Consider the following 110465-nt stretch of genomic DNA (forward strand, 5'->3'; position numbering starts at 1 on the left):
CGGTGCCGTTCATGATCGCCCCGTTCGCCTCGCCGCAATGGCATTCCCGCTGCCGGTTCCCTGCTGCCCGCGACTTCCGCCGGTGAATGCCGTAACCTGGCTGCGACTGACACGAAGGAGTATCGAGTGCCCGAAACCGACGTTGTGATCATCGGGGCCGGTCTGGCCGGGCTGGGTGCGGCGGCTGCGGTGCGCGATGCCGGTGCGAGTGCCGTCGTGCTGGAGGCGTCGGGCCGAACGGGCGGACGCGCCTGGACCGATCATCCGGCGGCGTTGGACGGCGCCTGGTTCGACATGGGTGCGGTGTGGCTGCACAACGCCGAGCATAATCCGCTGGTGCCGATCGCGCAGGCTGCCGGTGACCGGCTGTTGCGCTCGGACACGATCCGCCAGGAGCGCACGTTTATCGGCGACCGCCTGGCCACCGAAGCCGAACTGGCGGCGTATTCCGACGCCGAACCGCGCTATTTCGCGGCGGCTGACGCCATCCTGGCGGAGCGGGACGATGTGTCGCTAGCCGAGGTCGCCCGGCGTCTGCCTGACGATCCATGGGCGGCGACGATCGAGGCCTGGGAAGGTTCGGTGATCTGCGCCGTCGATGCCGATCGGTTCAGTGCCCGGGACTGGCGACGCAATGCCCTGGCCGGCAGCAACCTGGTGCCGGACGGTGGGATCGGCGCGTTCGTGCGGCGGCGGCTGACGCAAGGACTCGACATCAGGTTGAACACCCCGGCGACGCGGGTTCGCTGGGGCAATCCGGGCGGCCAGGTGACGGTCGAAACCGCGCGCGGGTCGATCACCGGCGGGGCTTGTATCGTCACCGTCTCAACCGGGGTGCTGGCGTCGGAAACGCTGCGGTTCGACCCGATCCTGCCGGCCCAGGTGAGCGAGGCGGTGCATCAATTGCCGATGGGATTGGTGGTGAAGGTGGTTCTGCGTGCCGCCGGGGGCGACCGGCTGGATCTGCCGGGGCATTGTTTTGTGGATCGGATCCTGACGCGCGTCGGCGACCCGCTGATGCCGTTCCAGTGCTGGCCGTTCGGGCGCGACTACGTGCAGGGCTGGATCGGCGGGTCGACCGCCTGGGACCTGGCGAGGCAAGGCGAGCCGGCGGCGGTCGATTTCGCGCTCGGCTATCTGCGGCAGGCATTCGGTGGCCGGGTGGACCGGCTGTTCGCCGGAGGGGCGACGCTGGTGACGCATTGGGATGCCGATCCTTGGGTGCGCGGGGCTTATTGCTATGCGGTTCCGGGGGCGGCATTGGCGCGTGACGCTTTGGGCGAAGCGGTTTCGGATGGCCACCTGATGTTTGCCGGTGAGGCTTGCCATGTCGGGCTTGCCGGGACGTTGGGGGGCGCTTGGATCAGCGGACAGGCCGCGGCACGGACCGCTCTGGCGGCCACGCGGTTCGTTGGGCGGTGAGCTTTCGGGCAGGTGGCGAAGCCGCGGGGTCGCGATTACGGCTTTGACCCGGAAGGTCAACCTGGCTTAGCGAACAACCATCAGGCCTAGCTGGCTTTCCATCGGCTCGTAGTCCCGATCATCATGCAGCAGCCTGTGGCCGTGCTCGATGCAGAAGGTGCCGATCAACAGATCGATGGCTTTGCGCACCGTAAAGCCTCTCGCGCGCATCATGCGGAAGTTGCGCGCCGCATTAACGGCAATATCGGGCGAGACGATCGACCGCACGACATGCTGCCGCAGGTTGCGTTCGATGCGGGCGGCATGCGGTTCGTCACGGGCTCCCTCGGGCACCTTGGCCATGACCAGGTCGCCGACCAGCAGAGGTTCGTGCAACGACAAGTCGAGCAGTCGCATCGCGGCGGGCGTTGGTTGATTGCGCAAGGCGGCGATCCACACCGAACTGTCGACCACGATCACTGGTCGCGACTTGCCCGGTTGGCGTCCAGATCGACGTCCCAGCCCAACCCCAATATATCCTCGACAGCCCGTCTTTGGGCGGCGAGGCGCACCAATACTTGCAGACCTTGCTCCACCACCGCCCTTTTTGTCGTGGCGCCAGTGGCACGGATCGTATCGGCCATCAGCCTGTCGTCGATTTCGATGTTGGTTCGCATTTCTCTCGTTACACACAGGATGTGGTGAAAATATACACCTATAGTGTATCAGCGTCGTGTGGTTTCGGTAAGCGGGCTTTCCGCTCCTTGCGCCCATCAAACAGTGCGGCGCAACGAGGGACGCCGACTTGCGCGATTGCGACCTGTTCCAGACCGGACTGGACGGCGCCAGGCTGGACCGCGCGGATCTGACAGGTGCCGAACTCCGCGGGGTCAATCTGCTGCGGCTGGGCGGCTTTCCCGGGACGAGGATCACCGCGACCCAGCAGTTCGCGGTGCTCTCGGCGATGGGGACCGAGGACGACCCGTGAAATCGGCCGGCGACTGTTTACACGCCCCGCCGCTGCTGCGTCATTCCGACCAATTCGCGTCGCACATCGGCAGCGTCCTTGACCGGCTGGGTCCAGGCGATCCGGATCACACGCTCGGCCAGCGCCAAATCGAACCCGTCCACGTCGGCGGTGACCATCCGCCAGTCGCCCGCCTCGCCGGCGATGGCGGCCAGCGCGGCGGGGTGGTCGCGGTTGCAGTGCGACAGAATGCCGGATTCGGAGGCGAGAATGGCGGCGACCGCTTCGGCGTCCGGGGCGAGATCCGCCGCTTTCAGCCGGAACGCCCTGGCGAACCCGCCGACCAGGCTAGCCGCCGCCGGCTTGATCCGCCAAGTGGCGAAATCGGTGAAATCGGCATACAGCGACGCGTACGGATGCACCGCCAGATAGCGTGCCTTCAGTGGCGGATCGTCCACCATTTCGGCCACGCCGGTGATGCTGACGCGCGGCGTGGTCTGCGGGTTGGCGGTCGGTGCCGGCCCGCTAACCATGACAGAGCATCGCGAGTCGGCGATCAGGTGGCGGGTGTGCTCCGACAACCGCGATAGCAGCAGCAGTAGCGACCCATCCGGCATGCAGGCCGGCGTTGCCAGCGAGGCGAACGGCTGGCCCTTGGCGGTCGTCGCCAATGTCCCGCACCGCGCCGCGCGTAGCAGACAGCGTGCCTGCCAGGCGGGCGACTGTCCCGCCTGATCCGGCGCCGGCGGTGCAGCCGGCCTGCTTGCGGGCGGGCTGCTTGCGGGCGGGCTGCTTGCGGGCGGGCTGCTTGCGGGCGGGCTGGGCGGGGTCTCATCAACCGGTTCAGATGCCATGCTTTGTCCAACCCCCGTCCGTAATCCGCCACAATCGCCTGCCATAACGTGCTATCACGGCGGACATCCCCAACCCCCAGCCTGGTAAACACGATCGGCGATTGGGGACGTCCCCGAGGTACACGGTCGGGCCAACACACGATCGAGGAACACACGATGAAGCAGACCATCGCCCTGGTCGATGACGACCGCAACATCCTGACCAGCGTGTCGATGACGCTGGAGCAGGAAGGTTTCACCGTCCGCACCTTCACCGACGGCGAAAGCGCGCTGCAGGGCCTCAGCGCACGCCCGGTGGACCTCGCGGTGCTCGATATCAAGATGCCGCGCATGGATGGGATGGAGTTGCTGCAGCGGCTGCGTCAGCGCAGTTCGATGCCGGTCATTTTCCTCACCTCGAAGGACGAGGAGGTCGATGAACTGATGGGTCTGCGGCTCGGCGCTGACGACTACATCACCAAGCCGTTCAGCCAGCGCCTGCTGCTGGAGCGGATCCGCGCGCTGCTGCGCCGCAACGAGGCGGGCAAGGCCGAGGGATCGGGCGCCGCGCCCAGCGGGGTGATGACGCGGGGCGACCTGGTGCTGGATGAGACCAAGCATCAATGCACCTGGCGTGGCCACGATATCCAGTTGACAGTGACCGAATTCCTGCTGGTGAAGGCGCTCGCCGCCCGTCCCGGCATGGTCAAGAGCCGCGACCAACTGATCGACGCGGCCTATGGCGAGAACATCTACGTCGACGACCGCACCATCGACAGCCATGTCAAGCGCATCCGCAAGAAGTTCCGCACCGGGACCGAGGAGTTCAACCACATCGAAACGCTGTACGGCATCGGTTATCGCTACAAGGAGCAGTGATTGCCCGACGGCAGCCTTCTTTCCGGGCTGACCCGGGCGGCCGCTCCGGCAAGGCGGTTCCGCCAGCGCTGGGTGTCGCCGCTGCTGCGCCGCATCCTGCTGGTCAATGCGCTGCCGCTGGCGCTGCTTGTGGTGGCGCTGCTGTACCTGGACCAATACCAGAACGGGCTGCTGGAGGCGCAGGTCACCGCGTTGCGGGAGCAGGCTCGGGTGTTCGCCGGCGCGCTGGGCGAAAGCGCGGTGCGCACCACCGACCCGGACAATCCCAAACTGGTGCCGGAAGTCGCCGGTTCGCTGCTGCGTCGGCTGACCGAGCCGACGCCGGACGCCCAGGCGCGGCTGTATGCGCCGGATGGCGCGGTGCTGGCAGACTCGCGACAGCGGGAAGGCCCGGATGGCACCATGAGCACCGAACCGCTGCCGCCACCGCTGGATCACGGGGCGGTACTGCGGATCATCGGCTGGGTCTATGACCGGGTGCTGGGGCTTTTGCCGCATACCGCGCCGACGACGCTGGTGGATACCACGCCCTCGGCCGGTGGACCCGACTGGCAGCCGAACGTGAAGGAGGAATTGCGGCTCAACAGCGCCGGCAACAGCAACGAGACCGCGCCCTACATCCGCCGCACCAAGGACAATCGCCTGCTGGTCACCGTCGCGGTGCCGGTCGAGCGGGACAAGCATACGGTCGGCATCATCTCGCTGACGCGGGAGGCGCGCGAGGTGGACGAAAGCCTGTTCACCGTCCGGATGTCGATCCTGGCGCTGTTCGGCCTGGCGCTGGGGCTGACGGTACTGCTGTCATGGTACCTGTCGCTGACCATCGCGCGCCCGATCCTGCGCCTGGCGGAGGCGGCGTCCGACATGCGCGAGGGGCTTGGGCGGTCGGGCAGCGTGCCGCCGTCGCTGCTGCGCCGGCGTGACGAGGTCGGCGCGCTGGCCTCGGCGCTGTCGGCGTCGTCCGCCGCGCTGTGGGAGCGGATGGATGCCACCGAACGCTTCGCCGCCGATGTCGCGCACGAGATCAAGAATCCGCTGTCGTCGATCCGCAGCGCGATCGAGACCCTGCGCCGGATCGAGGACCCAAGCCGGCAGCGGCAACTGCTGACCATCATCGCGCAGGACGTGGTGCGGCTCGACCGGCTGATCAGCGAGGTGTCGGACGCCTCGCGGCTGGATGCGGAACTGTCGCGGGTGACCGTCGCGCCGGTCGATGTGGTGCCGATCCTGCATACCTTGCTGGAACTGGATGAGGCGACCCGCGATCAGGACAACGACCCGAAGCTGGAGATCGTGGCACCGCCCAACGGGGCCAAGGTCTGGGCGGTGGAGGATCGGTTGGTGCAGGTGTTGCGCAATCTGATCGGCAACGCCCAATCGTTCAGTCCGCCGCGTGGGCGCATCGTGGTGCGGGTTCGCGAGGTCGGCGACATGACGGAACTGTGCGTCGACGACGACGGTCCCGGGATTCCCGACGCCAACCTGGAGCACATTTTCGATCGTTTCTACTCGGAGCGGCCGAAGGGCGAGTGCTTCGGCCAGCACTCCGGCCTAGGGCTGTCGATCAGCCGGCAGATCGTCGAGGCACTGCACGGCCAGATTTCGGTGGAAAACCGGCGCGACGAAGTCGGCCGGGTGCTGGGGGCCCGGTTCATCGTAAGGTTACCAAAGGTTTAGCTTTCGGATGACAAGGCGCCGGCGGCCCGGGGGCTCAACGGGTTGCCGGAGCGCGACAAACGACCGTCATTGCCGGGGCCAGGCAGAACTTGACGAGGGCGACACTAGGCAGACGGGGTAGAATCGCGAATCTTCATTCCAAACAACGGGTTAGACGATCCGAACTGGACTGTATCGCGGCGTTTGCCACAGCCGCGGCGGTTGCTGAACCGGAGTGCCGGCGGGTGCCGACGGTTCGACATCGGCACAGGGCCGGCACCGTCATGGTTTTCAGCCAAATTATCGTGCGGTGTGAACATACCGCCATGAGTCGTGCTTAATATGATGCACCCGGCAACGAGGGGAGGCATCCATGCCGTTTGATGGACTTGGTTATGTTTCGACGACGACTACCACGACCACTACAAAATCCCCGCTTTGGACGCGCCTGATTCAATTTGCCCTAGGCGCACCTCCGGTCACGAAGTCAATCCCCCTGCACGCGTTCCAGCCGATCCCCCCCGGTCAGCCGGATGCCGTGACACTTCAGGTCTTGACAATTGGCCGGGCACTGATCGAGGACCGCAAGGATTGGGTTCAGCGGCGCTATGAAACCCGCGACGGCCGCCGCTGCGCGGTTGGAGCATTGCGCGGCGCCGCCAGACTCATGAACCTGCACGGACCGCAGCCCGGAGCCAATACCATCCTGCTGTCGGTTGCCATGAGCCGAGGCTTCAACGACATCGAGAGCATGAACGATAACTCCAGTCATCGTCAGGTTATCTCGGCGTTCGATGAAGCGATTGTGCGGGCGCGCCAGTCCTAGGGTTCGAGTCCTCGGCTAGCGTATCCGCTTCGACTTTCTAGCCTGGCTATCCGAGCACGAAAGGATCGTGCGCGGATTGCCGGGATACGTCCGAGCTCAGGCAGAGATGCCTTTGTCCTCGACGGGTCGCCACACTCTGCCAGTGCGCTGTAACAAGGCGTCGGCTGGACCGTCGCTGCCGGACGCGTAGTTCGGAAAGTTTGCCGGCGGTTGGCTTGACCAGTTGTCCAGCACGTCACCGACCACCCGCCAGGTCTCCTCAACCATGTCGGCGCGGTTGAACAGGGTCTGGTCTCCTGTCATGACATCATAGATAAGAGTCTCGTAGCCAATGTTCGGCTCCCTTGGGAACCAGTCGGCATAGCTGAACGCCATCCTCACCGCGGCAAGGTCAACCACCGGACCGGGCCGCTTCACCTCGAACTGCAACGCGATGCCCTCGTCCGGCTGGATTTTCAGCAACAGCCAATTGCATGGTATCGAGGCGACGTCGGTTGCCTCGAACGGTGCGTACGGCGCCGGCTTAAAGCGGATGGCGATTTCCGACATGCGCCGGGACATGTGCTTGCCGGTGCGCAGATAGAACGGCACCCCGGCCCAGCGCCAGTTGTCGATCGCCAGTTGCACCGCGACATAGGTTTCGGTAGCGGAATCCGGCGCCACATCGTGTTCCTGTCGGTAGCCGGCAACGCCGCCGGGGCCGGGACCATACTGGCCGCGCACCGCATCTTCCGGCGCCACCGTGCGCAACGCCGCGAACACGTCTTCCTTGCGGCTGCGCACCGCATTGGCGTCGAACCCGCCGGGCGGTTCCATTGCCACCATCGCCAGCAACTGGAAGACATGGTTGGGGATCATGTCGCGCAGCGCGCCGGTCTTCTCGTAGAATCCGCCGCGGGTTTCCACCCCGACGGTTTCGGCCACCGTGATCTGCACGTGGTCGATCCGGTCGCGGTTCCACAGCGGTTCGAACATGCCATTGGCGAAGCGCAGCGCCATGATGTTCTGCACCGTCTCCTTGCCCAGGAAATGATCGATCCGGTAGATCTGGTGCTCCTCGGCGCAGCGCAGGACGCTGGTGTTCAGCGACCGGGCGGAGGCCTGGTCGTGGCCGAACGGCTTCTCGATCACCACTCGGCGCCAGCGTTCCGAGGTCTTGCCGTCCTGGTCCCAGTTCTCCTCGAATAATCCGGCGTTGCCGAGGTGGGTGACGACCGGACCGAAGAAGCGGTCGGCGATCGCCAGGTAGAACAGGCAGTTTCCGCCGGTGTCGGACGAGCGGTCAAGCTGCTGCTTCAGTTTCCGGTAGGTGGCCTCGTCGGTCAGGTCGCCGCGAATATAGGCAATGCGCCCGGTCAGGCGCTGCCAGGTGGCCTCGTCCACCTTGTCGATGCGGCTTTCACTGGCGGCCTTGCCGACGAAGCTCTGCATCATGTTGTGCAGGCTGTCGCGCCATTTGCCGGCATCGAGGTCGGCGAGATCGACGCCGATCAACTCGAACCGTTCGGGCAGCAGGCCGGTGGTGGCCAGGTTGTAGAGTGCCGGGACCAGCAACCGCTTGGTGAGGTCGCCGCCGGCGCCGAAGATGACCATGGCGCAGGGGCCGGGCGGCTTGGGCGCGCGACGCGGCGGGGCGTGGATGACTTCGGCCGCCGGTGGGGCCGCCGGTGGGGCCGCCGCTGGGGCCGCCGCTGGGGTTCCGGCCGGGGCCGTCGGTTGGGTATCTGGCATGGGTTGCAGATAGACCGGCCCGACCTGGAAGGACTACACTTTGGAGTGAGTGGCTGGGGGGTGAGCAGTCGGATACCAGGACGGTTTCCGCTTTTCGCGGAATGCGCTGGTGCCTTCGCGGCCTTCCGGCGAATGGCGCTGGGTCCAGCCTTCGTGCGCGAGCATGGCGATCTGGCGCTCATCCAGCAACAGGTCGTTGGCGCCAAGGAAGCTGCGCTTGGTCATGGCGATCGCATTCGGTCCACCGAGCAGGATTGCGTCGAGCAGGTGGGCGAGCTTGGCCTCGGTCTCGGCCTCGGGGACGACTTCGTGGATCAGGCCGATGCGTTCGGCCTCGCGCGCGTCGAAGCGTTCCCCGGTCAGCGCGTAGCGGCGGGTGTGGCGCAGTCCGATGGCGTTGATCATGTGGGTGGAGATCGGGGTCGGGGCGACGCCGACGCGGATTTCGGTGATGCCGAACTGCGCATCGGGGGTGGCGAAGGCCACATCGACGCAGCAGACGATGCCGACGCCGCCGCCGAAGCAGGCGCCGTGCACCAGCGCGATGGTGGGTTTGGGGAACTCGTTCAGCAGTTGCATGGCGCGGGTGGTGGCGATCGAGGCGGCGTAGTTCTCGGCCGGCGGATAGGCGGCGACCTCGCCCAGCCAGTTGATGTCGGCGCCGGCCTGGAAGTGCTTGCCGGCGCCGCGGATCACCAGGCAGCGCACCGCCGGGTCGGCGGCGAGGTCGGTCAGGCCGCCGATCAGCGCGTCGAGCAAGCCGGCGTTGTAGGCGTTGCCGACCGCGGGACGGTTCAGCCTGGCGGTGGCGACGCCGCGCGCGTCGGTCGATAGCAGTACGGGCGGTTCGGTCATGGTGGCTCCCCTGGTGGGCTGCAATCCTGGCGGGCGGTCTTGACGGCGGCGCCGAGAGTGCCCGACCTGATATCGAACACAAGGGCGCCGCGGCGCCTGACCGCAACGCACCGAGAGGCGAGGCCGATGCCCGAGCTCAACATCCTGACCCTGATGCGGGTCAGCACCCAACAGCGCAGCCGGATCGAGGCGGTCGATGCGTCGGTGCGGCTGACCGATGCCGGCGGCTGGTTCGACGGCGAATATCGCGCCACCTGGCCGGACTTCACCGCGCAACGCTATCTGGCGCCGGACGCGACCGGTAAGGGTAGCCGCGAGGATCGCGACCGCCTGCTGGCCGAAGCCGACATCATCCTCGGCGGCTGGCCGTTCCCGCTCGATCTGCGGGCCCGGGCACCGCGGTTGAAATGGTTCCATCAACGCCCGGCCGGGGCAAGCAATCTGCTGCGCGGCGATTTGTGGGGCAGCGACGTGATCGTCACCACATCCCGCGGGTCGGCCAGCTCGCTGGCGATCGCGCAATACGCGCTGGCGGCGACGCTGCATCTGGCCAACGGCCTGAACCGCGCCGCCGTTGATAGAGAGGCGGGCCGGTTCGATTCGAGGTCGTATCGGCCGATCCTGCTGGATGGCAAGACCGTCTGCGTCGTCGGCGCCGGCGGCATCGGCCAGCAGGTCGGCCGGCTATGCGCCGCGCTGGGCATGCGCGTGGTCGGCACCCGCCGCCATGCCGCCCCGGAACAGGCGGCCCCGCCCGGGTTCAGCGAAATCGCTGCCGCCGGCGAGCTCGATCGGTTGCTGCCGGAAAGCGATGTCGTCGCGATCTGCTGCCAGTGGACACCGGAGACCGACCGGCTGTTCGACCAGGATCGTTTCGCCGTGATGAAGCCCGGCGCTATTCTGGTCAATGTCGCGCGGGGCGAGATCATCGACGAGGCGGCGCTCGCCGACGCGCTGGGTTGCAATCACCTGCGCGGCGCGGCGCTCGATGTCTATGTCGGTGAATTCGAGCGGCCGCCGATGGCGCGGCTTTGGGCCGATCCGCGGGTGCTGATCACGCCGCACGTTTCCGGCGCCAGCGACCAGGACCGGCATGGCGGCATCGAGCTGTTCTGTGACAACCTGCAGGCTTGGCTCAGCGGCCGGCCGATGCGCAACGTGATCGACTGGTCGCGCGGCTACTGAGCCGTTCGCGGTAGCGGCGAAGAGCAGCTACTGAGCCGTTGGCGGTGGCGGCAACGATGAGAGGGCCATGCCGGGTCAGGACGGGCCCGGGTCAGGACGGGGCCGGGGCCGGGCCGCGACACATTGGAGGCTTGAACCGCTATCGACGAGCTTCGCCGGATCGGTGTTGGCGCCGCAGATCACGACCCCGACCCTAGCGGCGGGTGGCGGTTGGAACCGCCCGGACAACAGTGCCGCGGCGGCGGTCGCGCCGCCGGGTTCGACGATCAGACGGAACTGGTCCCACAGCAGGCGCTGCGCCGCCAGGATCGCCGAGTCGGAAACCAGCACGGTCTGGCTGACGAAGCGCTGGGCGATCGGGAACATCAGCGCGCCGACCTGCCTGGCGCCAAGACTGTCCGCCGCCAGGCCGCCGGCTGGGGCGTTCACCGGCTGACCCGCGCGCAACGCCTGGTGCAGGGCGGGGCAGCCCTCCGGCTCGACACTGATGACCAAGACGCTGCCGCGGTACCAGGCGGCGATGCCACCGATCAGGCCACCGCCGCCGGCCGCGACCAGGATATGGGTCAGGTCCGGAACGGCTTGCTCGAACTCCCGCCCCAGCGTCCCCTGCCCTGCCAAAACGTCGGTATGATCATAGGCGTGCACCTCCAACGCGCCGGTCTCGGCCTGGCGGCGATGCGAAGCCTGCAGCGCGTCGGCATAGCTGTCGCCACCCTGCACGACGGTGGCGCCGTAGCTGCCGATGCGCGCAACCTTGGCTGCGGGGGTGGTTGCCGGGACGAAGATCTCCGCCCTTACCCCGAGGCTGCGCGCTGCGTAGGCGACCGCTGCCCCATGATTGCCGCCGGACGCCGCGATCACGCCGGCGCCCCCAGGCGACGTCGAAAGCAGCCGGTTGAACGCGCCGCGCGGCTTGAAGCTGCCGGTGTGCTGCAGCAGTTCCAGCTTCAGATCGACCGGCGCATCGCCGCCGAGATCGGCCCGCAGCACCGGTGTGTGCCGGATGTAGGGGGCGATTCGCGCCGCCGCGGCGATGATCGATCCTCGATCGGGCATGGTGTCGAAGCTGGCACACGGGCACATTCGCGGCAAGCCACTTCCATTTGCCGCATGATGCGTTCAGAGTGCTGGCTTATGCGTAATCAGCGGCGTCTGCACGGAAGCTGTATCTCACGCGACGGCCAGGCGATTTTGCTACTGGGTCCGCCGGGATGCGGCAAATCCGACCTTGTGCTGCGGCTTATATCGCGCGGTTTCGAATTGGTGGCTGACGACCAGGTGGACCTCGCCGACGGCGTTGCGTCCTGCCCCGGCGCGTTGGCCGGTTTGCTGGAGGTGCGCGGGCTAGGGATCGTGCGCCTGCCGTACCGTGCGCACGCCCGGCTGGCGCTGGTGGTCGAACTCGATGGCCACGGCGATCGGCTACCGATGCCCAACTCGCACCCGGCGTTCGGCGTGCCCGTCTTGCATCTCGACGCCGCGTCCGCCTCGGCCGCGGACAAGTTGACCCTGGCGCTGGACTGCGCGCTTGGCCGGGTCAGCCAGGTGGCCGGAGCGTTTGCCGCGTGATCGCCGGTCTTCCGAGTCACGCGGCATGAGCGCGATGGCGGTGGTTATCGTCACCGGCCTGTCCGGCGGCGGCAAGGCCTCGATCCTGCGCGCGCTGGAGGATGTCGGCTACGAGGCGGTGGACAACCCGCCACTGACCATGCTGGAGGAAATGGTCGCCAGAAGCGAGCACCAGTTGGCGGTCGGCATCGACGCGCGCACCCGCGGCTTCGACGCCGGGGATGTGCTGGACAGCATTGCCCGCCTCGGCAGCAATTCCGAGCGGCGCATCCAGTTGGTGTATGCCTGGGCCGACGACAAGACGCTGCTGCGGCGCTTTACCGAGACCCGACGCCGTCATCCGCTGGCGCCCCGCGGCGTCGTGGCCGACGGCATCGCGGCGGAGCTTGCGCTGACCGAACCGCTGCGGGCGCGGGCCGATCTGGTGGTGGACACCTCGGGTCTGCCGATCGCCAGCCTACGCCGCTTGATCGAGCGGCATTTTGGCGCCGGAGTCGATCCAGCCCAGTTGGCGGTGTCGCTGATTTCCTTTGCCTATCCCAAGGGGCTGCCGCGCGAAGCAGATCTGGTATTCGACGCACGCTTCCTGCGCAATCCGCACTACGATCCCATATTACGATCCAAGACGGGTTTGGATGCGGACGTCGGCGCCTACATCGAGGCCGATGGTGACTTCGCGAAGTTTTTTGCCTGCATTACCGAACTTGTGGACCTCGTCTTGCCGAGATTCGTGCAAGAAGGAAAAAAATACGCTACTATCACGATTGGGTGTACAGGCGGCCGTCATCGATCGGTTCATCTGATTGAAAAACTAGCGAATCATCTCACCTCGCGTGCCGAAAGCTGTTCCGCCGACCCGGCAAGACTACTCGCCTGGGGGGTGTTCATCACCCACCGGGAACTGACACGGGACGGGCAGGCGGGTGCCGTACTGATGGACCGCCCTGTTGCGCGCCGGGACGAATCCGACTTAGACAAGTCAGCGCAAGGTTTGGCGGTTCAGGCGTAGGAGGCCTGATACAACACGATGGGCACATCGAACGCTAACGGATTTGCTCGCCCGTCTGCGGTCCGGAACATCGCGGTCTGGGACTTCACGGTCCGATCATGATCGGGATGGTTCTGGTAACGCATGGGCGACTGGCCGACGAATTACGCTCCGCGATGGAGCATGTGGTCGGCTCCCAGCACAACGTCGATACGGTCTGCATCGGACCGGAGGACGACATGGACAACCGGCGCGCCGAAATCGACGCCTGTATAAAGCGGTGCGACACTGGAGAAGGTGTCGTATTGCTTACAGATATGTTCGGCGGCACGCCCTGCAACCTTGCGATCTCGATGATGGAGCGAAAAGGAGTTGAGGTGATCGCCGGGGTCAATCTGCCGATGCTGGTCAAGCTGGCCAAGGTCCGCTCGAAACAGCCGTTGGCCGATGCCGTCAACTGCGCCGAGGACGCCGGACGCAAATACATCGCCGCCGCGTCTCATGTGCTGCACGGCTGCAAGGTGAATGGAACCGGCGGTCGCTGCGAATGACCGCCGCGCCGGTTTCCGGTTCCCCAGTGCTGTCGCGGGTCGTCACGATCTGCAACAAGCGCGGGCTGCACGCCCGTGCCGCAGCGCGGTTCGTGACCGTGGCTGAGCAGTTCAGTGCGTCGATCGATGTGGTGAAGGACGGTCAGGAAATTTCGGCCCAATCGATCATGGGCCTGATGATGCTGGGCGCCTCACGCGGGTGCGAGATCGAGTTGCGAGCCCGAGGCTGGGATGCCAAGGAAGCGCTAGACGCTTTGGCCGCCCTGGTCGAGGCCGGCTTCGATGAACAGGATTGACCCACCACCGCCACAGCACCAGCGACTGGCCCGCTCCGCCCTCGCTGCCCCCGAAATCCGTTCCGAGAGGATGTTCCACGGCATAGCGGTGTCGGCCGGGGTGGCGATCGGGCCGGTGTTCGGCACCACCGAACCGGAAGCGGTCATCACCCGCCAGAAAATCCATGCCTCCGATACCGGCGCCGAAAGCGCCAGACTGGATGCCGCGATTGCGCAATCGCAAAAGCAATTAGCGAAACTCCGCGCTCGGCTGGCGGTTTTGCCCGAGGAAAGCCAGGCCGAGATCGCCCCGCTGATCGACGCCTACATCCGGATGCTGGGACCCTCGCGGCTGGTGCGTGGCGTGCGCCAGCGGATTCAAGAGACCTTGCTGTCGGCCGAATCGGCGGTGATGAAGGAAGCCGCGGCGATCGGTGATGCGATCATGGCGCAAGCCGAACCCAGCCTGTCGGCCGAGGATCTGGCGGGGTTGCGGCGGCGCTCCGACGAGATCCGGGAGATCGCCCGGCGCCTGGTGCGCAACCTGACGCGGTCCCCGTTCCGCAGTTTTGCCGGTTTGCCGGAAGGCTCCATTCTTGTGGCCGAGGCGTTGCGGCCGGCGGATGCCGCGCTGCTGGATCCGTCTCGGCTGGCGGCCGTGGTCACCGAAGAGGGCGGCGCGGACGGGCACACCGCGGTGATGCTGCGCGCACTTGGCGTGCCGGCGGTGCTGGGCGTGGCCGGACTGGCGCATGCCGCGGAGCCGGGCGATATCGCAGTGGTGGATGGGATCGTCGGCACGGTGGTGCTCAATCCCGCGCCGCTGACGCTGACGGCGGCCCGCAAGGCGGTGACGGCGTTCGCGCGGGAACGCCAGCGCTATTCCCGGCTGCGGCGGCTGCCGGCGGTCACGCTAGATGGCACCGCGATCGAGCTGCAGGCCAATCTTGAGCTGCCGGTCGAACTGCCGCTGATCGTGCAGGCCGGGGCGGTCGGCATTGGTCTGCTGCGAACCGAATTCCTGTTCATGAACCGCGAGACCATTCCCGACGAGGCCACTCAGACCGAAAGCTACCGCACCATCGTCGAGGCGATGCATGGCGATCCGGTCACCATTCGGGTGCTGGATTGGGGGGGCGAGAAGGAGATCGAGGCGCTCAACATGGCCGGCGTGGTACCCGAGATCGCCGATACAAACCCGGCCCTGGGGTTGCGCGGCATCCGGCTGCTGTTGCGCCAGCCACAATTGCTGGAAACCCAATTCGCGGCGATCCTGCGGGCGTCCATGGCAGGACCGGTGCGGGTGCTGTTGCCGATGGTGACCACTGTCGGCGAGGTTCGGGCGACGCGGGAAATCTATGAGCGGGTGGCGCGGCGGTTGCGCCGGCGGGGCGAGCGGATCCCGGAAAAGCTGCCGCCCCTTGGCATCATGATCGAGACACCGGGGGCGGCACTGTCGGCCGACGCGCTGGCGCTGGAGGCTGACTTCTTCTCGATCGGGACCAATGATCTGACCGCCTACACGCTGGCGGTGGATCGCGCCGAGAGTGTCGTCGCCATGCTGTACGATCCGACGCATCCCGCAGTGCTGCGGCTGGTGCAATTCGCCACGGAGGCGGCGCTGCGCATGCGTATGCCGGTGGCGATCTGCGGTGAACTGGCGGCGTCGCCGAAATTGACTCCGTTGCTGCTGGGGCTCGGGGTGCGGTCGCTGAGCATGAACGCCTCGGCGGTGCCGAAGGTGAAGCAGATGATCCGGTCGGTGCAGATCGACGCCTGCGTGCGGTTTGCCCGGCGGGTGATGGAGCAGGGCGACACGGAGCGCATCCGGGCGATGGTGGACGGTTTCGGCCGCGGCGACTAAAGCGTTATCGGTTCAACCTGAACCGCTAACGCTTTAGTCGCTCATTGTTCGACAGGGCGATGACGTTTTTGGTGATGCCACCAAAAGCGATCGCACTGCAGGTCGCGATCGGCCGGCGTTTCGCCGCCGCCGGGGCCGCCGCGGCGAGGTCGGGTTGTACTGTGCCGGCTTGCCCTTGGCGGAGCAAACCCTTACTCAGCCGCGCGGAACCCCTCGAAGCTGAACTGTCCCAACCTGGAACCTAGGAGGCCGCGATGGCGACCGAGCGCACTTTCTCCATCATCAAGCCGGACGCCACCCGTCGGAACCTGACCGGCAAGATCAATGCGGTGCTGGAGGCGGCTGGGCTGCGTATCGTGGCGCAGAAGCGCATCCGGATGACCCATGGGCAGGCGGAAAGCTTCTACGGCGTGCACGCCGCTCGGCCGTTCTTTCGTGATCTGGTCAGCTTCATGATTTCCGGTCCCGTCGTCGTGCAGGTGCTGGAAGGCGACAACGCGGTGGTTCGCAACCGCGACGTGATGGGCGCCACCAACCCGGCCGACGCCGCCGACGGTACCATCCGCAAGCTGTTCGCGGAAAACATCGAGGCGAACTCGGTGCATGGGTCCGATAGCGCCGAGAATGCCGCGATCGAGATCGGGTTCTTCTTCGCCGCCACGGAGATCGTCGGATGAAGGGCGGATCAATGGATTGGGTCGGCTTGCTGGGACGCGTGCTGATGAGCTGGATTTTCATCCAGGCCGGGTTCCTGAAGGCGATGGCGCCAGCGGCGACGATGGCCTATTTCGCCAAGGACGGATTGCCGGTGCCGGGCGCGGCATATGCGGTGGCCCTCATCGTCGAGATCGGTGGCGGCATCCTGTTCCTGGTCGGTTGGCGGGTACGGATGACGGCGTTGGTCTTGGCTGTCTGGTGCATTGCCACGGCGTTGGTCGCGCATCTTCATCCCGAAAACCGCGAGCAGATGATCAACTTCATGAAGAATGTCTGCATGGCGGGTGGTTTTCTGCAGGTGGTGGCGTTCGGCGCCGGGCGGTTCAGCCTGGACCGAAGGTAGCACGAGATTGTTGCGGGCAGCGCCGGCCTGTTCTGGGGGCCGATCGCGCCATCACTGACCGCTGACGTCAGACCGGCCGCCGCGCCCGGTCAGGACGCGATGCCAAGCAGTCTTGCGGCGGTTCCGCCAAGAATCGCGATGCGCTCGTTGTCGGTCAGATCCGGTATGCCGAGCACGAGATCAACCTCGGTGCTGGTCCAGGGAAACGGATAGTCGGTCCCGATCATGACCTGGCCGGCACCGGTTTCCGCGATCAGGTGGCGCAGCGCTTCGGGTGTAAAGACGATTGTATCGAAGAATAGCTGACCGTCCTTCAGATAGGCGGTCGGATTCTTCTTCGGCAGCGGGCCGACCCGATCGGGGAAGCAGCGGGTCACCGCGTCCGACCGGTTGGCGTATGACGGCAGGAACCCGCCGCCGTGCGCGGCACAGATTTTCAGGCCCGGGAAGCGGTCGAGCGTGCCCTCGAAGATCAGGTGTGACAAAGCGATCGTGGTTTCCAGCGGATTGCCGATCGTGTTGGTCAGCAAACCGCTGCCGCCCAGCCGCCCGCTGGGTTCCAGTTCGCGCGTGCCCAACGGGTGCATGAACACCAGCACCCCGAGTTCCTCGCACTTCGCCCAGAACGGATGGAACCTTGGGTTGGCCAGTTCCTCGCCGGCGACGCTGCCGGCGACACCGACGCCGCGGAAACCGAGTGTCTTGACCGCATGCTCGACCTGTTGCGCGGCGAGATCGGGATATTGCAGAGCCGCGGTGGCGAAGGCGACGAAGCGGTCGGGGCTGGCGGCACAGAACTCGACCAGGGTTTCATTCTGGATCTTGATCAGTTCGGCCGCGGCGTCGCGTTCGGCGCGATACCAGTACGGGTTGATGCTGAGTGCCTCGACGTCGATGCCTTGCGCGTCCATCGCCGCGATGCGAGTGCTGGTGTCGTGCATCAGCAGGCCCGGCGCCTCGAGCGGGTGGTTGATCAGCGCCGCGGCGGCCGGCACGATGCAATGCGCGTGAACGTCGATGGTCTTGACCCGCTTGCCGTTGACTACGGTTTCTCGCCGCCGCAGGTGCGTTGCGGGCGCGGCCGATGCGCTGGCCATGCCGCAGCCGACGAACGCGATACCGGCGAGAGCAGTGCTGAGCAGATCCGCTGGAATAGGCATTTCCATCCCTCCTGTTTTTATGCCCGTCCGCCGGTCGGTCGAGGCGGGACTTCGGGTGGCGTGGTTATCGCATTCCAGCCGGGATGGCCAAAGCGCTCAGCCCGCGTGGTCCCGGCCGACCGAGGTCGATCTGCCATCAGAAGTTGGCTGACACTGGTGGTCCCTCGCAGCGTGATGCCCATGGCCTCATGTCCCGGGCGGAGGCGGGAACCAGCGGCCGACCACCTGATCCTCGGTGAATATCAACTCGGTGAAGTCGATGCCTGGTTGCTCGCGATAATCGGCAAGTGCGTCTCGCGCCCGTTCCCTCGCACCGGCCAGTTCGTCCTGGATCACGGTCGGGATCGTCCGTCGCAGGCTTGGAGCATCGGCCAATACACGCTGGATGCCATCCCGCTGTTCCCGGATCGTCTCCCGCCACGCGGCGCGAGGTTCGGCGGACGGAGAGACTTTAAGCTTCAAAAGGTGAATTAGGACAGTCGATATCCTGCTGGCAAACTCCCGTGACTGGCTCTTTCCCAAGGTTTCGATCTCCTCGGCCACATTCTCCCAGTCGATCGGCAGATTGGATGCCGAGCCCGCGGCGTTACGCAAGGCTCGAGCCTGGTGCTGCGACCAGAGCACCAGATCGGTGTCATATTCATGGTCAGCCATGTCGTTGCCTCGTCGTTGTTGCCGGAGACGTTTGATGCGAGAAAGCTTCTTTCGTCCGAGCCGGGCGGACCATTCATAGCACAAAGTGGCCACGGCGCGCCCCGGCTGCTGGGGTGCGGCAAACGGCGACCCGGCTGACAAACCCGGCGCGGCAGTGTAAACCCTGCGCAACGTCTGCAACCTGAGGCAGCCAGCATGCCCGACAGCATCTCTCCGACCGGCGATAGCCTGATCATCGACATGATCCGCCGCTTTTCCCAGGACCGACTGGCACCGCTGGCGGCCGAGCGCGAGAAACAGCGCCGGATCGAGCCCGAGATCATCGCCGAACTGGGCGAGCTCGGCGTGTTCGGCGCCACCACCCCCGCCGAATGGGACGGCAGCGAGATCGACCCGGTCACCTACGCGCTGCTGGTGGAGGAGATCGCCGCCGGCGACGGTTCGGTCTCGACCATGGTGTCGGTGCATAATTCGCCGACCTGTGTCGTCGTCAACAATAACGGCACCGACGCCCAGAAGGACCGCTGGCTGCGCCCATTGGCAAGAGGGGAACATATCGGGTCGTTCGGCCTGACCGAACCGCAGGCTGGGTCGGACGCGTCCAACCTGAAGACCCGCGCGGTCAAGTTCGGTGACCGCTACGTCATCAACGGCGCCAAGCAGTTCATCAGCAACGCGGCCCACCCGGGCGCCCTGGTTTTGTTCGCGGTTACCGACCCTGACGCCGGCAAGAAGGGGCTGTCCTGCTTCGTGATCGACAAGACCCATCCCGGGTTCTCGATCGCCCGCACCGAGGAGAAGCTGGGCCAGAAGGCCTCCGACACCTGTGCGCTGGCGTTTCAGGATATGGAGGTGGCGGAAGACCAGCGTATCGGTGCCGAAGGTGAAGGCTACAAAATCGCGCTCTCTACCCTGGAAAGCGGACGCATCGGCATTGCCGCGCAGAGCGTCGGCATGGCGCGGGCGGCGCTGGAATACGCCATCGGATACGCCCGCGAACGGCGTGCGTTTGGCGGCGCGATCATCGACTTCCAGGCGGTCGGCTTCCGCCTGGCGGACGCCAAGACGCAACTGGAGGCGGCCCGGCAACTGACACTGCATGCGGCGAGACTGAAGGCCGAGGGCCGGCCGGCACTGGAAGCCGCCTGCATGGCGAAACTGTTTGCCTCGGAAGCCGCCGAGGCGATCTGCACCGCCTCGATCCAGACCTTGGGCGGTTACGGCTTCCTGGCCGACTATCCGGTGGAGCGGATCTATCGCGATGTGCGGGTGTGCCAGATCTACGAAGGCACCTCGGACGTGCAGAAGCTCATCCTGCAGCGCATGCTGTAGTATAGCGCGTCTGAGACGCGCGCTACGAACCTTCACTCGGCGTCGCCCAATGGGGCTGCCTTGTGAGCTCTGCCAGCTTCGGTCATAAGCACCGCTTTCCTAACGCAGGGGTTTGCATGCCGCTTTTTCCGGACTGCTCATGGGGGCCGCCGGCCCGCCTGCTCGCTGCCGCCGCTCTGTTCGGCATGATCGCCGCCGCGCCGGTCAGGGCGCAGACCGATCCCGATCCGGTGCTGGCCAAGGTCAACGGGCAGCCGATTCACGCCAGCGACCTGAAGGCCGCGGCCGATACCCTGCCGGCGCAAGCGCGCGCACTGCCGCCGAAGCAACTTTATCCGATGCTGCTGGATCAGTTGATCGACGCGCAGGCGCTGATCATCGAAGCGAAGAAGACCGGGCTTGAAAACGACCCCGACGTCAAGCGCAGCATGCAGATGGCGGAGGACCGCACCCTGGCGTCCGCCATGCTGAGCAAACAGGTACGCCCGCAACTCAGCGATGAAGCGGTCAAGGCTCGGTATGACCAGGAGTTTGCCAACAAACCGGGCGAGCCCGAAGTGCATGCGCGGCACATCCTGGTGTCGGATGAAGCCACCGCGGACAAGATCATCGCCGACCTGAAGAAGGGCGGCGACTTCGCCGCGCTGTCCAAGCAGTATAGCAAGGATCCGGGGGCCTCCAAGCAGGGCGGCGATCTGGGATTTTTCAAGAAGACCGACATGGTACCGGCATTCGCAGACGCGGCGTTCGCGTTGAAGGACAACGAGGTGACGCCGACCCCGGTGAAGACCGAGTTCGGCTGGCATGTCATCCAGACGCTGGAACATCGGACCGCGCCGCCGCCGACGTTTGAACAGGAACGCGATCAGTTGCGCCAACAGATGCTTCAGGCCGCGGTGCAGCAAGCGGTGATCAAGGCGCGTTCCGACACCAAGGTGGAACGGTTCAACCTGGACGGGACACCGGTGAAGACGACCGATACGGCGGAGCCGCCACCGGCCGCCAAATAAGCCTCTGGATCAACCACCAAGCCATGGCTGCTGAAGTGTCCCCGCTCGCCGTCCCGCTGCCGGAGCTGCCGCCGCTCGCCGGCGTTCGCCTGTCGGCCGCTGCGGCCGGCATCCGCTACCAGGGGCGAACCGACGTGGTGATGATGGAGGTTGCCGCCGGCAGCACCGTGGCCGGGGTTTTCACCTCCAACAAGTGCCCGGGCGCGCCGGTCGATTGGTGCCGAACGGCGTTGAAGGCGGGGCGGGCGCGGATGGTGGTGGTGAACGCGGGCAATGCCAACGTGTTCACCGGCAAGGCCGGACGCGAGGCCTGTGTGGCGACGGCGGCGGCGGCGGCGAAGCTGGCGGCCTGCCAGCCGCGGCAGGTGTTCATCGCCTCGACCGGGGTGATCGGCGAGCTGCTGCCGCACCAGAAGCTCGTGGCCGCGCTGCCGGCGCTGCATCAGGCCCTGACGGACGATAACTGGGAAGCGGCCGCCCGCGGCATGATGACGACCGATACATTCCCCAAGGCGTCAACCCGGCTGGCCCGCATCGGCGATGCCCAGGTGCGTATCACCGGCATCGCCAAGGGCAGCGGGATGATCGCACCCAACATGGCGACGATGCTGTGTTTCGTGTTCACCGACGCCAAGCTGCCGGCCGACGCGCTGCAGACCATGCTGCGCAAGGGTGTCGATGCCAGCTTCAACCGCACCACGGTGGATTCCGACACCTCGACTTCCGACACCGTGCTGCTGATCGCCACCGGGCAGGCGAAGCATGGGCGCATTCCCGGCCCCGATGGGACCGCCGCCCGCAACCGGACCCTGGCCGATTTCGCGCAGCGGTTGAACGAGGTACTGCTGGACCTGGCGCTGCAGGTCACCGGCGATGGCGAGGGCGCCAGCAAGCGGGTGCGCATCGACGTCACCGGGGCGGCGAGCGCCCGATCGGCGAAGAAGATCGCCATGGCGGTGGCGAACTCGCCGCTGGTCAAGACGGCGATTGCCGGTGAGGACGCCAACTGGGGCCGCATCGTCATGGCGGTCGGCAAATCCGGCGAGCCGGCCGATCGCGACAAATTGTCGATCGGCGTCGGCGGCGTATGGATGGCCAGGGACGGCGCGGTGATCACGGATTACGACGAAGCCCCGGTGGTCGCGCACATGCGAGGCAAGGAGGTCGAGATCGCCATCGACATCGGCCTAGGCGGCGGCAAGGCCACCGCCTGGACCTGCGATCTGACGCACGGCTACATCGAAATCAACGGCTCCTATAGAAGCTAAACGGGATCAAAGGGCCGCCGGCCCTTTGCGGGTCCGGGCAGCGCCCGCGCTTACTTCTCCACCACTGCCCCACCCGCCTGTTTCCAGGCGGCAAACCCACCGCCGAGATGCGCCACATCGGTCAGCCCCATCTCTTGCGCCGTCTTCGCCGCCAGCGCGGAGCGCCAGCCGCCGGCACAGAAGAACACGAACTGCTTCGGTTCGCTGAAGACCGGCTTGGCATAGGGGCTCTCGGGGTCGATCCAGAACTCCAGCATGCCCCTGGTGCAGGCAAACGCCCCCGGCATCTTGCCTTCGCGTTCGATCTCGCGCGGGTCGCGCAGATCGACGAACACCACGTCGGGCTTGCCGGCGAGTTTGATTGCCGCCTCGACCGTGAGGGTTTTCACTTCTGCGTTGGCTTCGGCGAGAAGCTGTTTGTAGCCCTTCTTCATGTCCATCGCGTGACCCTGCCGCTTGCTGTGTTCGACTTACCGCACCCGCCGATGATTGTTTTGTCGGGTCGCGGCGGGCATGATATTGGCTAGTTTGCATAGCTAATGGCTTCGTCATGCAGGTCGTCACCATCCATGTCGCCAAAACCACGCTGTCACAGCTGCTGGCTCGGGTCGAAGCGGGCGAGGAGATCGTGCTCGCTCGCGGCAGGAACCCTATCGCCAAACTGGTGCCGTTAAAGCCGGCAGCGGGCAAACGCCGATTTGGCGCGTTGCGTGGACAGATCAGTGTAGGCCCTGGGTTTTTCGAACCGCTGACGGAACAGGAAATCGCGGCCTGGGAATAGGCCAATGGACCTGCTGCTCGACACGCATGCCCTGCTCTGGTGGCTGGCGGGCGATAGCTCGCTTTCCGCGACGGCCAAGGCTGCGATAGCAGACGAAACCAACCTGGTCTTCATCAGCGCCGCGTCCACCTGGGAGATCGCGACGAAGCATCGTCTGGGCAAACTGCCCGAAATCGCCGCCATCGTGGCCGATCTTGGTGGGGCGATACTTGAGCAGGGTTTCGTCGGCCTGCCGATCACCATCCGGCACGGTCAGGCGGCCGGTGCGTTGCCGGGCCCGCACCGCGATCCGTTCGACCAGATGCTGATTGCCCACGCGATGCTGAACGACCTTGTTTTGGTTTCGAACGAAAAGCAATTCGATGCCTATGGCGTGAAACGGATGTGGTGACGGCGCAGGACCCGACATTTGCCCCAGCACGGCGGGTTCGCTATCTGACCCTGCAAGTCGGAGGCACATACGATGGACGCCGAAACCACGATCCAAGCCAACGCCGATCATCAGGCCCGCGTTGACCTCGCGGCGGTCTACCGGCTGCTGGCGCAGCATGGCTGGGGCGACGTGATCTTCAACCACGCGGCGATGCGCGTTCCGTCCAGCCCGCGCCACTTCCTGATCAAGCGGCACGAGCTGCTCTACAATGAGGTAACCGCGTCCAACTTCGTTGAAGTCAGCATGGACGACGATCTGGACGAGCGGTCCGGCGTCAACCGGCCCGGCTTCACCCTGCACAGCGGCATCCTGCGCGGCCGGCCCGACGTGCAATGTTCGGTGCATGTCCATCCCGAGGAAGCCATCGCCATTTCGGGCCTGAGTCATGGACTGCGGCCGTTGTCACAGAACGCGATGCGGTTTCATAATCGCATCGGCTACCACGAGTATGAGGGCCTGACCGACAGTTTCGACGAGCGCGAGCGCATCATCGCTGCGTTGGGTCAAAACCGCGCGCTGATCATGCGCCACCATGGCATCACCACAGTCGGCGAGACAGCGCGCGAGGCGTTCTGCTTGATGAAGGAGTTCGTGTGTGCCGCTCGGATCCAGTTGCGGATGGAGGCGACCGGTGCGGTGTTGCGCGAAATCCCTCCGAATGTGTGTGAGCGGGTGGCGGCGCAATACGAAAAACATGACCGCGGCCGGGCGTCGGCCGAGTGGCCGGCCTATCTTCGACAACTCGACGCCCTCGATCCGCGATACCGATGCTGATCTTGCCGGGTTCGGCGGCCGGCCGGGTCCGCCATGAGCCCGATCTGGGTGCTGCGAACCGGCCGCCTTGTGCTAAGCCCGGTCGGGGGTAGCGATCTGGCTGATTTGCGGGCGTTCAAGACCGATCCCTCGGTGTTTGCGGTGATGCTGGGCGGCGTGCGCAATCATGCCCAGACCGCCGACGACCTGGCGGACGATGTCATGCACTGGGGCCGCCATGGATTCGGCATTTGGGCGGTTCGCGAGGTGGACCGTTTCATCGGCATCACCGGATTGCAGCACCGTCCGGATGGGCGCGGCGTCGCGCTTCGCTTCGCCATTTCACCGGAAGCCCAGGGCCGCGGCCTGGCACGCGAAGCGGCGTTCGCGGCGTTGCGCTTCGGCCACGACCGCGCCGGCCTTGGACGGATCATCGCGGTAGCCCGAGAAAGCAATTTCGGATCACGCACGGTGCTGGGCGGCATCGGCATGGGGCCGGCCGAAAGCTTCCGCCAACGCGGCCATACGATGATCGTCTACGAAAGCCTCAGTGAGCCGAGCGGCTCGCGCCTGGTCTGACTCGCAGGGATGAACCGCTATCCGTTGCGGGAGACCTGGTTCTTCATGGCCGCGATCAGCGCATCGACGTTGTTGTTGTTGTGCGTCAGATAAGAGGCATAGTCCTGCCGCTGGGTGAGCCGCAGGGAGGTGCCCTCGGCCACCACATCGATGATCTTCGGCTTGGTCTCCGGGCTGGCGATGATCCAGTCCACCGCGGTTGGTGGATTGTTCGGGCGCACCACCGTGGTTGAAACCACTGCCTCCTGGTCCTGCGACCGGCTGCGGCCCATGCTGAAGGTGACGCCTTTGTACTCGCCAAGCTTGGCGGTGATATTGGTGACCAAAACCTCGTGGAACAGCGCCAGGTACTGCTTCTGCTGTTCGGGCGTCGCCTGGCGCCAGAACCGGCCCAGGCAGAACCGGCCGATCCCATCAACATCGACATCGCTGGTCAGCACCTCGGTCATCGCCGAGCGCTTGGACTCGGCCGACCCTGGGCCGTTGACGATCGCCACCAGCCGGTCACCGGTGGACTTCACGAACGCGGCGGCCTTTTCCGTGCTCTGGGCGCGGGCCGATAGGGGAAGCAGCACGGCCGATGCGGCGGCCAGGATCAGGAAATGCCGGCGATGGATCATCTTGTTGTCCGAACTATGGTGACGGGTCATTTTACTTCGCGGGCGTGTCCGCCGGCTGCGGGAACCAGACGGGTATGGTCGCGCGATTGTCGTTGCGCAATTCCTCGATCTGGGCGTGGCGATGCTGACGGTACAGGCTGCGGAAAGTGGCGTAGGGATCGAGCGCTGTCTTCTTGATCTGATCCAGCGAGTCAAGCACACGCTCGCGCGCGTCGAGCGCATTCAATGCCTGGCGCGAGTATTTGAAAGCTGACCAGCCGGCAAGGGCGGGGCCGGTGCCGACCCAGGTGAACGGGTCCAGGGCGATGCCGGCACCGAACCCCGCGGCGTCGCGCGGGTCGCTAGGACCCAGCACTGGCAGGAACAGGAACGGTCCCTCGGGCACCCCCCAAAGCGCCATCGTCATGCCGAAGTCGGCGTCATGATCGGGATAACCCCATTTTGTAGCGACATCGAAAATACCGAGACCGCCGGCGGTGGTGTTGATTAGGAAGCGCATCGTGGTGTCGCCGGCCCGGCGCGGCTTGCCTTCCAGGGCGTCGTTGGCGAACTGCACCGGCAGGCCGATATTGGCCAAAACGTTGTGGAGGCCGGTGCGCACCGCGCCGGGCACGACATAGCGATAGGCCAACGCCGCTGGCCGCAGGATCACGGTGTCGAGGCCGTTGTTGATCGCATAGAACACTCGGTTGGTGGGTTCCAGCGGGTCGTTGGTCTGCCGGTAATCGGCCAACGCATCGGGGTCGCTCGCCGGGGGCGCTGTCGCGCAACCCGCCAGGCCGATGCCGGCCACGATCAACAGAGCGAGAAAACTTGCTGGCCCGAAGAACGAGCGGCAGTGGAACAGAACAGGGCGCATTAGCTTCCTCAAGCCAGACTCCGGACGCGGTCGACCACCGCCCGGATCCGGAGCAAACTCTTTAAACACGACTCTCATCTAACCGGAGCACCCGGCACTGAGTTGTCCGCAAACCGCTCGGTGGTTTCGGTGGACCGCGCAGCGGTCGGCCATACCACGCGACCAACAAACATGGAAATCCCGTTCTACGAATTCCTGGTCGGCCGGGTCGGCCAGGAGGCGGCGTTGGACGGTCCGCGCAACCCCTTGCGTTTTGAGCGGAAACCGGGGATTCAGCGGGGATGGATCTTGGCTCCGCCACGTTACAACGCTGGATGACAGGCCCGCGCTTCAGCGCGCTGCCGATGCGCTCGCCCGGTCAACCGGCGCCGCATCTGTCGTTTGAGTTCTTTCCGCCGCGCACCGAGGCGCTGGAGCAGCAGTTGTGGACCTGCATCAACCGCCTGGCGCCGCTAGCTCCGCGCTTCGTGTCGGTGACCTACGGTGCCGGCGGCACGACGCAGGCGCGCACTCACGCCACCGTGGCGCGCATCGTGCGCGAGACCAGCCTGGTTCCCGCCGCCCACCTGACCTGCATCGGATCGATCCGGGCCGAGGTGGACGCGGTCGCCAGAAGCTACTGGCAGGCCGGCGTGCGCCATATCGTCGCGTTGCGCGGCGATCCGCCGCCCGGCGAACCATATCGGCCACATCCCGGCGGTTACCAGTTCGCCGCCGATCTCGTATCCGGCTTGCGCAACGTTGCTGATTTCGAGATTTCCGTCGCGGCTTATCCGGAAGTCCATCCGGGTGCGTCCAACCCGGTGGCCGACCTGGAGAACTTGAAGCGCAAGCTGGATGCTGGGGCGACCCGCGCTATCACTCAATACTTCTTCGATACCACCACCTATCTGCGCTTCCTCGACCTCTGTCTGGCTGCTGGGATCAAGGCACCAATCGTGCCGGGCATCATGCCGGTGTCGAATTACGCCCAGGCGGTGAAGTTCTCGGCAATGTGCGGTGCCAGCGTGCCGGCCTGGATGGGGCGGCTGTTCGACGGCACGGAGAACGACCCCGAGACCCGCCGGATGGTGGGCATGGTGGTCGCCACCGAGCAGGTTCGGCTGTTGCAGGCAAATGGGGTGGACGAATTCCACTTCTACACGCTGAACCGGCCGGACCTGACCTTTGCGATTGCCCATGTGTTGGGGGTCAGGCCGCCGTCCTAGTGCTCGGCCGGCGCGCGCAAGGCTTGGGCACGGCGCGAGCGAACAAGCGGCATCGACCGACGAGACCACCGCGCGCCGCTCCGAAAGCTTCGAACAGCCCATCACGGAAGGCTGTACCGGCCATCGAAGGTCGTCCTTACCAACTGTGAGGGAGACCGGCACGACGTCAGATGCCGAGCTTGGGATTCTCGCACTTGCCGCCCTGGCGCAATCCGACCCGGTCTCGGATTTCATGCGTCGGAACTGAGGGCGCCTCGGCCGAGACCACAAGCTTGACTATTGATCTGAAGAATATCATTCGGTCGCAAAAGCCCGACAAGCGCCAGACGGAAAACGCCCCCGCCCTGACACCGATCTGATCCGCGCCAGCGATATCGCTGGAAAAAGGTCGGCAGGTGTTCGTGCCCGACACGAACATTTACATCATGGAACCCGCCGGTATTTTACCACGGGCGGCTGAGACCATCGTCTCTGAAGGAGATGTTCCATTGTTGTGTCTGCCTCGCCGAGTTCAGGTGAGCGTCGGCAAGTAGGCGCCAATCGGCTGCTTATCCCCGACGCTGAAACGGGGGCGGACGCCGGTGTTGCAGCCGTTACCCTGGCTCGGACTCAGGGCTTGGCGAAGCAACGATCCAAGGAACTCCTGAATGATGCGGTGCTTTACCTCTACGCAACGAGAAACGGGTTGCCGGTGCTAACCGACAACAAAGCTGATTTTGACCTGCTTCAGCACCCCGCGCCGAATGGCAATTTCATCTTTGTTTGACAATAAGCCTCCTGGCGGCGAACCGTTCTGAAACCGGCCTGCCGAGGCGGCGAAGTTAGCGGGTTAGCAGTTAGAGGATGGTCTGGAGCAGCGCCGTCCTGGCCTCATGAACACGGCCGTTTGGCCAAGCTCGGCGGGACGTCCTATATCCAATTCCGTGTCCACCCAAGTCCCGACCCTGCCCGACTACCTGACCCGGCTGAACCCTGAACAGCGCGCCGCGGTGGAAACCGTGGACGGCCCGCTGCTGGTGCTGGCCGGCGCCGGCACCGGCAAGACCCGGGTGCTGACCACCCGGTTCGCCCACATCCTGCTTACACGGCGGGCCTTCCCCAACCAGGTCCTGGCCGTCACCTTCACCAACAAGGCGGCGCGCGAGATGCGCGAACGGGTCGCCGCCATCCTCGGCGAACCGGCCGAAGGCCTCTGGCTCGGCACCTTTCATGCGCTGTGCGCCCGCATGCTGCGCCGCCACGCCGGCCATGTCGGGCTGGAGTCGAACTTCACCATCCTCGACACCGACGACCAGATGCGGCTGTTGAAGCAACTGATGGAGGCCGATCGCATCGACACCAAGCGCTGGGTGCCGGCGGGGTTGATGGGGGTGATCCAGCGCTGGAAGGATCGCGGCCTGACCCCGGCGCGGATTACGCCGAACGAGGACTCCGACTACGCCAACGGCCGCGCCCAGGCGGTGTATGCCGCCTACCAGGAACGGCTGAAGACCCTGAACGCGGCCGATTTCGGCGACCTGATCCTGCACATGACGGAAATCCTGCGCACCCAGCCCGACGTGCTGGCGGATTACCATCGCCGCTTCCGCTACATCCTGGTGGACGAATATCAGGATACCAACCTGGTGCAGTACCTGTGGCTCCGCCTGCTCGCGCAGGGCCACCGCAACATCTGCTGCGTCGGCGACGACGACCAGTCGATCTACTCCTGGCGCGGCGCCGAAGTGGAAAACATCCTGCGCTTCGAGAAGGATTTCGAGGCTGCCCGTATCGTCCGGCTGGAAGCGAACTATCGCTCCACCGCGCGCATCCTCGCCGCCGCGTCGGGGCTGATCGCGCACAATGAAGGCCGCCTGGGCAAGACGCTGCGCCCCGGCCGGCCGGATGGCGAGGCCGGCGACAAGGTCAGCGTCATCGAGCTGTGGGACTCCGATCAGGAAGCGCGCATGGTGGCCGGCCGGATCGAGGAATTGCGCCGCGAGGGCGATCCGCTCGCCGAGATGGCGGTGCTGGTCCGCGCCGGGTTCCAGACCCGGGCGTTCGAGGAACGCCTGATCACCGTCGGCGTGCCGTATCGCGTGATCGGCGGCCTGCGGTTCTACGAACGGGCCGAGATCCGCGACGCCATCGCCTATATGCGCGCCACCGTGCAGCCGGCCGACGATTTGGCGTTCGAGCGCATTGTCAACGTCCCGCGCCGCGGGGTCGGTGATTCGGCGCTGCGCACCATGCACGAAGCCGCCCGCACCTGGGGCGTTCCGCTGGCTGCCGCGGCCGCTCGGCTGGTCGAAACCGGCGGCCTTAAGGGCCGGGTGAAAGACGCCGTTGGCGGCCTGCTGCGCCACTTCGGCCACTGGCGCGACATGCTGGCGGTCGATGGCCATGTCGTCACCGTCGCCACCATGCTGGACGAAAGCGGCTATACCGAGATGTGGCAGCAGGACAAATCAGCCGAAGCTCCGGGGCGGCTGGAGAACCTGAAGGAACTGGTCCGCGCCCTGGCGGATTTCGAAACCCTGGCCGGCTTCCTCGACCACGTCGCGCTGGTGATGGAGAACGAGGACCGCTCCGACCCCGACAAGGTCAGCCTGATGACCTTGCACGGCGCCAAGGGACTGGAATTCGACACCGTGTTCCTGCCGGGCTGGGAAGAAGGCGTGTTCCCCAATCAGCGTGCGATGGACGAGAGCGGCAACAAGGGGCTGGAGGAGGAGCGCCGCCTGGCCTATGTCGGCCTGACCCGAGCCCGTCGGCGCGCCATCGTCAGCCACGCCGCAAACCGGCGGATCTATGCCAACTGGCAGACCAGTATCCCCAGTCGGTTCCTCGATGAACTGCCCGAGGCCGATGTCGAGCAGACCGGGGCGACGCGGGCGGATCGGATCGCCGCGGCGACGTCGTTCTCCGGCCAGTTCCCGCTGATGGCGCGCGCGCCACGGGTGATCGACGCGTGGGAGCAGCCGGCGCGCCCGGCGCGGACCGAGAAGATCCCGGTCGGCGCCCGGGTGTTCCATCAGAAGTTCGGCTACGGCACCGTCAAGGCGGCCGACGAGGACAAGCTCGACGTGCAGTTCGAGACCTCGGGCGATAAGCGGGTGCTCGATCGCTTCGTCGAACGCGCCTGATGGCGAACCATCCGATGGCGTTGGAAACCGTGGCGGTCTCCGTCGCCGAGGATGCGTTGGACGCGTACGAAGCCGCGCTGGCCAATGCCTGCGAAACGGTTGGGTTCTTCCGCGACCACGATAGCGGCATCTGGCGGGTCGAAGGGGTGAAGCGGGTTGGCGTCAACGAGGCGGAGCTGGCGTCGTCACTGGCGGTCGCTGCCATGCTGACAGGGGTGTCGCCGGTGCTGCAGCGCTCCGCCACCGCGGCGGACGGCTGGCTGGCGCGCACCTATGCCGCGTTCCCCGAGCAGTTGATCGGCCGCCGCTTCGCGGTGCGCGGAACCCATCTGACCGGGCCGCGGACGCCGCACCGGATCAGCCTGACGCTGGACGCTGGCCTGGCGTTCGGCACCGGCGAGCACGGGTCCACGCGTGGCTGCCTGGTGGCGCTGGAGACCGTGGTGCGTCGCCGGCCTAGGCGGATACTGGACCTCGGCACCGGGTCTGGAATCCTGGCCATGGCGGCCGCCCGGTTGCTGCATCGCGCGGTGCTGGCAACCGATATCGAGCCCTGGGCAGTGCGGGTCGCCGGACAGAACGCCGCGCTGAACCGCGTCGCTCATCTGGTGACCGCTCGGCTGGCCGACGGGTGGCGCGATCCGATGGTGCGCCGCCTCGGCCCGTACGACTTGGTGTTCGCCAATATCCTGGCCCGCCCATTGTGCTTGATGGCGCGCGATCTGGCGCGGTATCTGGCGCCGGGGGGGACGGCGATCCTGGCCGGATTGCTGGGGAACCAGGCGCGCTGGGTGCTGGCGGCGCACCGCGCCCAGGGTCTGCGACTGGAGCGCATGCTGCCACAGGGTCCGTGGACCACGATTGTGGTGCGGAAATAGCGCCTGCCGTCAGGGAAGCGCCGGTCGTGGCCGGCGGATGCCTGCTCAAGCCAGGGCACCCCGATTGTGCTATGCTTGGGATCACATGAATGGTTCCTTCAGCCCTCGGCTCGAAGTCTTACCGCCGGCGCAGCGGCGCTTTTGGCCCGAACTGGCCGCCGTGCCGATTGAATTCGTGCTGTACGGCGGCACGGCAATCGCTTTGCAGCTTGGTCATCGACAATCCGTGGACTTCGATTTCTTCGGGAGTCAGTCATTCGATCCGGCTCGGCTCGAGACGTCGATCCCCTTCATCGCGGGCGCGGCGATCACGCAGCGTGGCCCAAACACGCTGACCGCCATCGTTGAGCGCGACGGTCCGGTCAGGCTTTCGTTCTTCGGGCTGCCTAGGCTCTCGCGCGTATCGGCACCGCGCGTCGCGCCCGACAACGGTTTGCAGGTGGCGGCCTTACTCGATCTGGCCGGAACCAAAGCATCGGTCGTGCAACAGCGCGCGGAGGCGAAGGATTACATCGATCTCGATGCGATCTTGCGTGAAGGGCACATCGCCCTGCCCAACGCGTTGGCCGCAGCGCAGGCGATTTACGGGACGCAATTCAATCCGCAGATCACCCTGAAGGCCTTGTCGTTCTTTGAAGATGGCAACCTCGGTCGCCTGCCGAGAGCGGTCAAGGATCACCTCGCCAAGGCTGCCCGCGACGTCGACCTTGACAGTTTGCCGCCGATGACCGTCGTCGGGCCTGGCAACCTCGGGTCGATATGAAGCCGATCCCGCTCACCCCCGAAACCGCGGCCGTGGCCCGCCGGCTGGTCTGGTTCGAGGATCCCGCGGAGGCGCTTTCCGATCCGATCCGCTTCATGGCGTACGCGATGGCTTCCGCCACGCATCAGGACATGAACGTGCTGCGCCGCCATGTGTCGGATGAGGACTTTCTCGAAGCGCTCGACAACGCGCCCCCCGGCATCATCGATCCACGGTCCTGGGCCTACTGGAACTCCAGGGTGGGCCGCTATCCCGCGCCTCCGCTGCCGGCGCGCGATCTGCCATAAAGCGCCGGCCGCCGACCGCCCACTCCCGCTGCCGAGGTTCCCCTTGTATGCTCCGCCTCTCGCATCGCAGGGAGCAAAGATCGTGGCCAGCATTACCATCCAGGCAACCGATGGCAGCGGCGGCTTCACCGCCTATGTGGTGGAACCGAAGGCGAAACCCGCCGGCGCGGTCGTCGTGATCCAGGAGATTTTCGGCGTCAACCAGGCGATGCGCGATACTTGCGCCTGGGTCGCCGACCTCGGCTTCATCGCGGTCTGCCCCGACCTGTTCTGGCGCATCCAGCCCGCCATCGACATCACCGACAAATCGGATGCGGAATGGAATCAGGCCTTCGAGCTGTTCCAGAAATTCGACCAGGCCAAGGGGATCGACGACCTCAAGGCCAGCGTCGCCGCCAGCCGCGGCTTGCCGGGGGCGAACGGCAAGGTAGCGACGATCGGCTATTGCCTGGGCGGCCGACTGGCTTTCATGATGGCGCAACAGTCCGATGCCGATGCGAATATTTCGTACTACGGCGTCGGCCTGGACGAACTGGTACCCGATCTGCCCAAGGTGACCAAACCGTTGCTGGTGCACGTCGCCGACAAGGACGAGTTCTTCCCTGCCGAGGGGCGCGCAGCGGTAATCAAGGCCATCGAGGGGCACAAACACGCGGTCGGCCATGTCTACCCCGGTGCCAATCACGCCTTCGCGCGGGTCAACGGCGTGCACTGGGACGGGCGGTCGGCGACGATCGCCAATGGCCGCAGCGCGGAGGCCCTGGTGGCGGCACTCGGGTAGAGAGCAAGCAGCGATCCGCACGGCAGACACCGGCAACGAGTGCCGATCGAACAGCCCGGCGCCCTGCCCTGTTGCGCCGCGCCTGCGCTCGATTATGAAATCCGGGTGCCTGGGCGCGCATCCGTGGTTGCCAAGGCGCCTCTTACGGAGACCAAGATCCGATGGACGATTCCACCACCCCCAACCAGGCCGGCCGCGGACTGGCAAAGACCGCCGGCGCCCTGGCCGGGATCAAGGTGCTCGATCTGACTCGCGTGCTGGGTGGCCCATACTGCACGATGATCCTGTCCGACCACGGCGCCGATGTGATCAAGGTCGAGCCGCCGCAAGGCGACGAGGTGCGCGACTGGGGCCCGCCGTTCCACGACAACGACGCCAGCTACTTCATCGGCGTCAACCGCAACAAGCGCTCGATCGCGCTCGACCTTGGCCAGCCGCAGGGCAAGGCGGTGCTGTTGCGCCTGCTGCGGGACGCCGACGTGCTGATCGAGAATTTCAAGCCCGGCTCGATGGAAAAATGGGGTCTGGGCTACGAGGAGGTGTTGTCCGAGCAATTCCCCGGCCTGATCCATTGCCGGGTCTCCGGCTTCGGCGGCGAGGGTCCGCTGGGCGGGTTGCCCGGCTACGACGCCATCCTGCAGGCGATGACCGGGCTGATGAGCGTCAACGGCGACGCCCATACCGGCCCGATGCGGCTGGGCACCGCGATGGTCGATATGGGCACCGGGCTCTATGCGGCGATCGGCATCCTGATGGCGCTGCATGAACGCGGCCGATCCGGCCAGGGCCAGTATCTGGACATGGCGCTTTACGATTGCGGCATGGCGCTGCTGCACCCCCAGGCGGCGAACTACTTCCTGAATGGCAAGCGCCCGACCGGCACCGGCAATCCGCATCCCAACCTGGTGCCGTACGACAAGTATCCGACCCGGAGCTGCGAGATCTTCATCGCCAGCGGCAACAACGGCCAGTTCCGCAAACTGTGCGAACTGATCGGGCGCGCCGACATGGCCGACGATCCGCGCTTCGCCAACAACGGCGAACGCAATATCAACCGTGTCGCCTTGACCCTGGCGCTGGCGGCGGCGTTCGCCGAACAGGACGGCTACGAATTGGCGCTGCGGCTAATCCGCGCCGGGGTCCCGGCCGGCCCGGTGCTGCCGGTGGACGAGGCCACCGCCGCGCCGCACACCGCGCACCGCGAAATGGTCACCGAGCTGGACTGGTACAAAGGCATCGCGACGCCGATCAAGTTCAGCCGCACCACGGGCGGCACGCGCCGTCCGCCGCCTCGGTTCAACCAGCACGGCGGCGAAGTCCTGGCGCAGCACGGCTATAGCGACAGCGAGGTCGATGCGCTGCGCCAGGCCGGCGTGCTGCCCGACCAGCGACGCACGTGATGTAACGGAGAGCCGCGATGTGGCCGCTCGACCTGCCGGCAAGCGCGGTACTGAAGTTGCCTGGCGAAACCGACATCGCTTGGGCGATGTTCGACTGGCAGTGGTATCTGCGGTCCAATCCGCGGGCCGCCGCCGACGCCGGCGGTGCCGATCCGGCGACGGTGCTGGGATACTACCTCGAGCAAGGACAGGTGCTGGGGCACTCGCCCAGCGCGATGTTCGACGAGGCTTGGCACCGGCTGCGCTATCCGCCGATCGGCGCCAGGATCGTGGCCGGCGAATGGAGGTCGGCGTTCGACGCCTACTGCCGGCGTGGCGCGCTGGACCGTTCGCCGCATTGGCTGTTCGACGAACCCGGCTACCGCGAGCGCTATCCCGATCTGACCGACGACATTCTGACCAGCCTCGGAATCTGCAACGGCTACGATCACTATCTGCGCCATGGCGCGCAGGAGGATCGTATCGGCCATGTACTGTTTGATCCGGCCATCTACCTGGCGCACTTCGATCCGGCCGACGTCGCGGCGATCCGCGCCGACGGGGTGTTTCAGCATTACTTGAACCGTATCGAATCGCCGGAACCGGAGCTGCGCACGTCGATCTATTTCGATCCGGCATGGTATTTGCGGCGCTACCCTGAAGTGGCCCGCGAAATCCAGGCGAAGCGCTGGAAATGCGCGCTGCATCATTACCTATGCAACGACACACCAAGCGCGTTCGATCCGCTGGCGGGATTTTCCGAGTCCTGGTACCTGCAGCGCGACCCTGGACTGCTGGGAGTCGTCGCGGCGGGCAACTTTCGCAACGGCTATGCCCATTTCCTGCGCTTCGGCGTGGGCGAACTGCGGCCGCCATCGGCCACCATCGACCTTGCCTGGTATGCCGCCCAGCCCAGCGTCCGCGCCGATCTGGAACAGGGTCGCGCGACCGATGCGTTCGCCCATTGGCTGACCATCGGCGCGAACGGCGGGCTGGCGTCATCCAAGCCCGAGAGCGAGAGGCTGACCGAGACCCAGGCAAGCCATCTGTTCCGCCAAACCGCCGCCGCCATGCTGCCGATTGCCGGACGCTTCGGCTATGGCTTCGCGTGCTCGCAAAGCCCGGCTATCAGCGTGGTGATGGTGGTGCGCGACGGCTTCGCGACCACGCTGGCCACCATTGCCTCGCTGCACTGCAACGCCCCGTCCGACACCGAATTGATCATCGTCGATCATGGTTCCGCCGACGAAACGCGCTCGATCGAGCAGTATGTTTCCGGTGCGCAAGTAATTCGCTTCGACGACGATTTAAGCTGGTCAGGCGCGGCCGATGCCGGATGGCAAGTTGCCCGCGCATCGGCGGTATTGTTCCTATCCGCGGCCGCAACGGTAGCGCCAGGATCGATCCAGCGCGCACTTTCCCGGCTGGCGGCGGATGGGTCGATCGGAGTGGTCGGCGGCATGATCCTGCAACCGCACGGGGTCATCGCCGAAGCCGGTGGTATCGTGTGGAACAATGGCGCCACGCACGGTTACCAGCGCGGCGCCTCACCCCGCGATCCCGAGGTGAACTTCGTCCGAGAGGTGGATTTCTGCGGCGCGGACTTTCTGCTGGCGCGAACCGCACTGCTGGCGCAGCTCGACGGCTTCGATCACCTCTGCCCCACCTCGCACGCGGCGGCGGACCTTTGCCTGCGCATCGCCCAGGCCGGATCACGCGTGGTCTATGACCCTTCGGTGATGGTGATGCTAGGCGATGCCGCCAATAGCGGGGCTCCGAACGATCATTTCCAGCGCAAACACGCGACACTGCTGGCCGAACGCCATCCGCCAGGCGGCCCGGTGCAGGTGTTCGCGCGCCACGCCGGCGCAAAGCCGCACCGCGTGCTGTTCATCGAGGACACCGTGCCGCTGCGCCGCATCGGGTCCGGCTTCGTGCGCGCCAACGATCTGGTGCGGGTCCTGGCCTCGCTGGGTTGCGCCGTCACGGTATTCCCGGTCAACGGCTGCGGCCACGACCTCGCCCACGTGTTCGGCGACATGCCGGATAGCGTCGAGGTGCTGCACAACAGCGGGCTGGACCGCCTGGCCGGGTTGCTGCGGGCCCGAGCGGGGTATCACGACACGATCTGGCTGGCGCGGACGCATAACCTGGCGTGCACGCGACCGATCCTGGCACGGTTGCAGGCGCAGGGAACGCTGACCGCCCGGATCGTGCTGGATACCGAGGCGATCACGCCACAGCGCGAGGCGATGGCGGCCGACCGTGCCGGTTTGCCATACGATCTGCCGGCGGCGATGCGGTCGATCCTGACCGACGCCGAGATCTGCCGCCAGACCGTGGCGGTGACCGCCGCCGAGGCCGACACCCTGCGGGGGTTCGGCTTTCCGTCGGTTCACGTGGTCGGCCACACGGTGGAACCCAATCCGACCCCGCTTCCGTTCGAGCAGCGATCGGGCATGCTGTTCGTGGGCGCGATCCACAACCAGGACAGTCCCAATTTCGACAGCCTGGTCTGGCTAGTCGAAGCCGTGCTGCCCTTGGTCGAGGCGGAGCTGAAATGGGAAACCCGCCTGACCATCGCCGGCTACACCGCGCCCGGCATCGACCTGACCCACTTCGGACAGCATCGACGAATTAGCTTGCGCGGACCACTCGCTGATCTGTCGTCGCTTTACGACTCTCATCGGATCTTCGTCGCGCCCACTCGATACGCCGCCGGCGCGCCGTTCAAGGTGCTGGAGGCGGCGTCGCGCGGACTGCCCGTCGTCGCCACCGAGCTGCTGCGCGGGCAACTCGACTGGCGCTCCGGACAGGAGATTCTGGCAGCCGATGCCGACGATGCCCGATCGTTCGCGGCCTGTATTGTCACCCTGCACCGCGATCCGGGCCTGTGGCGGACAATCCGCGACGGCGCCCTGCAGCGGCTGCGGCGGGAATACAGTGAGGAGCAGTTTTCCCGCTCTGTCGCCGCGGTGCTGCGGCGCGATCCTCAGGCGCAGAACCTGTCCGGTGCGCGAACCGTGCCATCGGACCGACCGTAAGGCTGGCGGAATTAGGCGGCGGAACATAGTTTTTAGGCCAGGTTTATCCGCACTTTCCGGCGGAAACGGCTGAGGTCCGAAACCGGACGCTGGACAGCGTCGGGAACAATCCCACGAACCGGTGACAATGTGCCGATCGGAAAACTTTATGGATCAATATTACGGAAAAAATACTTGATCCAGCCGATGCTGGATCGTAAATAAGCTCGCACAGGGTTTACCCCCCAAACTCTGTTGCTTCGCCGGCCGGCTCCGCGTATCTCCCCCCATGCGGGGCCGGTCTACGATGCCGGTTGGTTCGGCGCCGGGATAACCTGGCAACGGTCACGCGGGGCGGCCGACCATTAGCCGGCTTCAGTTTGGGTACGGCGGATCAAGCAGCGCGAAGACCGATCCAGACGGTCATCAAAATCATCACGATCAGCAGTGTTTCAAGATAAGGCCTTGCGGCTCCGAGCAACGTGGCATCGGCGGCAACCATCCGGCCTGACGTTTCTTCGCCGGCATGAAATCCCAGATCCGACATCGCAACACCATCCCCTGGAGTTGATCCTCGGCCTGATCGCTTGGAGAAAGAGTGCCGCGGGGGCCGAACCCCCGCGGCAAAGTTCAGGGGAGGAAACACCGCTTTCCTAGCTCACGTTTTCGTCAGAATGCAACTGTATTTTCACGAAATCGCGATTTCGGTGTCTGTCCAGACCACCGGCGCTCTCATGGCGCCAACAGTTCGATCGCGTCCCCTACCGCGAACCGGCCGCCCTCCACGACCTCGGCGTGAACGCCCAGCTCAACATGGCCGTAGAGTGACCGCAGCTCAGCGACCGGGTCGGCGTCACGTTCTCCGGTCACCGGGTTCACCTCGGTCGCCGGGCAACGCGTGGTGCCCTTGACCACCCGCAGTACAGCGCCGCCCACCTGCAGTTCCCTTCCGATCCAGTCGCGTTCGGCCCAGGCCGGGGCGCCGGTAAACCACAGATTGGCGCGGAACCGGCGGCGGTGGCGGTGGGCGCCGACTTTCGTTTCGTAGTCGCGTAGACTGGCCAGGTTGTTGAGGCTGACGACCTTGGTTTTCTGGTCGCCGAACACGTGGCCAGGTACGTAGTGGAAGCTGGGCTGGCCGCGGGCTTCCTCGGCCATATAGTCGCCCAGGAACGCGGCGATCCGGTCGCGCCCCGCCGCGGTCATCGCGTTGCTCTCGATGCCGCTGCCGTCGGGGGCGCGAATGCGCAGGGTCTTCGATCCGGGGTCGAACACGCTGAACAACAGCGCCGCCTTGGCGTGCTTCATCTGGCAGAGGAAGTGCCACTTTGGCAGCCACGTCGGGTTGGTCGGATCGAAGCCCGAATCGCCCTGCGCCAGGGCGAACGCCCGATCCCATGGGATCGCCTCGCCGGCCTCGACCTCGGCCTGATCCATCGCCTCGGCGGTGAGTCCCTTGACCGGATAGCGGTACAGATATTCGATTCGCATGGATCACTCCCCCTTGAGCGCCAGTTTGCGCCGCCCCATTTTCTAGACAATGCCTAACCATGTTGCCTGCTATGAAGGGGCATGGACGGGCTGTCGCCTGATGATAGGGACATGTCATGGATATTCAGAAATTCACCGAACGCTGCCAAGGCTTTCTGCAGGCAGCCAGCACGATCGCGATCCGCGAGTTCCACCAGCGGATCACCGCCGAACATCTGCTGAAGGCAATGCTCGATGATGAGGAAGGGGCCGCTTCCGGCTTGATCCGAGCCGCGGGTGGCGACCCGAAAGCCGCCGCCACGGCCAACGACGCCGAGGTCGCGCGTCAGCCCAAGGTCAGCGGCGGTGGCGCCGGCCAGCCGCAATTGACTCCGGAACTGGTGCGCGTGCTGGATGCCGCGCAACAGGCCTCGACCCGCGCCGGAGACGAATATGCCGCCCAGGATCGTCTGTTGGTGGCATTGGCCGAGTCGCACACCGCCGCCGGACGCGCGCTGAAGGCGGGGGGGATCACCCCGCAGGCGCTGGAGAAGGCGGTCAATGACGTCCGCAAGGGGCGCAAGGTCACCAGCCCGAACGCTGAGTCCAACTTCGACGCGCTGAAGAAATACGCCCGCGACGTCACCGCCGTGGCCCGCGAGGGCAAGCTCGACCCGGTAATCGGGCGCGACGAAGAGATCCGGCGCACCATCCAGGTGCTGGCCCGCCGCACCAAGAACAACCCGGTGCTGATCGGCGAACCCGGCGTCGGCAAGACCGCCATCGTCGAGGGGCTGGCGCTGCGAATCGTCAACGGCGACGTGCCGGAGGCGCTGAAGGGCAAGCAACTGCTGTCACTCGATCTGGGCGCGATGGTCGCCGGATCGAAGTATCGCGGCGAGTTCGAAGAGCGCTTGAAGGCGGTGCTGAAAGAGATCGAGGACGCCCAGGGCCAGGTGATTCTGTTCATCGACGAGATGCACACCCTGATCGGCGCCGGTCGGGCGGATGGCGCGATGGATGCGTCCAACCTGATCAAGCCGGAACTGGCGCGCGGCACGCTGCACTGCATCGGCGCCACCACGCTGTCGGAATACCGCAAGCACGTGGAGAAGGACGCCGCGCTGGCGCGACGGTTCCAGCCGGTGTTTGTCGGCGAGCCCAGCGTCGAGGACACCATCAGCATCCTGCGCGGGATCAAGGAGAAGTACGAACTGCATCACGGCGTGCGCATCGCCGATGCGGCGCTGGTGGCGGCGGCGACTCTGTCGAAGCGGTATATCACCGACCGGTTTTTGCCGGACAAGGCGATCGACCTGATCGACGAGGCTTCCAGCCGGCTGCGCATGCAGGTGGACAGCAAGCCCGAGGCGCTGGACGAACTCGATCGCAGGGTGATCCAACTGAAGATCGAGCGCGAGGCGCTGAAGAAGGAAAGCGATGCCGCGTCGAAGGACCGGCTGAGCCGGCTGGAGAAGGAACTGGCCGACCTGGAGGACCGCTCCAACGCGATGACTGCGGCGTGGAAGAACGAGAAGGACCAGGTGCAGGAGACGCAGAAACTGAAAGAGCGTCTGGACCAGGCGCGGTCCGAGGTCGAGGTGGCACAGCGCCGCGGCGACCTGGGCCGGGCGTCGGAACTGAAATACGGCGTGATCCCGGACATCGAGCGGCAATTGGAGAAATCCTCCGACGGCAAGTTGGTGAACGAGGCGGTGACCGAGGAAAGCATCGCCCACGTGGTGTCGCGCTGGACCGGGGTGCCGGTGGACAAGATGCTGGAAGGCGAGCGCGCCAAGCTGCTGCGCATGGAGGATGATCTGCGCAAGCGGGTGATCGGCCAGGAAGAGGCGCTGAAGGCGGTCGCCAACGCGGTGCGCCGCGCGCGTGCCGGCCTGCAGGACCCGAACCGCCCGATCGGCAGCTTCCTGTTCCTGGGCCCGACCGGCGTCGGCAAGACCGAGCTGACCAAGGCGTTGGCGTCGTTTCTGTTCGACGACGACAAAGCAATGGTGCGGATCGACATGAGCGAGTTCATGGAGAAGCATGCAGTGTCGCGGCTGGTTGGCGCGCCGCCGGGCTATGTCGGCTACGACGAGGGCGGTGTATTGACCGAGGCGGTGCGGCGGCGGCCATACCAGGTGATTTTGTTCGACGAGGTCGAGAAGGCGCACGAGGATGTCTTCAACATCCTGCTGCAGGTGCTGGATGATGGCCGGCTGACCGATGGCCAGGGCCGGACGGTGGACTTCAAGAACACTATCATCGTGCTGACCTCGAACCTCGGCAGTGACATCCTGGCGCATCAGAAGGAGGGTGAACCGACCGAGATGGTGCAGGGCGAGGTGATGAGCATTGTCCGCCAGCACTTCCGGCCGGAGTTCCTCAACCGGCTGGACGAGATCGTGCTGTTCCGGCGGCTGCAGCGCGCCGATATGGCTTCGATCGTCGAGATCCAGCTGGCGGGTCTGCGCAAGCTGCTGGGTGACCGCAAGATCGGCATCGACCTCGACCGCGGCGCGCTGGATTGGCTGGCCGCCGAGGGGTACGACAGCACGTACGGCGCGCGGCCGTTGCGGCGGGTGATCCAGCGGTCGCTGCAGAACCCGCTGGCGGGGCTGATCCTGGAGGGTGCGATCAAGGAAGGAGAGACCGTGCGGGTTTCGGCGGCAGCGGATGGTCTGGTGATCAACGGGCAGTTGGCCGAGGCGGCTTGATCGATCCCGTGCCTTGGTCCGTCAAGCTAGAACCGTGTGACCGCCGAATGCCTCTTGAGGCTCCTCGGCGCTCACGGAGCTCACTCGGCTTCATCCTCCTGGAAGTAAGCCAAATCAACCCGTTTGATCTCTATCGTCCGAGCGACGCGGACACCCACTTTGAAGCGGATCATTAGGTTCGTCAGTAGGTCCCCGTCGATGAGAACCAGGCGGAGCGATCCCAATTGCCTCGCGGCGGTGAGCGCGGCCTTTGAGAAGGACGATGTTGTGATCAGAACCCCTTTGCTGGCGCCCCTACCGACGAGTGCCCCAATAAACGCCTGCACAGTTTCAGCGCCGACGGTATTGCCGGGCTTATAGCGCTTCGCTTGGAGGTACACTTGGTCGAGGCCCAATTGATCTTCGCGGATGACGCCATCGATCCCGCCGTCGCCAGTGCCGCCCAGTTGTTCACCAGCATCCGCGCGAGATCCTCCATATCCCATCGCGAGAAGCAAATCGACGATTGTTCTCTCAAAAAAACTGGGCGACGCCTCGACAATCCGGGTGAGTAATGCGTCCCGCAAAGATGCATCTAGTGTTCCCGATGCCGTCTCGAGCTGCTCTTCGGGCGTCGCTGAAAATTGTGAAACCGGAGCAGAAGCCCCATCAGGGATAACGATTACCCCATCGTCGGCCTTGGTCTTGCCTAGGAACGAGCGAAAACTGTCGTAGCGCAACAAGACCGAGTTATCCAGCTTGGCCGGATTGGTGTTTAAGACGTCTCGCCCAACTTCGGTGATTTGAACGGCCCCACGCCTTGGCTGCTCGATCAGGCCCGCCTGCTTCAAGTAAGTCTTTGCCCAATGAACCCGGCTCGCAATAATCGTTGTTCCACCACTTGGTATCGGGCGAACGCGCTCATCCTTGTCAAGCTTGAGGTCATCGGCGATCCTATTAATTAGGTCGCGCATCGTCCATGTCTTCTCGGCGCTGTGGCGCAACACCGGCAGCATGAGAGCGTCATACGCTGGTATCGACACTTTACCTCCCTCGAAAATATCGTTTTGTGTAAGAGCCGCAGCCACAATTTCCCACGATTCGGCCTATGCGAGCCAATCTTCCGCTCGCAGGCCGGCCACGCGGCGGAACTCCCTCAGGTTGCCCGTGATCACCACCAGCCCCTGACTGCGAGCGTGGCCCGCGATGAGGATGTCGTACGGGCCGATCAGTTCCCCTTTCAGCCCGAGCTCCGCGTAGATCTCGGCGGCGTGCCCCGCGGCGGCGGTGTCGAAATCCAGCACCGCCAACCGCGCTGCCATGCGTTCAACCTCACGACGGTTTTCCGATGGTCTCGCCGAGCGTGCGGCGCCATGCAACAACTCGGTCAGCGTGATGGTCGAGATGCACAGGGTTTCCGCCTCGGAATTGAAGCGGGGACGCAGGCTGGAAGGCCGATCCCGCAGCACGCGGATGCACAGATTGGTGTCGAGCATGTTGCGCAGCAGCAGCATCAGAGCGCTTCGCGTTGCTGGTGTGGCAGCTGCGTTCTATCTCCGATATCGATGCCGGGCCGGTCAAAGAAATCATCCCAGACGGCATTCGCCGGTGTCACTACACGACGCACGCCGTCGCGAACGATGCTGACCTCCTGAACACTCTGCGGAAAGGCAACGTCCTTGGGCAGACGCATGGCCTGCGACCGATTGCTCTTAAACAGGCGGGTTCTGGTCATCGTGTTTCCATATGGTGATGGGATATCCGTTATATATATCCCATCATTCGGTCGTCAACGTTGACTTCCACGAGAACCACCGTCATAAGCCGCGCATCCGGGCCGCCATCGCTCCCGGTCCCCGCCCGACGCGGGGGCTACGCCGCTCCGCGAGGGTTCGCGCAGCGGCGCGTAACTGGTTGGACCTTCGCTTAGCAGCGCACTGGGAGTCTACACTCGTGTTCGAGGCACTTTCGGAGAAGCTGTCAGGGGTTTTCGACCGGCTCCGCTCGCGCGGATCGCTGAACGAGGCCGATGTAACCGAAGCCTTGCGTGAGGTTCGCCTGGCGCTGCTGGATGCCGACGTCGCCCTTCCGGTGGTGCGCGACTTCATCGCCAAGGTGCGCGAGCGCGCGGTGGGCGCCGAGGTGCTGTCCTCGGTCACGCCCGGCCAGCAAGTGGTCAAGATCGTCAACGACGTGATGATCGAGGCGCTGGGCGGCGAGGGCGCGGTGCCGATCAACCTCAATGCCGCCGCGCCGGTGCCGATCCTGATGGTCGGGCTGCAAGGGTCGGGCAAGACCACGACCTCGGGCAAGATCGCGCTGCGGATCAAGGACCGGCTGCGCCGCCGGGTGCTGCTGGCCAGTCTCGACACCCAGCGCCCGGCGGCGCAGTTGCAGCTTGCCCAGTTGGCCGATCAGGCCGGCGTCCCCAGCCTGCCGATCGTGGCCGGCCAGACCCCGGTTCAGATTGCCAATCGCGCGATGGATGTGGGTCGGCGGGAGGGTTTTGACGTGGTCATCCTCGACACCGCCGGCCGGCTGTCGATCGATCAGGAACTGATGGACGAGGTGCGCACCGTGCGCGCCGCCGCCAACCCGGCCGAGACGCTGCTGGTGGTCGATGCGATGACCGGCCAGGACGCGGTCAACACCGCCAAGGCATTCAACGACGCGCTGTCGATCACCGGCATCGTGCTGACCCGGATGGACGGCGACGCCCGCGGCGGCGCGGCGCTGTCGATGCGCGCCATCACCGGGGCCCCGATCAAGCTGATCGGCGTCGGTGAAAAGCAGGATGCGCTGGAGGACTTCCATCCCGAACGCGTCGCCGGCCGCATCCTGGGCATGGGCGACATCGTCGGGCTGGTCGAACGCGCCACGGAAACCATCGACCAGGCGGAGGCGGAAAAACTCGCATCCAAGATGATGCGGGGAAAATTCGATCTCGAGGACTACGCCAGCCAGCTCAAGCAGATCGGCAAGATGGGCAGTCTTTCCGGCATCCTTGGGATGCTGCCCGGCGTCGGCAAGATCAAGCAGCAGATCGAGGGCGCCGACCTCGATACCAAGGTGTTCAAGCGCCAGGCGGCGATCATTTCGTCGATGACGGTGAAGGAACGCCGCGCCCCCGACATCATCAAGGCCAACCGCAAGAAGCGCATCGCCGCCGGGTCCGGCACCTCGGTTCAGGAGGTCAATCGGCTGCTGAAGCAGTTCGACGAGATGTCGGCGATGATGAAGAAGATGGGCAAGCTGGGGCAGAAGGGGCTGATGCGCCACGGCCTCGGCGCGCTGATGCCGAAGGGCGTGGCGCCGCAGCATCGCCGACCGTTTTAATCCAGGCCGACCGTTTTAATCCAGAAGGAGACACCGCACCATGGGTCTGAAGATTCGCCTCGCCCGCGCCGGCGCCAAGAAGCGCCCGTATTACCACATCGTCATCGCCGACAGCCGCAGCCCACGCGACGGCCGCTTCATTGAGCGGGTTGGCAGCTACAACCCGATGCTGCCGGCAGAGCACGAGGATCGCGTGCGCATCCAGTCCGAGCGGGTGACGCACTGGCTGGAGAGCGGCGCGGTGGCGACCGAACGGGTGGCAAAATTCCTCGGCAAGGCCGGGCTGGTGCCGATGCCGCAATGGAATGACCAGCCGCGGCAATCGGCGCCGAAGAAAAAGGCGCAGGAGCGTGCCAAGGCCGCCGCGGCGGCTGCCGCCGCATAAAGGTGGACGGTGTGCCTGACAGCCAGATCCGGACGCGGCGCGTCCAAGTGGGTGTGATCGGACGGCCGCACGGCGTGCGCGGGCTGGTGAAGGTGACCAGCCACACCGCCGACGCGGCCGATCTGACGGCCTATGGACCGTTATATGATGCCGAGGGCCGCTGCTACACGCTGCGCTGGAAGAGCGCCGGCGTCGCCGAGGTTTGCCGCATTGTCGACGCTGTCGCGATCACGCTGACAGACCGCGACGCGGCTCTGAAGCTGACCAACACAAAGCTGTTCATAGACCGCTCCGCCTTGCCGCCGGCGGGTTCCGAGGAATGGTATCTGGCCGATCTGATCGGGCTGGCCGCGGTGGATCCGGCGGGCGCCCCCATCGGCACGATATCCGTCGTGCATGACTATGGCGCGGGCGCCAGCCTGGAAATCGAGCGGGACGCCGGGGGCCCTCTGCTGATCCCGTTCACCGCCGCATGCGTTCCGAGTGTGGACACCGCCGGCGGCTGGGTCGTGGTGGTAGCGCCTGATGAGCGTGTTGTTCCGCAGGACGCGGAACTAGTCGTTCCGGAGGTTGCGAACGTGGGCGTTCCGGAGGATGCGAAAGGGGTCGTATGCGCGGACTCGGACTGGCGACCCGCGCCCCGGGCAACGGAATCAGCGTCATGACCTGGCGCGCCTCTGTCCTGACCCTGTTTCCGGCCATGTTCCCAGGCCCGCTCGGCCAGTCGCTGGCGGGTCGAGCGCTGCAAACCGGGGTCTGGTCGCTCGACGTGACCAATATCCGCGATTTCGCCGCCGATCGTCATCGCTCGGTGGACGACACCCCGTTCGGCGGCGGACCCGGTATGGTGCTGCGTCCCGACATCGTCGATGCGGCGGTCCACGCAGTGGCCGATGGGCGACCCGTGGTGTGTCTGACCCCGCGCGGCCGGCGCCTGACCCAGTCCGATGCCCGACGGTTCGCCGCCGCGCCCGGCGTGATCCTGCTGTGCGGCCGCTACGAAGGCGTTGACCAGCGGGTCATCGAGGCCCGCGCGATGGATGAAATCAGTATCGGCGACTACGTGCTGTCCGGCGGTGAACTCGCGGCACTGGTGCTGTTAGACAGCGTTGTGCGGCTGCTGCCAGGCGTGATCGGCGCTGCCGAAAGCGCGCTGGATGAAAGCTTTTCGGCGGGCTTGCTGGAATACCCCCAATATACCCGACCGGCCGACTGGCAGGGGCGCCGCGTGCCCGACGTGCTGCTGTCCGGCCATCATGCCGCGGTCGCCGCCTGGCGGCAGGCGGAGGCGGAACGCATCACCCGAGACCGCCGGCCCGATCTTTCGGCCCCCGATCTTTCGGCTCCGGCCGCGGCTCCATAGCAAGACAAGAGGACAAGGTCATGAACATCATCCAGCAGTTTGAGGCGGAGCAAATCAAGCGCCTGAGCACTGCCCGCGCCGTGCCCGCTTTCATCCCGGGCGACACGCTGAGGGTGTCGGTTAAAGTGGTCGAAGGCGAACGCACTCGCACCCAGGCATTCGAGGGCGTGTGCATCGCCCGCTCCAACAAGGGCCTGAACAGCAACTTCACCGTGCGCAAGATCAGCTATGGCGAGGGCGTGGAGCGCGTGTTCCCGCTCTACGCCCCGACCATCGCCGAGATCATGGTGGTGCGCCGGGGCGATGTACGTCGCGCCAAGCTGTATTACCTGCGCGGCCGCCGCGGCAAGTCGGCGCGGATCGCCGAGCGCGCCCGCTCGACCGCGCCGGCCGATACCGCCGCCGCCGAGTAATCGACCCGGCCGGGCTGGCGTTCGCGGCGAACCACTTGCGATCCCTCGGGCCGCTCGCTTGGGGGTGCCGTGCCCGAGGGTCGCGGCAAAAGAAAATGGTCAAACTCCGCCAGACATTTTCCTCCTGATCGATCTCCTTGCGGTAAGAGTCGGCGAAGGTCTTCTCCAGGTGATCGAGCAGCGGGTCAGGTAGCATCGGCTCAGCTCAGCGGTGCACCGACGCAGGCTACCACGCCTGCGGCGTTACACGACATAACGGCCGTCTTAAGCTGCCTGCTGCACCGCCACCAGGAACCGCGCGACCTCCTGCTTCAACACCGACGCCTGCTCGGTCATCGCGGTCGCCGCCTCCAGCACGCCGCCGGCCCGGCCGCCGGTTTCCGTCACCACATCGGACACGGCGGTGATGTTGCTGTTGACCTCGGCGGTGCCGGCGGCGGCATGTTGCACCGCCTGGGCGATCGATTGCGTCGCCTCGCCCTGCATCTCCACCGAACCCGCGATCACCGTGGCGATCTCGTTCATCCGCTGGATCGTGCCGCTGATCGATCGCAGTGCCGTCACCGCCTGTCCGGTGGCCTGTTGCATGGCGGCGATCTGGCCGCCGATCTCCTGCGTTGCCTTCGCGGTCTGCATCGCCAGGTTCTTCACCTCGCCCGCCACCACCGCGAAACCCTTGCCGGCCTCGCCGGCACGCGCCGCCTCGATGGTCGCGTTCAACGCCAGCAGATTGGTGCGCGAGGCAATATCGCCGATCAGCCGGACCACGGTGCTGATCCGGTCGGCCGCTTCGCTCAGACTGCCCACGCTGGCATCGGTCGCCTGGGTGTCGGCGACCGCCTGGCTGGCGATCTGGGCTGATTCGGCGACCTGGCGCCCGATCTCGGCGACCGAGGCTGCGACTTCCTCGGCGCCCGCCGCGGCGGTGCTGACGCTGCGCGATGCCTGATCCGAGGCAGCGGAGACCGCCAGGGTGCGCTCGCCGGCGGCCACTGCGCTTTCCCGCATTATCGAAGCGGCCTGGCGCATGCCATCGGCGGACTCTCCCACCGACCGAGCGATGCCGCCGACGCTTTGCTCGAACTGCGCCACTAGACGGGCCTGGGCGGTCGCCCGGCGCCAGGTCATCAACGGCCCGGCATACGCACCGTCGCGATCAGCAATCGCGCTGACCCGCAAATCGAGCGTTTCCGCCCCCAGTGTGATCCGCGTCGCAAACGGCAGATTGGCTGGATCGCCGATCAAGCCGGCGCGCAGCCGCGAGTCCGCATGGAACACGTCGATCGGCTGACCGAGCAGTTCGCCCACCGCGACGCTGATCGTGTCCGGCACGGTCTCCAGGATGGTCCGCGCTTCGGCGTTCAGATAGGTGACACGGAAATCGCCCGCCGGTTCGGCGGTCATCACGCCGACCGGCAACTGCTCGATCATCTGGTTCTGGATGAACGATTGCCGCATCACTGTCCGCAAGGTCTCCACCGATCCGGCCATGCGGCCGATTTCGTCACGCCAGGCGGTATAGGGCACGACCTGATCGGTGCGGCCGCCGGCGATCGCCTGTACGATGCGGGTCAGGTGGCGGATCGGGCCGGCCAGCGAGCGGGTGACGACCACTCCCAGGGTAGCCATTAGCAACGCAATGACCCCGACCATCATCAGCAGGTTGCTCGACGCCTGACGACCGGCCGCCAGCGCCTGATTGGAGGCGGCGTGCTGCCGATCGGCGGCGGTTACGGCAAGCTTGTCGAACGCCGAACCCATTGCCTGACTGGCCTGCTCGACCTCGACACCAGCGAGCTGGTCCAACTGGCGCGAAATCTCGATCAGTTCGACCGAAGCGGCGCCGATGCCCTTGCCGATGCTATCGACCATGCGGGCGTCGGCCTTGATCGCGTCTGGCGCCGGACCGGCCAGGATCGCGGCCATCGCGGCGGTCGCATCCGCTGTTGCCTCACGGATATCGTTGGCCGCCGATCCGGATCCCGTGGCCATGAACATCATCGCCGCGGTCTGCACCCGGTTCATGGCGAGGCGGTAACGGTTGACCGCCTCGATCGTCGGATCGCGCTGATCCGCCTTGGTTTGTTCGCCGGAGTCACGCACCGATCCGACACCGCTATCCAGCGCGGCGCCGCGCGCCAACTCGTTGACCAGCGTGGTCAACGAGGTGTCGAACATCGGCCGCGCCTGGAACAGCCGCTTCTGGCGCACGGTCAGCAGTTCGGTGCGCAGATCGGCAGTCTTCTTGACCGCGCCCATCAGTCCATTCAGCCGAACCAGTGCCTCATTCAGTAGCGGTTGATCCGGTCCCACCTTGACGTCATGCATCAGCCCAGCCGCCAGCTCGGTCTGCTTGGTGGCACGCTGTAGCGCGTTGCGGATGCCGCCGACGGTCTGCCGGATCTGCAGTTCGCGGCTGACCACGCGAAGCTCCTGCGCAGCCAGCAGGCTGCGCTGCACCTGGTGATCCACCGCGGACTGTGCCGCGACATTTTCCTGCATGCTGGTCACGAAACCCAGCCGGTCGAAGGCGAACAGCGACACGCCGGTCAACAGCGAGAGCGCACCGACCACGGTTGCCGCGAGTTTGACGCCGATCGGCAAGTCGCGAATCAGGCGCAGCGGCAGGTGAAGCCATCCCATGATTTTCTCCCGGGGGAACGGAGGAAAACCTTACGGACAGCGGGTTAAATAATGGTGAACACCGCCGCGTCGCCGCCATGCGCGCCGGACATGCCAGCCGCCCCGTTTGGCCGCGCGATGCGGCGAACGGGGCGGCCACAGCATGATTGCGCTCGGCAGACTGCTCAGGGCGCGAAAACCATGCGACGAGACAGTTCGCCAGGAGCGCGTTCGTCCTCGACTGTCAGGTCACGGTGATCGCGGACGTGACGAGTGCGCCGATCGTGGCGCCGCCGGCGCCCTGCGCCAGCATCCATACATAATACGTGCCGGCGGTGGCCGGCGCATTGAGATACTGCCCCCAGCCGTTGGTTACATTGTCGACCGAAGCCGCGGTCAGGCCCGAGGTTGGCACCGTGGACGAACTCGTCGAGAACGCGAAGGCAGCCCCGGTCACCGCGGTCGGCGAGGCGGTTGCGACCAGTTGCAGCCCGCCATTCGGCGCCACGCTGGTGCCGTGAACCTGCGAGGCCGCGGCGGTCCAGTTGCCCGGCACGACGATGGCGCCCCAGGTGGTGGCGGTGACGGCGGCCGACCAGGCACCGGGGCTCACCGCCGCGTTGGTGGCCTGCACCTCGACGTCGATCGCGCTGCCTCCAGTCAGTCCGGTCAGTGTATAGGGGCTGGTGACGTTCGACACCGTGGTCCAGGTGCCGGCCCCGCTGGGGCTGTAGCGCAGGTTGAATCCGGTGGCGGCACCGTGCGTGGCGTCGGTTGCTGGCGCCGTCCAGGCGACGCTGAGATTCGAGGTGGTGCCGTCCGGCGCTGGCGTGACGCTGGCGATCGCCGGAGCGTTCGGAGCGTATGGGCCGGCTGCCGTCATGGTCAGCGTGCTGCTGGCCGACCAGGCGCCGACGCCGGCGGCGTTCAGGCCCTGAATCTGAATGTCGAACGCCGAGCCGGCGGCAAGGCCATTCAGCGTGTACGGGCTGGTGACACCCGTTACGGTCGTCCAGTTGGCGGCTCCGGATGGGGAATACCGCAGGTTGAACCCGGTGGCGCCGTTATGTGTGCTGTCGCTTGCCGGCGATGCCCAGATCACCGTCACGGCGCCCCCGGCGCCTTGCGTCAATGACGGGGCACTGGTCGCGTTCGGCACAGCCGTTGCCGTGGTCAGCGTGCTGGTTGCCGACCACGCGCTGACCCCGGCGGCGTTCGAGCCCTGGATCTGCACGTCGAAGGTCTCCCCAGGGGCGACGCTGGTCAGCGCGTATGGGCTGGCGACACCCGACACGATCGTCCAGGTTGCGGCGCCCGATGGGGAGAATTGAAGATTGAACCCGGTGGCCGCGCCGTGCGTGCTGTCGGTGGCTGGGCTTGTCCAGGTCGCGATCAGGCCGCCCGACGTACCTCGCGCCAGCACAGCGGCGCCCGGCGGGTTCGGCAGTTGGGCGCTCGGGGTCGGCTGCGGCTGCGGCATCGACGGGCCCGAGCGTCCGGCGGGCAGCATGGTGGCGGTGACCCGGTTGGCCGGGAGGGGTGTGGGACGATAGATCGGCATTGCTGGTGAGCATCCTGTTGGCGACGAAATGGAAGTTTGGTGGGCAGATTGCCGTCTCCCATATGTTAGTTTTACTAACCATCTTCAAGGCCCTTGGATAAACCTCGGTGCACTGAAAATGCCGCGCTGTCAGTCCCGGACAGAGTTGGGCAGCCCGGGCGATGGCACGGATGATCGCGGCAGCCGGAACATTGCTACCGTTGGAGTCTTCCGCCCCATGTCCCGCCCGTGCGACGGCCGCCCAAATCGCCGCCAGCCGGCATCGAAGCAATCTGGCGAACCACCGCTTGACCACCGCCCCGGCCGCTCTGTCGGACCGTCGAAGCCTTGGCAACGGCGCGGGAGAGTGCCAGGAATAAGTCGATCCGCCATACCGGGACGGATACAGCGCCAACCTGCTTGGTTGAACGCCCCGGGCGCTGTTGCCATGTGCGCAGTGGCGACCCGTGCTGGCGCCACATCTCAGCCGTGTCGGCAGCCACGAATGGAAGGACAACAAACATGTATTCTGACGTCTCGCTCTTCATCGACGGCCAATGGGGTCCGGCGGCCAATGGCCGCACCATCGACGTGGTCAGCCCCGCCACCGGTGATCGGATCGGCAGCGTCCCGCATGCCGCCACCTCCGACCTCGATCGCGCGCTGGAGGCGGCCGACAAGGGCTTCCGGACCTGGCGCAAGGTGTCCGCCTTCGACCGCTCCAAGGTGATGCGCAAGGCGGCCGACATCCTGCGCCAGCGAGTCGACGCCATCGCCCAGTTGATGACCATGGAACAGGGCAAGCCGCTGGCCGAGGCGAAGGGCGAAATCCTTGCAGCCGCCGACGTCATCGACTGGTTCGCCGAGGAAGCCCGCCGCGCCTACGGCCGCGTCATTCCGGCCCGCGCCGAGGGCGTCTACCAACTGGTGATCAAGGAACCGGTCGGCCCGGTCGCCGCGTTCACGCCGTGGAACTTCCCGATCAACCAGGTGGTGCGCAAACTGTCCTGCGCGCTGGCCGCCGGCTGCTCGATCATCGTCAAGGCGCCGGAGGAGACTCCCGCCTCACCCGCCGAACTGATCCGCGCGTTTGCCGATGCCGGCGTCCCGCCCGGCGTGATCAACCTGGTCTACGGCGTTCCGTCGGAGATTTCCGAATATCTCATTCCGCATCCGGTGATCCGCAAGATGTCGTTCACCGGGTCGACCGCGGTCGGCAAGCAGTTGGCGGCGATCGCGGGGGCGCACATGAAGCGCGTCACCATGGAACTCGGCGGCCACGCCCCGGCCATCGTGTTCGACGACGCCGACATCGACACCGCCAGCAAGCTGCTGGCCGGCGCCAAATACCGCAACGCCGGGCAGGTCTGCGTGTCGCCGACCCGGATGCTGGTGCAGGAAAAGGTCTACGACCAGTTCGTCGACGGCTTCCTCGCCCACACCAAGCGGCTGAAGGTCGGCGACGGCCTGGAATCGGGCACCACGATGGGGCCGCTGGCCAACGCCCGGCGCATTGCGGCGATGGATGCCTTCATCGGCGATGCCAGGCAGAAAGGCGCCACCGTCCGCACCGGCGGCAGCCGCATCGGCAACAAAGGCAACTTCTTCGAGCCCACCGTGCTGACCGACGTGCCGATGGAGGCCCGCGTGATGAGCGAGGAGCCGTTCGGCCCGCTGGCGATGATCTCGCCGTTCCGCGGCTTCGACGACGTGGTGACCGAGGCCAACCGGCTGCCGTACGGCCTCGCCGCCTACGCCTACACCCGCTCGGCCAAGACCGCCAACGCCATCGCCGCGGCGGTCGAATCCGGCATGATGGCGATCAACCACCACGGCCTGGCGCTGCCCGAGGTGCCGTTCGGCGGCGTCAAGGACTCAGGTTACGGGTCCGAGGGCGGATCGGAGGCGATCGAGGCCTACCTGAACACCAAGTTCGTCACCCAGGCGGGTCTTTAACCGAACCGCCCGGCCGGCGGACATCCACCGCCGGCCGGCCACGGTTGGTCAGACGCCGACCATCACGTCAGACGCCTTCACCACGGCGAACGCCTTCATACCCGGTTTCAGCGCCAGTTCCTCGGCCGCCTCGTTGGTGATCGAAGCGGTGATCGTTACACCGCCTGCGATCTCCACCGTGACATGGGTAGTCGTCGCGCCGGGCTTCACGGTGTGGATCGTGCCAGCGATCTGGTTGCGAGCGGATAGCTTCATCTCTGGTCTCCTGAACAACACGGCAGGATATCGCCGATTTACTGCTCGACGTGAAGCAGCCAGTATGTAGTCCGGTCGGGCGCGTTCTGTTCACTCCCCGCGCTGCGCCCGAACCGCGCGCTGTAACACAGTCAGATGTCGGCGCGCCGCCTCGACACAATCCCGCTCGATGGCGCGATAGCGGCTGACCACCGCTTGGCCCAGTTCGGTCAGGCTGGCGCCGCCCCCGCGCCTGCCCCCGGCTGCGGCTTGCACCACCGGCGCCCCCAGCGAGGCATTCAGATCCTCGACCAGTTCCCAGGTCCGCCGGTAGGAAATATGCAACGCCCGTCCCGCCGCCGAGATCGACCCCGACCGAGCGATTTCCTCCAGCACGGCGACCTTGCCGGGACCGATGCGGGCGCCCGACGCCAGGTCCACCCGGATGCTCAGCCGGTTTGTCGGTCTGATCGCCGCCGCAGCTTTTTTTCCTGCCGAGCGTTTTGGATCCGCCGACGATGTCTTCAGCGCTGCCATGGCGCACCGAAACACGCCTCCCACAGGAGATCAACCGCCGGAACCCAGCGCGCTTCGATGCACCTGGCGGCCCGCCCATTGTCGTTGTGTCGGGTTGGCTATATCGTCGCTCACATGAGGCCGAACCGATGAAACGCGCGGTGCTAGCCCTGCTCCTGCTGTACGCGGCCGCAGTTCCGTCACAAGCCGCCGAGGTCACCGACGCCACCGGACGCAGCGTCGTGATCCCGGACAATCCACACCGCGTGCTTCCCGCCGGCCCACCGGCCGAGGTTCTGCTCGCCGCCATCGCCCCGGCGCAGATGCTCGGCCTTCCAGAGCTGCCCGGCGAAGCGGCGCGCGCCGCGCTGGCGCCGGCGACAAATTCGCTGCCCGCGGTGCCGCGCCTGACCGGGAAGCAGGATAGGACGGCTGACATACAGGCGCTGCACCCCGACCTGATCATCGACTACGGCACGGTATCGCCGCGCTACCAGCAACTGGCACGGGAAACCCAAAGCAAGACCGGCATCCCGACGCTGCTGTTCGACGGTGCCCTAGACCAGATCCCAAGGGTCGCCCGCGACATCGGCCGGATCCTGCACCAACCGGGTCAGGCCGAGGCCGTCGCCCGCTGCGCCGAGGCGATCCTGGCACTGCCAGCCCCTGCCAACAGTCACCCGCGCGTGCTGTATGCGCGTGGCGCCGAGGGACTTATGGTCGCCGCACCCGACACCGACGTAACGGGGATCTTCCGTCGCCTGGGCTGGCAAGTGGTCGCCCCGGACGGCACCGGCACGTTCCGCCCGGCCAGCGTCGAGGCCATCCGCCAACTCGATCCCGACATCATCATCCTGGCCGACCCGACGGCGAAGCCGATCCTGGCCACCGCGCCCTGGGCCAGCCTGCGCGCGGTGCGCGACGGTCACGCCTATATCGCGCCGTCGATGCCGTTCGGCTGGGTCGAGGAACCGCCCTCGATCAACCGGTTGCTTGGCCTGGCCTGGCTGCGCGGCGGCGATCCGCTGACGCTGGCGGCGTTGTTCAATGCCGTTGTCTATGGCCGCACCCTGACCCGGGACCAGCTTCTGGCGATCGCCGGCACCACTCGAACGATTACCCACTGAATTTGCGAGGCGCCATGCGTATTCTGCTGTTCCTGATGCTGATCCTGGCACCGTTGCAGGCCCGGGCAAAGACTTTGACGGTGTTCGCCGCCGCCAGTTTGACCAACGCGATGCAGGACATCTCGGCGCTGTGGGTGAAGGCCGGGCACCCGGCTCCTCGGATGTCGTTCGATTCCAGTTCCACCCTGGCGCGCCAGATCCAGGAGGGTGCGCCGGTCAACGTGTTCGCCTCAGCCGACGAGAAGTGGATGAACTACTTGGCGAAAGACAAGATGATCGTGCCGGATACGCGCCACGATCTGCTCGGCAACGATCTCGTGCTGATCGTGCCGGCCAATCATCCGGTCCACGTCAACATCGGTCCCGACTTCGACCTGCTGGCGCTGCTGGGCCCGAACGGCCGGCTGTCCACCGGCGACCCGGCGCATGTTCCCGCCGGCATCTACGCCGAACAGGCGCTGCGCAAGCTGGGCTTGTGGGACAAGGTCTCTCCGCGGATCGCCGCCGCCCCCGATGTGCGCTCCGCTTTATTGCTGGTGGAGCGCGGCGAGGCACCCGCCGGCATCGTCTACAGCACCGATGCCGCGATTTCCAAGGCGGTCGCCATCGCCGGCGTGTTTCCCGACAGCAGCCACGATCCGATCACCTACCCGTTTGCCGTGGTGAAAGCCGGCGACACGCCGCAGGCGCACGCCTTCCTGACCTTCCTGTCGAGCCCGGCGGCCCGCGCGATCTGGGTGAAGCGCGGCTTCAAGGTGGAGTAGTCGCGGGCGGCGCCCCCGGCGCCTCGCTCACCGGCAGATGTCCTCCCGCCAGTTGCAGGGCAAAGTGCGCCAGTTTCTTGCCCACCTCCTCGATCGGCAGGCGTCCGTCGGGCTGGTACCAGGTGTAGGCCCAGCTCACCATGCCGCCGATCGCCAGGGCGGCAACGCGGACATCGACGATTTGGAACTCGCCGGCGGCGGAGCCTTCTTCCAACAGGTCGCTCAGCACCCGGTCGAACCGCTTGCGCAGCGCGTTGATTTCCGCCAGGCCGGGCTCCGACAGATGCTTTTCCTCACGGAAGTACACTGCGATATTGGCCTGCCGCTGCAGCACAACCTGGCTGAAGTTAACGATCCCATCGAACAGCCGCCGCGAGGCCAGGCCGGACTGCCTGGCCGCGTCGGTGATCGCGTCAAGTGACATCTCGATAGTCGGACGGCAGATCGCCTCCAGCAATTCGACCTTGCTGCGAAAATGCGTGTAGATGAACGGCTTGGTGACCCCGAGTGCCCCGGCGATGTCATCCAGCGTGGTGCCGCTGAAGCCACGCTGATAGAACAGTTTGACCGCTTCTTCCAGGACGCGCTCTCGTTTGTAGGCCGTTATTTCTTCGCGCATGACGTTTGACCGAAAACCTTCAAGGACTCGCAATCGGTGTGAATTGCAACCGATGGCGGTGACCCAGTGACCAGCTTGCCAGGATTTCGCTGTTTCGGCCATACGCGGCGCCACCCCACGTCCGACGGGACCGCGCCGGACGTCCCCGCGGCATCGCCACCCGACCACGGCGCGGCAAACGTTACGAAATCGCCTCGCGTCCCATGCCGAGGAATTTCTCCCGGCGTCGGCTTCGCAGCGAGGACGCATCAAACCCGTTCAGGCTGCTCAAGGCGTCGTCGATCGCCGCGCCCACCGACTGAACCGTGCCGGCTCGATCGCGTTGCGCACCGCCCAGTGGTTCGGCGACGATCTGGTCGATCAGCTTCAGCCGCAGCAGGTCGTCTGCGGTCAACCGCAGCGCCTCGGCCGCCTGCGCCGCCTGCGCCGCGTCGCGCCACAGGATGCTGGCGCAGCCCTCGGGGGAAATCACCGAGTACACTGCGTGCTCCAACATCAGGACGCGGTCGCCTGAAGCCAGTGCAATCGCGCCGCCGGACCCGCCCTCGCCGATGATGGTGGCGATGATCGGCACCGGCGCCTCAAGGCACGCCTCGATCGAACGAGCGATCGCCTCGGCCTGACCCCGGGCCTCCGCCTCGATGCCGGGAAACGCCCCGGAGGTGTCGACGAAACTCAGCACCGGCAGGCCGAACCGCCCGGCGAGTTCGACCAGGCGGCGCGCCTTGCGGTAGCCTTCCGGACGCGCCATGCCGAAGTTGTGCTTCACCCGGGATTCGGTATCGGTGCCCTTTTCGGTGCCCAGCACCATCACCGGACGGCCGTGCAAACGACCCATGCCGCCCAGCACGGCGGCGTCGTCGGCGAACGCCCGGTCACCGGCCAGCGGGGTGAACTCGGTGATCAGGCCGTCGATGTAGTCCTGCGCCTTCGGCCGATCGGGGTGACGCGCCACCTGGGTTTTCTGCCACGGCGTCAGCCGGGAATAGGTGGTGCGCAACTGTTTGTCGGCTACCGACGTCAGCCGGGAAACCTCGTCGGCGATGTTGATGCCGTCCGGCTCCGACATCCGCCGCAGTTCCTCGATCTTGCCTTCGAGTTCGGCGATGGGTTTTTCAAAGTCGAGGAAATGACGCATGGGGCGGGGGCTTTAGCACACTTCACGGCCGGAGAAAGCCGGCAGCGATCAGCCGCCCGTTACCCGCGCCAAGCGTCGCGCCAGAACGGTGGTGGAGGGGTTGACAGCGGCTGGGCATCACCAAAGTTCTCGACTCAAATTGTAGCCTAGACTACATTCTGTGTCGAAAGGCGTATTATATGGCGCAAGCTTCATGCTGGGCAGGATTGACCCGCTGATGAGCCACGCGGCGACGCGTTCGAACCTGTCCGACCGGACCGCAAGCGCCGGCCAAATCGCGCTCGGCGGCGGGCGACGGGGTCTGCGCGGGCTGCTGCCGTTCATCGGCCCGGCGGTTGTTGCCTCGATCGCCTACATGGACCCCGGCAATTTCGCCACCAACATCCAGGCCGGCGCACGGCACGGCTACATGTTGCTGTGGGTCGTGCTGCTGGCCAACGTCATAGCCATGCTATTCCAGGCGCTGTCCGCCCGTCTCGGCATCGTCTCCGGGCACAGTCTTGCCGCGCTGTGCCGGATACATTTCCCGCGTCCCCTGGTGATCGCAATGTGGCTGGCCAGCGAGGTCGCGGCGATGGCCACCGACCTGGCTGAATCGATCGGCGCGGCGATCGGAATCAGCGTGCTGTTTCACCTGCCGCTGCTGGTCGGGCTGCTGATCACCTTCGCCATCACCTGGGCATTGCTGAGTTTCCAGAATCGTGGCTTCCGGCCGATCGAGCTGATCATCGCCGGTTTCGTCGGCGTCATCAGCCTGGCCTACCTGGTTGAACTGTTCATCGCGCCACCGCAATGGGGCCAGTTCTTCTACCATTCCGTCGTGCCGCAACTCGCCGGACCGGACAGCGTCACGCTGGCGGTCGGCATCGTCGGCGCCACCGTCATGCCGCACGCGATCTACCTGCACTCGGCGATGGTGACCGGTCGGGTCAGCCCGCGTTCGGATAGCGAGCGGCGGCGGTTGATCCGCTACTCCAACGCCGAGGTGCTGCTGGCGCTCACACTGGCCGGGCTGGTGAACATGGCGATGGTAGCGATGGCGGCGACCATGTTCCACAACGGCCATGCCGATGTCGGCGAGATCGAGGCGGCCTACCATACCTTGCTGCCGCTGATGGGCGTGGTCGCGGCCGGCGCCTTCATGACCTCGCTGCTGGCTTCGGGATTGTCGAGTTCGGTCGTCGGCACCATGGCCGGCCAGGTCATCATGCAGGATTTCGTCGCGGTCCGTATTCCGATATGGCTACGTCGAGCGGTAACCATGGTGCCGGCGGTGATCGTGGTGGCGATCGGGGTCAATGCGACCGATGCGCTGGTGATCAGTCAGGTGGTGCTCAGCCTGGTGCTGCCGGTGCCGATGATCGCGCTCCTAGTGCTGATCCGCCGGCCCCAGGTGATGGCGGGCTTCGTCATCAGCCGGGGCATGCAGGTCGTGGCCGCGGCGGCGACGACGCTGGTTCTGCTGCTGAATGGTATCCTGCTGTTGCAAAGTTTGCCGAATTAGGCAGACCTTCATCGGACAATCCAGCGATGTCAGCCTCCATGAGCGATCTCCCGAACCGTTCCGCCGCGGCGCTGCCCGAGGAACCCACCCAGGCCAGCCGATTCGGCAAGGCACGCACCGCCCAGTCCGGCGCGCTGCTGGAGGATTACGTCGAGCTGATCTCCGACCTTCTGAGCAACGGCGGCGAGGCCCGCCCGACCGATATCGCCCGTCGGCTGGGCGTGGCGCACGCCACCGCGATCAAGACCATCGGCCGCCTGAAGCGCGAGGGGCTGGCGGTGGCCAAGCCATACCGCGGCGTGTTCCTGACCCAAGCCGGCGAGGATCTCGCCGCCAGGGTGCGCGCCCGGCACCGCGTGGTGGTCGACCTGCTGCTGGCCGTCGGCGTCCCGTTCGAATCCGCCGAGTCGGACGCCGAAGGCATCGAGCACCATGTCTCGGAGGCGACGCTTGCGGCGTTCGAGCGTTATCTGGCGCAGGGGTGAGGCCTGCATGTGTCCGGCCATCGGCAGGGCGAACGACGACATGAGCGGCCAACCCAAAACCCCCACCGACCGAGGCCTGCGTCCGCTGCCGCTGACCGGCGGATGTCCGTGCGGGGCGATCCGTTACGAGATCGGCGCGGCTCCGCTGCTGCTCTACGCCTGTCACTGCACCAACTGCCAGCGTCAGTCCGGCGGCGCGTTCGCAATGAACATGCCGGTTCGAAGCGAAACATTTCGTATCCTTCGGGGCCAGCCGAAAGCCTGGCGGCGGCTGTCCCCCACGGGCGTCGAAACGGTGTCCTGGTTCTGCGCCGATTGCGGCGGCCGTATCCACGGCAGCAGGGCAGGTCGGCCAGAGTCAATCACTGTGCGGGCAGGCGGATTGGACGACACCTCCTGGTTGGTTCCAGCCTTTCACATGTTCGTTCGCAGCGCCCAGCCCTGGATCCAACTGCCGGCACCGGACTGTTACGATACCGTTCCACACGGCTTCCGCGCGCGGGCAAAGGCGTGGCAGGTAGCTTGGGGCAGGTGCTGACGCTACAGCGGAATCGCCAGCAGCGTATCGAATCGCTGGCTGTCACACACCACCACCCGGTCGGCATACCGCAACGCCCCGGAACCGTCCGGCCGCAATCGGTCGCGGTAGACCCCAGCGGCGAAAATCATCATCTGACGATCGCGCATGGTGCGAACCACCAGAAACGAGGTCTCCGCCGAGACCTCCCCATCCGCTTCGCCGGTCCGAGCGGAACGCCGCCGGCGGCTGACCCGGATCGACGATGGCGGCATCCCGGCAAGGCCTGCGTTCTCGATCAAATCGACCCGGCTCGCCCCAGCAAGTTCCGCGCCGCCGTCAGCGCGGCGGTAATCGCGGGGCGGCGGTAATCCCACATCGGATCGCCCTCGGGTGGAAGCATCGCCATCGTCGCGTTGGCCTCGAACAGCAGCAGCGACCCATCCGCCGCCAAGGCGAAATCGATACCGCCATAGTCGAGCCCCAGCGCCGCCTGGATCTTGCTCAATGCGGCCATCGCGCGACCGCCCAGCACCGCCGCCATGTTGTCCAGGAAGCTGCATTCCTCATTGCGGAATGCTGGATTTTCGGCCATCGCGGCAGTGAAGTAGTGCACCTTCCAGTCGGCCGAGATCGCCTGATGCAGCGGATAAAGCGCGCCTCCGATGAACATCACCCGATATTTGCGCGCCATGCCGTCGGCCCCGCGCGCATTCAGGTATTCGATCGCCAGAGGTTCGCCGTCGGGCAGCGACGCGGCTGCCTCAGCCAGTCCGGCCGACGTTTCGACCCGAACGAAGTGCTGCCCGGTATGATAGCCTGGGCTGCGCAACAGAAGCGGAAATCCGATCCGCTCGACGTCGGACAAACCGCCGATACCTGGTGTCCTGACATCGGTAATGGCGCCCAGCCGCTGGGCGTTGTGCCACCGGCCGGTCACACAGACCCTGGCTGGCGAGTTGATCACTGGGGCGGTGCTGACGGCGACGATGCGTTCGGCGTTCGCCAGAGCCCGGGCGCAAAGGTCGGCGTCGCCGATCGCGTTGACGATCAACGCATGCGCCGGCAGCGGATCGCGCGGGTCGAAGAAGTCCGCATACACCGCGGTCACCGCGAACACCCGGTCGTCGATCCAGTGCTGCGTCGGGATATTGCCGCCGACCGCCGCCACCAGCAGCAGCAGGGCAATGCCGGCTCCGGTGCCGCGATAGCGCCGCCGCACCACCGCCCGCCCGGCGAAGCCTTTGCGCCAGTGTTCGGTGGCATCTTCCCCGATCTCGGTCAGGACCCGTGCCAGTCCCTGATGCGCCTCCGCCAGATCGGGATCGACCGCCAACGCCGCCTGGTAGTGGCACCGAGCCGCCTGCAGGTCGCCGGCTTCGCTCAACAGATAGGCGTAGCCGGCCTGGGCCGCCTTGCTGGCGGGATGAAACCGCACCGCCTGGCGATAGGCATCCCGCGCGGCGGACACGAAACCGCCGGCATGAGCCAGCGCCCCAAGCTCGGTCAGCGCGGCGCAATGCGTTGGATCGGCCCGCAGCACATCGAGATAGGCCAGCTTTGCTGCCTCGTCGTCACCGCGCGCCAGCAGGTCGCGGGCTCTGCGCAATGCAATATGGGTCATGCGGGGATGCTGGGACAGCCACCGAGGGCGCTGTCGGCACGGCTGCGACGCCAGCTCCTACAGCGCTTTTGCGTTTTCGCCGAGGCGGGTGCAGTGCCCATGACGCCGATGGGACCTCTCCGGTTGGAGCCAAACAGCACAAATCTACCGGCCAAATCCTTAACCAACCCTTAACTACCGGACGGGCGCGAGTCGCAGACTCGACGCTGCTGGACAGCGGACCCAAGCGCGACGATGCTTGCCCCGTCTCGACATCGGATAACGAAACCAGAGCCATGCAACGACACGCGTTCGTGCTGGGTGGAACCGGACAGATCGGCCGGGCGGTCGCAGGCGATTTTCTCGCCGCCGACTGGAGCGTCACGATCTCCCATCGCGGCCACCGCCCGGCGCCGCGCGACCTTATCGAGCGGGGCGCCAGGGTGGTAGCCTTGGAACGGGATCGAGACGAACTGGCAGGGGCGCTCGGCTCCGGTGCCGACGCCCTGATCGACACCACCGCCTACGATCGAGATCATGCCAGCCAGTTGATCGCCGTGCAGGCCAGCATCGGCTGTTTCGTCGTGGTGTCCTCCGCCAGCGTCTATCGGGATGATCTCGGCCGGACGCTGGACGAGGCGGCCGAGACCGGCTTCCCGGAACTGCCCGACCCGATCCCTGAGACCCATCCGACGGTCGATCCAGGGCCAACGACCTACTCGACGCGGAAGGTGGCCCTGGAGCGCCATCTGCTGGACCACGCTTCCACCCCCGTCACGATCTTGCGGCCGTGGGCGATATACGGTCGGAACTCCCGCCATCCGAGGGAGTGGTGGCTGGTCAAGCGCATGCTGGACCGCCGCCCGGCGATACCGCTGGCACCAGGGCACCAGCCGCTTCCACACCTCGGCGGTTGCCAACATCGCTGCTCTGGTCCGCACCGCCGCCGAAACGCCGAGCAGCCGGGTGCTGAACATTGCCGACCCTGATGCGCCCACGGTGGCCGAGATCGCCGCATGCATCGCGCGGCATCTCGACTACCGGGGTCGCGTCATACCGATCGATGCGCCGGGCGACTCTCCGCTCATCGGCCGGACGCCGTGGTCGGTGCCGCGGCCGTTTGTCCTCGATTGCCGGGCTGCACGAGGATTGGGATATTCGCCGGCGACGACTTATGCCGAGGCCGTCGGGGCATTCTGCGACTGGCTGGTGAAGGACGCAGCGAATGGTGATTGGCAGCAACGCTACCCGGTGCTTGCCGCGTACCCCTGGAACCATTTCGACTACGAGGCCGAAGCCGCATTTTTTCGCAACCACGGTGCACGCGGAGTGCGTCGCTCGTGATCGCTCGGGCGTCTGGCCGGCTTTGATGCGCGCCGCTTCGCGTCACCCAGGGAGGATCCTGGCAATAGCCGCCACCCTCCTGGTTGCCGCGATCATCCCGGCGGGGGCCAACCAGGTGCCGGCGCCGGATCCGCGGCAAGGCGATGGCGGCGTCTCGGCGTTTTACACGTGGGCCGGCGAGATTCCCGCCGCACCTGGGCAGATGCTGCGCACCGAACCGCTCGACCCGGCATTTGGGCTGGCGATGGCGGGCCAGCAATTCCGCATCCTCTACAGTTCGACCGACGGCATCGACGCCAAGACGCCGGTCGTCGTTTCGGGCGCCTATTTCGCACCCAAGGGAACCCCGCCGGAGGGCGGCTGGCCGCTGGTCGCCTGGGCGCATGGCACCACCGGCGTCGCCGATGTCTGCGCCCCGTCATGGACGCCCCGGACGCCGCGTGATGCCGAGTATCTCAATGCATGGCTCGCGCAGGGCTATGCCATCGTTGCGACCGACTACCAGGGGCTCGGCACACCGGGACCGCATCCGTATCTGGCGGTGCGGCCCGCGGCGTTCAGTGTGCTGGACAGCATCCGCGCCGTCTTGAAGGCCTTCCCCGAGGTCGCCAATCGGGTCGTCGTCATTGGCCAGTCGCAAGGCGGCGGCGCGGCGTTCGCCACCGCCGGCATCGCGCCTTCCTATGCGCCCGACATCGACATCCGCGGCAGCGTGGCGACCGGCGTACCGTTCCTCGGACCGGCAATGTTGCATCCGCGGCCGACCCCGCCGGACGTGGCTGATCCGACGGTCACCTACAGCCTTTACCTTGGGATCATGATCCAGCAGTACGATCCTTCGATTGCAGACGACCAACTGGTCACCGCGCGGGCGTTGCCGCTGTTGCAAAAGGCCCGCACTCTCTGCGTCGGACCGCTGTTCTACGCCGTAGGGCGGGCCGGGCTGAACCGCGGCAACGCGCTGACACCGGCGTTTCCAAAGGCGCTCGCCGCGGTGCTGCCGGAGCTGGAATTCCCGACCGTCAAGCTGACCCAGCCGCTGTTCGTCGGCACCGGCACGCAAGATCATGACGTCTCCCCGGCGGGCCAGTTGGCGCTGGTGCGCAATGCCTGCGCCCAAGGGTCGACGGTGGAGGCGCATCTCTACACCGGGCTCGATCACGGCCAGACGATGAACGCGTCGCAGAAGGACTCGCTGCCGTTCGTCCGCAAGCTTCTGGCCGGGCAACCGATCCAATCGATCTGCGAGCCGGCGGCGCAATAGCTACAGCGCCACCGTCAACGCATCGTATTCGTATAGCCAGTCATAGCGCTGCTTGATCTTCTCCGGCAGGAATTCCCGTTCGACATAGGCGGCGGCGCCCTCCGGACTGCCCAGCGCCGGGTTATGAAAGCGCCGGGTGTTGTCGGACGACCCGCGCACGATCGCCGCGGTGCGTTGCAGCCGTGCATCCTGGTAGCGGCGCAGCGCTGTTTCGGGGTTTTCCTCAAGATTCAGGCAGCGGGCGATCACCACTGCGTCCTCCAGCGCCATGTTGGCGCCTTGGGCCAGGAACGGCAGCGTCGGATGCGCCGCGTCGCCCATCACGCAGACCCGGCCCTGGGCGTAGTGCGCCAGCGGCTCGCGCCCCAGCAGAGCCCATTTGTAGGGCGTATCGATATTGCGGATGATGGTCTTGACGTCTTCGTGCCAGTTGGCGAGGTCGCGCAGGCATTCCTCGCGGCTGCCGGGCTGGTTCCAGGATTCCTCGCGCCAGTCGTCGCGCTCCACCACGCCGACGAAGTTCAGCAGTTCGCCGCGGCGCAGCGGATAGGTCACCACATGGCCGCCGACGCCCATCCAGTTGGCGCCGATCAGGCGGCGCTGATGCGGCGGCAGGCGCTGCATCGGCACCAGCCCGCGCCATGCCATGATGCCGGTGAAGTGCGCCGCGCCTCCTTGTCCTGGGACTGGGCCAAACATCTGCTGACGGATGCGGGAATGCACGCCGTCGGCGCCGATCAGCAGATCGCCGCTGGCCTGGGCGCCGCTGGCCAGGTGCAGGGTGACCGTCGCGTCCGTCTGGTCGAACCCGACGCAGCCGTCGCCGGCGCGGATCGCATCGGGACTGGCGGCGCGGACCGCGTCCAGCAGCACCCGATGGAAGTCGCCGCGATGCACCATCCAGTACGGCGCGCCGAACCGCTCGACCGAGCTCTCGCCGAGATCGAAGGTCGGCCAACTTTGCCCGGTGGTGCCGAGGCGGACCTCCTTGCCGGTGGCGGCGCAGACCACCTTTTGCATCGCGTCCCGCAGGCCAAGCGCGATCAGCAGGCGGGTGCCGTTGGCCCCGAGCTGCACGCCGGCACCGACCTCGCGCAGTTCGCTGGCTTGCTCGAACAGGCGCACCTGGTGGCCGCGCTGCAGCAGCGCCAGCGCTGCGGTCAGGCCGCCGAGGCCGGCGCCGGCGATCAGGATGTCAGACATCGGTTCCCCCCGTTCCTGGTCCAACAGCATGTCGGGCACGAGCGGCGCGGGTCACGCCGCCGTCCCCAGCCGATCGAGCACCGCCGCGACCAGGTCCCCCACCGGCTCCTTGGTGTCAAGATGCAGTACTGGGGCCGGCTGATCCGCCAGCCAGGCCTCATGCGTAAGCAGGCCACGGCTCATTGATCCGGTGGTGTCGTAGGCCTCGGCCCAGGCGATGAAGCCGGCGCTGGTCGCGGCCATGTCGCCGCCCGGCAGGATGCGGGCGCCGAACCGAGCCGCCTCGCGCCGCCGCAGCCGCGCCATGCGCAGCGCGTGATCCAGCCGCAGGAAGACGATCAGGTCGCAATGTGGCTCCAGCGCCGCCGCCCACTCGGTCGCCGCGCCGCAAAACACCCAATGACCGGTCGCTGGAAGTGTTTCCAGCAGCAGCGCCAGCCGCTGATCGGGCGGCCGCATCGTCGAATAGGGCGGATCTGTCGGCAGCCAATAAAGACTATCGGAGTCGACATGCGGCACCGCCAGACGCTGGGCCAGCGCTGAGCCGAGCGTGGAGGTGCCGGAGCCGGCTGCTCCCAGGATGCGAATCCGAGCCATGTGGCGCGGATTAGCGCAGCACCCGGCTGTCGTCCAATGCCGGAGCGGTGCGGATCAACGGCGAGCTTGCCCGGGTGGTCGCCAAAGGCGGTCCGGTCTTGCCGTCCTCGCTGTCCGGGGTTCAGGTTTGGTCCTGACACGACGGGCAGGCATAACGGGAGAAGAAGTATGGAATTCGAGCACATCGGCTTTGAGGTCAAAGCCAGCACCGCCATCGTCACGTTGAACCGGCCGGAGCGGCGCAATGCGCTCAGCGCCAGGCTGCTGCGGGAGTTGAATGCGGCGCTGCGTGAGGCGGATGAATACAACCCGGTGCACTGCGTCGTGCTGCGTGGCGCCGGTCCGCATTTTTGCGCCGGAGCCGACCTGAACGAATTCTCCTCGGGCCGCGGCCCGGACTATCGCGGCCGCACCGAGATCGACGACGACGTCTGGCGCCTGGAGCAGGGCCAGCGGCTGCGGGTCGAGCTGTTCGACATGCACAAGCCGGTGATCGCGCAGGTACATGGCACCTGCATCGGCATCGGCACCGAGTTGGCGTGGTTCTGCGACATGATCATCGTCGCCGACGACGCCCGCATCGGCTTCCCGCCGGTGCGTGACCTGGGCACGCCGCCGGGCAGCATGTGGCTGTATCACTGCGGCCCGCAATGGGCGAAGCGGCTGCTGCTGACCGGCGATTCGCTCAGCGGCAAGGACGCGGCCGAGATCGGGCTGGCGCTGAAATCCTACCCGGCGGATCAACTGGAGGCCGAGGTCATGCGGCTGGCGGACCGCATGGGCCTGGTGGACCCGCATCTGCTTTCGGCCAACAAGCGGTTGGTCAACCTAGGCCTGGAGCTGATGGGTGCGCGCACCATCCAGCGCATCGGCGCCGAGATCGACGCGCGCGGTCACCTTGCGCCAAAGGCGATGGCGTTCAAGGCGACGATGCGCGAGCACGGCGTGAAGCACGCCTTCCGGCAGCGCGACGCGGCGTTCGGCAGCGGCTATGCCGTGGTCAGTGGGCGTGATCCGGACTGAGGTGGCGTTGGGTGGCCATGGGGCGCTCACAACTTGACAAAACCCCGTTTTCCTCCAAAATGGAGGACTATTGGAGGACCTACGATGGCGACCCTGAACGTCAAGAGCCTGCCCGATGACCTGCACGACAAGCTGAAAGCCCGCGCCAAACGCGAGCACCGGTCGGTGGCGCAGGAGGTCGTCAGCCTGCTGGTCGCTGCGCTCGACCGTCCCGAGGCGCTGTCCATCATGGACCTGCAAGGCCTTGGCGCGGCGCTCTGGCAGGATGTTGACACCGCGGCGCATGTCGAGGCCGAACGCGCCTCATGGGATTGATGGACGATCTCGGATCGGACCGCATCGGGGTCGATACCGCGATCTTCATCTATTTCATCGAGGAAGCACCGGTCTGGCTGCCGCTGATCACGCCGTTATTTCGCGCCGCGGACAGTGGACAGCTCGAAATGTTTACCTCAGCAGTAACGTTGCTGGAAGTGCTGGTGGTCCCGTTTCGCGCGGACAACGAGGTGCTCGCCGGCCGCTATGAGGCCTTGTTGACCAGCAGCCGTGGGGTCCGCCTGATCGATGTGACGCGCAATCAATTGCGGCGGGCGTCGCGGCTGCGCGCGCTGACCGGCATGCGAACACCGGACGCTCTGCAACTCAGCGCCGCGCAGGAGGCGGGATGCGCGGCGTTCCTCACCAACGACCGTCGGCTCCCGGCGGTGCTCGGTTTACGGATCTTGCAGCTTGCGTCCTATTGTCGGGCATCGGCGGATGGCGGGTGAGCGTGCGGGCGACCGGCGCGACTGCCGCCAGCCGGGCTTTACCTCTTATCCCTCGCCCAACCGGATCACAGCCCTTGCGGCGTTAGCGAGTTTCGTTCGTCCACGCTCCGCCGACGCTGCCAGCCTCCGGGTCCGCGCGATCACCGCGACTGTCGCTACCGCTTTCCAACCACTCAAACAACGCCGCTCGGAACGGCAGCAAACTTTTGTACTGCTGAACCTCCGCCGGGAGCGCCCGCACGGCCGCGGCCAGGGCGACCGCGCGCTCCGGGCTGTCGATCACCCGTTGCAGCGGGTAAACATGCACCCGGATCGCGAACAGCACCGCCCCACTCTCCGGCAACCGCCGCAGCGTCTGCCGCTCCACCCGCAGGAACACGCAGCGCCCCGCGTTCTCGACCGTCACGCCCGACCCGCCATCCACCCGCCACTTTCCACCGGGCTGGAACAGCGCCGGATCGTCCAGCAACGACCAGTTTAACCGCGCCGCGATATGCCCCGGCCGCAAGTGCCGCATGAACCGGTCCACCGGACGCGCCAACCGCTCGGCATAAAACGGCACCGGCCCATGCACCGCCGAAAGCGGTTTGCCGATCTTGTCGATCAGCCGCCAGCGGCTCGGAAAACACAGCGAGGCGGCGGTGAACATCGGCCCGTCCTCGCCGTTCTGGATAAGACAGAGATCCTCCTGCACCAGCCGCCCCGCCAGCTCCAGCGGATCGATCGACCCAACCCGCCAGCCCTCTTCCGTCAAGCCATTCCGTACCACTATCCCACCACGGCTGAACCAGGTCGGATGGTGCAACACCAACGCCGCCACGACCATTTCCAGCGCCTCCGTCCGCGCTGCATCCGATCCCGCCATCGCGGCGAACACCGCATCACGCGAGCCAGCCAGCAACAGCCGCTTCTCGGCCATCTCCGCCCGATACAGCCGGTCGATCTCGAACCAGTCCGCCTCCGCCACGGACACCAGGTCCATCGCCATCCGGTAGGGACCCGCCTCGAACGGCCGATGCAGCCGTTGTTCCGGCAGAGGTCGCACCGGATCAGCCAGCGAGGAACGACCGGATCGCCCCGGTCTGCGGCGGATCGAGCAGCGCTGGGGCGTGTCCGGTCCGTGGCACCTCGTAGCCCTGCGCCCCGGACGCCTGCATCCTGGCGAACGTCTCGGGCAGCAGGATGTCGCTGGTCTCGCCGCGGATCACCAGACGCGGCACCCGAATACGATCCCACAGCGCCCACATGTCCACATCGATCGGATGGTGGGCCCGCAACGGGTCGCCGATGCGCGGGTCGTAATGCATGGTGAACCGCCCATCCGGCAGCGCTCGGGCCGAGTTGCGGGCGAGCTGCGCCCATTGCTGGTCCGACAGCGGCCCGAACGGCGCATGCACCATGCGCAGATGCCGCTCGACCGCCTCGATGTCGGGAAAGCGTGCCATCAGCGGCGAGTCGCCCGACGCCACCATGTAGTCGCGAATGCGGCCAAGCGCGTCGGCCGGCATGAACGGGCCGACATCGTTCAACACCAGCCGGTTGATCGGCGCGCCGTCGGACGCGGCGATCACCATGCCGCAGATGCCGCCCAGCGAGGTGCCGACCCAGGCCACATCGCGGCCGATCCAGGCCAGCAGGTGCGCCAGCGCGGTCACGTAGTGCTGCGCCTGATACAGCATCGAGTCGTCGAGCCAGTCGGAGTGGCCACGCCCCGGCAGATCGGGACAGATCACCCGCCACGACCCGGCCAGGGCCTCGGCCAGAGCATCGAAATCCCGCCCGTTCCGGGTCAGGCCGTGCACGCACACCACCGGCGGCGCGCCGGGACCGCCGGATTCCTCGAACGCCAGGCGATGGAATTTGCCGCCCAGCAGATAGCGAACCGACCCCGGGCGGCGCTGCATCAGATCACGTTCTTCGCGCGCAAGGCGGCTAGCGCGGCGGCGTCCAGGCCTAAGCGTTCGGACAGCACGGCGTCGGTATGTTCACCCAGCAGCGGCGGGGCGATGCGGTAGTCGGCGGGGGTTTCCGACAGTTTTATCGGATTGGCGATGACCTTGACGGTCTGGCCCGAACTGTGCGCCATCGGCCGCACCATCTCGCGGGCGACGACCTGGGGGTCGTCGAACACCTCGGACAGCTTGTTGATCGGGCCGCAGCCGATCTTCAGCGCCTCCAGCCGCTCGATCCACCACTGCGTGGGGTGTTGCTGCATCACCGGGGTCAGCGTGTCAGTGACCAATTGGCGGTTGCCGACGCGGGCGGCGTTGGTGACGAAGCGCGGATCCTCCAGCATGTGGGTCAGGTTGAACGCCTCGCAGAAGCGCTTGAACGTCGGGTCGTTGGCGACCGACAGCACGATATGGCCGTCCTCGGTGGGGAACACCTGATAGGGGGCGATATTGGGATGCTGGTTGCCCAGCCGAGCCGGGTTCTCCCCGGTCGCCAGGTAGTTCATGCCCTGGTTGGCGAGCCAGGCGACATGGGTGTCCAGCATGCTGATATCGATCTGCTGACCCCCGGCATTGCTCCCGGTCTCGCCGCCTTGGCCGGTCAGGTCGCGATGGCGCAGCGCCGCCAGGATGCCGATGCAGCCGTACAGGCCGGCGAACAGATCGGCCACCGGCACACCGACCTTCTGCGGCAGCCCGTCTGGCTCCCCGGTCAGGCTCATGACGCCGCCCATGGCCTGGATCAGGCTGTCATAGCCGGGCCTCGGCGCATACGGACCGGTTTGCCCGAAACCGGTGATCGAGCAGTAGATCAGCCGCGGAAAGCGGGCGTGCAGTTGCTGGTAGCCGAGGCCGTACTTGGCCAGCGCGCCGACCTTGAAGTTCTCCACCAGGATGTCACAGCCGGCGATCAGCCGCAGCGCGATGTGCTGGCCTTCCGGCTGCGAGATATCCAGAGTGACCGATTGCTTGTTGCGATTGACACCAACGAAATAGGCGCTCTCCTCGGTACCCGGCACGGTGGGCGGGGCGAAGCCTCTGGTGTCGTCGCCGGCGCCTGGGCGCTCGATCTTGATCACATCGGCGCCGAGGTCGGCCAGCATCTGCACGCAGGTCGGGCCGGCCAGCACACGGGTCAGGTCGAACACGCGCAGGCCGTTAAGAGGACCTGTGGGTTGCGGTCCGCTGGGCTGGGGCCGGCCGGTTGCGGTCATAGCGGTCTCCAAGATAGCGGGTTGATTGGACCGGGTTTTGGTCGATAAAGGGTTATAGATCGGCGACCGGCGCAGGCAAATGACCGGACCGCCAAACGAGGAAACCTCCGTGCAGCGAGATATCGCCGCCAGCATCGAATCACGCCAGTCGTGGCACGCCGCGCTGCTGACCTTGGCGATCCTTTCGCTGTCGTTCGGCTCGCCGCTGCTGGCCGTGGTCGGTCTGCGCGATATCCAGGCGTCGTTGCACACCGACCGGTCGGTGGTGTCGCTGGCCACCGCGCTGGTGTGGATCGGCAATGGCCTCGGCGGCATTCCGATGGGTTGGCTGGCCGACCGGATCGGCATCCGCAAAACCGTTGCCATAGGCACGCTGTGCATGGCGGCCGGGCTGGCGCTGTCCAGCCTGGGCACGGTCTGGGCCCTCTATATCGGCCACGGCCTGCTGATCGGGCTGCTTGGCAACGGCGCCATCTATGCGCCACTGCTGATCTATGTCAGCCGCTGGTTCGACCGCCGCCGCGGCACCGCGTTGGCGTTGATCTCGTCCGGACAGTATATCGCCGGGATGCTGTGGCCCACGCTGCTGGAGGTCGGCATGAAGCGGGTCGGCTGGCAGCCGCTGATGCTCGGCTACGGCGTCATGGTGCTGGCGATCCTGCCGCTGCTGACCTTGCTGCGGCCGGCGCCGGAAGCGCCGCCAGCGGCTGGCGCAGGCACCGGCGCCCGCGGCGCCGACCGGGTGCTCGGGCTGCGACCGAACCTGGCGATGGTGCTGATCTGCATGGCGAGTTTCTGCTGCTGCGTGCCGATGGCGATACCGTCCTCGCACCTGGTGGCGTTCTGCGGCGACCTCGGCATCAGGGCTAGCCATGGCGCGGCGATGCTGTCGGTGATGCTGACCTGCGCCTTCATCGCCAGGCAGTTCTGGGGCGCCTTCGCCGACCGCTTCGGCGGCCTGCGCACGGTGATGGCTGGATCGGCGCTGCAGGCAATGGCGATCTGCGGGTTCCTGCTGACCCGCGACGAGGTCGGGCTATTCGCCGTCGCCAGCGCGTTCGGCTTCGGCTTCAGCGGCATTATTCCGGCCTACTCGGTGGCGATCCGCGACCTCTACCCGTCGCGCGAGGCGTCATGGCGCATCCCGACGGTGCTGATGACGGCGATGTCGGGGATGGCGTTCGGCAGTTGGTTCGCCGGAAAGCTGGTGGATGTGTTTCTGTCGTACCGCCCGGCGTTCGCGTCGGGGGTACTGTTCAATCTGGCCAATCTGGCGCTGCTGGCATTCCTGGTCAGCCGGATGACACGCCGCCGGGGCCTTCGGGTGGCGACTGCGTAAGCGGCGGGACCGCCGCGATGTGTTCGGTATGATCGCCTCAGAAACCGGCCTCGCATTCGGACATGCGGTCGAGTTTGCTGCCGATCGCCGAAAGCTTGCGGCCACACCGCCGCCATGCCACGACTTGACGCAACGCTGGGAAGCCCCGGCAAGCGGAGGAGCCGATGAACCAGACCCTCGATGCCCGGACCGCGGATACCCAGACCCTGGATGCAATGCTGGATTTCGCCCCCGACTACGACTCGCCAATCCCCTACATGCGCCGAACCCGCGAGTATTATGCCGCGATCGGCTACACCACGCCGTATCGCTGGGCGCACTATCAGGCGGCGCCGTTTACCCCATTGGCCAGGAAGCTGACCCAATCGAGGGTCGCCATCGTCACCACCGCCGCGCCGTATCAGCCCGGCAAGGGCGACCAGGGTCCTGGCGCGGCCTATAACGGCAGCGCCAAGTTTTACACGGTCTATTCCGGCGACACGGCGCGCGACCACGACCTACGCATCTCCCATATCGGTTACGATCGCAGCCACACCAGTGCCACCGACAGCGGCACCTGGTTTCCGCTGCCGGCGCTGCGCCGCGCGGCGGCGGACGGCCGGATCGAGGCGGTGGCGGAACGGTTCCACGGGGCGCCGACCAACCGCAGCCAACGGGTCACGCTGGAAACCGATGCGCCGAAGATCCTTGCCCGCATCCGCGAAGACGGTGCCGATGTCGCGGTGATCGTGCCGAACTGCCCGGTATGCCATCAAACCAGCACGCTGGTAGCTCGTCATCTCGAAGCGCACGGCATTCCGACCGTCGTGATGGGCTGCGCCAAGGATATCGTCGAGCACGCCGCCGCCCCCCGCTTCCTATTCAGCGATTTCCCGCTCGGCAACAGCGCCGGCAAGCCGCACGACGTGGCCTCGCAAGACCGGACGCTGGATCTGGCGCTGCGGCTGTTGGAAACCGCCGCCGGTCCGAAAACCACCATGCAGTCACCGCTGCGCTGGAGCGCCGACGGCAAATGGAAGCTGGACTACCTGAACCTGGAACAGATCGGCGAGGCGGAACTGAAGCGCCGGCGCGAGGAATTTGACCGGCAGAAGGAACTCGCCCGCTCGAACCGGGCCGTCAACGCGGCATGATCACCGAGACCAAGGCTGGCCAAACCAAGACTGGCGAGACCAAGACTGGCGAGACCAAGACTGGCGAAACGATGTCTGGCGAAACCAAGGCGTGGAACGGGATCAAGGCGGGGCGTCCGTTTGCCGGAGTCCGCATCCTGGATTTCACCCAGGTGCTGGCCGGCCCGTATGCCAGCTATCAACTCGCACTTCTGGGCGCCGAGGTGATCAAGATCGAGCGCCGCGGCGGCGAGGACATGCGCCGCACGCCGCTGTCGCGCGAATGGGCCGACCGCAACATGGCCTCGGCGTTCATCGCGGTGAACGGCAACAAGCGCAGCCTGACGCTGGACCTGCAGAAGCCCGCGGCGCGCGAGGTGGTGCGTAAGCTGGCGGCCAAGGCCGACGTGGTGATGGAGAACTTCCGCGCCGGGGTGATGGACCGTCTGGGCCTCGGCTATGGCGCGCTGTCGGCGATCAACCCCCGGCTGATCTATTGCGCGATCTCGGGCTTCGGCCAGACCGGTCCGGCCAGCAGCGAGGCCGGCTATGACGGCAAGATCCAGGCAATGTCCGGCATCATGGCGATCACCGGCCATCCCGAGATGGGCCCCACCCGCGCCGGCTTCGCGGTGTGCGACGTGCTGTCGGGGGCAACCGGGGCGTTCGCGATCTCGTCCGCGTTGTTCCAGCGCACCCACACCGGCAAGGGTCAATTGATCGACGTTTCCATGCTGGAGGCCAGCCTGGCGTTCCTCGCCACCCAGGTCGCCGACTACACGGTCGCCGGCCATCACCAGCCCCAGGCCGGCAACCAGGCGATCAGTCGCAAGGCAACCGCCAACCTGTTCAGAGCCAAGGACAGCTTCCTGCTGCTGGCGGTGAACGACGAAAAGCAGTACCGCGCGCTGATGACCGGCATCGGCCGCGCCGACGTGCTGGACGATCCGCGGTTCGGCGATTGGTTCCTGCGCAAGGAGAACGAGGCGGCGCTACGCACGATCATCGAGCAGGCCCTCGCAGCCGCGGACTCGAAGATCTGGGAACGTCGGCTGAACGACACCGGCGCACCGTGCGCCAGCATCTGGAAGGTGGAAGAGATCATCGACCATCCCCAGATCGCCGACCGGAACGCCATGCAGACCGTGGACAGTCCCTGGGGTCGGCTGCGGCTGGTGGGGTCGGGGTTTCAGATGGCGCATGGCGGCGGCCGGCTGGATACGCTGGCGCCCGGTGTGGGTGCTGACACCGACGCGGTGCTGGCCGAGATCGGCTATGACGCCGCCGCTATCGCCGCGCTGAGGGCGGAGGCGGTGATCTAGATTCTGATGGCGGCGGCATCCGGACCTGTTTGGTCTGGCGAGTCGTCGGTGACCGGAGCCCGATGATGGGACCGGTAACGACGTGACGCCAGTGTGTCGAAGGAACCGCGCATCAATGAACATTGTCGATGATGACGCCATGGGGTCGGGTGGCCCCGATCGGGACATGGTCGATGGCTCGTCCAAGCGCGGCGGCAACCCGGCGGCGATCCGCCACCATTACGATCTCAGTAACGCGTTCTATGCGCTTTGGCTGGATCAGACACTGACCTATTCGTGCGCTCTGTGGAACGAGAGCGACGACCCGGACGACCTGACCGCGGCCCAGCTTCGCAAGCTCGATTTCCATCTCGCGGCGGCCGGTGCGGCTCGGGGTCGACGCATCCTCGACATAGGCTGCGGCTGGGGCAGTTTGCTGCGGCGCGCGGTCAGCCAAACCGCGATCGAACAGGCGACGGGGCTGACGTTGAGCGAAGCGCAGTTCCGCCATATCGACGCCTGGCACGATGGGCGCGTGCAGGTGCTGAAGGAAAGCTGGATCGATCACGCACCGGCGGCAAAGTATGACTCGATCGTTTCGATTGGCGCGCTGGAGCATTTCGCCAGTCCGGGCGACAGTCCGAAACAAAAGATCGGGCTGTATCGCGAGTTCCTGCGCAAGTGCCGGGGCTGGCTGGCACCCTTGGGTGCGATGTCGCTGCAGACGATCGCCTACGGCACGATGCAGCCGAACGAGAACAACGCGTTCATCAGCACGGAGATCTTTCCGGACTCAGAACTGCCGCAGGCGCACGAGATCATCGAGGCGGCGAGCGGAGTGTTCGAAGTAACGCTGCTGCGCAACGACCGCGCGCAATATGGGCGAACCTGCGATTTGTGGTACCGGACGCTGCATCGGCGACGCGACGAGGCGGTAGCGATCGTCGGGGAGGAAAAGGTGCGGCAATACGAGGCGTATCTACGGATGTCCGCGTTCGGCTTCCACAGCGGCCGCGTCGGACTGTTGCGGCTTGCAATGGTGCCGGTCCTGGGATCCTGATCAAGGCAGCCCTCGGCGGCCGGTCGTGACCAGAGTAAATACGGACGTGGCTACGGCGGTGTGTCCGACTTGGCGAAGCGCGCAGGTGCGATTGCTTGTGCCAGCGCCGCTATCTCAGGCGGATCCCGCCGCAGCACCAGGTCGGCGACCAGGCGTCCGGCGGCGGGGGCGGTCTGGATGCCGTAGCCGCCTTGGCCGACGCACCAGAAGAACCCCTCGAGTTGACGGTCCCAGCCGAACGCAAGGCTGCCGTCCGGGGTGAAGGTGCGCAACCCGGCCCAACTGTGTTCCACCCGACGCACCGGAATATCGAGCGCCTGCTGCATCCGATCGATGCCGGTGGCGACGTCGAGTTCCTCGGGCTGGACGTCGTGCGGATGGGTCGGCGTTTCGTCGGCGGGGGACACCATCAGGCGGGTGCGCGCCTCGGGGCGGGCATACCAGCCCTCGGCAGCGTCGTAGATCATCGGCCAGTCCGAGACGTCGAACGGCGAGGGATCGACGATCGCGGCGGTGCGTCGTTTCGGCTGCAGACCCAGCGGCGCGGCGCCGGCGATGCGGGCGACCTCATCGCCCCAGGCGCCGGCGGCATTGACCACGATGCGCGCCTGGAAGACATCGCCCGAGTTGGTGTGGACCCGCCAGAGGTTGCCATCCCGCTCGATCTGGCCGGCGCGGCTGCGCAGCGCCATGACGCCGCCCTGGGCGCGCAGAGTACGGAGGAAACCCTGATGGATGGCGGCGACATCCATGTCGAAGGCATCGTCTTCTAACGCGGCGCCCGCGCAATATCCGGGCCGCAGCGCCGGCACCATCGACCGCGCATCCTGGGGACTGACGCGGCGCATGCCCTGGCCGATGGCAAGCGCGGCGTCGAGCTCGGGCAATTGCGCCTGGGTGGCCAGCAGCAGCACCGGGCGGCGGCGGATCAGTTTCGTGTCGGTGAAACCGGCCGGCGGGTCCTGGTAGAACGCGCGTGACAGCCGGGTGAGTTCGCGGACATCGGGCGGCCCATAGTTCTGCACCCAGATCGCGGCGGAGCGGCCGGTGGTGTGGTAGCCGGCGACATCCTCTGCCTCGATCAAGGCAGTGCGGCGGTCAGCGGACAAGTGGGCCGCGGCGGTAGCGCCGGCGATGCCGGCGCCGATGACCACGATGTCGAAATGCTGGGTCGCCATTTGGCCTCCTGACTAAATTTGCACGGGCTGGCGTCATCCCCTTGGGCGTGTCACCCCTGGACGCACGTTATCAGTTTCCCGGCAAACCTAGCAGGCGGCGGCGCAGTTGCTGAGACGGGGGGTGCGGGCCGATGAAGCCGGCCAGCAGGTGGTAGGCCAGGTCCTTGTTGGCGAAGTCGCCGATCAGCCGCTGGTTGGCAAACACCCGAACGCCGGACGTGGTGAACACGTAGGTCGAGGTGTCGCCGCGCTCCACGGCGGGAGCGACGGCGATAAGACGTTCGAAATCGGCCTTATCGGAGGCGGCACAGCCGCCTTGGCCACAATTCTCCCGCTCGCCGGCGCGGTATTCGGCCTCGATCCTGGCCTTCGAGGCGGAACGCAGGAAGCGCAGAATCAGCACGCGGGGCTCGCCCGAGGCCAGGATCTGGGTCGCGTCGTGGCTAGGCTGCGGCAAATAGAGTCCGGCGATATAGGCCCGGATGCTGAGGATTGTCAGCGTGCGCAGGCCGAGTCCGTTCAATACAAGCGATTGGCCGTTGACGCTGTAGGTGTCGGGCAGTGACATGCCAGCCAGGTTGGCGGCGTGGGCACCGTGTGACAGCCAGCAGATGATCAGCGCGACAGCCAGGATCTGACGGATGTAGAAGCGGGTTGCCACGTTGCGATCCAAAAAGAGTTCTCAAGGGCGCCAGCGAAGCGGATGCTGAGCGGTTTGCCAAGCCAATTCTTCCGGCAGCGTCATTTTCAGGGTTTCCGCTGCGCCAGGTTGCCAATGCACCGGTTGCCAGTCTGCCGGGTGCCAGTCTCACGCGCCAGACGACTGCTTTTCGTGCTTCAATTTGGTAGTTGTGAGTCCCACGGCGAAGCGCAGACTGCCATAGCGGCGGACCAAGCGTATCGCAACATTCCAAGCCAAGTGTTGAAGATCGTCGAACTCACAGACCGCGAATTAACTGTCGGCCTGGCCTGAATTCAACGGCCAGGCGGCATGCGATTCCTGCCGCCTGGTCGCGAAGGGTCCGCCTATGGCGTCACATCGATTGTAAAATGCTGATGCCCGTTGGCAATTCTCACCTCCATCACCCGGTTGGCCGGCCGCTCGGTGAATTCCAGGTCGAAGACCCGCAAGAAGTCGGGATGCGGGTTTTCCACCCGTCCCAGCTTCGCCTTGACGTTCAGTTCAAGTAACTCGGGGCGCGGCTGATGCGACGCTCTCTGCAGACTGACATTCTCCACCCGATAGTCGCCGATGGCTTTGCCGGTAATCAGAATGTCGTGGCTTTGGCGTTTTGCCGAGAAATCTGCGGGCCTGGTCGCCGGATGGTCCTGGACGTCTGACATCGGGTTTTCCTTTGCTCTCTGTTGCGCGTTCCGGCCGGAAGCGGCCACCCGATTGATACCCACCGGCGGGTCCCGCCGGTGTGATGCGGATCACACGCCGGCGATGCAAACATCGATGCGGCGGGCGCTTGCCGACCGGGCGCCCCCGGGCGACGATGCGCTCCGCGTGGCGAAGGGGGGACGAAATGATCGATCTGGTGATTCGCGGCGACACCGTGGTGACGCCTCAAGGTGTCGGCGCGCATGACATCCTTATTGCCGGCGGGGTGATCGCCGCGATGGCCGCGCCGGGCGGCATCGCCCTGCCCGAGGGCACGCGGGTGATCGACGCCACCGGCAAGATCGTCATGCCCGGCGGCATCGACCCGCACGTGCATTGCAAGTGGCACCTGCCCGGGCCGGACGGCAGCGCCACTGAGACCGCTCCGCCCGACGTGGTCAGCAAGGCGGCGCTGTGGGGCGGTACCACGACCATGCTGGATTTCACCCGCGCCTCCCAGGGCAAGGACCTGCGCGAGGCGATCGAACGCCGCGAGGCGGAATGGAAAGGCCACTGCGCCTGCGACTACGCGCAGCACATCATGGTCGAGGGCGCGCTGCCGGTGGACCTGCCCGACCAGGTGGCTGAGGCGATCCAGGCCGGGTTCGCGACGGTGAAGATCTTCACCACCGACATCACCCCGAGCCGCAAGGGTCGAATGGTGGATTTCGGCGATATCTGGGAGATTTTTCAGGTCTTGGCGGCGAACCGGGGCCTGGGCGTGATCCACTCGGAGGACAACGACATTGTCATGCACATGTACGGCAAGCTGATCCGCGAGGGACGCACCGGGTTCGAGAACATGGCCGAGGTGCATAACACCTTGTCCGAAGACGTGTCGTTCCGCCGGGTGATCCGGCTGGCGGAGAAGGTGGCGGGAACCGCGCTGTACATGATGCACGTCTCCGCCGCGACCGGCGTCTCGGCGATCCATGAGGCCAGGGCCCGGGGGGTGCCGATCTACGGCGAGTCGCTGCACCAGTACATGCTCTACGGCAGCGAGGACTATAAGCGGCCGAATGGGCAGATCTATCATACCTATCCGTCGTTGAAGGGGGCCGAGGACCACACCGCACTGTGGCAGGGCACCCTGGACGGGTCGATCAACTGCGTGGCGACCGACGAAATCTGCTGCACCCTGAAGCAGAAATTGCAGGGCGCACGGATCGACGACACCACCGGCGGCAACGCCGGCGTGGAGCCCAGGGTGGCGCTGATGTACACCGAAATGGTCGGCAGGCGCGGCTATTCGTTGCGGCGCTACGTCGATCTGGTTTCCACCAACGCCGCCAGGATCATGGGCTTGTATCCGCGCAAGGGCGCACTGGCGGCCGGATCGGATGCCGATATCTGCGTGCTGGACCCGGCGGACCGGCGGGTGATCCGGGCCGAGGACCTGCACGAGGCGGACTACACGCCGTGGGAAGGGCGCCAGATGGATGCGTGGCCATGCCTGACGGTGTTGCGCGGCAAGGTAGTTGTGGAGAATGGATCGTTCAAAGGCAGTCTTCATGACGGCCAGTGGCAGCACCGCAAGGTGGCCGAGGAAATGTTCACCGCGCCTCGGCTGTAATGGGCGGGTTGCCGGTCTGGGGGGAATCTGACCAGGAATCCAGGCGTGGCGGCATGACGGACGCCCAGCTTCGCGGACTGCTGCTGGATTGTCTGAAGCTGTGGCAAGTGAGCGGGACGATCAGCGCCGGCGCCGACGGTCTGGTAATCGAGACACCGGGCGGACGGTTCACCGTGGGTCGGGCGGACCCCGCTTCACTGCCCGCGCGGTGGTTTTACCAGACGCCGCGGCGTGCGGCGGCAAAGCGTCCGGATCGGGCTGCGCCGTCAATCGTTGCGCTGCTGTCGGCGCTGCGCAACGCGATGGAAGGCGAAGGGGGTGATCGGCTGTTCGTGGGCCGCTCGTAGAAACGGCAGCGGCTTCGCAAATGTCTGGACGCGGCGCCAGCGAAGATGCCGTTGACTGGGCCAAAACTCGGCCCATCGGGTCAGTTGAACCGTTCGATGCTGTAGTGTGGATCAATCGGTTCCTGGCGCAAAATTGCCTCCGCGGTGAGTTGCCCGGCGATCGGTCCCAGGGTGTAGCCGTTGGCGGTGACCGCGTTGTAAAAGCCCGGCAGCCCAGGCGCCCCACCAAGCAGTGGGGCTCGGTCGATGGCGGTGTTGATGCCGGTCCAGGCGCGCAGGATGGATAGGCCGTTCAACGCCGGCACGGCGCGGGCCGAAACCCATAGATTGCCCTCGATATTCTCGCGCAGGTTTGCGGTTCGCCCGGTCGTCGGATCGAAACGGCCAAACCAGCCGCCGCCGATCAGCAGTCCGCCGCTGGCCTGCTGTTTCAGCGACAGATGGCGATCGGCAACAGCGATCAGATGACGGGTGAGCACGGGCGCCGGTTCGCTGACGATAACCTGCTGAACCGTGCCGGTAACCGGCAGGTCCAGGCCGACCATGCGGCCGATGCGCGCCGCCCACGGACCGGTGGCATTGACCACGCGGCCGGCGCTGACGCAGCCCTTGCTGGTGGTCAGGCTCCAGCCGGAGGCGGACCTTTCGATCGCATGGACCTCGGCGCCGCGCAGCAGGCGGGTGCCGGCGCCTTGGGCCAGGCGCAGCAGCGCCATCATGCCGCGCAGCGGATCGCCATAGCCCTCTTCGGGGACGAAGTCGGCGCCCACCATGCGGTCGGATACGGCGGGCGCGAGAGCACGCAGTTCGTTACTTCCGAGTATATGGCTTTCGATACCCCAGCGCCGCTCCATGGCGGATTTGCGGCGCAGCCAGTCGAGGCCGGCGGCATCTTCGGCCAGCATCAGGCCGCCTTCGGTGCGCAGCCCAAGGTCCTCGCCGGCGGCGGCGGCGATGGCTTTCCACAGCGCGATGGAACGCGGACCAAGCGGCAGGGTGTGGGCGGCGGGGCCGCCATCGGCGGGGGTTGCGTCGTCGAAGTCGTAGGACAGCAACTGGACGTGCAGGCTGCCGGCGTTGGCGGTGCTGGCGGCCATTGCCGCCTCGTCGCGGTCAATCAGCAGAACATCCGCGCCGGCCTGGGCAAGGTAATAGGCCGTGGAAAGGCCGACCGCGCCACCGCCGATGACGGCGATATCGGCGTGGCGGGTTTCAACCGGCAGCGGTGCCAGCGCATGCAGACGAGCCGGGGCGGCGGGATGGCGCAGCAGCGGCGCGGTGAATTCGCCGGCCTCTCGCATCAGCGGCGCGGCCGGCACCGGGCGCAGCGGGGCGCGCGGGGCGGCGTAACCGTCAGGATCAGGCGGCGTGGGGCAGAGCCGCGCTATCGATGCTGTGCAGAAACGACCCTGGCAGCGACCCATGCCGGCTCGGGTGGCCTTCTTCAACGCCGGCAAGGAGGTCAGGCCGGCGGCAATTTCGGATCGCAGGCGCGCCGCGGTTATCTCCTCGCAGCGGCAGATGATGGTTGCATCGGTGATCGGCAGCGGCGGGGCGGCAAACACCCGCCACAGCGCGTCCTGGAACCGCTCGGCGCGGGCCACCGCTCGTCGTGCCGAGCGGTCGGGCGGCGTCTGGAAGTCCAGTTCGCGGGCGGCGGCGAGGCCGGCGAGACGGCCGGCGGCAGCGGCGACCCGGGCGCCGCCGAGATAGGCACCGTCGCCGACGGCAAAGACGCCCGGGATGGCGGTGCGGCCTTCGGCGTCCGTTTCGGTGGATAGGTAGCCGGGGCCGCGTTCGACGCGCCGGTGCGGCACGCCGAGGGCGCGGGCGAGACCGACCTCGGGCTGAAAGCCCATGTTCATGGCAACGACATCGACCGCGTAGCTGCGGCCGCCGGCATCCGCCTGCGTCACGCGATCGTCGCCCAGCAGGCTGTCGAGCGTGGTGCCCCAGACCACATCCACGCCGGCCTGGCGCAGGGTGCGCAGCATGGCGGCGCCGTTGCGCAGCAGGTCGGGGGCGGCGCGGGCCATGCCGGCAAAGTCGCGCCAGGCGCCGATGGTCGGCCGCGGGGCGGCTTCCAGGACAGCGACGGGCTTGACGCCGCCGGCCAGCAATTCACAGGCGAGTTGCAGGTTCAGCGGTCCGTTGCCGGCGATCAGCACACGACTGCCGGGGCAGACCCGCTGGCTGCGGACCAGGGATTGCAGACCGCCGGTGGTCATCACCCCAGGCAGCGTCCAACCCGGGATCGGAACCGGCGCCTCGTGCGCGCCGGTGGCAAGGATCAGTCGGCGCGGGTGATAGGTAATGGACTGGCCGCGGACCAGGGCGGCGATCTCGGTGGCGGCGAAGGCGCCCCAGACCATGGCGTCGGCCTCCAGGCGGGCGCCGGCGCGTTCAGCACGGGCGCGCAGTTCGGCGCCGAACCTGAACTGGCTGTCAGGGGTTGGGTCGGTGTGGCTTGGCGACAGCGGTTTGGCGAACTGACCGCCGGGCGCATGGCGTTCGTCTAGCAGGACGACGCGGGCGCTGGCCTCGGCGGCGGCGATGGCGGCGGACAGGCCGGCGACACCGCCGCCAATCACCAGGACGTCGCAGCCTTCTTGCCGCTGCGGCGGTGCGGGGTCGGCGGTCAATGTGGCCGGATCATCTCCGGTGACCTGCATTGCCTCGGATGCTGGTATCAGGCAGGCGCGCTGGCCGATGCGGCCGTCAATGGTGACCACGCAGTCGAAACAGGCGCCCATGCCGCAGAAAAGGCCCCTCGGCGCGCCGGAAAGTGTATGACGGAATGTGGTGACACCAGCGGCGGACAGCGCGGCGGCGACGGTCTCGCCCTGCAATGCCTGGATCGGCTGACCGTTGAAGCGGAACGATATCGCCTGGCCGGTGGGCCGGATGGAGGGATGGGTCAGCCGCATCGCCGCAGCATGACAAATCTGCCGCCCGTGGGGCAAGGACAATGCGGTGTTGCAAAAGCTGCCGATAACACGCGACACCATGACACCGCGGCGTGTGCCGTGCCGCCGCAAGCTTGACAGAGGCGAGGGTGGTGCCACGCTCCGCACTCCAATCCAACGGAGGGGACGCATGCGCTTTGGCTTGATCATCCGCGGGCAATATCCGCAGGGCGACGATATGCGGGTTCGCCTGCGAGAGGATCTGGAAGCGGCGAAACGCGCCGAGCAACTGGGCTATGACGTGGTTGCCAAGGGCTCGCACTACAGTTCGTACCCATTTCAATACATCCAGCAAATCCCCTATCTATGCCAGGTCGCGATGGTGGCGCCGAAGCTGCGGCTTTGCACTGGCGTGGTGCTGTTGCCGCTGCACAGCCCGCTGCACGTGGCGGAAGAACTCGGGTCATTGGACGTGATGTGCGACGGCAAGCTGATCTTCGGTGCCGGCATCGGTTACCGCGAGGTGGAGTTTGCCGCTTTTGGGTCGACACAGAAACAGTCTGGCCCACGCTTCGAGGAATGCCTGACCGCGGTGAAGCGGCTGTGGTCGGAAGAGTTCGTTTCGATGCAGGCAAGCTACTTCAAGCTGGACAACGCCAATTGCACAACTTTGCCGGTGCAAAAACCGATGCCGCCGGTGTGGATCGGGGCCAATGCCAATGTCGGCATCCGGCGGGCGGCAAGAATGGCGGATGCCTGGTTCATCAACCCGCATAACAAGATCGACACCCTTGCGCAACAAATGGAGGTCTACAAGCGGGCGCTCGACGCATGCGGCAAGCCGTTCCCGGATGAATTGCCGATGGCGCGCGAGGTCTTCGTCGCGTCCAGCCGAGCCGAGGCAATCCGGCTGGCGAAGCCGTCGCTGGAGGCAAAATACAAGGCCTACAAGGATTGGGGACAGGACAAGGTGATGCCGTCAGGCGATGCGTTCAGCGGCGACTTCGAAGACCTGATGAACGACCGCTTCCTGTTCGGATCGCCCGCCGAGGTGACCGAACAGATGCTGCTGCTGCAGCGTCGATTTGGTGTCAACACGATGATCCTCGGCATCCACTGGGTCGGCATGCCGGCCAGTTTGGCAATGGAACAAATGCAACTGCTGGCGGAGGAAGTTTTCCCCGCGGTCAGGTCTGCCTAAGCGGAGATTTTGCATGATGAAAATCGGCGCGGTGATGTTCTTCACCTCGGAATCGATGCAGCCTGCGGCGTTAGGCCGAGCGTTGGAGGAGCGCGGCTTTGAATCGCTGTGGGTGCCCGAGCACACCCATGTGCCATCGACCCGGATGACGGACTATCCAGGCGGAGGACCTCTGCCCCGGCCTTACTACGAGATTTACGACCCGTTCCTGGCGTTGAACGCCGCCGCCGCCGCGACCACCAGGCTGAAGATCGGCACCGGCATCGCGCTGCTGGTGCAGCGCGACCCGATCGTCACGGCGAAAGTCGTATCCTCGATCGACCAGTTGTCGCAGGGTCGGTTCCTGTTTGGCGTCGGCAACGGCTGGAACCGCGACGAGATCGAGAACCACGGCACCGCCTTCGCCACCCGTCACAAATTGGCTCGTGAGCGTATCGAAGCCATGCAGATGATCTGGACCCACGACGAGGCGTCCTATGAGGGCGAGTTCGTCAAATTTGGGCCGATGAGCCAATGGCCGAAGCCGCTGCAGAAACCGTATCCGCCGGTTATTGTGGGCGGGGCTTTTCCCTATGCCGCGAAGCGGGCAATCCGCTACGGAAACGGCTGGATTCCGCGCGCCGACCGGCTCGAGCATGACGGCGTCGGCGTGGTGATCAAGCAGTTCCGCGACATGGCGGCCGAAGCCGGTCGCGATGCAGCATCGTTGCCGATAAGTATCTTCCGTGTCCCGGACGACTTGGCGAAGCTGCGGTTCTGCCAAGAGATCGAAGTCGATCGGGTGGTGTTCAGCCTGCCGGCGGAGAAGCAGGAGCGGATCTTGCCGATCCTCGATCGGTGGCTACAGGTGAAGCGGGAACTGGAGGTGTAGGTCCAGATGCGATCGCCCCACGAATGATCCTCGCAGTATCTTCGTGTCATTGTGTCTTCGTGTTGAATCGGCAGGGTGACGCGGGGGGATGGTGAACGGGTGGCGATCGGCTTGATCGGGCCCCATCGCGGCGGTTCCGGGTCATCGTTCGTTCGGGTTGTTGGTTCTATGTCAATACGAAGACACAATGACGCGAAGTTCCCGGCGATCCGACCAGTGTCTCGATCATCATCCACACTGTCTTCGCGTCGTTCACCTCACCGTCGAAGGAGAGACGAAGATCTGCGTGCATCAGCGGTTGAAAGACCTAATACACCCAGCATTTCTCGCGCCCAGGACTGTCAGACGATACGGCTTGTCCTGTTGGCCCAGTAGCGGTCACGCAGGACGCGTTTATACAGTTTGCCGGTCGGAAGACGCGGCAATTCGGCCTCGAAATCGATCGATCGCGGCACTTTCTGTCGGGCCAAGTGCTGGCCACAGAACGCCATCAGTTCTTCGGCCATGCTGGACCCGGGGGCGAGACCCGGCATCAGTTGCACGACCGCCTTCACTTCCTCGCCGAGATCTTCATTCGGCACGCCGAATACGGCGGCGTCGGCAACCTTCGGATGGGTGATCAGCACGTCCTCGCATTCCTGTGGATAGACGTTCACGCCGCCGAGGTTGATCATGAAGGTAGCGCGATCGGTGAGGTGGAGGTATCTGTCGGCGTCAACGTATCCGACGTCGCCCGCGCTTCCCATCGTGCCGTCGGCGGACAACACTTCCGCGGTCTTGGTCTTGTCGTTAAAGTACTCGAACGACGATCCCAGGGTAAACCAGACCGTGCCGTTCGTTCCGACAGGGCAAGACTGCATTCGGTCGTCGAGGATGTGCAATTCACCGAACACCGGGCGGCCGACAGTGCCGCGATGGGCCAGCCATTCGCGACTGTCGCAGGCGGTAAGCCCCATTGCCTCGGTCATTCCGTAGTACTCGAAGATGATCGGACCCCACCAGTCGATCATCTGCTGCTTGACCTGGGCAGGGCAAGGTGCGGCGGCGTGAATGGCGATTTCCAGTGACGAAAGGTCGAAGCGCCGGCGCGCGTCATCCTCCAGTTTCAACATGCGTGAAAACATGGTGGGAACAAGCTGGGTGTGGGTCACCCGGTGGGTCTCGACGAGCCGCAGAAAGTCCATCGCGTCGAAGCGTTCCATGATGATGGCGGTGCCACCCAGGCGGATTGTGAGATTGACACCCAGGTGGGGTGCCGCGTGATACAGCGGGGCGGGTGACAGGTAGATCTGGTGTTCGCGGAACCGCCACAGTTGTTGCAGAAAGGCATAAACCGGCAAAGGCTGCGACGGCGGCTGTTGCGGCAACGGCCGCAGGATGCCCTTCGGCTGCCCGGTCGTGCCCGAGGAATACAGCATCGCGTTGCCCAAAGCCTCATCCGGGATCGGTGTCGCGGGAAACCCGGCGGTGGCATCCGCAAGATTGAGGATCGCGGTGCCCTGGCCCGGGCCATCAACGACCAGGCAAAGCCTGATGCTCGGGCACTGGCGCAACGCGGCAAGGGCAACGTCGCGTTTGGCCTGCGATGTGATCAGAAGTTTCGCTTCACTGTTATTCAGAATGTAGGCGACTTCGTCCTGGGTAAGGAAGGAGTTCACGCAGGTATAGTAAAGGCCGCAGCGTTCGCCGGCGGCACAGGCCTCGATATAGCGAGGGTGGTTTTCCATGAGTATAGCGTAATGATCATGCTGGCGCAGTCCGCTGGCGCGCAGCAGATGGGCCAGGCGGTTGGTGCGCGCTTCCAGTTCGGCATATGTCAAAGTTTCACCCGAGGCAGCCATGATCACTGCCGGCTGTTCCAGTCGAGCGGTGGCATATTTACCGGGATACATTGGACCCTCCCTGTTATTTTCTTAGCGACGTTCCATGCGCTGATAACTGGCAGTCTGCAGCCATCCGAAGAAACTGATCAACACGACGATGCTGATGGTGTTGAGTTCGACCAGCCGCTCGGCGGCCAATGCGCCGTAGTGGTGCACCGGCGTGGGCGGGAAGTACAGTAGCACATACCAGGCGATCAGCGGCAGCGTGGTCAGCGCGAGCATCAGCCAGCGCTCCCGGCGGCGAAACAGCAGCGCGGCCAGCGCCGTGCAGGGGGCGAAGAACAGGGCGGTGCCGGATGACGGGCCGAGCACCCAGATGGTGAACACGGTGTTGGCGACACCGACCACCGGCGTGGCGACGCGGGCTGCCAATCCGCTGTAACGCGACAGCCAGGGGATGAGCAGGAATACCGGCGCCAGGGTGGTGGTGAGCAGCGCTGATGGCCATGCCTCGCGACCCGCCGACCACCACACGTAGAGCGGCCAGAATGGCAGGTGGCTGCCGATGGTCAGCGCCACCCAGTTGCCGGCCTCGACCAGCGGGTCCGCGCTGGCAGCCAAGCGACGGACGCCGCCGACACTGCCCCGCCATAACCGGGCGGTGCGAGACAGAGCGGGGTCAGTGGCGATCTCGGTCATCGCGGTTCATGCAGTGGCGCTTTCGATGCTTGGCCCCAGGTGGCGCTGTCGCCCAGGCACGCAAAGATGGTTACGTTGCTCGGGATCGAAGGTTGCGACCTCGAAGATGCGGCAGAACACGAAAACGCCGAGTTGGGGCGTCCAGGGCGATCGTCGTAAATTGTAGCAGAATGGAGCAGCGCAACGGATGAAACCAAAGATCGGCTATCTGTTGCCGACGCGGGAACAGATCATGCAGGGCCGGCCGGAGACCGGCCCGCTGCTGGATCTTGCGGCGCGGGCGGCCTCGCTGGGGTTTGACTCGGTTTGGGTCGGCGACTCGCTGACCGCGCGGCCGCGGCATGATCCGTTGACTTTGCTGGCCGCGGTGGCGGGGCGGGTGCCGAACCTGACCATCGGCACCGCGGTGCTGCTGCCGGTGCTGCGCAACCCGGTTGTCCTGGCCCACCAGGTGGCGACGCTGGACCAGTTGTGCGAAGGACGGCTGATCCTGGGAGTTGGCTTCGCCGCCGACGTGGCCAACATCCGGGCCGAGTTCGCCGCGGCCGGAGTGCCGTTCGAACGCCGGATCGGGCGGATGCTGGAAGCGCTGCGTCTTTGCAAGGCGCTGTGGGCCGGCCAGCCGGTCGACTGGAACGGACGCTGGCAAATGACCCAGGCGATGGTGGCGCCGACGCCGTTCCGCGCCGGCGGGCCGCCGCTTTGGATCGGCGGCAATCTGGCGCCCAGCCTGGAGCGTGCCGGCAAGTATTTCGACGGCTGGTTTCCGATTACCCCCAGCGCAGCCGACTTCGGTGCCGGGCTGGCGCAGGTGCGCGAGGTCGCCCGCGCGCGGGGACGCGACCCAGCCGCGGTCAGCGGGGCGATGTACTTGACCGTGGCGCTGGATGATGACGCGGCAAAAGCCGAGGACCGGTTGAACCACTTCCTGGAACGCTACTACGGCCAGCCGGCACCGGTGCTGCGCCGGCGTCAGGCATGCTATGCCGGGCCGCCCGAGCGCCTGACGGAGTGGCTGGATGGCTACGCCAATGCCGGCGCCGGCCAACTGGTTCTGCGTTTCGCCGGCGCACCCGAACAGCATCTGTCGATGCTAGCGAAACTAAGGCATGCATAGGTGACAGGTTGCCGGCCGGCCGCGTCCGCTGTAATGGCAGCCGATGCCCGACGCAAAACGCTCCGCTTCGACCAAACCCGCCCATACCCGAACAAATTTCGACGATCGCATCAGCGCCGCCGCCGCCGCCAAACAAGCCTTGCTGGAGCGGTTTCGCGCGCGCCCCGGTGCCGGTGACCCGGCCTGGATCGAGCAGCAGGCGGCCTTGAAAGCCGTGGCCGACGCCCGGGACGCTCGCAATGCCGAGCGCAAGGCGGCCAAGGAGGCCGAGGCAGCCCGGATTGCCGCAGAAGCGGCGGCTCGGCGAACCCAGGAACAGATCGCCGCCGCCGAGGCCAAGGTCAAGGCAGCGGCGCTGGAGGCCGAACGCAAGGCGGCGCGCGACGCCCGCTACGCCGCCCGCAAGGCGCGCCGATAACGTCTTGGCCGCCTCAGGGCGGCTTCGGATTGGCGTGCTTGCGGCATGCCGGTTCGCTGTGTCTCGCTTAACCGAAGCGCCCCGATGTGGGTGTCCCGGAGGTCTCAATGGTCAAACGTCGCAAAGAGGAAGACATCGCCGGTATTCTGGAGTTCGATGGCCGAGGCAGCACCGATCCGGAGTTCCTGGAGTGGCTGGCCGATCACAAGGCCCGCAACGGCGGCAAGATCCGGGTCAGCCAGGGCGGCAAGGGGGTGCGCGTGATGTTCAGCAAGGAAGCCGACATGGCGCTGTGGCAACGGCGCTCCGACGCGGCGGCAAAGGGCAAGAAGTTCGTCGCATGAGGCCCGCGCGGCCCGCAGCGGTTATGCGGACGGCCTGACGGCGGCGGTCCGGCACCGTCCTGTATCGCGATTTTCGTGACCGTTACTCGGCGGTGATTACCGCCACGGCGGCGAAGCGGGTCAGCAATCCCGGCGGCGAAAATCCTGCCGGCGGCCAAGGCATCAACGAACGGCGCTAGACCTTCAGATAGCCCAACTGTCGGACGATAGCGTCGAACTGACGATGCGCTTCAACCACTTCCGCAAGCACCGTTTCCACATCCAGCGCCGAGGCCGCCGGCCGTTTTTCGGTGGGCGGCATCATCGCGCCGCGTCTGAGCATCACCCGATTTGCCTTCGCCAGCAGGAAATCGGCCAGCCTTTCCAGAAACTGCCAACCCAGCCGCGCCAAATTGCGACCGATGCGCGGCGTGTCGGACGACCCAAGGTCAGCCAGCTCGATCCGGGACGCGTCCGGCAGGGTGGCGCTGGTCATACTCACTCCTAGGACACCGGTTGCGGCCGATTGGAGCATAGTCGGCGCATGCGATATGAAACCATTCGAGACACGAACCCGGGATCGCCATGAACAAGCAGCCTTCTGTCGTGTGCTGAGATCCCACTTACAACTCTAAGTACAATTTATGTCATAGGTTACTACCTTGCGTAAGAGGTAACGTTGCATGATCGCGGAATAGTCATTTCACGCCTGCCGGCGAGCAATGTCGCTATGCTGCCGAGTTGGGGGGCAGCGGGGGCGCCCGACGGTCTTCCGATGATCGCTATCGATGACCAGGCCTTGATGACCGGCAACGGCCTGGACCACAGTGGTGGCAATTGATGCTCCGGGAAGCCAAGGAAACCGCTGCGCATGAACGAGGAAGCGGCCGACGGCGGCAGACACCGTGCGGTGATCGGTGAGGCCCCAAGACGGCGGGAAGATGGTCGTTTCGTTACCGGACACGGCGCTTACCTCGACGATTTGCGGTTCGATGGTTTGACCCATGCAGTGGTGCTGCGCTCGCCGCACGCCCATGCCCGCATAGGCCGCATTGTCACCGGGGATGCGCTGGCGCTCCCTGGCGTATTGGTGGTGCTGACCGCCGCCGAGGCGCGGGCGGATGGCGTGACCTCATTGCGCCCGAGCGTCGAAGCCAACGTACAGACCGGCGAACCGTTCCGCTTTCTCGCGCAGCCGGTGCTGGCTGAGGACGTTGTGCGCCATACCGGTGAAGCGGTCGCGTTGATCGTGGCCGAGACCAGGAATCAGGCGCTGGATGCGGCCGAACGGGTGGTCGTCGAATACGAGCCGCTGCCGGCGGTCGTCGCGGCGCGCGACGCTCTAAGCGCGGATGCGCCGTTGCTGGCCGATGCGGTGCCTGGAAACCTCTGCATCGACTGGACCTGGGGTCATACAGAGCAGGTCGAGGCCACGCTCGCGACCGCCCGGCACGTGGTGAACATGGACCTCGACAATCACCGCGTTGTCACCAACCCGATCGAGCCGCGTGGCGCGGTGGGGATGTACGACGGCCGCTACACGCTGTATCTGTCCAGTCAGAACCTGCACGGCAACCGCGACGCCGCGGCGCGCGTGCTCGGGGTGGATCCGTCGGCCGTGCGGTTTGTCGCGCCCGACGTCGGCGGCGGGTTCGGGGCGAAGAATTTTGCCTATCCCGAGCACGCCTTGGTGCTGTGGGCGGCGCGGCGGGTGGGGCGGCCGGTGAAGTGGATCGCAACGCGCTCCGAGGTCTTCCTGGCGGACCATCAGGCACGCGATCACCTCGCCCGCGCGACGCTGGCGCTGGACGGCAATGGCCGGTTTCTGGCGCTGCTTGTAGATAGTGTCGCCAACCTCGGGGCCTACATGGCGGGCGGTTCCGGGGCGGTGCAAACCAACCAGTATCCGCACCTGCAAGGCACGGTGTATCGACTGCCGGCGATCGCGCTGCGGGTGCGGGCGGCGCTGACCAACACCACGCCGATCGGGGTCACGCGCGGGCCCGGCTTCGGTGAGGCGGTCAACATCATGGAACGCCTGATCGACGCCGCGGCCAGGCAGTGCGGCTTCGATCGCATCGAGCTGCGGCGGCGCAACTTCGTGACCCGGACGCCGATGACCAACGCGTTCAACTTCACCGTGGACAGCGGCGATTTCCGTGCCGCGTTCGACGCCGCGGTCCAAAAAGCCGACGTCGCTAGTTTCGAACGGCGGCGGCAACGCAGCGAGGCTAGCGGCCGACGCCGGGGCATCGGCCTAGCTTGCCATATCAAGGCCACCGGCGGCTTGCCGACCGAGAATGTCGACATCCGGTTCGAGACCGACGGGACTGTCTCGTTGATCACCGGCACCCAGACTATCGGCCAAGGGCATGAGACGACGATGCCGCAGATCCTGGCCGATCGGCTTGGGCTGGCCAACGCCGTCATCCGGCTGAAACAAGGCGACACCGACCTGATCGCGATGGGCGGCGGCCATGGCAGCTCCAGGGCGACCTATATGGCGGGGACGGCGATATGGCGGGCGGCCGATATCATTATCGCCAAGGGCAAGCGAATCGCCGCGCGTGCGCTGGAGGCTGCGGAAGCGGACATCGACTTCGATAATGGTGTATTCTGGGTGACCGGCACCGACCGCGCCATCACCCTGCTGCAGACGGCCTCGCATGCTCGGGCGTGCGACGAGCCGCTCGACACATACCACCGGTGGACGCGGGAGGCGATGACGTTTCCGAACGGCACCCACGTAGCCGAAGTCGAGGTCGATCCGGAAACCGGCAGCGTCAGTCTGCAACGCATGACCGCGGTGGACGACTATGGGGTGATCGTCAACCCGATGATCGCGGCCGGCCAGGCGCACGGCGCGATGGCTCAGGGCGCCGGACAGGCGCTGCTGGAGGGCGCGGTATATGATCCGGAGTCGGGCCAGCCGATCAGCGGCAGCTTCATGGACTACGCCATGCCGCGGGCGGCCGACCTGCCCAGCTTCGACCTGAGCTTCGCCGGCACCCGCTGCACCACCAATCCGGTCGGCGTCAAAGGCTGCGGCGAGGCCGGCGCGATCGCCGTGTTCCCGGCGATCGCCAACGCCATCGCTGATGCCATCGGTGTCACCAGCCAGCACGGACCGGCTTCAGCACACCAGGTCTGGCAGGCGATGCGGGCCCGGTTGTCCTGAGACGCCCTGTCGCCGCGCTGCTGATCGTCGGCCTCGGAACCCTGGTGGTGCCGCTGGATTCGGCGGTGAACATCGACTTTCCAGCGATTGTGGCGCGGTTTGGGCTGCCGATCCCGATGATCCAGTGGATCGTCATCAGCTATGTGCTGACGCAGACCGGGCTGATGCTGAGCTTCGGGCGAGTCGGCGACATGCTGGGTTACCGCCGGGTATTCCTGTGGGGCACTGGCGTCAGCACCTTGGCCTTCATCGGCTGCGCGTTGTCGCCGAGCTACAGTGTCCTGATTGCGGCCAGGGTGATGCAGGGCATTGGCGCCGGACTGATCCTGTCCTGCGGCCCGGCGCTGGCGACCAGCCTGTTTCCGGAAGCGATGCGGACCCAGGTGCTGGCGCGCTACATGATGATGTTCGGCATCGGCAGCGCGTTGGGGCCAGCGGTATTCGGCTTGTTGGTCGAACGATTCGGCTGGAGCGCGGTGTTCAGCTTCCGGGCTCCGATCGCCGCGGCTGCTTTCCTGCTGGCCTGGCTGCTGCCCCGGCCGAACCGGGGTGAGCGGGAAAGCTTCGACGCCGCCGGAGGTGTGCTGCTGGCGCTCGGACTGAGCTTCATGCTGCTGGCACTGAACCGACTACGGTCACCGGGGCCGCAGACGGCGGTCTTCGCGGTACTGGCGGTGGCGCTGTTGCTGCTGTTCTATCGTCAGGAGCGTCGCGCGGCGCGACCGATCGTCGATTTTCGGCTGTTTCACAGCGTGGACTTCGCGGTGATCAACGCGAGCAACGTGCTGATCAATCTGTCGGGGTTTTCCATCATGTTGCTGGCACCGTTCTACCTGGCCCGCATCGACGGTCTGTCGCTGCCCGCGGCCGGCCTGGTCCTGGCGGCTTCTCCTGTCGGCATCATCACGGCCGCGCCGATGGCGGCCCGATTGGCGCGGGACCATCGACCTCGGCTGATCGCGCTGGTGGGGACGACGTTGAGTGGCGTCGGGTTGTGGGGGATTTCGCTGTCGGGGGATGTGCCGGACCTTGCGATCCTGGTGCTGTCGATGGTGGTTCAAGGCGTCGGAATCGGGCTGTTCCAGGTCGCCTATTTCGATATCGTCACGGCAACAATTCCACTGCGCCAGCGTGGTGTTGCGGGGGCGCTGGGGATGGCGACCCGCAGTATCGGCACGGTCACCGGGGCGACGTTGCTGATGCTGTTGTTCCAGAGCCTGCAAAGCCGTGGGGCTGATAGTTTCATGCCGGCGTTTCAGGTGACCTTCCGGATTGCCGCGGCGATTCCCGCGGCCGTGGTTCTATTCGACCTGCGCCGCGGCCGCTGGTCTTCGCGCGGGATTTAACCTGGCTTCGAATGACCGTCCCCTGTCGATTGCGATATACCTCTAACGCAGGTGAACGCGGATTAACGCAGATAATGAACGGCGGATGAACGCGAACCAGCGAAACGTTCTTTAGCTTCGCGTCCGCCGTCGCGCGCCTGACCTCAAAGCAGATTGAGGCCCAGCGATGCATCGGAATGCCTCAGCCGTGGTACGCCCTGACGCGTTACGACTTCTCGGCGGGCGGTCAAATAACGACCATCCGCCACAAGTCGTCTAGGAGGCACCAAAACTCAAACCAGATGGCGCCGGAAGAAGCTCGCCGTAGGATCGCTCGACGCCGCGCCTCCGCGGCTGGCGTTATCAATGTACTTCAGTTCCAGCGAACCGCCCGCCCGGCGGTAATTTTCGGCAAACCGCTCCGGCTCGTTGCCGTCGAAACTTCCGCGCGGGTCCCGATAATCGTGTACCGGGTCCGGCCGACCCTGAATCCATAGCGCCGGAGGCAACGCCGCCTGTTCGCCGCGTTCCAGGATCAGCATCGGATTGCCCTCCTCCATCGCCGCCTCGGTCTTCCAGTATAGATCGTGCCGCCCAGGGATATCACCCACCCAGGCCGGCGGATTGCCGGCGTCCCTCAGCTTCACCGCGTTGCGATAGCGCGACAGCGGGTTGATCACAGGCCATTGCATCACCACCGCCTTGACCGAGGCATCCACCGCCGCCCCATCCGGCGAGGCAACAGCGGCATAGCGCGGATCCGCCGGCCGCATCGCCGCCAGCATCGCCAGATGGCCGCCGCTGCTCTGGCCCGACAGACCGACAGCGCCGGCACGCAGGCCAAGCTTTCCGGCGTGCGCCTTGATCCAGCGGATGGCGTAGTTGATGTCGACCAGGGAGGATGGATACCCAGCGCCGGCATGGCGGAAATTGACCGCGGCGACGGCGAAGCCGGCGCGGACCAGCATCAGGTCGCGCGGCTCGCAATCCTTCAGGTCCTGGTTGCACCAGGCACCGCCGTGCAGGTCGACGACCACGGGGAACGGGCCGGTGCCCAGCGGCATGAAAAGCCGCAGGCGCTGCGGGCCGTCGGCGTGCTCGATGTAGTTGAAGTCGGCGACGGTGTAGTCGAATGGCTGGCTGCTCATTGCACGTTTCCGTTGATTTGTTGTTCGGCATGGTCGGGCGCTGCCCGCAAAACCCTCGAACGGCCAGCGGTTTTGGTCCACGTGGTGTTTCGACGGCTTGTGTTCCGCCCGGACAGTAGGACCGACGAGCCGGTCTGGACAACATCCCGACCGGTGGATTGCCTCGTCCCGCCATCAGCCGGATGCTGCGGCGGATGATGGCATCGCGATTCCGGCTGGGTGCCGTGCTGGGCGCCAACCAGACGCTGTCCTGGGGCATGACGTTCTACCTGCCGGCGATCGTTGCCGGTCCGGCGGCAGCCGAGCTCGGGCAGTCGGGGTTTCGCGTGCTAGGGGCATTTTCCTGGGCGCTGCTGGTGGCCGGCGGCTGCGCGCCCCGGGTCGGCAGGTGGATCGACCGCAACGGCGGACGCGGGGCTTTGCTTGCCAGCATCGTGGTGATCGCGGCCGGCCATGTGGTGCTGGCCGGATCCCCCGATCTGGCGGTCTGGTATCTGGGCTGGACGATCATCGGCGTCGGCATGTCGCTGGGCCTGTACGACGCCGCGTTCGCCACGGTGGGCGGTTTGCTGGGCGACCAGGCGGGACCTTGCATCACCGGGATCACCCTGCTGGCCGGATTCGCCAGCAGCGTGTTCTGGACGCTTGGGGCAACACTGATCGGGGTGCTTGGCTGGCGCGGACTGCTGATGGCGTATGCCGGCCTGATGCTGCTGATCAATCTGCCGATGGTCTGGCTGCTGCTGCCCCCAGCCGCGGCTCAGCCGCATCGGCAGGTCGCGGCGGGTGGTCCGCCGAAGTCGGCCGCACAGCGCCGGGCGATGCTGCTGCTGGGGACGTTCTTCGCGTTGCGCTGGTTCATCTCCTCGGCGATCGCGGTTCATGTGCTTTCGCTGCTGCAAGGCGTTCATCTGACCGAGCCACAAGCCGTGGCGGTGGCGGCGCTGATCGGGCCAGGGCAGGTCGCCGGCAGGATCCTGGAATACGCGATCGGGCCGCGCATCGACCTGCTGGTCAAGGCCAGGATCGGCGCGCTGCTGTTTCCGCTCGGCGCGGCCTTGCTGCTGCTGGGCGGCGCGTGGGCAGCGACCGGGTTCGCGGTGCTCTATGGAATGAGCAATGGGATCATGACGATCAATCGCGGCACCCTGCCCCTGGCGCTGTTCGGAGCGGACGGTTACGCGCGCCTGCTGGGCTGGCTGGCGGTTCCGGTGTTGCTGGCCCAAGCGACGGCGCCGACGCTGACGGCGCCTCTGATCGCGGCGCTGCCGGCGGTGGATTCGCTCTTGCTGTGCGGCGCCGGTGCGGCGGTGGCGCTGCTTCTGCTGCTGCCGTTGCGGCTGCCGGCGGGGTGAGCCGTCCTTTCCTGACGATACCGTTCTCCTGACGTTAGGACTTTACTAACCATTCGGTGCGACGGTGGCGGCTTAGTGTCCTGCCCCAGAGGTTCGCCGCACTTCGCGGCGGACGTATGGGATCAGCAAGCCACTGAAATCAAGGAGCGAGTGTCGCGAGGTCGATGTTCGCCTGATATGGCGAACTTCGGACTCGGGACACTAGCAGTCAAAGCTGCCGTCGGTCCGGCGGCTACAGGAACAATAGATGCCCGACATGATCCTGCGCCGGTCCGGGTTTGTTCATCTACTCGATCTGGCCGGCGCCAGCGTGCTCGTGGTGCATGCGATCAGCCAGATGCGGATCACCGTCACGCATCAGGTCGCCGCCCTGATCCGCGAGTTCGATCAGCCCGTGCTGCTTCAGGACGCGGTTCCGCGGCTGGCGGCGCAGCTCGACGCCGACGAGGCGGCGGTGCGTGCCTGCGTGACTTTGCTGTTCAACCAGGGGGTCCTGACGCAGCACGACGCCGAGGCGGAAGCCGCCGAAACGATCGAGCGGCTGGCTCCGACCTATGGGCGCGATCCCACGGCATTGCTCGACCAGTATCGCCGGGGCCTGATGGAGGGGGCGGATCCATACTGGTCGGTGACGGCCCCGCGCACAATCGGCGACCCGCAAGCATTCCGCCGCCGCGTCGATATCCTGCTGCTCGGCGACTGCGACCTGCAGATGGAAACCGACTTCCTGCGCCAGGAAGCGGCCCGTCGGGGCATCGACCTGCGCGTGGCGGCGTCGTTCGCCGCCGATACCGGGCTGGCTGCGGACCGCCAACACGATGCCATCCTGATCGGCGCCCTGCAGGCGCGTCATGCGATCGTCATCGGCGATGCGGAGCATCACGGCGGCGATCCAGCGCGCGTCTACATCGACGCGATCGAGGCGATGCTGAAGAAGCTGCGGCTGCACAGTCAGGCACCGATCCTGATCGACGCGCTGCCGGAGCCGACGGTTCAGCCGTTGGGTTTCGCCGACCGGGGCGTGCACAGCCACCGCAACCGGTTTCGGCGCACCAACCTCGCCCTGGCACAGCTCGCCGAGGATTGCCCGGATGTTCACCTGGTCGATGTGGCGGCCGAGCTGGCGGCCGCGGGCAGTGCAAGCCTGCTCGACGACGGGCTGGTCTCGTTCACCCATTTCGGCTCGATGGGCTGGATGCTGCAACGCCCGGACAGCGAACTGGCGGCGGTGCATCATCAATTTCCTGACCGGGCGGCGCTCGCGGGTCACGTGGGCGGCGATCCGTACCGGCGTGAGTCGGTGATGGCGCGGGCGCACATGGATGCGATCAGCATCGTGCTCGGGCTGGAGAAGAAGAAATGCGTCATCGTCGATCTCGATGGCGTGCTGTGGCCCGGTGTGCTGGCGGAGACCGGCGCGCCGTTCGCATGGTCACCCGAGATCGGCGGCCCGAATTCCTTCGTCGGGCTCTATTTCGGCATTCACGAGGCGCTGCGGATGCTGCGGCGGCGCGGCATCCTGCTGGCGTGTGTCAGCAAGAACGACGAAGCGACGGTGCGGGCGCTTTGGCGCTATGGCCAACCCTATCCTCGGCATCGCCTGCTGTCGTTCGATCATTTCGTCACCACGCGGATCAACTGGAACGACAAGGCCGCCAACATCCGCTCGATCGCCGAGGAACTCGGGTTCCCGCTGGACGCCTTCATGTTCATCGACGACACGCCGCGGGAGCGGGAGCGGGTGCGGCAAAGCCTGCCCGGAGTGGCGGTGCTGGGCGAGGATCTGTTCGCGCTGCGGCGGGTGCTGCTGACCGATCCACGCCTGCAGCCGGTGCGGCTGACACAGGAAGCGTCGCAACGCAGCACGCTGGTGAAGGCGCAATTGGATCGCTCGCGGCTGCGCGCCGAGGTGGCGGATGAAGCCGCGTTCATAGCGTCGCTGGAGGTTGCCTGCACGGTCGAGCGGCTGACCGCGGATTCGGATCCGACGGTGCTGGAACGGGTGCGGGAACTGCTTGCCCGCACGACCCAATTCAACGCAACTGCAATGGTTTTTTCGCAGGCCGAGTTGCGGCGGATCATCGCGACGGAGGATGGGCGCCTGTTCATCCTGCGGATGTGTGACCGGCTGGCGGATCATGGGCTGGTCGGCGCGGCGGTGATATCGGGCGATGCGATCCTGAACATCGTCTTGAGCTGCCGGGTGATCGGGCTGGGCGGTGAGCGGGCGCTGTTGGCAGCGGTGACGGCCGACGCCGCGGAGCATGGCCGGCGGCTGCGGGGACAGATCGTGCAGACCGATCGCAACATGCCGGTGCGAAATCTTTTTGCCGACAGCGGCTTCTCCTCCTGCCACAGCGGCGTTTGGCTGATGCCGCCGCAACCATCATCCACCGAACCGATGCTGGAGTCCGCAGCCGATGCATGATCCAGCTAACCTGGCGATCGGCGACAGGGCGCCGTCATGCTACGGCGTCTCCCCGGGGCGGCGGTTCTACTCGTTCGAGGAGCAATATGGCCGCCCTGCCCTGCTACTGCTGATCGGCGCCGAGGCCGGTGCGGCAATGCAGCCGGTGGTGGAAGCTCTGCTGGCCTGCGCCAAGACGTTTGCCGCGCAAAACGCCGACGTCTATCTGATCGTCAATGACAATCCGGCCGCGGTGTTGGGTCCGCAGCCGGGGATCCGAGCGATTGATTGCGGCGACTTCCTGGCGCGTTGCGGGGTGGAACGGCACCAGGGGCTGTTGCTGCTGTTGGACCGCAACCTGCGGATCGCGATGCGGTCATCCCCCTGTTTGGAGCATGTGCAAGCCTGCCTCGGTTGTCTTCAGGCGCTGCCCCAGGAAGTGTCTCGCGCTGTCGCCATGCCGGCGCCGGCGATCGTTCTGCCGAACTTGATCGCCCCGGTGCTTTGCCGGCAATTGATCGCGCTCTTCGAATCGAGCCCGACGATCGACGGCGAAGTGGCGCGGATCGATGCCAAAAGTCAGGTGTGCAGCGTCGTCGACCACGCCAAGAAGCACCGTCGCGACATGATGATCGAGCCGGGCACGGCGCTGCACCAGCACCTGAAGCAGGCCCTGCTCGACCGTTGCGCGCCGGAGATCGCCCGGGCATTCCAGGCGCGGGTGGCGCATATCGACCGGATCCTGTTGTCCCGCTATGACGATAGCGGCGGCTGGTTCCGCCGCCACCGTGACAATGTGGCGGACAACGTGGCGTTCCGGGAATTCGCGCTGTCGTTGAACCTGAACACCGGGGCCTACCAGGGCGGCGACTTGATGTTTCCCGAGTTCAACGACCACCGTCATGCGCCGCCGGCCGGTGGCGGGATCATTTTCTCGGCCTCGGTGCTGCACGAAGCCGCCCCGGTGACCCAAGGCAGCCGCTATGTGCTGCTGACCTTCTTCCATGGCGAAGCGGCCGAGGCGCGGCGGCTTGCACACGACGCGGCGGCGCGGCCGGCGCTGGGCAATAATCGAAGCTAGGCGGCTCAGGCGGCGTTGCCGAACGCGGTTACCCCAGCATTCGCAGGAAGGTCTGCATGGCGGGGATGACGATCTCCGGGGCATCCTCCTGGATGTAGTGGCCGGCGCCGGGCACCTCGATGACCGGGCCGTCGGGCCATATCCCCACGAAGTCGGCCAGCGCCAAGGCGGGCGGGATCGCTCGGTCCTGCATGCCCTCGATCATGATGGCCGGCTTGGACCGCAGCGCCGGCACCCCAGCCGCGCCCTCGCGCACGAAGTCGCGGATCCGGCCGAGCGCAAGGTCCAACGGGAACTCGATCGCGCCCTTGCAATCGGCAGGTGTCGGGAATGCGGCACCATACGCCCGGATGAACGTGGGGTCGACACGGTCCAGCCGCTGCAGCCCGACGATCTGCATCACCGAGAGGATGGTTGACTCAAGCTGGGACAGCACCGCCTCGGTCCGCCCGGTGGGAAGTCCGTCGCGGATCCAGCGGAACCAGGGCGTTTCCAGCGGGTTCGGCAGGTCGCGCCGCCCCGCCGTTCCATAGCCGCAGACAGTGTTCATCAGCACCAAGCTGTGGACACGGTCGGGATGGCGCACCGCGTAGCCGACCCCGATCGGACCACCCCAGTCCTGCATTACCAGGGTGATGTCGCGAAGATCCAGCGCCTCGATCAAGGCGGTCAGATTCTCCACGTGGCCGCGCAGGGTATATTCGCGCTCGGGCGGAGTGGCGGATTTGCCGAAACCCATATGGTCGGGAACGATGACCCGTTGCGTGGCGGCCAGCGGAGGGATGAAGCGGCGCCAGATATAGCCCCAGGTCGGCTGGCCGTGCAGCAGCAGGATCGGCCGGCCGACGCCTTCATCGACGTATTGCTGGCGGAACCCGGCGGCTGACGAAAAATGTGGCTGGAACGGCCAGGTTGCGTCGAAATCCTCGTCTGCTTGTATCATTGCCGGGTGCCTCCCTCGCTGGTGAAGCAAACCACGCCCGTGGAAAAAGTCCATGGGCGCCAGACGTCGCGTCATACCATTGCGCCTAAGTAACAAAATGCCGCATGGTGGCCGATTGCCGTCCAGCTGGATGCATCATGAACTTGACGTGTCCGACCGCGAAGGCTTGCCATGGCGACGAGCCCGGTATCGCCGCCGCCGACGCCGCCGCGCCGCGACATTGCCCGCGCGCCAAACCATAGTGGACGCGCAACAATGTGACATCAGAGACATTACAGTTTTGTTGCACTCGAACCTTGGTGCTCATACGCTCAACCAAGTTTGGTGGGGCCACAGTGGTGATCGAGAATGCCGACGTCGCTATTTTGACTTTCCTCACCGGATTTGCCGGCAAATGTGGTTGGTTCGATCATCTGATGAACGCGATGTCCCGTTTCGACTTGGTCAAGGGCGTTGCGATACTTTGTCTGTTCTGGTACGCCTGGGCGCAAGTCGAACCGGATCAGTCCTTTCGAGAACGCGATGAACGTCATGAAAGGCTGGTCAACGTGTTGATCGGCAGCCTGCTGATCGGGGCGCTGTCAAGGGCCCTGCAACTGTTGCTGAATGTGCATGTCAGGCCTCTGTATTCCGGGCTTGATTTGCCGTTTCCGATGCAGCCGGGTGGATTGGCGGGGCTCAACACCTGGAACAGCTTCCCAAGCGATCACTCGATGCTGTTCTGTGCTCTCAGCGCCGGGCTTTGGACAGTCAACCGGCGGGTCGGGACGATCGCGTTTATCTGGTCGCTGATGGTCATCGATTTCCCCCGGATTTACTTGGGTATCCACTATCCAAGCGATGTGGCCGCCGGAGCAATACTGGGAATTCTGTGCATGATGGGTTTCCTCTGCCTGCCGCTGACGCGGCTGAACAATTTGATCAGCGGTTGGCGCAATGCACATCAGGGTGCGTTCATGGCGATCCTGTTCTTCGTGGTTGACGAACTTGCGCATCTGCTGGAGGAGTTTCGCGGAATCGCGACCGGTCTGGGTCATTTCTTCCACAATACGTAAACGCCTCCGCACCAGCGACCCGGAATCAACGGTTCCCGGGGGCGTCGCCCCTCGGCGGGTCAGGGCAGCGCCCTGGCCGGGCTTCGCACCACCAACCCCGGATGGGGAAATCTGGCACGACCAAGGCGGATACTGTAACCTCCTCGCATTAACGAGAGGGGGAGATGATGGGCCATCTGGACGGCAAGGTCATCATCGTGACCGGCGCAAGTCGCGGGATCGGCGCTGCCGCGGCGGCGGAGCTGGCCTCGGCGGGCGCGACCGTGGTGCTGACGGCGCGCGACGGCCGCCTCACCGAACAGGTCGCGCAATCGATCGGCGGTGCCGCATCGGCCCGAGCCTGCGATGTCTCGAACTACGCCGCCTTCGCCGGCCTGGTGGCGGAAACCAAGGCCCGGTTCGGCCGGCTGGACGCGCTGATCAACAACGCCGGCGTGATCGACCCGATCGCCCCGGTCGCCGAAAGCGACCCCGCGATCTGGGCCCGCGACATCGAGATCAACCTGATCGGCGCCTACCACGCGATCCGCGCCGTGCTGCCCGGGATGCTGGCGGCCGGTGGCGGCAGCATCGTCAACCTCTCCTCGGGCGCGGCGATCAAGCCGCAACAGGGCTGGAGCGCCTATTGCAGCGCCAAGGCCGGGCTGCACATGCTGACCAGGGCGGTGGCGCTGGAAACCGAGGCAACCGGCGTGCGCGTGTTCGGCTTCCAGCCGGGCACCACCGACACCGACATGCAGGTGCAAATCCGAGCCTCCGGCATCAACCCGATCAGTCAGATTCCGCGCCAGAACCTGACCCCCGTTGCCCACCCCGCGGCGGCGATCGTCTACCTATGCACCGCCGCGGCAGACGACCTGAACGGGCAGGAGTTCAGCCTGCGTGACGATGCGTTCCGCGCTCGGCTAGGGCTGGCCTGATGGCGGGACCGCTGGCCGGCGTCAAGGTGATCGAAATCGGCCAGGCACTGGCCGGTCCGCTGGCCGGGGTGATCCTGGCGGACATGGGCGCCGAGGTGATCAAGGTGGAGAAACCCGATGGCGGCGATGACGCACGGTTGTGGGGACCGCCGTTCGTCGATGGCGACTCGGTCAGTTTCCACAGCAACAACCGCGGCAAGCAATCGGTCACGCTGGATATCAAAAGCGCCGCCGATGTCGCCACGCTGAAACGGCTGGTGCAGGACGCCGACATCCTGATCCAGAATCTGCGGCCCGGGATCGTGGACGCTTGCGGGATCGGACCGGATGCGCTGATGGCGGTCAATTCGCGGCTGATCTACTGCTCGATCTGGGCGTTCGGCTACACCGGCCCGCTGAAACTGGCCCCCGGTTTCGATCCGTTATTACAGTGTTACGGTGCGGTGGTGACGCTGACCGGCAGGCCGGACGATCCGCCGACCTTCTGTGCGCCGGCGATCAACGATACCGCGACCGGAATGTGGTGCGTGATCGGCGCACTGGCGGCGCTGCGGCAGCGCGAACGCACGGGCGCCGGCTGCGTGATCGATGCCTCGTTGTTCGAAAGCGCGGTGGCCTGGGTGCAAGGCCCGCTGAACACCTACAAGGTGACCGGTGATCCGCCGAAACGGCATGGCGCGGCAAGCGCGACCCTGGCGCCGTATCAGATTTTCGAAACCGCCGACCACCCGATCTGCATCGCAGCAGGCAATGACCGGCTGTTCCTCAAGCTGGCTCGCGCCATGGGCCACCCGCAGTGGTGCGAGCACCCGTTGCTCGCCAACGGTCGCCTGCGGGCAGCCAACCGCGAGGCGGTGGTGGACGCGATGCAGCCGGTGCTGCTGACCAGAACGCGGCAGGAATGGATCGGGATCATCGGCGAGGCCGGAGTGCCATGCGCCCCAGTGAACGACATCGCCGACCTGGCGGCCAGCGAGCAGCTGCAGGCGATGGACATGATGCGCACGCTGCCCGGAAGCGAGCTCAGCATCGTCGGCCTGCCCATCACGTTCGATCGGCAACGCCCGTATCCGACAAGCGATTCGCCGAAATTGGGCGAGCACAACGATAGCGTGTTGGGCTGCCTCCGGCCCGACGAACCAGATCGAAAAGGATTGAAATCATGACGAATCTTGCGGGCAAGATCGCCTGGGTTACCGGCGCCGGCTCGGGCATTGGGGAAGCGGCGGCGCTGTCGCTGGCCGAGGCCGGTGCGACGGTGGTGCTGACCGGCCGGCGGCGCGAACCGCTGGAGGACGTCGCCCGGCGGATCAACCAGAACGGCACGTCGCACGTGCAGCCCGCGGACCTGACCGACGCCGCGCAGGTGCAGCGTGTGGGCGAACAGATCCGGGCTAGTCTCGGGCGGCTGGACATCCTGGTGAATAATGCCGGCGTCAACATCGTCGAGCGGCATTGGGCACAGTTGACGCCCGACCGAATCGACACCCTGCTGCAGGGCAACCTGGCAGGCGCGCTGTATTGCGTGACGGTCGCACTGCCGTTCATGCGCGAGCAGAAGGATGGCCTGATGATCCACACCGCCTCGATGGCGGGGCGCTTCATCGGCGGCCTGAGCGGGCCGATCTACACCGTCGCCAAGCACGGCATCGTGGCGATGAGTCACAGCCTGAACATGGCGGAGTGCATTCACGGCATTCGCTCGACGGTGTTCCTGCCGGGCGAGGTTGCGACGCCGATCCTGGACAAACGACCAAACCCGGTTGGGCCCGAAGTTCGCGCCCGGATGGTTCAGCCGGCTGAGTGCGGCGACCTGATCCGCTACATCGCCTGTCTGCCTCGGCACGTAGTGATGAACGAGGTGCATCTGTCGCCAACCTGGAACCGGGGTTATGTGGCGGCACTGGAACGAGCGATTTAGGATAATCTACCCCTCGGCGGGTATCGCCCGGACCGCGAGCGCGCCAAGTGCCGCGGCGATGCCGGCGGCGGCGAATGTTGCCGCGACCGAATGGGTGACCAAGGCCCCGGCGATTGCCGACCCCAACGGAAATCCGGCGACGTTCAGGCTGATCGAGACCGCCATGACGCGACCCAACTCGGCCGGATCGGTGCGCCGCTGACGCAAGGTCAGCAGGCTGACGTCAACCGCACCGGCAACCAGGCCGGCCAGCGGCAGGCCAAGCAGCAGACCGGTCAGTCCGAACAGGGCGGCCAGCGGGCAGGCCGCCAACGCGGTGGCGATCATGCCGGCAGCCATCACCGCGCGCTCCCGCCCAGCGGTTCGCAGGTGTCCGGCGAGCAGGGCACCGATGCCGCCCCCGAGGCCAGCGATCGCCCACAGCAAGCCGGCGCCCAGATCACGCGTGGCGGTCGATAGATGGGCGGCCAAAGCGACCGGGACGGCGATCAGCAACATGCCACACGCGACCTGGTAAAACCCATACGATATCGCCAGCCCACGCAGCGTCGGCTGCCCGATGACCGCATGAAGTCCCTGGACGGTTTGGCGGAGCAGTGCACCGGGACCCGGCGGCGGACGCGGCCGTGAGCGGATGGCGAGCACGCCGATCGCGGCGGCGCCATATGTGGCGGCGATCGTTGCCAGCGAGGTTCGCGGGCCGGCGAACCCCGCCAGCAGCCCGGCCAGGGCGGGCCCGCAGACCTCGGCGATCGCCCCGATCGCGGTGTCCAGCCCATTGGCCCGATCCAGCGCATGGTAAGGCACCAGGCGCGGCAGCAGCGTGCGAACGCCGGCCGCGCTCAGCGGACTGGTCAGCGAGAACATCGCGACCAGGACGAACAATGCGGTGGCGCCGGCAGCGGACAGGTCAGCGATGATCATCGCGGCGACCAATGCCGCGCTTGCGGCCATGTCGACGGCGATCGCCCTGGCTGGGCCGATCCGATCCAGCAGGGCGCCGGCGGCCGGGCTGATCGCCACGCCCGGGGCCACGGCGGCAAGCGCCAGCCAGCCGGCCAACGCCGGGGAGGCGAAGCGGGTCAGTGCGTAGAGCACGACGGTCAGCGTGAACATGGCGCCGCCAAGCCGTGAAAACAGCGTCGCTGTCAGCAACGCCGGCAGATCGGGCAGATGCAGCAGGTCTCGGTAGGCGCTGGATTGCCCGGTCATCGCGCGGCTGAGTTCAGCCGGCGGCGTTGGCTTGCAAAAAATCGCTCAGCGCGGCGATGAAGCCCTTGGTGTTCTGGCCGTGCACGTTGTGGCCGCAATCGGGCACGGTGACCAGGCTGCCCCGGGGCAGTGCCGCGGCGAAGCGGTCCGCCGCGTCGGGCGCCAGGATGTTCGAATTGGCGCCGCGCACCAGCAGCACCGGCAGGTCGAAACGTTCGACATCCTGCAACGAGATGTTCTCCAGCGGGCCGCTGCCGCGCGCGATGTTCAGCCGGCGCGGATTGGAATCGCACTTGCTTACGAACTTGCCGTCGGCGCGCTGCAGCATGTTGTACTTCACCGTGCGCTCGATGTGCTCGCGCGGACGATACGGATCGTATTTGCGGACGTTGCTGACGAAGTGCTCCAGGTCGTCGAACTCCTGGTTGACCTGGACGAAGCCGGTGATCACCGAACGTCCCTTGTCCGACAGTTCCGGGCCGACATCGACAATCACGGCCGCGCGCGGCAACGCGGGATCGCGCCGGATCAGCAGCATGGCGTTGCGGCCGCCCATCGAATGGCCGATCAGCAGCGGGCGGTGCAGGCCCATCGCCGAAATGAAAGCCTCGGCGTCGAGCGACATCTCGTGGTTCGAATACAGCACGTCGCGCGCCCATTCGCTGTCGCCGTGGCCGCGCTGGTCCAGCGCCAGCACGCGGTAGCGCTGCGCCAGATGCAGGCTGACCAGGTCCCACGAATGTGCCGATTGGTGTCCACCGTGCAGCAGCACGATCGGCGGGGCATCGGGACGTCCCCACTCCAGGAAATGGAAGCGCATCTGCCGCAGCACGATGTTGCAAGATCGATACGGTACCTCCGGCGCATGCGCGATCCCAAGGTCGGCGGCGCTGGCCAGCAGGCTGCGGAATTCGTCGGTCCCGGTCATGTCCAATGGCGCCGAACCGTGGGCAAAGGTATTGAGGTACATGCCGCGCCTTGTGTTGTGCCGCTGCGCAACAACAGCCCGCGGGAAGCGACAAGGCAAGTCCCGCCATGCTAGTGGTCCGATCCCGACGGAAGCCCTTTGCCGCCGCATCTGGACCAGGCCATAATTCCGTGCTGCTTCCCGCAAGCCGGAGCGGATCACCTCCTGAACCAGGAGCGAGCACAATGAGCGACTATGAAGCCGACATTCTAGTCTGGACCGAGCATCAGGCCGCGCTGCTGCGCCGCCGGGCCGCCGGCGAACTGGTCAACGAGGCGGATCTGGATTGGACCAACATCGCGGAGGAGATTGAAAGCGTGGGCCGGTCGGAACGCTCCGTTCTGTCGAGCCGCGTCAGGACCATCATCGAGCACCTCGCCAAGCTGGAAGCCTCCCCGGCCAGCAAGCCCCGTATCGGCTGGCAGGAAACCGTGCTGCGATGCCGCGCGGATATTGACGCACTCCTGCAAGCCACGCCCAGCCTCCGGCGAGAACTGGACGAGACCGTTGCGAACGAGCTTGGACGCGCGCTCAGGCTGGCCGCGGCGTCGATGAAGCTGCACTGCGAGGCACCCCGCATCGCGCTGGAGGACATCCGATTTAGCTCGGAGCAAGTGCTGGGACCGTGGTTTCCCGGCAGCACGCCACGACCCAGTCCGCGCTCGACCGCATTCGCCTCTACCAGCCGGAACTGACCGCCATCCGCCGCGACATTCACGCCCATCCGGAACTCGGCATGGAAGAGCATCGCACCGCCGATCTGGTGGCGCGCAAGCTGCAAGATTGGGGGATCGAGGTGCATCGCGGCGTCGGCAACACCGGCGTCGTCGGCGTGCTGCGCAACGGCAACGGGCAGGCCGCGATCGGGCTGCGCGCGGACATGGATGCGCTGCCGATCCAGGAAGCCACCGGGCTGCCCCATGCCAGCCAAACGCCTGGCCTGATGCACGCCTGCGGCCACGACGGCCACACCACGATGTTGCTGGGCGCGGCCAGGTACCTGGCCGAATCCCGAATCTTCCACGGCACCGTCAACTTCATCTTCCAACCAGCCGAGGAAGGCCGCGGCGGCGCTCTGGCCATGCTGAAGGACGGCCTGTTCCAGCGCTTCCCGTGCGATGCCATCTTCGGCCTGCACAACCGCCCCGGAATGCCGGTCGGCCATTTCGCCACCAGCCCGGGGGTCCGCTACGCCGGCGCCGCCTTCTTCGATATCACCATCACCGGCCAGGGCGCGCACGGCGCCCGCCCGCAGCAGAGCATCGATCCGGTCAACGTCGCCTGCCTGCTTGGCACCGCTCTGCAATCGATCGTCTCACGCAATATCTCGGCCCAGGACGCCGCCGTGCTCAGCATCACCCGCATCCACTCCGGCGACGCCTACAACGTCATCCCGCACGCCGCCTCGCTCGGCGGCACGGTGCGGACAATGACGTCGGACGTGGCCACCATGATCGAGCACAACATGAAACGCCTCGCCAGCAGCATCGCCGCCGGTTTCGGCGCCGACGCGGTGGTCGACTTCCGCCCGCTGTTCGCCCCGCTGGTTAACGATCGGGCCGAAGCGATGGTGTATGCCGACTGCGCCGCCGGACTAGCCGGCGAGGCCAACCTGCGGCGAGACGAACCGCCATCGATGGCGTCGGAGGATTTCGGCGCGATGATGGATGTGGTGCCGGGCGCGCACATGCTGGTGGGCAACGGCGGCAGCGCCGAGGTGCACAATCACCGCTATGATTTCAACGACGACGCAATCCCCTACGGCGCCGCACTGTTCGCGGCAATCACCGAACACAAGCTGACGCGCGGGATGTGAATTTCAGGGCGCGCCGGGTTCAGGGTGCCCCGCTTGGATTCTGCCTGATATGAGTCACTCGCGACCGGGCTTGCAGGCGGACGGTCCACGGGTGCGAGGGCCTGCGCGAAGGCGCGAAATAGCGCCGCGTGACCCGCGCTGGCCAGTAAAACACGCATATACGTGAATCCGACCGGCTCCACTGCGCAAGCCGCTTCGCTGCCGATCATCGTCAAGCAACCGCCAGTAGTGTCGGCTTACTTTACAAGTTGGGGCGCCGACCCCCCAACGGAACGGACCGATTGACCCTATCCTGTTGATAATACGACACTATCATCCATTGGTATGAAATCTGCATACGCATTCCATCGCGGCTCAAAATGTACGGTCTCGTTGCGGATAGGCCAGATTGCAATTCTGCGCTGGTTCATTTTGGATGGAAACACTCAATGCTCATGAAGATCGCAACGGTCGCTGCTCTCGCAGTGGCCACGCTTTGGATGCCGCAAGCTCACGCCACAAACCTCGTCGTCGATGGCGGGTTCGAGAGTGACGCTGCACAGAACTACTCGGCGTCAAATTACTTCTTCCATTTCAACACGCCGACGTTCGGGCCGAATGGAGTGTGGCAGGTCAATAACGGCTTTGTCGGGATCGACGGCTACGCCGGGGAGGCTCATTCCGGTCAGAACAGCCTGAACCTGGCGCCCGGCAATCCGATGTTCCCCAGCGACCTGACGCAGACGCTCGACACGGTTGCCGGCCAGACCTATCAGCTCAGCTTCTACGCAGCCGCCGCCGGTGTGAACACTTTCAGCCTCAGCTTCGGCGGCGTAGCCGTCGCTGGTGCTCCGACCAGCTTCCCCGGCACCATTCCGACGGGCACAAGTGACTTCACGAACGACTACCAGCTCTACTCCTTCCTGGTCACGGCATCCTCGGCGCAGAGCGTGCTAGAATTCGGCGGCACATCGACCGACAACGTGGGCAACGGCCCGGACGTCATCCTGATCGATGACATCAGCGTAACGCCGTCCACCGCCGTGCCGGAACCGGCGTCCATGGCGATGCTGGGGGCAGGCTTGTTCGGCCTCGGCATCATCCGCCAGCGTAAACGCGCCGCCGCTCGGTAAACAGCGTCTCGACCTCTCGCTGACGACCGCTCGTCCCGTTGCTGGCCGGCCGAGCGGTCGGCGGCAACGGAACGAGCGGCGATTCCGGACAGGGTGCTGGTTGCTCGACAACGGACGGCTGTCCGGACCAGGCTTTCTACACAAATTGCGGGCCTGAGAACGCCAATCCGGGACGGAAGCAAAAA

The 110465-nt window shown here is 66.0% G+C and carries 108 protein-coding genes and 1 pseudogene; 69 read left to right on the forward strand and 40 right to left on the reverse strand.

Annotated elements, in window-relative coordinates:
• Nucleotides 1–126 precede the first annotated feature (126 nt).
• On the forward strand, nucleotides 127–1422 hold the full coding sequence (locus tag ACQY4T_RS07975; RefSeq protein WP_428539833.1) for a flavin monoamine oxidase family protein: 1296 nt from the start codon (nucleotides 127–129) through the stop codon (nucleotides 1420–1422).
• A gap of 66 nt (nucleotides 1423–1488) precedes the next feature.
• Here the strand turns inward: ACQY4T_RS07975 and vapC (ACQY4T_RS07980) are convergent, their stop codons facing one another.
• Both vapC (ACQY4T_RS07980) and ACQY4T_RS07985 read right to left on the reverse strand, forming a co-directional pair.
• The gene (gene vapC, locus ACQY4T_RS07980) at nucleotides 1489–1881 is read right to left on the reverse strand and encodes a type II toxin-antitoxin system VapC family toxin (protein ID WP_428539836.1); all 393 of its coding nucleotides are present in this window, start codon (nucleotides 1879–1881) and stop codon (nucleotides 1489–1491) included.
• The gene (locus ACQY4T_RS07985; protein ID WP_428539839.1) at nucleotides 1878–2078 is read right to left on the reverse strand and encodes a type II toxin-antitoxin system VapB family antitoxin; all 201 of its coding nucleotides are present in this window, start codon (nucleotides 2076–2078) and stop codon (nucleotides 1878–1880) included. Before ACQY4T_RS07985 ends, vapC (ACQY4T_RS07980) begins: the two co-directional genes overlap by 4 nt.
• A gap of 128 nt (nucleotides 2079–2206) precedes the next feature.
• Here ACQY4T_RS07985 and ACQY4T_RS07990 point away from each other — a divergent pair, with 128 nt between their 5' ends.
• Nucleotides 2207–2389 carry a pentapeptide repeat-containing protein gene (locus tag ACQY4T_RS07990; RefSeq protein WP_428539842.1) on the forward strand — a complete coding sequence of 61 codons (183 nt, stop codon included), beginning with the start codon at nucleotides 2207–2209 and terminating at the stop codon, nucleotides 2387–2389.
• Between the two features lie 17 nt (nucleotides 2390–2406).
• Here ACQY4T_RS07990 and ACQY4T_RS07995 read toward each other — a convergent pair whose 3' ends face one another.
• Entirely contained in the window at nucleotides 2407–3267 is an 861-nt protein-coding gene (locus ACQY4T_RS07995) for a HugZ family protein (protein WP_428539845.1), read from the reverse strand.
• Between the two features lie 111 nt (nucleotides 3268–3378).
• Here ACQY4T_RS07995 and ACQY4T_RS08000 point away from each other — a divergent pair, with 111 nt between their 5' ends.
• The 3 genes from ACQY4T_RS08000 to ACQY4T_RS08010 all read left to right on the forward strand — a co-directional run bounded on the left by ACQY4T_RS08000 (nucleotide 3379) and on the right by ACQY4T_RS08010 (nucleotide 6562).
• Nucleotides 3379–4080, forward strand: coding sequence for a response regulator transcription factor (locus ACQY4T_RS08000; protein ID WP_428539848.1), 702 nt, complete (start codon nucleotides 3379–3381; stop codon nucleotides 4078–4080).
• Complete coding sequence (locus tag ACQY4T_RS08005; protein ID WP_428539851.1) at nucleotides 4081–5757, forward strand: stimulus-sensing domain-containing protein; 1677 nt, start codon at nucleotides 4081–4083, stop codon at nucleotides 5755–5757.
• 352 nt (nucleotides 5758–6109) lie between these two features.
• Nucleotides 6110–6562: a DUF6197 family protein gene (locus ACQY4T_RS08010; protein ID WP_428539854.1), complete on the forward strand. Its 453-nt coding sequence runs from the start codon at nucleotides 6110–6112 to the stop codon at nucleotides 6560–6562.
• A gap of 96 nt (nucleotides 6563–6658) precedes the next feature.
• On the opposite strand, the gene zwf is transcribed toward ACQY4T_RS08010, so the two are convergent.
• Both zwf and ACQY4T_RS08020 read right to left on the reverse strand, forming a co-directional pair.
• Nucleotides 6659–8293 (reverse strand): glucose-6-phosphate dehydrogenase, encoded by a 1635-nt coding sequence (gene zwf, locus ACQY4T_RS08015; protein ID WP_428539857.1) that lies wholly within the window; start codon nucleotides 8291–8293, stop codon nucleotides 6659–6661.
• 33 nt (nucleotides 8294–8326) lie between these two features.
• On the reverse strand, nucleotides 8327–9148 hold the full coding sequence (locus ACQY4T_RS08020; protein ID WP_428539860.1) for an enoyl-CoA hydratase-related protein: 822 nt from the start codon (nucleotides 9146–9148) through the stop codon (nucleotides 8327–8329).
• A 126-nt stretch (nucleotides 9149–9274) separates the two neighbouring features.
• Between ACQY4T_RS08020 and ACQY4T_RS08025 the strand changes: the two genes are divergently transcribed.
• Nucleotides 9275–10333, forward strand: a complete 1059-nt coding sequence (locus ACQY4T_RS08025; protein WP_428539862.1) for a D-2-hydroxyacid dehydrogenase — start codon at nucleotides 9275–9277, stop codon at nucleotides 10331–10333.
• A gap of 75 nt (nucleotides 10334–10408) precedes the next feature.
• Here ACQY4T_RS08025 and ACQY4T_RS08030 read toward each other — a convergent pair whose 3' ends face one another.
• Nucleotides 10409–11419 carry a threonine/serine dehydratase gene (locus ACQY4T_RS08030; RefSeq protein ID WP_428542762.1) on the reverse strand — a complete coding sequence of 337 codons (1011 nt, stop codon included), beginning with the start codon at nucleotides 11417–11419 and terminating at the stop codon, nucleotides 10409–10411.
• Nucleotides 11420–11470: 51 nt separating this feature from the next.
• On the opposite strand from ACQY4T_RS08030, the gene ACQY4T_RS08035 reads away from it, so the two are divergent.
• From ACQY4T_RS08035 to ACQY4T_RS08065, 7 genes are all read left to right on the forward strand, one after another.
• Entirely contained in the window at nucleotides 11471–11905 is a 435-nt protein-coding gene (locus ACQY4T_RS08035) for an HPr kinase/phosphorylase (protein ID WP_428539865.1), read from the forward strand.
• A gap of 25 nt (nucleotides 11906–11930) precedes the next feature.
• Nucleotides 11931–12914: an RNase adapter RapZ gene (gene rapZ / locus ACQY4T_RS08040; protein WP_428539867.1), complete on the forward strand. Its 984-nt coding sequence runs from the start codon at nucleotides 11931–11933 to the stop codon at nucleotides 12912–12914.
• A gap of 98 nt (nucleotides 12915–13012) precedes the next feature.
• Nucleotides 13013–13444, forward strand: coding sequence for a PTS sugar transporter subunit IIA (locus tag ACQY4T_RS08045; RefSeq protein ID WP_428539870.1), 432 nt, complete (start codon nucleotides 13013–13015; stop codon nucleotides 13442–13444).
• Nucleotides 13441–13740: an HPr family phosphocarrier protein gene (locus tag ACQY4T_RS08050; RefSeq protein WP_428539873.1), complete on the forward strand. Its 300-nt coding sequence runs from the start codon at nucleotides 13441–13443 to the stop codon at nucleotides 13738–13740. The genes ACQY4T_RS08045 and ACQY4T_RS08050 overlap by 4 nt, the downstream gene beginning before the upstream one ends.
• Entirely contained in the window at nucleotides 13727–15583 is a 1857-nt protein-coding gene (ptsP, locus tag ACQY4T_RS08055; RefSeq protein ID WP_428539876.1) for a phosphoenolpyruvate--protein phosphotransferase, read from the forward strand. Before ACQY4T_RS08050 ends, ptsP begins: the two co-directional genes overlap by 14 nt.
• A 254-nt stretch (nucleotides 15584–15837) precedes the next feature.
• Nucleotides 15838–16260 carry a nucleoside-diphosphate kinase gene (ndk, locus tag ACQY4T_RS08060; RefSeq protein WP_428539879.1) on the forward strand — a complete coding sequence of 141 codons (423 nt, stop codon included), beginning with the start codon at nucleotides 15838–15840 and terminating at the stop codon, nucleotides 16258–16260.
• A complete protein-coding gene (locus ACQY4T_RS08065) occupies nucleotides 16257–16643 on the forward strand; it encodes a DoxX family protein (RefSeq protein WP_428539882.1) in 387 nt (128 codons plus the stop codon). Before ndk ends, ACQY4T_RS08065 begins: the two co-directional genes overlap by 4 nt.
• A gap of 89 nt (nucleotides 16644–16732) precedes the next feature.
• On the opposite strand, the gene ACQY4T_RS08070 is transcribed toward ACQY4T_RS08065, so the two are convergent.
• Nucleotides 16733–17803: an amidohydrolase family protein gene (locus ACQY4T_RS08070; RefSeq protein ID WP_428539885.1), complete on the reverse strand. Its 1071-nt coding sequence runs from the start codon at nucleotides 17801–17803 to the stop codon at nucleotides 16733–16735.
• Nucleotides 17804–17989: 186 nt separating this feature from the next.
• A complete protein-coding gene (locus ACQY4T_RS08075) occupies nucleotides 17990–18457 on the reverse strand; it encodes a DUF29 domain-containing protein (protein ID WP_428539888.1) in 468 nt (155 codons plus the stop codon).
• Nucleotides 18458–18652: 195 nt separating this feature from the next.
• Between ACQY4T_RS08075 and ACQY4T_RS08080 the strand changes: the two genes are divergently transcribed.
• From ACQY4T_RS08080 to argJ, 3 genes are all read left to right on the forward strand, one after another.
• Nucleotides 18653–19789: an acyl-CoA dehydrogenase family protein gene (locus tag ACQY4T_RS08080; RefSeq protein WP_428539891.1), complete on the forward strand. Its 1137-nt coding sequence runs from the start codon at nucleotides 18653–18655 to the stop codon at nucleotides 19787–19789.
• Nucleotides 19790–19905: 116 nt separating this feature from the next.
• On the forward strand, nucleotides 19906–20799 hold the full coding sequence (locus ACQY4T_RS08085) for a peptidylprolyl isomerase (RefSeq protein ID WP_428539894.1): 894 nt from the start codon (nucleotides 19906–19908) through the stop codon (nucleotides 20797–20799).
• 23 nt (nucleotides 20800–20822) lie between these two features.
• Entirely contained in the window at nucleotides 20823–22067 is a 1245-nt protein-coding gene (gene argJ / locus ACQY4T_RS08090; protein WP_428539897.1) for a bifunctional glutamate N-acetyltransferase/amino-acid acetyltransferase ArgJ, read from the forward strand.
• 50 nt (nucleotides 22068–22117) lie between these two features.
• Here the strand turns inward: argJ and ACQY4T_RS08095 are convergent, their stop codons facing one another.
• Nucleotides 22118–22507, reverse strand: a complete 390-nt coding sequence (locus tag ACQY4T_RS08095; RefSeq protein WP_428539900.1) for a rhodanese-like domain-containing protein — start codon at nucleotides 22505–22507, stop codon at nucleotides 22118–22120.
• A gap of 110 nt (nucleotides 22508–22617) precedes the next feature.
• On the opposite strand from ACQY4T_RS08095, the gene ACQY4T_RS08100 reads away from it, so the two are divergent.
• The 4 genes from ACQY4T_RS08100 (at nucleotide 22618) to ACQY4T_RS08115 (ending at nucleotide 24613) form a co-directional block, all read left to right on the forward strand.
• A complete protein-coding gene (locus ACQY4T_RS08100) occupies nucleotides 22618–22848 on the forward strand; it encodes a type II toxin-antitoxin system Phd/YefM family antitoxin (RefSeq protein WP_428539903.1) in 231 nt (76 codons plus the stop codon).
• Between the two features lie 4 nt (nucleotides 22849–22852).
• Nucleotides 22853–23239, forward strand: coding sequence for a type II toxin-antitoxin system VapC family toxin (locus ACQY4T_RS08105; protein ID WP_428539906.1), 387 nt, complete (start codon nucleotides 22853–22855; stop codon nucleotides 23237–23239).
• 72 nt (nucleotides 23240–23311) lie between these two features.
• A complete protein-coding gene (locus tag ACQY4T_RS08110; protein ID WP_428539909.1) occupies nucleotides 23312–24055 on the forward strand; it encodes a class II aldolase/adducin family protein in 744 nt (247 codons plus the stop codon).
• A 33-nt stretch (nucleotides 24056–24088) separates the two neighbouring features.
• On the forward strand, nucleotides 24089–24613 hold the full coding sequence (locus ACQY4T_RS08115; protein ID WP_428539912.1) for a GNAT family N-acetyltransferase: 525 nt from the start codon (nucleotides 24089–24091) through the stop codon (nucleotides 24611–24613).
• Between the two features lie 17 nt (nucleotides 24614–24630).
• Here the strand turns inward: ACQY4T_RS08115 and ACQY4T_RS08120 are convergent, their stop codons facing one another.
• Nucleotides 24631–25263, reverse strand: coding sequence for an MlaC/ttg2D family ABC transporter substrate-binding protein (locus ACQY4T_RS08120; RefSeq protein WP_428539915.1), 633 nt, complete (start codon nucleotides 25261–25263; stop codon nucleotides 24631–24633).
• 1 nt (nucleotide 25264) lies between these two features.
• Nucleotides 25265–26092 (reverse strand): MlaA family lipoprotein, encoded by an 828-nt coding sequence (locus ACQY4T_RS08125; protein ID WP_428539918.1) that lies wholly within the window; start codon nucleotides 26090–26092, stop codon nucleotides 25265–25267.
• Nucleotides 26093–26373: 281 nt separating this feature from the next.
• On the opposite strand from ACQY4T_RS08125, the gene metF reads away from it, so the two are divergent.
• From metF to ACQY4T_RS08165, 8 genes are all read left to right on the forward strand, one after another.
• On the forward strand, nucleotides 26374–27300 hold the full coding sequence (metF, locus tag ACQY4T_RS08130; RefSeq protein ID WP_428539921.1) for a methylenetetrahydrofolate reductase [NAD(P)H]: 927 nt from the start codon (nucleotides 26374–26376) through the stop codon (nucleotides 27298–27300).
• Nucleotides 27301–28172: 872 nt separating this feature from the next.
• Nucleotides 28173–30425, forward strand: a complete 2253-nt coding sequence (locus tag ACQY4T_RS08135; RefSeq protein WP_428539924.1) for an ATP-dependent helicase — start codon at nucleotides 28173–28175, stop codon at nucleotides 30423–30425.
• Nucleotides 30425–31303: a 50S ribosomal protein L11 methyltransferase gene (locus ACQY4T_RS08140; RefSeq protein ID WP_428539927.1), complete on the forward strand. Its 879-nt coding sequence runs from the start codon at nucleotides 30425–30427 to the stop codon at nucleotides 31301–31303. The genes ACQY4T_RS08135 and ACQY4T_RS08140 overlap by 1 nt, the downstream gene beginning before the upstream one ends.
• Nucleotides 31304–31388: 85 nt before the next feature.
• Complete coding sequence (locus tag ACQY4T_RS08145; RefSeq protein WP_428539930.1) at nucleotides 31389–32066, forward strand: nucleotidyl transferase AbiEii/AbiGii toxin family protein; 678 nt, start codon at nucleotides 31389–31391, stop codon at nucleotides 32064–32066.
• Nucleotides 32063–32353 carry a hypothetical protein gene (locus ACQY4T_RS08150; RefSeq protein ID WP_428539933.1) on the forward strand — a complete coding sequence of 97 codons (291 nt, stop codon included), beginning with the start codon at nucleotides 32063–32065 and terminating at the stop codon, nucleotides 32351–32353. The genes ACQY4T_RS08145 and ACQY4T_RS08150 overlap by 4 nt, the downstream gene beginning before the upstream one ends.
• 82 nt (nucleotides 32354–32435) lie before the next feature.
• On the forward strand, nucleotides 32436–33134 hold the full coding sequence (locus ACQY4T_RS08155) for a dienelactone hydrolase family protein (protein WP_428539936.1): 699 nt from the start codon (nucleotides 32436–32438) through the stop codon (nucleotides 33132–33134).
• Between the two features lie 161 nt (nucleotides 33135–33295).
• Complete coding sequence (locus tag ACQY4T_RS08160) at nucleotides 33296–34534, forward strand: CaiB/BaiF CoA transferase family protein (protein ID WP_428539939.1); 1239 nt, start codon at nucleotides 33296–33298, stop codon at nucleotides 34532–34534.
• A gap of 17 nt (nucleotides 34535–34551) precedes the next feature.
• Nucleotides 34552–37557 carry a glycosyltransferase gene (locus tag ACQY4T_RS08165; protein WP_428539942.1) on the forward strand — a complete coding sequence of 1002 codons (3006 nt, stop codon included), beginning with the start codon at nucleotides 34552–34554 and terminating at the stop codon, nucleotides 37555–37557.
• 373 nt (nucleotides 37558–37930) lie between these two features.
• Here ACQY4T_RS08165 and ACQY4T_RS08170 read toward each other — a convergent pair whose 3' ends face one another.
• A complete protein-coding gene (locus tag ACQY4T_RS08170) occupies nucleotides 37931–38083 on the reverse strand; it encodes a hypothetical protein (protein WP_428539945.1) in 153 nt (50 codons plus the stop codon).
• Nucleotides 38084–38268: 185 nt separating this feature from the next.
• Nucleotides 38269–39027 carry an MOSC domain-containing protein gene (locus ACQY4T_RS08175; RefSeq protein WP_428539948.1) on the reverse strand — a complete coding sequence of 253 codons (759 nt, stop codon included), beginning with the start codon at nucleotides 39025–39027 and terminating at the stop codon, nucleotides 38269–38271.
• A 116-nt stretch (nucleotides 39028–39143) separates the two neighbouring features.
• Between ACQY4T_RS08175 and clpB the strand changes: the two genes are divergently transcribed.
• Nucleotides 39144–41723, forward strand: coding sequence for an ATP-dependent chaperone ClpB (gene clpB / locus ACQY4T_RS08180; RefSeq protein WP_428539951.1), 2580 nt, complete (start codon nucleotides 39144–39146; stop codon nucleotides 41721–41723).
• 80 nt (nucleotides 41724–41803) lie between these two features.
• Here clpB and ACQY4T_RS08185 read toward each other — a convergent pair whose 3' ends face one another.
• The 3 genes from ACQY4T_RS08185 to vapB all read right to left on the reverse strand — a co-directional run bounded on the left by ACQY4T_RS08185 (nucleotide 41804) and on the right by vapB (nucleotide 43437).
• A complete protein-coding gene (locus ACQY4T_RS08185) occupies nucleotides 41804–42718 on the reverse strand; it encodes a restriction endonuclease (protein ID WP_428539954.1) in 915 nt (304 codons plus the stop codon).
• Nucleotides 42719–42808: 90 nt separating this feature from the next.
• The gene (gene vapC, locus ACQY4T_RS08190; protein WP_428542765.1) at nucleotides 42809–43210 is read right to left on the reverse strand and encodes a tRNA(fMet)-specific endonuclease VapC; all 402 of its coding nucleotides are present in this window, start codon (nucleotides 43208–43210) and stop codon (nucleotides 42809–42811) included.
• Between the two features lie 5 nt (nucleotides 43211–43215).
• Entirely contained in the window at nucleotides 43216–43437 is a 222-nt protein-coding gene (gene vapB / locus ACQY4T_RS08195) for a type II toxin-antitoxin system VapB family antitoxin (RefSeq protein ID WP_428539956.1), read from the reverse strand.
• Between the two features lie 218 nt (nucleotides 43438–43655).
• On the opposite strand from vapB, the gene ffh reads away from it, so the two are divergent.
• From ffh to rplS, 5 genes and pseudogenes are all read left to right on the forward strand, one after another.
• Entirely contained in the window at nucleotides 43656–45038 is a 1383-nt protein-coding gene (ffh, locus tag ACQY4T_RS08200) for a signal recognition particle protein (protein ID WP_428539959.1), read from the forward strand.
• A 40-nt stretch (nucleotides 45039–45078) separates the two neighbouring features.
• Nucleotides 45079–45423 carry a 30S ribosomal protein S16 gene (rpsP, locus tag ACQY4T_RS08205; RefSeq protein WP_428539962.1) on the forward strand — a complete coding sequence of 115 codons (345 nt, stop codon included), beginning with the start codon at nucleotides 45079–45081 and terminating at the stop codon, nucleotides 45421–45423.
• A 26-nt stretch (nucleotides 45424–45449) separates the two neighbouring features.
• A pseudogene (rimM, locus tag ACQY4T_RS08210) lies at nucleotides 45450–45953 on the forward strand (ribosome maturation factor RimM); the annotation flags it as partial.
• A gap of 131 nt (nucleotides 45954–46084) precedes the next feature.
• Nucleotides 46085–46786, forward strand: a complete 702-nt coding sequence (trmD, locus tag ACQY4T_RS08215) for a tRNA (guanosine(37)-N1)-methyltransferase TrmD (RefSeq protein ID WP_428539965.1) — start codon at nucleotides 46085–46087, stop codon at nucleotides 46784–46786.
• A 20-nt stretch (nucleotides 46787–46806) separates the two neighbouring features.
• Nucleotides 46807–47199 carry a 50S ribosomal protein L19 gene (gene rplS, locus ACQY4T_RS08220; RefSeq protein ID WP_428539968.1) on the forward strand — a complete coding sequence of 131 codons (393 nt, stop codon included), beginning with the start codon at nucleotides 46807–46809 and terminating at the stop codon, nucleotides 47197–47199.
• A gap of 264 nt (nucleotides 47200–47463) precedes the next feature.
• Here the strand turns inward: rplS and ACQY4T_RS08225 are convergent, their stop codons facing one another.
• Together ACQY4T_RS08225 and ACQY4T_RS08230 are read right to left on the reverse strand one after the other, a co-directional pair.
• Nucleotides 47464–49842, reverse strand: coding sequence for a methyl-accepting chemotaxis protein (locus ACQY4T_RS08225; RefSeq protein ID WP_428539970.1), 2379 nt, complete (start codon nucleotides 49840–49842; stop codon nucleotides 47464–47466).
• A 223-nt stretch (nucleotides 49843–50065) separates the two neighbouring features.
• Nucleotides 50066–51382 (reverse strand): fibronectin type III domain-containing protein, encoded by a 1317-nt coding sequence (locus ACQY4T_RS08230; protein WP_428539973.1) that lies wholly within the window; start codon nucleotides 51380–51382, stop codon nucleotides 50066–50068.
• 501 nt (nucleotides 51383–51883) lie between these two features.
• Here ACQY4T_RS08230 and ACQY4T_RS08235 point away from each other — a divergent pair.
• Nucleotides 51884–53317 (forward strand): NAD-dependent succinate-semialdehyde dehydrogenase, encoded by a 1434-nt coding sequence (locus ACQY4T_RS08235; protein WP_428539976.1) that lies wholly within the window; start codon nucleotides 51884–51886, stop codon nucleotides 53315–53317.
• A gap of 48 nt (nucleotides 53318–53365) precedes the next feature.
• On the opposite strand, the gene ACQY4T_RS08240 is transcribed toward ACQY4T_RS08235, so the two are convergent.
• Together ACQY4T_RS08240 and ACQY4T_RS08245 are read right to left on the reverse strand one after the other, a co-directional pair.
• The gene (locus ACQY4T_RS08240) at nucleotides 53366–53572 is read right to left on the reverse strand and encodes a TOBE domain-containing protein (protein ID WP_428539979.1); all 207 of its coding nucleotides are present in this window, start codon (nucleotides 53570–53572) and stop codon (nucleotides 53366–53368) included.
• 90 nt (nucleotides 53573–53662) lie between these two features.
• Nucleotides 53663–53992: a winged helix-turn-helix domain-containing protein gene (locus ACQY4T_RS08245; protein WP_428539982.1), complete on the reverse strand. Its 330-nt coding sequence runs from the start codon at nucleotides 53990–53992 to the stop codon at nucleotides 53663–53665.
• A 224-nt stretch (nucleotides 53993–54216) separates the two neighbouring features.
• Here ACQY4T_RS08245 and ACQY4T_RS08250 point away from each other — a divergent pair, with 224 nt between their 5' ends.
• On the forward strand, nucleotides 54217–55194 hold the full coding sequence (locus ACQY4T_RS08250; protein WP_428539985.1) for an ABC transporter substrate-binding protein: 978 nt from the start codon (nucleotides 54217–54219) through the stop codon (nucleotides 55192–55194).
• 14 nt (nucleotides 55195–55208) lie between these two features.
• Entirely contained in the window at nucleotides 55209–55958 is a 750-nt protein-coding gene (gene modA, locus ACQY4T_RS08255) for a molybdate ABC transporter substrate-binding protein (protein ID WP_428539988.1), read from the forward strand.
• Here modA and ACQY4T_RS08260 read toward each other — a convergent pair.
• Both ACQY4T_RS08260 and ACQY4T_RS08265 read right to left on the reverse strand, forming a co-directional pair.
• On the reverse strand, nucleotides 55945–56577 hold the full coding sequence (locus tag ACQY4T_RS08260; RefSeq protein ID WP_428539991.1) for a TetR/AcrR family transcriptional regulator: 633 nt from the start codon (nucleotides 56575–56577) through the stop codon (nucleotides 55945–55947). The genes modA and ACQY4T_RS08260 overlap by 14 nt on opposite strands.
• Before the next feature lie 181 nt (nucleotides 56578–56758).
• The gene (locus ACQY4T_RS08265; protein WP_428539994.1) at nucleotides 56759–57715 is read right to left on the reverse strand and encodes an acetyl-CoA carboxylase carboxyltransferase subunit alpha; all 957 of its coding nucleotides are present in this window, start codon (nucleotides 57713–57715) and stop codon (nucleotides 56759–56761) included.
• Nucleotides 57716–57932: 217 nt separating this feature from the next.
• On the opposite strand from ACQY4T_RS08265, the gene ACQY4T_RS08270 reads away from it, so the two are divergent.
• The 3 genes from ACQY4T_RS08270 to ACQY4T_RS08280 are packed head-to-tail and all read left to right on the forward strand — an operon-like array spanning nucleotide 57933 to nucleotide 60242.
• The gene (locus ACQY4T_RS08270; protein ID WP_428539997.1) at nucleotides 57933–59219 is read left to right on the forward strand and encodes an Nramp family divalent metal transporter; all 1287 of its coding nucleotides are present in this window, start codon (nucleotides 57933–57935) and stop codon (nucleotides 59217–59219) included.
• A 38-nt stretch (nucleotides 59220–59257) separates the two neighbouring features.
• A complete protein-coding gene (gene mntR / locus ACQY4T_RS08275) occupies nucleotides 59258–59704 on the forward strand; it encodes a manganese-binding transcriptional regulator MntR (protein WP_428540000.1) in 447 nt (148 codons plus the stop codon).
• Between the two features lie 40 nt (nucleotides 59705–59744).
• A complete protein-coding gene (locus tag ACQY4T_RS08280) occupies nucleotides 59745–60242 on the forward strand; it encodes a GFA family protein (protein WP_428540003.1) in 498 nt (165 codons plus the stop codon).
• Nucleotides 60243–60244: 2 nt separating this feature from the next.
• Here ACQY4T_RS08280 and ACQY4T_RS08285 read toward each other — a convergent pair whose 3' ends face one another.
• Nucleotides 60245–60523, reverse strand: coding sequence for a hypothetical protein (locus ACQY4T_RS08285; RefSeq protein ID WP_428540006.1), 279 nt, complete (start codon nucleotides 60521–60523; stop codon nucleotides 60245–60247).
• Nucleotides 60520–61845 (reverse strand): hypothetical protein, encoded by a 1326-nt coding sequence (locus ACQY4T_RS08290; protein ID WP_428540009.1) that lies wholly within the window; start codon nucleotides 61843–61845, stop codon nucleotides 60520–60522. Before ACQY4T_RS08290 ends, ACQY4T_RS08285 begins: the two co-directional genes overlap by 4 nt.
• A gap of 275 nt (nucleotides 61846–62120) precedes the next feature.
• On the opposite strand from ACQY4T_RS08290, the gene ACQY4T_RS08295 reads away from it, so the two are divergent.
• The 3 genes from ACQY4T_RS08295 to ACQY4T_RS08305 are packed head-to-tail and all read left to right on the forward strand — an operon-like array spanning nucleotide 62121 to nucleotide 64432.
• Nucleotides 62121–62813 carry an NAD-dependent epimerase/dehydratase family protein gene (locus ACQY4T_RS08295; RefSeq protein ID WP_428540012.1) on the forward strand — a complete coding sequence of 231 codons (693 nt, stop codon included), beginning with the start codon at nucleotides 62121–62123 and terminating at the stop codon, nucleotides 62811–62813.
• A complete protein-coding gene (locus ACQY4T_RS08300) occupies nucleotides 62791–63168 on the forward strand; it encodes a hypothetical protein (protein ID WP_428540015.1) in 378 nt (125 codons plus the stop codon). The genes ACQY4T_RS08295 and ACQY4T_RS08300 overlap by 23 nt, the downstream gene beginning before the upstream one ends.
• A gap of 25 nt (nucleotides 63169–63193) precedes the next feature.
• Entirely contained in the window at nucleotides 63194–64432 is a 1239-nt protein-coding gene (locus tag ACQY4T_RS08305; protein WP_428540018.1) for an alpha/beta hydrolase, read from the forward strand.
• Here the strand turns inward: ACQY4T_RS08305 and ACQY4T_RS08310 are convergent, their stop codons facing one another.
• Together ACQY4T_RS08310 and ACQY4T_RS08315 are read right to left on the reverse strand one after the other, a co-directional pair.
• Entirely contained in the window at nucleotides 64433–65635 is a 1203-nt protein-coding gene (locus ACQY4T_RS08310; RefSeq protein ID WP_428540021.1) for an FAD-dependent monooxygenase, read from the reverse strand.
• Between the two features lie 51 nt (nucleotides 65636–65686).
• Complete coding sequence (locus tag ACQY4T_RS08315) at nucleotides 65687–66232, reverse strand: hypothetical protein (protein WP_428540024.1); 546 nt, start codon at nucleotides 66230–66232, stop codon at nucleotides 65687–65689.
• Between the two features lie 168 nt (nucleotides 66233–66400).
• On the opposite strand from ACQY4T_RS08315, the gene ACQY4T_RS08320 reads away from it, so the two are divergent.
• The 3 genes from ACQY4T_RS08320 (at nucleotide 66401) to ACQY4T_RS08330 (ending at nucleotide 68022) form a co-directional block, all read left to right on the forward strand.
• Complete coding sequence (locus ACQY4T_RS08320) at nucleotides 66401–67255, forward strand: crotonase/enoyl-CoA hydratase family protein (RefSeq protein ID WP_428540027.1); 855 nt, start codon at nucleotides 66401–66403, stop codon at nucleotides 67253–67255.
• 84 nt (nucleotides 67256–67339) lie between these two features.
• Nucleotides 67340–67570, forward strand: a complete 231-nt coding sequence (locus ACQY4T_RS08325; protein WP_428540030.1) for a FitA-like ribbon-helix-helix domain-containing protein — start codon at nucleotides 67340–67342, stop codon at nucleotides 67568–67570.
• Complete coding sequence (locus ACQY4T_RS08330) at nucleotides 67570–68022, forward strand: type II toxin-antitoxin system VapC family toxin (RefSeq protein WP_428540033.1); 453 nt, start codon at nucleotides 67570–67572, stop codon at nucleotides 68020–68022. The genes ACQY4T_RS08325 and ACQY4T_RS08330 overlap by 1 nt, the downstream gene beginning before the upstream one ends.
• A gap of 82 nt (nucleotides 68023–68104) precedes the next feature.
• Here ACQY4T_RS08330 and ACQY4T_RS08335 read toward each other — a convergent pair whose 3' ends face one another.
• Genes ACQY4T_RS08335 through ACQY4T_RS08345 form a run of 3 tightly spaced genes read right to left on the reverse strand, consistent with a single transcriptional unit; the run spans nucleotide 68105 to nucleotide 71188 of the window.
• Nucleotides 68105–69067: a heme-dependent oxidative N-demethylase family protein gene (locus tag ACQY4T_RS08335; protein WP_428540037.1), complete on the reverse strand. Its 963-nt coding sequence runs from the start codon at nucleotides 69065–69067 to the stop codon at nucleotides 68105–68107.
• 4 nt (nucleotides 69068–69071) lie between these two features.
• The gene (locus ACQY4T_RS08340; RefSeq protein WP_428540040.1) at nucleotides 69072–69926 is read right to left on the reverse strand and encodes an alpha/beta fold hydrolase; all 855 of its coding nucleotides are present in this window, start codon (nucleotides 69924–69926) and stop codon (nucleotides 69072–69074) included.
• A complete protein-coding gene (locus tag ACQY4T_RS08345) occupies nucleotides 69926–71188 on the reverse strand; it encodes a CaiB/BaiF CoA transferase family protein (RefSeq protein ID WP_428540043.1) in 1263 nt (420 codons plus the stop codon). Before ACQY4T_RS08345 ends, ACQY4T_RS08340 begins: the two co-directional genes overlap by 1 nt.
• Nucleotides 71189–71267: 79 nt before the next feature.
• Here ACQY4T_RS08345 and ACQY4T_RS08350 point away from each other — a divergent pair, with 79 nt between their 5' ends.
• From ACQY4T_RS08350 to ACQY4T_RS08365, 4 genes are all read left to right on the forward strand, one after another.
• Complete coding sequence (locus ACQY4T_RS08350; RefSeq protein ID WP_428540046.1) at nucleotides 71268–72527, forward strand: MFS transporter; 1260 nt, start codon at nucleotides 71268–71270, stop codon at nucleotides 72525–72527.
• A gap of 164 nt (nucleotides 72528–72691) precedes the next feature.
• Entirely contained in the window at nucleotides 72692–73660 is a 969-nt protein-coding gene (locus tag ACQY4T_RS08355; protein WP_428540049.1) for a glycine/sarcosine/betaine reductase selenoprotein B family protein, read from the forward strand.
• The gene (locus ACQY4T_RS08360; RefSeq protein ID WP_428540052.1) at nucleotides 73657–74961 is read left to right on the forward strand and encodes a CaiB/BaiF CoA transferase family protein; all 1305 of its coding nucleotides are present in this window, start codon (nucleotides 73657–73659) and stop codon (nucleotides 74959–74961) included. Before ACQY4T_RS08355 ends, ACQY4T_RS08360 begins: the two co-directional genes overlap by 4 nt.
• A 115-nt stretch (nucleotides 74962–75076) precedes the next feature.
• A complete protein-coding gene (locus tag ACQY4T_RS08365) occupies nucleotides 75077–76000 on the forward strand; it encodes a class I SAM-dependent methyltransferase (RefSeq protein WP_428540055.1) in 924 nt (307 codons plus the stop codon).
• Nucleotides 76001–76050: 50 nt separating this feature from the next.
• Here the strand turns inward: ACQY4T_RS08365 and ACQY4T_RS08370 are convergent, their stop codons facing one another.
• The 3 genes from ACQY4T_RS08370 to ACQY4T_RS08380 form a co-directional block, all read right to left on the reverse strand.
• The gene (locus tag ACQY4T_RS08370; RefSeq protein ID WP_428540058.1) at nucleotides 76051–77178 is read right to left on the reverse strand and encodes an NAD(P)/FAD-dependent oxidoreductase; all 1128 of its coding nucleotides are present in this window, start codon (nucleotides 77176–77178) and stop codon (nucleotides 76051–76053) included.
• 70 nt (nucleotides 77179–77248) lie between these two features.
• A complete protein-coding gene (locus tag ACQY4T_RS08375; RefSeq protein WP_428540061.1) occupies nucleotides 77249–77839 on the reverse strand; it encodes a chalcone isomerase family protein in 591 nt (196 codons plus the stop codon).
• A 365-nt stretch (nucleotides 77840–78204) separates the two neighbouring features.
• The gene (locus ACQY4T_RS08380) at nucleotides 78205–78585 is read right to left on the reverse strand and encodes a hypothetical protein (protein ID WP_428540064.1); all 381 of its coding nucleotides are present in this window, start codon (nucleotides 78583–78585) and stop codon (nucleotides 78205–78207) included.
• A gap of 122 nt (nucleotides 78586–78707) precedes the next feature.
• Here ACQY4T_RS08380 and ACQY4T_RS08385 point away from each other — a divergent pair, with 122 nt between their 5' ends.
• Nucleotides 78708–80135, forward strand: a complete 1428-nt coding sequence (locus tag ACQY4T_RS08385) for a dihydroorotase (RefSeq protein ID WP_428540067.1) — start codon at nucleotides 78708–78710, stop codon at nucleotides 80133–80135.
• Between the two features lie 53 nt (nucleotides 80136–80188).
• A complete protein-coding gene (locus tag ACQY4T_RS08390; protein WP_428540073.1) occupies nucleotides 80189–80482 on the forward strand; it encodes a hypothetical protein in 294 nt (97 codons plus the stop codon).
• Nucleotides 80483–80562: 80 nt separating this feature from the next.
• Here ACQY4T_RS08390 and ACQY4T_RS08395 read toward each other — a convergent pair whose 3' ends face one another.
• The gene (locus ACQY4T_RS08395; RefSeq protein ID WP_428540076.1) at nucleotides 80563–83490 is read right to left on the reverse strand and encodes an FAD-dependent oxidoreductase; all 2928 of its coding nucleotides are present in this window, start codon (nucleotides 83488–83490) and stop codon (nucleotides 80563–80565) included.
• Between the two features lie 88 nt (nucleotides 83491–83578).
• On the opposite strand from ACQY4T_RS08395, the gene ACQY4T_RS08400 reads away from it, so the two are divergent.
• Both ACQY4T_RS08400 and ACQY4T_RS08405 read left to right on the forward strand, forming a co-directional pair.
• Entirely contained in the window at nucleotides 83579–84589 is a 1011-nt protein-coding gene (locus tag ACQY4T_RS08400; protein WP_428540079.1) for an LLM class flavin-dependent oxidoreductase, read from the forward strand.
• Nucleotides 84590–84602: 13 nt separating this feature from the next.
• Nucleotides 84603–85460 carry an LLM class F420-dependent oxidoreductase gene (locus ACQY4T_RS08405; RefSeq protein WP_428540082.1) on the forward strand — a complete coding sequence of 286 codons (858 nt, stop codon included), beginning with the start codon at nucleotides 84603–84605 and terminating at the stop codon, nucleotides 85458–85460.
• Between the two features lie 341 nt (nucleotides 85461–85801).
• Here ACQY4T_RS08405 and ACQY4T_RS08410 read toward each other — a convergent pair whose 3' ends face one another.
• Complete coding sequence (locus tag ACQY4T_RS08410) at nucleotides 85802–87352, reverse strand: AMP-binding protein (RefSeq protein WP_428540085.1); 1551 nt, start codon at nucleotides 87350–87352, stop codon at nucleotides 85802–85804.
• Between the two features lie 21 nt (nucleotides 87353–87373).
• Nucleotides 87374–87982 (reverse strand): hypothetical protein, encoded by a 609-nt coding sequence (locus ACQY4T_RS08415; RefSeq protein WP_428540087.1) that lies wholly within the window; start codon nucleotides 87980–87982, stop codon nucleotides 87374–87376.
• A gap of 187 nt (nucleotides 87983–88169) precedes the next feature.
• Here ACQY4T_RS08415 and ACQY4T_RS08420 point away from each other — a divergent pair, with 187 nt between their 5' ends.
• The 3 genes from ACQY4T_RS08420 (at nucleotide 88170) to ACQY4T_RS08430 (ending at nucleotide 89861) form a co-directional block, all read left to right on the forward strand.
• Nucleotides 88170–89099, forward strand: coding sequence for an LLM class flavin-dependent oxidoreductase (locus ACQY4T_RS08420; RefSeq protein WP_428540090.1), 930 nt, complete (start codon nucleotides 88170–88172; stop codon nucleotides 89097–89099).
• A gap of 43 nt (nucleotides 89100–89142) precedes the next feature.
• Nucleotides 89143–89517 (forward strand): DUF6481 family protein, encoded by a 375-nt coding sequence (locus ACQY4T_RS08425; protein ID WP_428540093.1) that lies wholly within the window; start codon nucleotides 89143–89145, stop codon nucleotides 89515–89517.
• A gap of 107 nt (nucleotides 89518–89624) precedes the next feature.
• The gene (locus ACQY4T_RS08430) at nucleotides 89625–89861 is read left to right on the forward strand and encodes a hypothetical protein (protein WP_428489227.1); all 237 of its coding nucleotides are present in this window, start codon (nucleotides 89625–89627) and stop codon (nucleotides 89859–89861) included.
• A gap of 175 nt (nucleotides 89862–90036) precedes the next feature.
• Here ACQY4T_RS08430 and ACQY4T_RS08435 read toward each other — a convergent pair whose 3' ends face one another.
• On the reverse strand, nucleotides 90037–90336 hold the full coding sequence (locus ACQY4T_RS08435) for a hypothetical protein (protein ID WP_428540096.1): 300 nt from the start codon (nucleotides 90334–90336) through the stop codon (nucleotides 90037–90039).
• Between the two features lie 375 nt (nucleotides 90337–90711).
• Here ACQY4T_RS08435 and ACQY4T_RS08440 point away from each other — a divergent pair, with 375 nt between their 5' ends.
• Nucleotides 90712–93018: a xanthine dehydrogenase family protein molybdopterin-binding subunit gene (locus ACQY4T_RS08440; protein WP_428540099.1), complete on the forward strand. Its 2307-nt coding sequence runs from the start codon at nucleotides 90712–90714 to the stop codon at nucleotides 93016–93018.
• Between the two features lie 47 nt (nucleotides 93019–93065).
• Nucleotides 93066–94364 (forward strand): MFS transporter, encoded by a 1299-nt coding sequence (locus tag ACQY4T_RS08445; protein ID WP_428540102.1) that lies wholly within the window; start codon nucleotides 93066–93068, stop codon nucleotides 94362–94364.
• A gap of 272 nt (nucleotides 94365–94636) precedes the next feature.
• Here the strand turns inward: ACQY4T_RS08445 and ACQY4T_RS08450 are convergent, their stop codons facing one another.
• Nucleotides 94637–95491, reverse strand: coding sequence for an alpha/beta hydrolase fold domain-containing protein (locus ACQY4T_RS08450; RefSeq protein WP_428540105.1), 855 nt, complete (start codon nucleotides 95489–95491; stop codon nucleotides 94637–94639).
• 194 nt (nucleotides 95492–95685) lie between these two features.
• Here ACQY4T_RS08450 and ACQY4T_RS08455 point away from each other — a divergent pair, with 194 nt between their 5' ends.
• From ACQY4T_RS08455 to ACQY4T_RS08465, 3 genes are all read left to right on the forward strand, one after another.
• Nucleotides 95686–96846, forward strand: a complete 1161-nt coding sequence (locus tag ACQY4T_RS08455) for an MFS transporter (RefSeq protein WP_428540108.1) — start codon at nucleotides 95686–95688, stop codon at nucleotides 96844–96846.
• Between the two features lie 247 nt (nucleotides 96847–97093).
• Nucleotides 97094–99274 (forward strand): HAD-IIIC family phosphatase, encoded by a 2181-nt coding sequence (locus ACQY4T_RS08460; protein ID WP_428540111.1) that lies wholly within the window; start codon nucleotides 97094–97096, stop codon nucleotides 99272–99274.
• Nucleotides 99267–100334 carry a 2OG-Fe(II) oxygenase family protein gene (locus ACQY4T_RS08465; RefSeq protein WP_428540114.1) on the forward strand — a complete coding sequence of 356 codons (1068 nt, stop codon included), beginning with the start codon at nucleotides 99267–99269 and terminating at the stop codon, nucleotides 100332–100334. Before ACQY4T_RS08460 ends, ACQY4T_RS08465 begins: the two co-directional genes overlap by 8 nt.
• A gap of 28 nt (nucleotides 100335–100362) precedes the next feature.
• On the opposite strand, the gene ACQY4T_RS08470 is transcribed toward ACQY4T_RS08465, so the two are convergent.
• Nucleotides 100363–101277, reverse strand: a complete 915-nt coding sequence (locus tag ACQY4T_RS08470; RefSeq protein ID WP_428540117.1) for an alpha/beta fold hydrolase — start codon at nucleotides 101275–101277, stop codon at nucleotides 100363–100365.
• 335 nt (nucleotides 101278–101612) lie between these two features.
• Here ACQY4T_RS08470 and ACQY4T_RS08475 point away from each other — a divergent pair, with 335 nt between their 5' ends.
• From ACQY4T_RS08475 to ACQY4T_RS08490, 4 genes are all read left to right on the forward strand, one after another.
• Nucleotides 101613–102332 (forward strand): phosphatase PAP2 family protein, encoded by a 720-nt coding sequence (locus ACQY4T_RS08475; RefSeq protein WP_428540120.1) that lies wholly within the window; start codon nucleotides 101613–101615, stop codon nucleotides 102330–102332.
• A 164-nt stretch (nucleotides 102333–102496) separates the two neighbouring features.
• The gene (locus ACQY4T_RS08480; RefSeq protein ID WP_428540123.1) at nucleotides 102497–103252 is read left to right on the forward strand and encodes an SDR family NAD(P)-dependent oxidoreductase; all 756 of its coding nucleotides are present in this window, start codon (nucleotides 102497–102499) and stop codon (nucleotides 103250–103252) included.
• Nucleotides 103252–104418, forward strand: coding sequence for a CaiB/BaiF CoA transferase family protein (locus ACQY4T_RS08485; protein ID WP_428540126.1), 1167 nt, complete (start codon nucleotides 103252–103254; stop codon nucleotides 104416–104418). The genes ACQY4T_RS08480 and ACQY4T_RS08485 overlap by 1 nt, the downstream gene beginning before the upstream one ends.
• Complete coding sequence (locus ACQY4T_RS08490) at nucleotides 104415–105173, forward strand: SDR family oxidoreductase (RefSeq protein ID WP_428540129.1); 759 nt, start codon at nucleotides 104415–104417, stop codon at nucleotides 105171–105173. The genes ACQY4T_RS08485 and ACQY4T_RS08490 overlap by 4 nt, the downstream gene beginning before the upstream one ends.
• Before the next feature lie 6 nt (nucleotides 105174–105179).
• On the opposite strand, the gene ACQY4T_RS08495 is transcribed toward ACQY4T_RS08490, so the two are convergent.
• Both ACQY4T_RS08495 and ACQY4T_RS08500 read right to left on the reverse strand, forming a co-directional pair.
• Nucleotides 105180–106385 carry an MFS transporter gene (locus tag ACQY4T_RS08495; protein ID WP_428540132.1) on the reverse strand — a complete coding sequence of 402 codons (1206 nt, stop codon included), beginning with the start codon at nucleotides 106383–106385 and terminating at the stop codon, nucleotides 105180–105182.
• A gap of 13 nt (nucleotides 106386–106398) precedes the next feature.
• Nucleotides 106399–107355: an alpha/beta fold hydrolase gene (locus ACQY4T_RS08500; protein WP_428540135.1), complete on the reverse strand. Its 957-nt coding sequence runs from the start codon at nucleotides 107353–107355 to the stop codon at nucleotides 106399–106401.
• Nucleotides 107356–107537: 182 nt separating this feature from the next.
• Between ACQY4T_RS08500 and ACQY4T_RS08505 the strand changes: the two genes are divergently transcribed.
• The 3 genes from ACQY4T_RS08505 to ACQY4T_RS08515 all read left to right on the forward strand — a co-directional run bounded on the left by ACQY4T_RS08505 (nucleotide 107538) and on the right by ACQY4T_RS08515 (nucleotide 110280).
• Entirely contained in the window at nucleotides 107538–108047 is a 510-nt protein-coding gene (locus tag ACQY4T_RS08505; protein ID WP_428540138.1) for a DUF29 domain-containing protein, read from the forward strand.
• Entirely contained in the window at nucleotides 107978–109168 is a 1191-nt protein-coding gene (locus ACQY4T_RS08510) for a M20 aminoacylase family protein (RefSeq protein WP_428540141.1), read from the forward strand. The genes ACQY4T_RS08505 and ACQY4T_RS08510 overlap by 70 nt, the downstream gene beginning before the upstream one ends.
• 428 nt (nucleotides 109169–109596) lie before the next feature.
• Entirely contained in the window at nucleotides 109597–110280 is a 684-nt protein-coding gene (locus ACQY4T_RS08515) for a PEP-CTERM sorting domain-containing protein (protein ID WP_428540144.1), read from the forward strand.
• Nucleotides 110281–110465: the final 185 nt, after the last annotated feature.

Source organism: Rhodopila sp., from assembly GCF_965277825.1.
In the GTDB taxonomy this organism is placed as follows: domain Bacteria; phylum Pseudomonadota; class Alphaproteobacteria; order Acetobacterales; family Acetobacteraceae; genus Rhodopila.

What these genes read in the sequence shown, in the direction of transcription:
- ACQY4T_RS07985 (WP_428539839.1), bottom strand. Translation starts at nt 2,078, where the DNA reads ATGCGAACCAACATCGAAATCGACGACAGGCTGATGGCCGATACGATC.
- ACQY4T_RS07995 (WP_428539845.1), bottom strand. Translation starts at nt 3,267, where the DNA reads ATGGCAGGCGATTGTGGCGGATTACGGACGGGGGTTGGACAAAGCATG.
- ACQY4T_RS08000 (WP_428539848.1), top strand. Translation starts at nt 3,379, where the DNA reads ATGAAGCAGACCATCGCCCTGGTCGATGACGACCGCAACATCCTGACC.
- ACQY4T_RS08010 (WP_428539854.1), top strand. Translation starts at nt 6,110, where the DNA reads ATGCCGTTTGATGGACTTGGTTATGTTTCGACGACGACTACCACGACC.
- zwf (WP_428539857.1), bottom strand. Translation starts at nt 8,293, where the DNA reads ATGCCAGATACCCAACCGACGGCCCCGGCCGGAACCCCAGCGGCGGCC.
- ACQY4T_RS08020 (WP_428539860.1), bottom strand. Translation starts at nt 9,148, where the DNA reads ATGACCGAACCGCCCGTACTGCTATCGACCGACGCGCGCGGCGTCGCC.
- ACQY4T_RS08025 (WP_428539862.1), top strand. Translation starts at nt 9,275, where the DNA reads ATGCCCGAGCTCAACATCCTGACCCTGATGCGGGTCAGCACCCAACAG.
- ACQY4T_RS08030 (WP_428542762.1), bottom strand. Translation starts at nt 11,419, where the DNA reads ATGTGCCCGTGTGCCAGCTTCGACACCATGCCCGATCGAGGATCGATC.
- ACQY4T_RS08035 (WP_428539865.1), top strand. Translation starts at nt 11,471, where the DNA reads ATGCGTAATCAGCGGCGTCTGCACGGAAGCTGTATCTCACGCGACGGC.
- rapZ (WP_428539867.1), top strand. Translation starts at nt 11,931, where the DNA reads ATGAGCGCGATGGCGGTGGTTATCGTCACCGGCCTGTCCGGCGGCGGC.
- ACQY4T_RS08045 (WP_428539870.1), top strand. Translation starts at nt 13,013, where the DNA reads ATGATCGGGATGGTTCTGGTAACGCATGGGCGACTGGCCGACGAATTA.
- ACQY4T_RS08050 (WP_428539873.1), top strand. Translation starts at nt 13,441, where the DNA reads ATGACCGCCGCGCCGGTTTCCGGTTCCCCAGTGCTGTCGCGGGTCGTC.
- ptsP (WP_428539876.1), top strand. Translation starts at nt 13,727, where the DNA reads ATGAACAGGATTGACCCACCACCGCCACAGCACCAGCGACTGGCCCGC.
- ndk (WP_428539879.1), top strand. Translation starts at nt 15,838, where the DNA reads ATGGCGACCGAGCGCACTTTCTCCATCATCAAGCCGGACGCCACCCGT.
- ACQY4T_RS08065 (WP_428539882.1), top strand. Translation starts at nt 16,257, where the DNA reads ATGAAGGGCGGATCAATGGATTGGGTCGGCTTGCTGGGACGCGTGCTG.
- ACQY4T_RS08070 (WP_428539885.1), bottom strand. Translation starts at nt 17,803, where the DNA reads ATGCCTATTCCAGCGGATCTGCTCAGCACTGCTCTCGCCGGTATCGCG.
- ACQY4T_RS08075 (WP_428539888.1), bottom strand. Translation starts at nt 18,457, where the DNA reads ATGGCTGACCATGAATATGACACCGATCTGGTGCTCTGGTCGCAGCAC.
- ACQY4T_RS08080 (WP_428539891.1), top strand. Translation starts at nt 18,653, where the DNA reads ATGCCCGACAGCATCTCTCCGACCGGCGATAGCCTGATCATCGACATG.
- ACQY4T_RS08085 (WP_428539894.1), top strand. Translation starts at nt 19,906, where the DNA reads ATGCCGCTTTTTCCGGACTGCTCATGGGGGCCGCCGGCCCGCCTGCTC.
- argJ (WP_428539897.1), top strand. Translation starts at nt 20,823, where the DNA reads ATGGCTGCTGAAGTGTCCCCGCTCGCCGTCCCGCTGCCGGAGCTGCCG.
- ACQY4T_RS08095 (WP_428539900.1), bottom strand. Translation starts at nt 22,507, where the DNA reads ATGGACATGAAGAAGGGCTACAAACAGCTTCTCGCCGAAGCCAACGCA.
- ACQY4T_RS08100 (WP_428539903.1), top strand. Translation starts at nt 22,618, where the DNA reads ATGCAGGTCGTCACCATCCATGTCGCCAAAACCACGCTGTCACAGCTG.
- ACQY4T_RS08105 (WP_428539906.1), top strand. Translation starts at nt 22,853, where the DNA reads ATGGACCTGCTGCTCGACACGCATGCCCTGCTCTGGTGGCTGGCGGGC.
- ACQY4T_RS08110 (WP_428539909.1), top strand. Translation starts at nt 23,312, where the DNA reads ATGGACGCCGAAACCACGATCCAAGCCAACGCCGATCATCAGGCCCGC.
- ACQY4T_RS08115 (WP_428539912.1), top strand. Translation starts at nt 24,089, where the DNA reads ATGAGCCCGATCTGGGTGCTGCGAACCGGCCGCCTTGTGCTAAGCCCG.
- ACQY4T_RS08120 (WP_428539915.1), bottom strand. Translation starts at nt 25,263, where the DNA reads ATGACCCGTCACCATAGTTCGGACAACAAGATGATCCATCGCCGGCAT.
- ACQY4T_RS08125 (WP_428539918.1), bottom strand. Translation starts at nt 26,092, where the DNA reads ATGCGCCCTGTTCTGTTCCACTGCCGCTCGTTCTTCGGGCCAGCAAGT.
- metF (WP_428539921.1), top strand. Translation starts at nt 26,374, where the DNA reads ATGGATCTTGGCTCCGCCACGTTACAACGCTGGATGACAGGCCCGCGC.
- ACQY4T_RS08135 (WP_428539924.1), top strand. Translation starts at nt 28,173, where the DNA reads ATGAACACGGCCGTTTGGCCAAGCTCGGCGGGACGTCCTATATCCAAT.
- ACQY4T_RS08140 (WP_428539927.1), top strand. Translation starts at nt 30,425, where the DNA reads ATGGCGAACCATCCGATGGCGTTGGAAACCGTGGCGGTCTCCGTCGCC.
- ACQY4T_RS08145 (WP_428539930.1), top strand. Translation starts at nt 31,389, where the DNA reads ATGAATGGTTCCTTCAGCCCTCGGCTCGAAGTCTTACCGCCGGCGCAG.
- ACQY4T_RS08150 (WP_428539933.1), top strand. Translation starts at nt 32,063, where the DNA reads ATGAAGCCGATCCCGCTCACCCCCGAAACCGCGGCCGTGGCCCGCCGG.
- ACQY4T_RS08160 (WP_428539939.1), top strand. Translation starts at nt 33,296, where the DNA reads ATGGACGATTCCACCACCCCCAACCAGGCCGGCCGCGGACTGGCAAAG.
- ACQY4T_RS08165 (WP_428539942.1), top strand. Translation starts at nt 34,552, where the DNA reads ATGTGGCCGCTCGACCTGCCGGCAAGCGCGGTACTGAAGTTGCCTGGC.
- ACQY4T_RS08170 (WP_428539945.1), bottom strand. Translation starts at nt 38,083, where the DNA reads ATGTCGGATCTGGGATTTCATGCCGGCGAAGAAACGTCAGGCCGGATG.
- ACQY4T_RS08175 (WP_428539948.1), bottom strand. Translation starts at nt 39,027, where the DNA reads ATGCGAATCGAATATCTGTACCGCTATCCGGTCAAGGGACTCACCGCC.
- clpB (WP_428539951.1), top strand. Translation starts at nt 39,144, where the DNA reads ATGGATATTCAGAAATTCACCGAACGCTGCCAAGGCTTTCTGCAGGCA.
- ACQY4T_RS08185 (WP_428539954.1), bottom strand. Translation starts at nt 42,718, where the DNA reads ATGCTGCCGGTGTTGCGCCACAGCGCCGAGAAGACATGGACGATGCGC.
- vapB (WP_428539956.1), bottom strand. Translation starts at nt 43,437, where the DNA reads ATGACCAGAACCCGCCTGTTTAAGAGCAATCGGTCGCAGGCCATGCGT.
- rpsP (WP_428539962.1), top strand. Translation starts at nt 45,079, where the DNA reads ATGGGTCTGAAGATTCGCCTCGCCCGCGCCGGCGCCAAGAAGCGCCCG.
- trmD (WP_428539965.1), top strand. Translation starts at nt 46,085, where the DNA reads ATGACCTGGCGCGCCTCTGTCCTGACCCTGTTTCCGGCCATGTTCCCA.
- rplS (WP_428539968.1), top strand. Translation starts at nt 46,807, where the DNA reads ATGAACATCATCCAGCAGTTTGAGGCGGAGCAAATCAAGCGCCTGAGC.
- ACQY4T_RS08225 (WP_428539970.1), bottom strand. Translation starts at nt 49,842, where the DNA reads ATGGGATGGCTTCACCTGCCGCTGCGCCTGATTCGCGACTTGCCGATC.
- ACQY4T_RS08230 (WP_428539973.1), bottom strand. Translation starts at nt 51,382, where the DNA reads ATGCCGATCTATCGTCCCACACCCCTCCCGGCCAACCGGGTCACCGCC.
- ACQY4T_RS08235 (WP_428539976.1), top strand. Translation starts at nt 51,884, where the DNA reads ATGTATTCTGACGTCTCGCTCTTCATCGACGGCCAATGGGGTCCGGCG.
- ACQY4T_RS08240 (WP_428539979.1), bottom strand. Translation starts at nt 53,572, where the DNA reads ATGAAGCTATCCGCTCGCAACCAGATCGCTGGCACGATCCACACCGTG.
- ACQY4T_RS08250 (WP_428539985.1), top strand. Translation starts at nt 54,217, where the DNA reads ATGAAACGCGCGGTGCTAGCCCTGCTCCTGCTGTACGCGGCCGCAGTT.
- modA (WP_428539988.1), top strand. Translation starts at nt 55,209, where the DNA reads ATGCGTATTCTGCTGTTCCTGATGCTGATCCTGGCACCGTTGCAGGCC.
- ACQY4T_RS08260 (WP_428539991.1), bottom strand. Translation starts at nt 56,577, where the DNA reads ATGCGCGAAGAAATAACGGCCTACAAACGAGAGCGCGTCCTGGAAGAA.
- ACQY4T_RS08265 (WP_428539994.1), bottom strand. Translation starts at nt 57,715, where the DNA reads ATGCGTCATTTCCTCGACTTTGAAAAACCCATCGCCGAACTCGAAGGC.
- ACQY4T_RS08270 (WP_428539997.1), top strand. Translation starts at nt 57,933, where the DNA reads ATGAGCCACGCGGCGACGCGTTCGAACCTGTCCGACCGGACCGCAAGC.
- mntR (WP_428540000.1), top strand. Translation starts at nt 59,258, where the DNA reads ATGAGCGATCTCCCGAACCGTTCCGCCGCGGCGCTGCCCGAGGAACCC.
- ACQY4T_RS08280 (WP_428540003.1), top strand. Translation starts at nt 59,745, where the DNA reads ATGAGCGGCCAACCCAAAACCCCCACCGACCGAGGCCTGCGTCCGCTG.
- ACQY4T_RS08290 (WP_428540009.1), bottom strand. Translation starts at nt 61,845, where the DNA reads ATGACCCATATTGCATTGCGCAGAGCCCGCGACCTGCTGGCGCGCGGT.
- ACQY4T_RS08295 (WP_428540012.1), top strand. Translation starts at nt 62,121, where the DNA reads ATGCAACGACACGCGTTCGTGCTGGGTGGAACCGGACAGATCGGCCGG.
- ACQY4T_RS08305 (WP_428540018.1), top strand. Translation starts at nt 63,194, where the DNA reads ATGCGCGCCGCTTCGCGTCACCCAGGGAGGATCCTGGCAATAGCCGCC.
- ACQY4T_RS08310 (WP_428540021.1), bottom strand. Translation starts at nt 65,635, where the DNA reads ATGTCTGACATCCTGATCGCCGGCGCCGGCCTCGGCGGCCTGACCGCA.
- ACQY4T_RS08315 (WP_428540024.1), bottom strand. Translation starts at nt 66,232, where the DNA reads ATGGCTCGGATTCGCATCCTGGGAGCAGCCGGCTCCGGCACCTCCACG.
- ACQY4T_RS08320 (WP_428540027.1), top strand. Translation starts at nt 66,401, where the DNA reads ATGGAATTCGAGCACATCGGCTTTGAGGTCAAAGCCAGCACCGCCATC.
- ACQY4T_RS08325 (WP_428540030.1), top strand. Translation starts at nt 67,340, where the DNA reads ATGGCGACCCTGAACGTCAAGAGCCTGCCCGATGACCTGCACGACAAG.
- ACQY4T_RS08330 (WP_428540033.1), top strand. Translation starts at nt 67,570, where the DNA reads ATGGACGATCTCGGATCGGACCGCATCGGGGTCGATACCGCGATCTTC.
- ACQY4T_RS08340 (WP_428540040.1), bottom strand. Translation starts at nt 69,926, where the DNA reads ATGCAGCGCCGCCCGGGGTCGGTTCGCTATCTGCTGGGCGGCAAATTC.
- ACQY4T_RS08345 (WP_428540043.1), bottom strand. Translation starts at nt 71,188, where the DNA reads ATGACCGCAACCGGCCGGCCCCAGCCCAGCGGACCGCAACCCACAGGT.
- ACQY4T_RS08350 (WP_428540046.1), top strand. Translation starts at nt 71,268, where the DNA reads ATGACCGGACCGCCAAACGAGGAAACCTCCGTGCAGCGAGATATCGCC.
- ACQY4T_RS08355 (WP_428540049.1), top strand. Translation starts at nt 72,692, where the DNA reads ATGAACCAGACCCTCGATGCCCGGACCGCGGATACCCAGACCCTGGAT.
- ACQY4T_RS08360 (WP_428540052.1), top strand. Translation starts at nt 73,657, where the DNA reads ATGATCACCGAGACCAAGGCTGGCCAAACCAAGACTGGCGAGACCAAG.
- ACQY4T_RS08365 (WP_428540055.1), top strand. Translation starts at nt 75,077, where the DNA reads ATGAACATTGTCGATGATGACGCCATGGGGTCGGGTGGCCCCGATCGG.
- ACQY4T_RS08370 (WP_428540058.1), bottom strand. Translation starts at nt 77,178, where the DNA reads ATGGCGACCCAGCATTTCGACATCGTGGTCATCGGCGCCGGCATCGCC.
- ACQY4T_RS08385 (WP_428540067.1), top strand. Translation starts at nt 78,708, where the DNA reads ATGATCGATCTGGTGATTCGCGGCGACACCGTGGTGACGCCTCAAGGT.
- ACQY4T_RS08390 (WP_428540073.1), top strand. Translation starts at nt 80,189, where the DNA reads ATGACGGACGCCCAGCTTCGCGGACTGCTGCTGGATTGTCTGAAGCTG.
- ACQY4T_RS08395 (WP_428540076.1), bottom strand. Translation starts at nt 83,490, where the DNA reads ATGGTGTCGCGTGTTATCGGCAGCTTTTGCAACACCGCATTGTCCTTG.
- ACQY4T_RS08400 (WP_428540079.1), top strand. Translation starts at nt 83,579, where the DNA reads ATGCGCTTTGGCTTGATCATCCGCGGGCAATATCCGCAGGGCGACGAT.
- ACQY4T_RS08405 (WP_428540082.1), top strand. Translation starts at nt 84,603, where the DNA reads ATGATGAAAATCGGCGCGGTGATGTTCTTCACCTCGGAATCGATGCAG.
- ACQY4T_RS08410 (WP_428540085.1), bottom strand. Translation starts at nt 87,352, where the DNA reads ATGTATCCCGGTAAATATGCCACCGCTCGACTGGAACAGCCGGCAGTG.
- ACQY4T_RS08415 (WP_428540087.1), bottom strand. Translation starts at nt 87,982, where the DNA reads ATGACCGAGATCGCCACTGACCCCGCTCTGTCTCGCACCGCCCGGTTA.
- ACQY4T_RS08420 (WP_428540090.1), top strand. Translation starts at nt 88,170, where the DNA reads ATGAAACCAAAGATCGGCTATCTGTTGCCGACGCGGGAACAGATCATG.
- ACQY4T_RS08425 (WP_428540093.1), top strand. Translation starts at nt 89,143, where the DNA reads ATGCCCGACGCAAAACGCTCCGCTTCGACCAAACCCGCCCATACCCGA.
- ACQY4T_RS08430 (WP_428489227.1), top strand. Translation starts at nt 89,625, where the DNA reads ATGGTCAAACGTCGCAAAGAGGAAGACATCGCCGGTATTCTGGAGTTC.
- ACQY4T_RS08435 (WP_428540096.1), bottom strand. Translation starts at nt 90,336, where the DNA reads ATGACCAGCGCCACCCTGCCGGACGCGTCCCGGATCGAGCTGGCTGAC.
- ACQY4T_RS08440 (WP_428540099.1), top strand. Translation starts at nt 90,712, where the DNA reads ATGAACGAGGAAGCGGCCGACGGCGGCAGACACCGTGCGGTGATCGGT.
- ACQY4T_RS08450 (WP_428540105.1), bottom strand. Translation starts at nt 95,491, where the DNA reads ATGAGCAGCCAGCCATTCGACTACACCGTCGCCGACTTCAACTACATC.
- ACQY4T_RS08455 (WP_428540108.1), top strand. Translation starts at nt 95,686, where the DNA reads ATGATGGCATCGCGATTCCGGCTGGGTGCCGTGCTGGGCGCCAACCAG.
- ACQY4T_RS08460 (WP_428540111.1), top strand. Translation starts at nt 97,094, where the DNA reads ATGCCCGACATGATCCTGCGCCGGTCCGGGTTTGTTCATCTACTCGAT.
- ACQY4T_RS08465 (WP_428540114.1), top strand. Translation starts at nt 99,267, where the DNA reads ATGCATGATCCAGCTAACCTGGCGATCGGCGACAGGGCGCCGTCATGC.
- ACQY4T_RS08470 (WP_428540117.1), bottom strand. Translation starts at nt 101,277, where the DNA reads ATGATACAAGCAGACGAGGATTTCGACGCAACCTGGCCGTTCCAGCCA.
- ACQY4T_RS08480 (WP_428540123.1), top strand. Translation starts at nt 102,497, where the DNA reads ATGATGGGCCATCTGGACGGCAAGGTCATCATCGTGACCGGCGCAAGT.
- ACQY4T_RS08485 (WP_428540126.1), top strand. Translation starts at nt 103,252, where the DNA reads ATGGCGGGACCGCTGGCCGGCGTCAAGGTGATCGAAATCGGCCAGGCA.
- ACQY4T_RS08490 (WP_428540129.1), top strand. Translation starts at nt 104,415, where the DNA reads ATGACGAATCTTGCGGGCAAGATCGCCTGGGTTACCGGCGCCGGCTCG.
- ACQY4T_RS08495 (WP_428540132.1), bottom strand. Translation starts at nt 106,385, where the DNA reads ATGACCGGGCAATCCAGCGCCTACCGAGACCTGCTGCATCTGCCCGAT.
- ACQY4T_RS08500 (WP_428540135.1), bottom strand. Translation starts at nt 107,355, where the DNA reads ATGTACCTCAATACCTTTGCCCACGGTTCGGCGCCATTGGACATGACC.
- ACQY4T_RS08505 (WP_428540138.1), top strand. Translation starts at nt 107,538, where the DNA reads ATGAGCGACTATGAAGCCGACATTCTAGTCTGGACCGAGCATCAGGCC.
- ACQY4T_RS08515 (WP_428540144.1), top strand. Translation starts at nt 109,597, where the DNA reads ATGCTCATGAAGATCGCAACGGTCGCTGCTCTCGCAGTGGCCACGCTT.